The sequence below is a fragment of the Micromonospora sp. LOL_025 genome, from assembly GCF_048060285.1.
In the GTDB taxonomy this organism is placed as follows: domain Bacteria; phylum Actinomycetota; class Actinomycetes; order Mycobacteriales; family Micromonosporaceae; genus Micromonospora.
In genome coordinates this window covers 111,100-224,854 of sequence record NZ_JBHMIR010000006.1, presented here as the reverse complement: position 1 = coordinate 224,854, position 113,755 = coordinate 111,100, and the positions used below count along the sequence as shown (strand labels likewise).

107 protein-coding genes, 1 tRNA gene and 1 pseudogene (2 of these 109 running past the window's edge) are annotated in these 113,755 nt (G+C 71.9%); 45 read left to right on the top strand and 64 right to left on the bottom strand.

Going from position 1 to position 113,755, the window contains the following annotated elements; genetic code table 11:
* The 5 genes from ACFHW0_RS11275 to ACFHW0_RS11255 form a co-directional block, all read right to left on the bottom strand.
* Positions 1-82: the start of a VirB4 family type IV secretion system protein gene (locus tag ACFHW0_RS11275; protein WP_416607311.1), read on the bottom strand. 1,679 nt of this gene lie to the left of the window's left edge; the window shows 82 of its 1,761 coding nt (coding positions 1-82); it begins with the start codon at positions 80-82; its stop codon lies off the left edge, out of view.
* 53 nt (positions 83-135) lie between these two features.
* A complete protein-coding gene (locus ACFHW0_RS11270; protein ID WP_416607212.1) occupies positions 136-1,098 on the bottom strand; it encodes a PrgI family protein in 963 nt (320 codons plus the stop codon).
* Positions 1,095-2,006 (bottom strand): conjugal transfer protein TrbL family protein, encoded by a 912-nt coding sequence (locus ACFHW0_RS11265; RefSeq protein WP_416607211.1) that lies wholly within the window; start codon positions 2,004-2,006, stop codon positions 1,095-1,097. The genes ACFHW0_RS11270 and ACFHW0_RS11265 overlap by 4 nt, the downstream gene beginning before the upstream one ends.
* Positions 2,007-2,008: 2 nt before the next feature.
* Positions 2,009-2,359, bottom strand: a complete 351-nt coding sequence (locus ACFHW0_RS11260) for a pilin (RefSeq protein ID WP_416607310.1) — start codon at positions 2,357-2,359, stop codon at positions 2,009-2,011.
* A gap of 1,184 nt (positions 2,360-3,543) precedes the next feature.
* Positions 3,544-3,732 carry a hypothetical protein gene (locus tag ACFHW0_RS11255; protein WP_416607210.1) on the bottom strand — a complete coding sequence of 63 codons (189 nt, stop codon included), beginning with the start codon at positions 3,730-3,732 and terminating at the stop codon, positions 3,544-3,546.
* Positions 3,733-3,966: 234 nt separating this feature from the next.
* Between ACFHW0_RS11255 and ACFHW0_RS11250 the strand changes: the two genes are divergently transcribed.
* From ACFHW0_RS11250 to ACFHW0_RS11235, 4 genes are all read left to right on the top strand, one after another.
* Positions 3,967-4,980, top strand: coding sequence for a hypothetical protein (locus ACFHW0_RS11250; protein ID WP_416607209.1), 1,014 nt, complete (start codon positions 3,967-3,969; stop codon positions 4,978-4,980).
* Positions 4,981-5,248: 268 nt separating this feature from the next.
* A complete protein-coding gene (locus ACFHW0_RS11245) occupies positions 5,249-5,701 on the top strand; it encodes an SMI1/KNR4 family protein (RefSeq protein ID WP_416607208.1) in 453 nt (150 codons plus the stop codon).
* Positions 5,702-6,144: 443 nt separating this feature from the next.
* Entirely contained in the window at positions 6,145-6,486 is a 342-nt protein-coding gene (locus ACFHW0_RS11240) for a hypothetical protein (protein WP_416607207.1), read from the top strand.
* 234 nt (positions 6,487-6,720) lie between these two features.
* Positions 6,721-7,899, top strand: coding sequence for an IS110 family transposase (locus ACFHW0_RS11235; RefSeq protein WP_416607185.1), 1,179 nt, complete (start codon positions 6,721-6,723; stop codon positions 7,897-7,899).
* 214 nt (positions 7,900-8,113) lie between these two features.
* On the opposite strand, the gene ACFHW0_RS11230 is transcribed toward ACFHW0_RS11235, so the two are convergent.
* On the bottom strand, positions 8,114-8,998 hold the full coding sequence (locus tag ACFHW0_RS11230) for a hypothetical protein (protein WP_416607206.1): 885 nt from the start codon (positions 8,996-8,998) through the stop codon (positions 8,114-8,116).
* 828 nt (positions 8,999-9,826) lie between these two features.
* On the opposite strand from ACFHW0_RS11230, the gene ACFHW0_RS11225 reads away from it, so the two are divergent.
* The 4 genes from ACFHW0_RS11225 (at position 9,827) to ACFHW0_RS11210 (ending at position 13,842) form a co-directional block, all read left to right on the top strand.
* Entirely contained in the window at positions 9,827-10,759 is a 933-nt protein-coding gene (locus tag ACFHW0_RS11225) for a hypothetical protein (protein ID WP_416607205.1), read from the top strand.
* Positions 10,752-11,711 (top strand): TRM11 family SAM-dependent methyltransferase, encoded by a 960-nt coding sequence (locus tag ACFHW0_RS11220; protein WP_416607204.1) that lies wholly within the window; start codon positions 10,752-10,754, stop codon positions 11,709-11,711. Before ACFHW0_RS11225 ends, ACFHW0_RS11220 begins: the two co-directional genes overlap by 8 nt.
* A gap of 227 nt (positions 11,712-11,938) precedes the next feature.
* Positions 11,939-12,235, top strand: a complete 297-nt coding sequence (locus ACFHW0_RS11215; RefSeq protein ID WP_416607203.1) for a DNA-binding protein — start codon at positions 11,939-11,941, stop codon at positions 12,233-12,235.
* 146 nt (positions 12,236-12,381) lie between these two features.
* On the top strand, positions 12,382-13,842 hold the full coding sequence (locus ACFHW0_RS11210) for a tyrosine-type recombinase/integrase (protein ID WP_416607202.1): 1,461 nt from the start codon (positions 12,382-12,384) through the stop codon (positions 13,840-13,842).
* A 173-nt stretch (positions 13,843-14,015) separates the two neighbouring features.
* On the opposite strand, the gene ACFHW0_RS11205 is transcribed toward ACFHW0_RS11210, so the two are convergent.
* The 10 genes from ACFHW0_RS11205 to ACFHW0_RS11160 form a co-directional block, all read right to left on the bottom strand.
* Positions 14,016-14,783, bottom strand: a complete 768-nt coding sequence (locus ACFHW0_RS11205; RefSeq protein WP_416607201.1) for a class I SAM-dependent methyltransferase — start codon at positions 14,781-14,783, stop codon at positions 14,016-14,018.
* Between the two features lie 330 nt (positions 14,784-15,113).
* A complete protein-coding gene (locus ACFHW0_RS11200; protein ID WP_416607200.1) occupies positions 15,114-15,374 on the bottom strand; it encodes a hypothetical protein in 261 nt (86 codons plus the stop codon).
* Positions 15,371-16,915: an ATP-binding cassette domain-containing protein gene (locus tag ACFHW0_RS11195; protein ID WP_416607199.1), complete on the bottom strand. Its 1,545-nt coding sequence runs from the start codon at positions 16,913-16,915 to the stop codon at positions 15,371-15,373. The genes ACFHW0_RS11200 and ACFHW0_RS11195 overlap by 4 nt, the downstream gene beginning before the upstream one ends.
* The gene (locus ACFHW0_RS11190) at positions 16,912-17,835 is read right to left on the bottom strand and encodes a branched-chain amino acid ABC transporter permease (RefSeq protein ID WP_416607198.1); all 924 of its coding nucleotides are present in this window, start codon (positions 17,833-17,835) and stop codon (positions 16,912-16,914) included. The genes ACFHW0_RS11195 and ACFHW0_RS11190 overlap by 4 nt, the downstream gene beginning before the upstream one ends.
* 92 nt (positions 17,836-17,927) lie before the next feature.
* Positions 17,928-18,806: a branched-chain amino acid ABC transporter permease gene (locus ACFHW0_RS11185; RefSeq protein ID WP_416607197.1), complete on the bottom strand. Its 879-nt coding sequence runs from the start codon at positions 18,804-18,806 to the stop codon at positions 17,928-17,930.
* Between the two features lie 32 nt (positions 18,807-18,838).
* Positions 18,839-19,663, bottom strand: a complete 825-nt coding sequence (locus ACFHW0_RS11180) for a class I SAM-dependent methyltransferase (protein ID WP_416607196.1) — start codon at positions 19,661-19,663, stop codon at positions 18,839-18,841.
* Positions 19,664-19,677: 14 nt separating this feature from the next.
* Positions 19,678-20,886: an ABC transporter substrate-binding protein gene (locus tag ACFHW0_RS11175; RefSeq protein WP_416607195.1), complete on the bottom strand. Its 1,209-nt coding sequence runs from the start codon at positions 20,884-20,886 to the stop codon at positions 19,678-19,680.
* Positions 20,883-21,461: a GTP-binding protein gene (locus ACFHW0_RS11170; RefSeq protein WP_416607194.1), complete on the bottom strand. Its 579-nt coding sequence runs from the start codon at positions 21,459-21,461 to the stop codon at positions 20,883-20,885. The genes ACFHW0_RS11175 and ACFHW0_RS11170 overlap by 4 nt, the downstream gene beginning before the upstream one ends.
* Before the next feature lie 59 nt (positions 21,462-21,520).
* Entirely contained in the window at positions 21,521-21,922 is a 402-nt protein-coding gene (locus ACFHW0_RS11165; protein ID WP_416607193.1) for a roadblock/LC7 domain-containing protein, read from the bottom strand.
* Positions 21,919-24,312, bottom strand: coding sequence for a nitrate- and nitrite sensing domain-containing protein (locus ACFHW0_RS11160; RefSeq protein WP_416607192.1), 2,394 nt, complete (start codon positions 24,310-24,312; stop codon positions 21,919-21,921). Before ACFHW0_RS11160 ends, ACFHW0_RS11165 begins: the two co-directional genes overlap by 4 nt.
* Before the next feature lie 488 nt (positions 24,313-24,800).
* On the opposite strand from ACFHW0_RS11160, the gene ACFHW0_RS11155 reads away from it, so the two are divergent.
* The 5 genes from ACFHW0_RS11155 to ACFHW0_RS11135 all read left to right on the top strand — a co-directional run bounded on the left by ACFHW0_RS11155 (position 24,801) and on the right by ACFHW0_RS11135 (position 29,146).
* Positions 24,801-25,688: a helix-turn-helix domain-containing protein gene (locus tag ACFHW0_RS11155; RefSeq protein WP_416607191.1), complete on the top strand. Its 888-nt coding sequence runs from the start codon at positions 24,801-24,803 to the stop codon at positions 25,686-25,688.
* Entirely contained in the window at positions 25,685-25,885 is a 201-nt protein-coding gene (locus ACFHW0_RS11150; RefSeq protein ID WP_416607190.1) for a DUF397 domain-containing protein, read from the top strand. Before ACFHW0_RS11155 ends, ACFHW0_RS11150 begins: the two co-directional genes overlap by 4 nt.
* 194 nt (positions 25,886-26,079) lie before the next feature.
* Positions 26,080-27,549, top strand: a complete 1,470-nt coding sequence (locus ACFHW0_RS11145; RefSeq protein ID WP_416607189.1) for an XRE family transcriptional regulator — start codon at positions 26,080-26,082, stop codon at positions 27,547-27,549.
* A 93-nt stretch (positions 27,550-27,642) separates the two neighbouring features.
* Complete coding sequence (locus tag ACFHW0_RS11140; RefSeq protein WP_416607188.1) at positions 27,643-28,695, top strand: asparaginase; 1,053 nt, start codon at positions 27,643-27,645, stop codon at positions 28,693-28,695.
* On the top strand, positions 28,688-29,146 hold the full coding sequence (locus ACFHW0_RS11135; RefSeq protein WP_416607187.1) for a PPC domain-containing DNA-binding protein: 459 nt from the start codon (positions 28,688-28,690) through the stop codon (positions 29,144-29,146). Before ACFHW0_RS11140 ends, ACFHW0_RS11135 begins: the two co-directional genes overlap by 8 nt.
* 42 nt (positions 29,147-29,188) lie before the next feature.
* On the opposite strand, the pseudogene ACFHW0_RS11130 reads toward ACFHW0_RS11135, so the two are convergent.
* Positions 29,189-29,929: pseudogene (locus ACFHW0_RS11130) on the bottom strand (transposase family protein).
* Between the two features lie 127 nt (positions 29,930-30,056).
* Complete coding sequence (locus tag ACFHW0_RS11125; protein WP_416607186.1) at positions 30,057-31,391, bottom strand: hypothetical protein; 1,335 nt, start codon at positions 31,389-31,391, stop codon at positions 30,057-30,059.
* A 297-nt stretch (positions 31,392-31,688) separates the two neighbouring features.
* Here ACFHW0_RS11125 and ACFHW0_RS11120 point away from each other — a divergent pair, with 297 nt between their 5' ends.
* On the top strand, positions 31,689-32,867 hold the full coding sequence (locus ACFHW0_RS11120) for an IS110 family transposase (RefSeq protein WP_416607185.1): 1,179 nt from the start codon (positions 31,689-31,691) through the stop codon (positions 32,865-32,867).
* A gap of 478 nt (positions 32,868-33,345) precedes the next feature.
* Here the strand turns inward: ACFHW0_RS11120 and ACFHW0_RS11115 are convergent, their stop codons facing one another.
* On the bottom strand, positions 33,346-33,537 hold the full coding sequence (locus ACFHW0_RS11115; RefSeq protein WP_416607184.1) for a hypothetical protein: 192 nt from the start codon (positions 33,535-33,537) through the stop codon (positions 33,346-33,348).
* A gap of 137 nt (positions 33,538-33,674) precedes the next feature.
* Between ACFHW0_RS11115 and fxlM the strand changes: the two genes are divergently transcribed.
* From fxlM to ACFHW0_RS11065, 10 genes are all read left to right on the top strand, one after another.
* Entirely contained in the window at positions 33,675-35,045 is a 1,371-nt protein-coding gene (gene fxlM / locus ACFHW0_RS11110; protein WP_416607183.1) for a methyltransferase, FxLD system, read from the top strand.
* 58 nt (positions 35,046-35,103) lie between these two features.
* A complete protein-coding gene (locus ACFHW0_RS11105; RefSeq protein ID WP_416607182.1) occupies positions 35,104-35,295 on the top strand; it encodes an FxLD family lanthipeptide in 192 nt (63 codons plus the stop codon).
* Between the two features lie 116 nt (positions 35,296-35,411).
* Positions 35,412-38,453, top strand: a complete 3,042-nt coding sequence (locus tag ACFHW0_RS11100) for a lantibiotic dehydratase (RefSeq protein WP_416607181.1) — start codon at positions 35,412-35,414, stop codon at positions 38,451-38,453.
* Positions 38,450-39,646: a lanthionine synthetase C family protein gene (locus tag ACFHW0_RS11095; RefSeq protein WP_416607180.1), complete on the top strand. Its 1,197-nt coding sequence runs from the start codon at positions 38,450-38,452 to the stop codon at positions 39,644-39,646. The genes ACFHW0_RS11100 and ACFHW0_RS11095 overlap by 4 nt, the downstream gene beginning before the upstream one ends.
* A 32-nt stretch (positions 39,647-39,678) precedes the next feature.
* Complete coding sequence (locus ACFHW0_RS11090) at positions 39,679-40,584, top strand: thiopeptide-type bacteriocin biosynthesis protein (protein WP_416607179.1); 906 nt, start codon at positions 39,679-39,681, stop codon at positions 40,582-40,584.
* Positions 40,585-40,586: 2 nt separating this feature from the next.
* A complete protein-coding gene (locus ACFHW0_RS11085; protein ID WP_416607178.1) occupies positions 40,587-41,705 on the top strand; it encodes a hypothetical protein in 1,119 nt (372 codons plus the stop codon).
* A 280-nt stretch (positions 41,706-41,985) separates the two neighbouring features.
* Positions 41,986-42,555, top strand: coding sequence for a nucleotidyltransferase family protein (locus ACFHW0_RS11080; protein WP_416607177.1), 570 nt, complete (start codon positions 41,986-41,988; stop codon positions 42,553-42,555).
* 250 nt (positions 42,556-42,805) lie between these two features.
* Positions 42,806-43,720: an HNH endonuclease gene (locus ACFHW0_RS11075; protein ID WP_416607176.1), complete on the top strand. Its 915-nt coding sequence runs from the start codon at positions 42,806-42,808 to the stop codon at positions 43,718-43,720.
* A 366-nt stretch (positions 43,721-44,086) separates the two neighbouring features.
* Positions 44,087-44,821: a serine/threonine protein kinase gene (locus ACFHW0_RS11070; RefSeq protein WP_416607175.1), complete on the top strand. Its 735-nt coding sequence runs from the start codon at positions 44,087-44,089 to the stop codon at positions 44,819-44,821.
* Between the two features lie 487 nt (positions 44,822-45,308).
* A tRNA-Arg gene (locus ACFHW0_RS11065) sits at positions 45,309-45,381 on the top strand.
* A 532-nt stretch (positions 45,382-45,913) separates the two neighbouring features.
* On the opposite strand, the gene ACFHW0_RS11060 is transcribed toward ACFHW0_RS11065, so the two are convergent.
* On the bottom strand, positions 45,914-46,186 hold the full coding sequence (locus tag ACFHW0_RS11060; RefSeq protein WP_416607174.1) for a hypothetical protein: 273 nt from the start codon (positions 46,184-46,186) through the stop codon (positions 45,914-45,916).
* 277 nt (positions 46,187-46,463) lie between these two features.
* On the opposite strand from ACFHW0_RS11060, the gene ACFHW0_RS11055 reads away from it, so the two are divergent.
* Positions 46,464-46,724 (top strand): hypothetical protein, encoded by a 261-nt coding sequence (locus ACFHW0_RS11055; protein ID WP_416607173.1) that lies wholly within the window; start codon positions 46,464-46,466, stop codon positions 46,722-46,724.
* Positions 46,725-47,346: 622 nt separating this feature from the next.
* The gene (locus ACFHW0_RS11050) at positions 47,347-47,526 is read left to right on the top strand and encodes a hypothetical protein (protein WP_416607172.1); all 180 of its coding nucleotides are present in this window, start codon (positions 47,347-47,349) and stop codon (positions 47,524-47,526) included.
* Positions 47,527-47,752: 226 nt separating this feature from the next.
* Here ACFHW0_RS11050 and ACFHW0_RS11045 read toward each other — a convergent pair whose 3' ends face one another.
* Positions 47,753-48,061, bottom strand: a complete 309-nt coding sequence (locus ACFHW0_RS11045; protein ID WP_148709986.1) for a hypothetical protein — start codon at positions 48,059-48,061, stop codon at positions 47,753-47,755.
* Positions 48,062-49,150: 1,089 nt separating this feature from the next.
* Between ACFHW0_RS11045 and ACFHW0_RS11040 the strand changes: the two genes are divergently transcribed.
* A complete protein-coding gene (locus ACFHW0_RS11040; protein WP_416607171.1) occupies positions 49,151-49,330 on the top strand; it encodes a hypothetical protein in 180 nt (59 codons plus the stop codon).
* Positions 49,331-49,381: 51 nt separating this feature from the next.
* On the opposite strand, the gene ACFHW0_RS11035 is transcribed toward ACFHW0_RS11040, so the two are convergent.
* The 22 genes from ACFHW0_RS11035 to ACFHW0_RS10930 are packed head-to-tail and all read right to left on the bottom strand — an operon-like array spanning position 49,382 to position 73,180.
* A complete protein-coding gene (locus ACFHW0_RS11035) occupies positions 49,382-49,906 on the bottom strand; it encodes a flavin reductase family protein (protein WP_416607170.1) in 525 nt (174 codons plus the stop codon).
* A gap of 4 nt (positions 49,907-49,910) precedes the next feature.
* Positions 49,911-50,282: a VOC family protein gene (locus tag ACFHW0_RS11030; RefSeq protein ID WP_416607169.1), complete on the bottom strand. Its 372-nt coding sequence runs from the start codon at positions 50,280-50,282 to the stop codon at positions 49,911-49,913.
* A 55-nt stretch (positions 50,283-50,337) separates the two neighbouring features.
* On the bottom strand, positions 50,338-51,258 hold the full coding sequence (locus tag ACFHW0_RS11025; RefSeq protein ID WP_416607168.1) for a methionyl-tRNA formyltransferase: 921 nt from the start codon (positions 51,256-51,258) through the stop codon (positions 50,338-50,340).
* Positions 51,255-52,481 carry an argininosuccinate synthase gene (locus ACFHW0_RS11020; protein WP_416607167.1) on the bottom strand — a complete coding sequence of 409 codons (1,227 nt, stop codon included), beginning with the start codon at positions 52,479-52,481 and terminating at the stop codon, positions 51,255-51,257. Before ACFHW0_RS11020 ends, ACFHW0_RS11025 begins: the two co-directional genes overlap by 4 nt.
* A gap of 5 nt (positions 52,482-52,486) precedes the next feature.
* A complete protein-coding gene (locus ACFHW0_RS11015; protein WP_416607166.1) occupies positions 52,487-53,245 on the bottom strand; it encodes a hypothetical protein in 759 nt (252 codons plus the stop codon).
* A gap of 13 nt (positions 53,246-53,258) precedes the next feature.
* Positions 53,259-55,688, bottom strand: a complete 2,430-nt coding sequence (locus tag ACFHW0_RS11010; RefSeq protein WP_416607165.1) for a condensation domain-containing protein — start codon at positions 55,686-55,688, stop codon at positions 53,259-53,261.
* Complete coding sequence (locus ACFHW0_RS11005) at positions 55,681-57,246, bottom strand: amino acid adenylation domain-containing protein (RefSeq protein ID WP_416607164.1); 1,566 nt, start codon at positions 57,244-57,246, stop codon at positions 55,681-55,683. Before ACFHW0_RS11005 ends, ACFHW0_RS11010 begins: the two co-directional genes overlap by 8 nt.
* A 10-nt stretch (positions 57,247-57,256) precedes the next feature.
* Positions 57,257-58,198, bottom strand: a complete 942-nt coding sequence (locus ACFHW0_RS11000) for a hypothetical protein (protein ID WP_416607163.1) — start codon at positions 58,196-58,198, stop codon at positions 57,257-57,259.
* Positions 58,195-58,890 carry a 4'-phosphopantetheinyl transferase family protein gene (locus tag ACFHW0_RS10995; RefSeq protein WP_416607162.1) on the bottom strand — a complete coding sequence of 232 codons (696 nt, stop codon included), beginning with the start codon at positions 58,888-58,890 and terminating at the stop codon, positions 58,195-58,197. Before ACFHW0_RS10995 ends, ACFHW0_RS11000 begins: the two co-directional genes overlap by 4 nt.
* A complete protein-coding gene (locus ACFHW0_RS10990) occupies positions 58,884-60,029 on the bottom strand; it encodes an acyl-CoA dehydrogenase family protein (protein WP_416607161.1) in 1,146 nt (381 codons plus the stop codon). Before ACFHW0_RS10990 ends, ACFHW0_RS10995 begins: the two co-directional genes overlap by 7 nt.
* Entirely contained in the window at positions 60,022-61,179 is a 1,158-nt protein-coding gene (locus tag ACFHW0_RS10985; RefSeq protein WP_416607160.1) for an acyl-CoA dehydrogenase family protein, read from the bottom strand. Before ACFHW0_RS10985 ends, ACFHW0_RS10990 begins: the two co-directional genes overlap by 8 nt.
* Entirely contained in the window at positions 61,176-61,418 is a 243-nt protein-coding gene (locus tag ACFHW0_RS10980) for a phosphopantetheine-binding protein (protein WP_091623462.1), read from the bottom strand. Before ACFHW0_RS10980 ends, ACFHW0_RS10985 begins: the two co-directional genes overlap by 4 nt.
* Positions 61,419-61,425: 7 nt before the next feature.
* Positions 61,426-62,676 (bottom strand): type III PLP-dependent enzyme, encoded by a 1,251-nt coding sequence (locus ACFHW0_RS10975; RefSeq protein ID WP_416607159.1) that lies wholly within the window; start codon positions 62,674-62,676, stop codon positions 61,426-61,428.
* On the bottom strand, positions 62,669-64,168 hold the full coding sequence (locus tag ACFHW0_RS10970; RefSeq protein WP_416607158.1) for a class I adenylate-forming enzyme family protein: 1,500 nt from the start codon (positions 64,166-64,168) through the stop codon (positions 62,669-62,671). The genes ACFHW0_RS10975 and ACFHW0_RS10970 overlap by 8 nt, the downstream gene beginning before the upstream one ends.
* Entirely contained in the window at positions 64,165-65,403 is a 1,239-nt protein-coding gene (locus ACFHW0_RS10965; RefSeq protein ID WP_416607157.1) for an acyl carrier protein, read from the bottom strand. Before ACFHW0_RS10965 ends, ACFHW0_RS10970 begins: the two co-directional genes overlap by 4 nt.
* A gap of 10 nt (positions 65,404-65,413) precedes the next feature.
* Positions 65,414-66,745 carry a TrpB-like pyridoxal phosphate-dependent enzyme gene (locus tag ACFHW0_RS10960; RefSeq protein WP_416607156.1) on the bottom strand — a complete coding sequence of 444 codons (1,332 nt, stop codon included), beginning with the start codon at positions 66,743-66,745 and terminating at the stop codon, positions 65,414-65,416.
* Entirely contained in the window at positions 66,742-67,011 is a 270-nt protein-coding gene (locus tag ACFHW0_RS10955; RefSeq protein WP_416607155.1) for an acyl carrier protein, read from the bottom strand. The genes ACFHW0_RS10960 and ACFHW0_RS10955 overlap by 4 nt, the downstream gene beginning before the upstream one ends.
* Positions 67,008-68,288, bottom strand: a complete 1,281-nt coding sequence (locus ACFHW0_RS10950; RefSeq protein WP_416607154.1) for a glutamate-5-semialdehyde dehydrogenase — start codon at positions 68,286-68,288, stop codon at positions 67,008-67,010. The genes ACFHW0_RS10955 and ACFHW0_RS10950 overlap by 4 nt, the downstream gene beginning before the upstream one ends.
* Positions 68,285-69,025: an SDR family NAD(P)-dependent oxidoreductase gene (locus tag ACFHW0_RS10945; RefSeq protein WP_416607153.1), complete on the bottom strand. Its 741-nt coding sequence runs from the start codon at positions 69,023-69,025 to the stop codon at positions 68,285-68,287. The genes ACFHW0_RS10950 and ACFHW0_RS10945 overlap by 4 nt, the downstream gene beginning before the upstream one ends.
* Positions 69,022-69,747 (bottom strand): alpha/beta fold hydrolase, encoded by a 726-nt coding sequence (locus ACFHW0_RS10940; protein ID WP_416607152.1) that lies wholly within the window; start codon positions 69,745-69,747, stop codon positions 69,022-69,024. Before ACFHW0_RS10940 ends, ACFHW0_RS10945 begins: the two co-directional genes overlap by 4 nt.
* Positions 69,744-72,935, bottom strand: a complete 3,192-nt coding sequence (locus ACFHW0_RS10935; protein ID WP_416607151.1) for a non-ribosomal peptide synthetase — start codon at positions 72,933-72,935, stop codon at positions 69,744-69,746. Before ACFHW0_RS10935 ends, ACFHW0_RS10940 begins: the two co-directional genes overlap by 4 nt.
* Positions 72,932-73,180: a phosphopantetheine-binding protein gene (locus ACFHW0_RS10930; RefSeq protein WP_416607150.1), complete on the bottom strand. Its 249-nt coding sequence runs from the start codon at positions 73,178-73,180 to the stop codon at positions 72,932-72,934. The genes ACFHW0_RS10935 and ACFHW0_RS10930 overlap by 4 nt, the downstream gene beginning before the upstream one ends.
* A gap of 777 nt (positions 73,181-73,957) precedes the next feature.
* Between ACFHW0_RS10930 and ACFHW0_RS10925 the strand changes: the two genes are divergently transcribed.
* From ACFHW0_RS10925 to ACFHW0_RS10915, 3 genes are read left to right on the top strand one after another with little or no spacing between them, the layout of a single operon-like run.
* A complete protein-coding gene (locus ACFHW0_RS10925) occupies positions 73,958-75,307 on the top strand; it encodes an MFS transporter (protein WP_416607149.1) in 1,350 nt (449 codons plus the stop codon).
* Positions 75,304-76,854 carry an amino acid adenylation domain-containing protein gene (locus tag ACFHW0_RS10920; protein WP_416607148.1) on the top strand — a complete coding sequence of 517 codons (1,551 nt, stop codon included), beginning with the start codon at positions 75,304-75,306 and terminating at the stop codon, positions 76,852-76,854. The genes ACFHW0_RS10925 and ACFHW0_RS10920 overlap by 4 nt, the downstream gene beginning before the upstream one ends.
* Positions 76,855-76,895: 41 nt before the next feature.
* Complete coding sequence (locus ACFHW0_RS10915; protein WP_416607147.1) at positions 76,896-78,770, top strand: BTAD domain-containing putative transcriptional regulator; 1,875 nt, start codon at positions 76,896-76,898, stop codon at positions 78,768-78,770.
* 79 nt (positions 78,771-78,849) lie between these two features.
* On the opposite strand, the gene ACFHW0_RS10910 is transcribed toward ACFHW0_RS10915, so the two are convergent.
* Complete coding sequence (locus ACFHW0_RS10910; RefSeq protein WP_282313121.1) at positions 78,850-79,245, bottom strand: RidA family protein; 396 nt, start codon at positions 79,243-79,245, stop codon at positions 78,850-78,852.
* Between the two features lie 382 nt (positions 79,246-79,627).
* Here ACFHW0_RS10910 and ACFHW0_RS10905 point away from each other — a divergent pair, with 382 nt between their 5' ends.
* Positions 79,628-80,605: a zinc-binding dehydrogenase gene (locus tag ACFHW0_RS10905; RefSeq protein WP_416607146.1), complete on the top strand. Its 978-nt coding sequence runs from the start codon at positions 79,628-79,630 to the stop codon at positions 80,603-80,605.
* Positions 80,606-80,616: 11 nt separating this feature from the next.
* Here ACFHW0_RS10905 and ACFHW0_RS10900 read toward each other — a convergent pair whose 3' ends face one another.
* The 3 genes from ACFHW0_RS10900 to ACFHW0_RS10890 form a co-directional block, all read right to left on the bottom strand.
* Positions 80,617-81,279 (bottom strand): class I SAM-dependent DNA methyltransferase, encoded by a 663-nt coding sequence (locus ACFHW0_RS10900; RefSeq protein ID WP_416607145.1) that lies wholly within the window; start codon positions 81,277-81,279, stop codon positions 80,617-80,619.
* A gap of 349 nt (positions 81,280-81,628) precedes the next feature.
* Positions 81,629-82,228, bottom strand: a complete 600-nt coding sequence (locus tag ACFHW0_RS10895) for a ClpP family protease (protein WP_089002178.1) — start codon at positions 82,226-82,228, stop codon at positions 81,629-81,631.
* A 138-nt stretch (positions 82,229-82,366) separates the two neighbouring features.
* Positions 82,367-82,864, bottom strand: a complete 498-nt coding sequence (locus ACFHW0_RS10890) for a helix-turn-helix domain-containing protein (protein ID WP_416607144.1) — start codon at positions 82,862-82,864, stop codon at positions 82,367-82,369.
* A 197-nt stretch (positions 82,865-83,061) separates the two neighbouring features.
* On the opposite strand from ACFHW0_RS10890, the gene ACFHW0_RS10885 reads away from it, so the two are divergent.
* A complete protein-coding gene (locus ACFHW0_RS10885; protein ID WP_416607143.1) occupies positions 83,062-84,075 on the top strand; it encodes a potassium channel family protein in 1,014 nt (337 codons plus the stop codon).
* 770 nt (positions 84,076-84,845) lie between these two features.
* Here ACFHW0_RS10885 and ACFHW0_RS10880 read toward each other — a convergent pair.
* The 3 genes from ACFHW0_RS10880 to ACFHW0_RS10870 all read right to left on the bottom strand — a co-directional run bounded on the left by ACFHW0_RS10880 (position 84,846) and on the right by ACFHW0_RS10870 (position 89,449).
* Positions 84,846-85,880, bottom strand: coding sequence for a 2-oxoacid:ferredoxin oxidoreductase subunit beta (locus ACFHW0_RS10880; RefSeq protein ID WP_416607142.1), 1,035 nt, complete (start codon positions 85,878-85,880; stop codon positions 84,846-84,848).
* Positions 85,873-87,720 carry a 2-oxoacid:acceptor oxidoreductase subunit alpha gene (locus ACFHW0_RS10875; RefSeq protein WP_416607141.1) on the bottom strand — a complete coding sequence of 616 codons (1,848 nt, stop codon included), beginning with the start codon at positions 87,718-87,720 and terminating at the stop codon, positions 85,873-85,875. Before ACFHW0_RS10875 ends, ACFHW0_RS10880 begins: the two co-directional genes overlap by 8 nt.
* A 322-nt stretch (positions 87,721-88,042) precedes the next feature.
* Positions 88,043-89,449: a hypothetical protein gene (locus tag ACFHW0_RS10870; RefSeq protein WP_416607140.1), complete on the bottom strand. Its 1,407-nt coding sequence runs from the start codon at positions 89,447-89,449 to the stop codon at positions 88,043-88,045.
* A gap of 130 nt (positions 89,450-89,579) precedes the next feature.
* Here ACFHW0_RS10870 and ndhC point away from each other — a divergent pair, with 130 nt between their 5' ends.
* Positions 89,580-89,957 carry an NADH-quinone oxidoreductase subunit A gene (gene ndhC / locus ACFHW0_RS10865; protein WP_121396759.1) on the top strand — a complete coding sequence of 126 codons (378 nt, stop codon included), beginning with the start codon at positions 89,580-89,582 and terminating at the stop codon, positions 89,955-89,957.
* A 45-nt stretch (positions 89,958-90,002) separates the two neighbouring features.
* Here the strand turns inward: ndhC and folP are convergent, their stop codons facing one another.
* Positions 90,003-90,872, bottom strand: a complete 870-nt coding sequence (folP, locus tag ACFHW0_RS10860) for a dihydropteroate synthase (protein ID WP_416607139.1) — start codon at positions 90,870-90,872, stop codon at positions 90,003-90,005.
* Positions 90,873-91,073: 201 nt separating this feature from the next.
* Here folP and ACFHW0_RS10855 point away from each other — a divergent pair, with 201 nt between their 5' ends.
* From ACFHW0_RS10855 to ACFHW0_RS10840, 4 genes are all read left to right on the top strand, one after another.
* Positions 91,074-91,844, top strand: a complete 771-nt coding sequence (locus ACFHW0_RS10855) for a DivIVA domain-containing protein (RefSeq protein WP_416607138.1) — start codon at positions 91,074-91,076, stop codon at positions 91,842-91,844.
* Positions 91,841-92,338 carry an SRPBCC family protein gene (locus ACFHW0_RS10850; RefSeq protein WP_132231660.1) on the top strand — a complete coding sequence of 166 codons (498 nt, stop codon included), beginning with the start codon at positions 91,841-91,843 and terminating at the stop codon, positions 92,336-92,338. The genes ACFHW0_RS10855 and ACFHW0_RS10850 overlap by 4 nt, the downstream gene beginning before the upstream one ends.
* A gap of 194 nt (positions 92,339-92,532) precedes the next feature.
* On the top strand, positions 92,533-93,114 hold the full coding sequence (locus ACFHW0_RS10845) for a DNA-3-methyladenine glycosylase I (protein ID WP_416607137.1): 582 nt from the start codon (positions 92,533-92,535) through the stop codon (positions 93,112-93,114).
* Between the two features lie 13 nt (positions 93,115-93,127).
* Positions 93,128-93,751: a hypothetical protein gene (locus ACFHW0_RS10840; protein ID WP_416607136.1), complete on the top strand. Its 624-nt coding sequence runs from the start codon at positions 93,128-93,130 to the stop codon at positions 93,749-93,751.
* A 19-nt stretch (positions 93,752-93,770) separates the two neighbouring features.
* Here the strand turns inward: ACFHW0_RS10840 and ACFHW0_RS10835 are convergent, their stop codons facing one another.
* Positions 93,771-94,562, bottom strand: a complete 792-nt coding sequence (locus tag ACFHW0_RS10835) for an enoyl-CoA hydratase/isomerase family protein (protein ID WP_416607135.1) — start codon at positions 94,560-94,562, stop codon at positions 93,771-93,773.
* 2 nt (positions 94,563-94,564) lie between these two features.
* On the bottom strand, positions 94,565-95,383 hold the full coding sequence (locus ACFHW0_RS10830) for a PaaX family transcriptional regulator C-terminal domain-containing protein (protein ID WP_089002167.1): 819 nt from the start codon (positions 95,381-95,383) through the stop codon (positions 94,565-94,567).
* A gap of 190 nt (positions 95,384-95,573) precedes the next feature.
* Here ACFHW0_RS10830 and ACFHW0_RS10825 point away from each other — a divergent pair, with 190 nt between their 5' ends.
* Together ACFHW0_RS10825 and ACFHW0_RS10820 are read left to right on the top strand one after the other, a co-directional pair.
* A complete protein-coding gene (locus tag ACFHW0_RS10825) occupies positions 95,574-95,741 on the top strand; it encodes a DUF3117 domain-containing protein (protein WP_007455245.1) in 168 nt (55 codons plus the stop codon).
* 128 nt (positions 95,742-95,869) lie between these two features.
* Entirely contained in the window at positions 95,870-97,336 is a 1,467-nt protein-coding gene (locus ACFHW0_RS10820; protein ID WP_416607134.1) for a leucyl aminopeptidase family protein, read from the top strand.
* Between the two features lie 46 nt (positions 97,337-97,382).
* Here the strand turns inward: ACFHW0_RS10820 and ACFHW0_RS10815 are convergent, their stop codons facing one another.
* On the bottom strand, positions 97,383-97,970 hold the full coding sequence (locus tag ACFHW0_RS10815) for an O-methyltransferase (RefSeq protein WP_089003702.1): 588 nt from the start codon (positions 97,968-97,970) through the stop codon (positions 97,383-97,385).
* Positions 97,971-98,249: 279 nt separating this feature from the next.
* Here ACFHW0_RS10815 and ACFHW0_RS10810 point away from each other — a divergent pair, with 279 nt between their 5' ends.
* Positions 98,250-99,593 (top strand): S1C family serine protease, encoded by a 1,344-nt coding sequence (locus ACFHW0_RS10810; protein WP_416607133.1) that lies wholly within the window; start codon positions 98,250-98,252, stop codon positions 99,591-99,593.
* Between the two features lie 74 nt (positions 99,594-99,667).
* Entirely contained in the window at positions 99,668-100,093 is a 426-nt protein-coding gene (locus ACFHW0_RS10805) for a preprotein translocase subunit TatB (protein ID WP_416607132.1), read from the top strand.
* 107 nt (positions 100,094-100,200) lie between these two features.
* Here ACFHW0_RS10805 and ACFHW0_RS10800 read toward each other — a convergent pair whose 3' ends face one another.
* The 3 genes from ACFHW0_RS10800 to ACFHW0_RS10790 form a co-directional block, all read right to left on the bottom strand.
* Positions 100,201-101,349, bottom strand: a complete 1,149-nt coding sequence (locus tag ACFHW0_RS10800; protein ID WP_089002163.1) for an Mrp/NBP35 family ATP-binding protein — start codon at positions 101,347-101,349, stop codon at positions 100,201-100,203.
* A 162-nt stretch (positions 101,350-101,511) separates the two neighbouring features.
* The gene (locus tag ACFHW0_RS10795) at positions 101,512-102,126 is read right to left on the bottom strand and encodes a DUF1003 domain-containing protein (RefSeq protein ID WP_416607131.1); all 615 of its coding nucleotides are present in this window, start codon (positions 102,124-102,126) and stop codon (positions 101,512-101,514) included.
* The gene (locus tag ACFHW0_RS10790; protein WP_416607130.1) at positions 102,119-103,405 is read right to left on the bottom strand and encodes a magnesium transporter MgtE N-terminal domain-containing protein; all 1,287 of its coding nucleotides are present in this window, start codon (positions 103,403-103,405) and stop codon (positions 102,119-102,121) included. The genes ACFHW0_RS10795 and ACFHW0_RS10790 overlap by 8 nt, the downstream gene beginning before the upstream one ends.
* A 33-nt stretch (positions 103,406-103,438) precedes the next feature.
* Here ACFHW0_RS10790 and ACFHW0_RS10785 point away from each other — a divergent pair, with 33 nt between their 5' ends.
* Together ACFHW0_RS10785 and ACFHW0_RS10780 are read left to right on the top strand one after the other, a co-directional pair.
* Positions 103,439-104,308 carry a PhzF family phenazine biosynthesis protein gene (locus ACFHW0_RS10785; protein ID WP_416607129.1) on the top strand — a complete coding sequence of 290 codons (870 nt, stop codon included), beginning with the start codon at positions 103,439-103,441 and terminating at the stop codon, positions 104,306-104,308.
* A gap of 55 nt (positions 104,309-104,363) precedes the next feature.
* Positions 104,364-104,891 carry a hypothetical protein gene (locus ACFHW0_RS10780; RefSeq protein WP_416607128.1) on the top strand — a complete coding sequence of 176 codons (528 nt, stop codon included), beginning with the start codon at positions 104,364-104,366 and terminating at the stop codon, positions 104,889-104,891.
* A 23-nt stretch (positions 104,892-104,914) separates the two neighbouring features.
* On the opposite strand, the gene ACFHW0_RS10775 is transcribed toward ACFHW0_RS10780, so the two are convergent.
* The gene (locus tag ACFHW0_RS10775; protein ID WP_416607127.1) at positions 104,915-105,646 is read right to left on the bottom strand and encodes an HAD family hydrolase; all 732 of its coding nucleotides are present in this window, start codon (positions 105,644-105,646) and stop codon (positions 104,915-104,917) included.
* 97 nt (positions 105,647-105,743) lie between these two features.
* Between ACFHW0_RS10775 and ACFHW0_RS10770 the strand changes: the two genes are divergently transcribed.
* A complete protein-coding gene (locus ACFHW0_RS10770) occupies positions 105,744-106,715 on the top strand; it encodes a DMT family transporter (RefSeq protein ID WP_416607126.1) in 972 nt (323 codons plus the stop codon).
* Between the two features lie 67 nt (positions 106,716-106,782).
* Here ACFHW0_RS10770 and ACFHW0_RS10765 read toward each other — a convergent pair whose 3' ends face one another.
* From ACFHW0_RS10765 to ACFHW0_RS10740, 6 genes are all read right to left on the bottom strand, one after another.
* Positions 106,783-107,526, bottom strand: a complete 744-nt coding sequence (locus ACFHW0_RS10765; protein ID WP_416607125.1) for a class I SAM-dependent DNA methyltransferase — start codon at positions 107,524-107,526, stop codon at positions 106,783-106,785.
* A complete protein-coding gene (locus tag ACFHW0_RS10760) occupies positions 107,510-108,757 on the bottom strand; it encodes an MFS transporter (RefSeq protein ID WP_416607124.1) in 1,248 nt (415 codons plus the stop codon). Before ACFHW0_RS10760 ends, ACFHW0_RS10765 begins: the two co-directional genes overlap by 17 nt.
* Positions 108,754-109,773: an alanine racemase gene (locus ACFHW0_RS10755; RefSeq protein WP_416607123.1), complete on the bottom strand. Its 1,020-nt coding sequence runs from the start codon at positions 109,771-109,773 to the stop codon at positions 108,754-108,756. Before ACFHW0_RS10755 ends, ACFHW0_RS10760 begins: the two co-directional genes overlap by 4 nt.
* Complete coding sequence (locus ACFHW0_RS10750) at positions 109,770-110,864, bottom strand: SagB family peptide dehydrogenase (RefSeq protein ID WP_416607122.1); 1,095 nt, start codon at positions 110,862-110,864, stop codon at positions 109,770-109,772. The genes ACFHW0_RS10755 and ACFHW0_RS10750 overlap by 4 nt, the downstream gene beginning before the upstream one ends.
* 222 nt (positions 110,865-111,086) lie before the next feature.
* Complete coding sequence (locus ACFHW0_RS10745; protein ID WP_416607121.1) at positions 111,087-111,815, bottom strand: GNAT family N-acetyltransferase; 729 nt, start codon at positions 111,813-111,815, stop codon at positions 111,087-111,089.
* A gap of 74 nt (positions 111,816-111,889) precedes the next feature.
* Positions 111,890-112,714: an SDR family NAD(P)-dependent oxidoreductase gene (locus ACFHW0_RS10740; RefSeq protein WP_416607120.1), complete on the bottom strand. Its 825-nt coding sequence runs from the start codon at positions 112,712-112,714 to the stop codon at positions 111,890-111,892.
* Positions 112,715-112,833: 119 nt separating this feature from the next.
* Between ACFHW0_RS10740 and ACFHW0_RS10735 the strand changes: the two genes are divergently transcribed.
* A protein-coding gene (locus tag ACFHW0_RS10735) for an HpcH/HpaI aldolase/citrate lyase family protein (protein ID WP_416607119.1) crosses the window boundary here: on the top strand, positions 112,834-113,755 show its 5' portion. It continues 35 nt past the right edge of the window; only the first 922 of its 957 coding nucleotides appear in the window; the start codon lies at positions 112,834-112,836; its stop codon lies off the right edge, out of view.

Below are 113,755 nucleotides of genomic sequence, written 5' to 3'. Positions count from 1 at the left end.
CGTAGCCGTCCCCGACCCGCAGGAACCGGGGCGTGACCTCCACCGAGGCCGGCGCTACGGTCGCCGCCAGTCCGGTGGACAGCGGGCTGGGACCGGGGTGGTTGTCGTTGTGGGCGCGTCGGCGCCTGGCGGAGATCACGATGTCCTCCTGGTGCGCGGCCCCCTGGCGGGAGTCGCGGTGATGATGGTGTGGGAGGCGGCCAGTCCGCCGGGGCGGGGCGGCCGGTAGGGATCGGCGGCGGCGGCCAGGGCGGCGGTTGTGGCGTGGCCGTCCAGGGCACGGGTGGTCACGCCCAGCCCGGACAGGGCCCGGACTGTCTGGTCGGCGCGGCGTCGGGCGGCGTGCTCGCTGCGTTCGCCCGAGTTCGCGTGGGTGACGATGAGGACCTGCCGGCGCAGCGGATCCCGCCGTTCGGCGAGGTCGTCGAGGAACCGGGCGTGGTCGGCTGCCGCGTCCGCGAGAGCGGGGTGCGGCATCTCTTCCGCCGCCTGGGCGAGGGTGCGGGCGGCGGAGTGCAGGTCGACCGGCTGCGCCGACACGACGATCTGCGTCGGCGTGGAGAGGCTGTTGAGCCAGCGGCCGAAGGTGTCGACGAGGGCGGCCTGCTCGTCGGCGGTGCGGAGCGCCAGGTTGACGCTGGTCGCCGCGACCATCGCCGCCTTCATCGCCCCGAGGTTGATCTCGCCGTGTTCGTCGATGGCGTCGGCGGGCAGTTTCAGCGGCGCCGGCAGCATCACCTTCGATGCCGGGGCCTGCACCCAGTCAGGTGTCTTCGCGGTGGTGTCGGTGGTGGACAACGCGCGTGGCGCCCGGACGTGGCGCACCGCGGCGGCCAGCCACACATCCATGGGCAGTCCGTCGCGGCGGCCGACAGCGAGGCCGAACACCAGGCCGCCGAGGACGACGGCTGCGCCGAGCAGCACCGGCGCGGGCACGACGGTGTGCAGGGCACTCCAGCCGCCGTATAAGACGACGGCGGCCACGGCCAGGATCGCGAGTTGCCGGAACGTCAGCCCGTAGAGCACCTTGTCCGGCGCGTCCACGTCGGCGGGCATCCGGGCGGTGGCGGCCTGTTCGTCGCGGCGGTCGAGGTTCATCGTCGCACCGACCGAAGGGCGGGGATGCGCAGCCCGCGGGTGAGCTGCTGCACGACGACGACCCGCACGACCGCGCCGATCGGGTTGCCGCCACGCGCGCCCCCGCTGGTGGCGAAGCGCTGCATCAGCCCCGGTACCTTGACCGTGGTCCACAGCAGGACCATCACGACGAAGAGGTTGAGCACGCCGCCCGGCTCGACCGGTAGGCCGAGGGCGGGCAGCATGGCGCCGGTGTCCAGCAGCATCCACTGACCGGCGAAGAGCACGAACGCCTGCACCACCGGGACCGCCAGCATGGCGACGTACGACCGCCACCACATGCGGGCGACCGGTTCGGTCTGCGGCAGGGCGTGGCACGCCAGCGCGATCGGCGCGACCGCGGTGAGCACCAGCGCGACCGCGAACCGGACGATCACACTGCAGGCAGTGGTGGCGAGCAGGAACACGATGATCGCCAGGCAGACGATGAACAACAGGCCGGCGGTCTGGTCACGCGATGCCGTCAGGTGGGTCTCGATGGCATCGAGGGCCCTGTCTCCGTTGAAATCCTGTGCGGTCAATGCGGTGGTGAGCGCGTTGGCGACCTCGATGAGCCTGCCGGCGATCAGCTGGGAGAAGTGGGCGGTGACGAATCCGACGACGCACCGTGGCAGAAGATCCTTGGCGGTGAATCGGGCGCGTTCGTCGCCGCCGGCGACCATGGTGAGGACGCCGACAGCGACGAACGCCAGGACGAAGACGGTGTCGACAACCCATACCGACCGTCCGGTGAGTGCCTGCACCTGCGGCAGGCTGGTGACGTCCGGGGTGATCAGCAGCGCGTGGGTGATCGCGGTGACGAGCCCGTTCAGGCAGTCCACCAGCAGGCTGGCGAACCAGTCGAGAATCTGGTTGAGCGTCCAGGTCATCGTCAGCCTCCGACGATTCCCCGGACCACCTGCAGCAGGACCGGAGCGAGCACGGCGAGGCCGTAGCCGACCAGGGCGTTTTTCAGCGCGCCCTTGGCCTTGTCGACCTGGGCCGGGTCGCCGCCGGCGGTGGCCCAGTACACCCCGGCCAGGACCAGGAACAGGGTGGCGACGGCGGCGAGAATGCCCATCACCCAGGTCTGCAGGTTGAAGATGACGGTCGGTAGGTCGTTGGGGACCGGTTTCACCGGCTTGTCGGGGGCGGCGTAGCCGGCGGTCGGCGCGGCCAGCACCATCGCGGCAGCCCCGACGGGCACGGCGAACCGGACGACGCGGTGAAACGTGCGGGACATGTAGAGGGCGGTGGTCAGGGCACGGAGACGTGCCCCCATCGTGGGGAACATCGGTGGCTGCACCTCCCGCCCCGGCAGTAGCCGGGGCGATACTCGAAGCGGGTCATGAAGTCGCCGCCGGGCTGGGAGTCACGTGTCGGACGGGGACCGCGGCGAACCTCGGGAGGAGCTCGTCCTCCCATTCGGGTTGGCGGTGATCGATGAGGTGTCAGCGCATCAACGTGGCGCGGCACCCGAGGGGCCCGATCCCGTGTCGGACAGGTGTCCCGGCCCGACGGCGGCGGGACCAGCCCTCCATGGCACCGGTGGCGCCGGAGGAGTCCCACACCCTCAAAACGGCCGTTGTGAGCTGTGGCGAACATCTGCCGGTCCGACAGCGGTCCGACACGATCTCGCGGAGGCCTGACAGCCCTGCTGGGAGGGGATCCGCTGTGGGAACGGCGCGAGAGTCTCACAGCAGACGGACGTCGCCCCATGGACGGCCGTCGTCAGGGCAGGGCGGGATCCGACGCCTGACAGGATCCGGGGAGGTTTCCGCACCGTCGGGCAGCCGGCCACAGCGGTGGAGTCGGCGGCTCCGTCACACGCAATCGCGGGTGTCGGCGTACGGGTTCCAGGTGCGCCAATTATGCAGAGGCACGGGGGAGTGGCGCTGGGGGACCCTGCGGCGCCGGTCGCCCCGGCGACGCACGTCCGTTGCTCACGATGAGTAACCGGTGGACGTGAGCGTCGCCCGAATCGCGGCATGAGCGGATGTCGCTGGTCGATGCCAACCCAGCCGGTGGACGAGCCAGAGGTGACCGAACCTGTGTTGCTGTTGCCCGAGGTCGTCGATGCACCCCGATGGTGTTTAGGTATTCGTGCCCGTTTCTCAGGTCGTTTTCCGGGCTGTATCTCGCTGCGTACTTGTTCGAGTGCGGCGATGTCGGAGGCGAGGTCGGGGTGCTGGACTTGGCGGTTGAGTTCGACGACGACTTCGAGTTCACTGGTCTCCTGGTCGAGGTCGCCCTGCCCCGGTGAATCATCGCGATGTTGAAGCGGGGGACCGCTTCGCCGGCCCGGTCGCCGACCTCCCGCCGCAGGGGCAGGGCCTGCTGCCGATCCCGAGCTTGTTGTACACGAGGCCGATGTTGTTGAGGGTGCCGCCTGCGCGCCGCCGCGGCGAGTCGGTCGCCGGTTCTGTCTCACACCAGCAGGGCTGCGATCGCGACCGCGAGCGCGAGCGCCCCGCCGGATGCTGAACCGCCGATCAGCAGTGCCCGCGGCACGCGATGGTCATCGAGCCAGGACAGCCATCCTGCGGTCGCGCCGACAGCTGCCGAGAACAACATCGCGACCGCTACGCACAGCCCCACCAGAACGCCAGTGTTCACTCAGTCTCCCTCCGTCGAGCCCGCCCGGCCGGCGTTCTGCCGGGCCTGATCAGTGCGGGCCGTGGGGAAACAGTCGCACCTGAATCAGGGCAGGAAAAACCGCCCTCTGACCGATCAGCCGCACAGACTAACCTCGATATCTGCAGGTGAGGGCCTGGATCGGTTTCTTCTTCTCTGTGGCTCTCGGCGAAGGAACTTCTTGGTACGGCTGATCGGTCACATATTCTTCGCGGCGTGAACGCTCGCGATGCTCAGCGCCACCGCGCCCGAGTCGCCTCCCTGCGCGCGCACGAGCAGGCGTATGTGATGGCACGACGCGAACTGCGGCGTATTCATGAGGGCGGCGGGCAGAACCCGGCGCTCTATCTGGTTCGCCGGACCTTCATCGTGGCCAGGACTCCCGGGCCGAGTTCCCCGGTGGTGGCGTCGCCTGCTGCGGCGCTTGCCCCAATGAAAGGGTGGGCGCTGCATCTGTATCTGATCGCGCTCTTCGAGGCGCAGGCGCAGCACCGCGCCGGCTTCGCGGTCGACAACACGCGGCCGCTGCTGGACGGGAGCAAGCTGCAGGCCGCCTGGGTCGATCTGCTGCCCGCGGTCACCAGCACAACGCCCCGCTCGGCCGGGATGCGGCGACAACTCGTGCGCGCCCTCGCTCTGCTGGAGCAGCAGAACCTGATGGGCTTGCGGGGTCGCGCAGGGTTCCGGGGTAGATACGACTACTTCCGCCTCCGCCTGGAGAACGGCGTACGCATTCAGGGCCGGGAGTCCGCCTATACCGTCCCGCTGCCCGGCGACGCCGGCATGGTCGACCCGGCATGGATTCGGCCGCCGGGACCGGCCGGAGGGCGCAGCGCGGTGATCTCGTTGCCGGCGTCGTTCTTTCTCAACGGATGGGTGCACGTGCTGTCCGCCGCAGAGATCACCACATACCTCATGCTGCGCGACCTCGAAGCCCGCTATCCCGTAGCCGGTCAGGCAGGCGTCTACGCCAACAATCCCCAACGCGAGACCTGGTACGGGATTCACCGCGACATATACGCCACCCACCGGCAGTTGACCGCGTACGGGCTCGTCGATCGCCTCGATGCTCCCGCCCGGAACCCGGACGGAACAATCGCCCCCGGTGGCGGCAAGCAAATGCTGCAGCCCTACTGGTTCCGCACGACACCGGAGGGTTTCGACCAGGCCGCGCTGCCTACCGTCGTTGACCGTCTTGACCTCCGGGTGTCCGAGCTCAAACGAAGTTGATCCGTATGAAGCGCGTTGACCTGCGGCGGATCAGTTTGACTGAGACGACTGCGAGTCGGCCGCTCACTGAACCTGATCTTCTTGCGCGTTATCCTGCTTCACTTTGAAGTCACCAGCTTCGCTTGTCCGGCGCCCTCTCATCGACCTCAGCCGCACGGGCCGCAGCCAACCAAAGGTCACGCAGGGTAACGACCCTGCGGCCGTCGCGCCTGGTCCGCGGCAGTTGAGTGAGCCGGCGGTTCGTAAGGCCGATGCGTAGTATCCGCGCATGGAGCTTGCGGAGTTCGAGGCGCTGGCGGAACCACTTCGTCGAAAGTCGGCTGCGGAACAAGCCGAGTATGGGTGGGCACTTATCGAAGGCCATACCGCCACCCCGGAGGAAATTATGAGCGTCGAGCGGGAGATGGCGGTAGCTCTGCCGGACAAGTACAAGGCGTTCATGATGCGCTACGGCGGGGGCGCGTTCGGCTTCGTCGAGTTATTCCCGATTGTGCCGGTGCCCTCGTCGTGGGACGACCTCCATACCCTCAACGACCGGGAGTTTCCCGACCGCAGCTTCGTCGCGGTCGCCCCGGTCGGCACCGGCGACCACTGGGGCTTCCCGGTAAGCGACGGCCACTGCCACGAGCAGGTCTGGTTCCGCTTTCACGACGCCGGCGATGACGAGCTCGTCGCCCAGGACTTCCTTGAGTTCATTGCAAGCTACGGGCTCAAGGCCTGACGAGCCGGTGTGCGGCGATTGTCTCCGTACACCGTCGTCGGGTGGCGCGCGACCTGCGGTAGATCAAGCGCGTCTCTCGTCTCCTATGCTGGCGCTCGGCGTCGGCCGGGTGTCGTCATCTCAAATCGCGGCGGCCCAGACGAAGGCGAGAGACTGGGACGAGGACGTTGACCAGCTTGGCAAGGGCGAGTCAGGACGCATGCGCTGCGGCGCTTCACCGCTACGGATTCGCCGCCAAGCGCAGAGGTCTTCTGCTTCAGACGAGTGGTTCCAGAGCAGCGTCGGGATGGCTGGGACTCAATCTCGCCACGTGGTCGCTACCTCAGGTCCTGCATATCAACCCCGTAGTCGGCGTCAGGCACGACTCCCTAGAAGCCATCCTGGTTCCCACTGCCGGTTGGCCGGCACCCGTAGCGTCGGTCAGCAGGCCCCTGGGCTACCTGATGCCGCAGAACACCTTCGTCCAGTGGGACTTCTCCGCGACTGGCGATCTGGCGGCGGTAGCGGAGGACCTTGCTGATGCAGTCGCCACCTACGGCCAGCCCTTCATCGACCACTGGTCGGACTGGAACACGTTCTCCCGTGAGATCGCCAGCTCTGATCTCCTCCTTGACAACGTCCGCTTCGTCATGTTGCCGGCCGTAACCGCAGTCAACGGCAACTACGAGCTTGCGGACCGGCTGATCCGACAGGAACTCGAACGCACGGCAGGCGAGCAGGACGCCTACTCGAATGGGTATCGCGACTTCGCCGAGAAGTTCCGCAGGGCTGTTTTGACGCACTGATCTCGGCTACTTGTTTCATTGACCTGCGACCGTGGCCCGGCCAGGCTTCGGTCGAGGCGCCCGGGCTGTCGCTCTCATTTCGGCTGCCCACGCTGGTCGTGTGGCTCTCATTTGGCCTGCGCGGCCCGGGCGTCGCCCCAGGGCAGGGAGAGGCTCAAGAGGGGTTTGTTCAGCTCGAAGTAGCGTTGCCCTCCCGGCTCGACAACCCAGGTGAATCGAGCGACGGAGGACGCGTTGACTGTCACAGCAGACCGTGTGGTCATCGGGATGGACCCGCACAAACGCTCCGCCACGATCGAGATCATGGCCGGCGACGAGACCGTGATCGGCGGCGGCCGGTTCGACACCGACCGCGACGGCTACACGGCGATGAGGAAGTACGCCGGCCAATGGCCGCGCCGGGTCTGGGCGATCGAGGGCTGCCAGGGCATCGGCCGGCACATCGCCAACCGGCTACTCGCCGACGGCGAGCAGGTCGTCGACGTCCCGCCGAAGCTGTCCGCCAGGGCACGGGTGTTCGCCACCGGCCAGGGCCGCAAGACCGACGCCACCGACGCCCACTCCATCGCGCTGGTCGGCACCCGCATGGCCGGGCTGCGGCCAGTGGTCAACGATGAGCAGCTCGCCTTGCTGCGGATCCTGGTCGACCGGCGCCGCTCCCTCGGCGAGGACCACACCCGGATGGTGTCCCAGCTGCACCAACTACTCCTCGAACTCATCCCGGGTGGCGCGAAGAAGAGTCTGTCCGCCGCCCAGGCCAAGGCACTACTGGCCACGGTCCGGCCCCGTGACACGGTCGGCAAGACCCGGCGCCGGGTTGCCGCGGAACTGATCGGTGACCTCGAACGCGTATACCGACGGTCCAAGGAAGCCGACAAGGAACTGAAAGAGCTCGTGGCTTCCACCGGAACCACGCTGATGGACCTGCACGGCATCGGACCCTCCGGCGCCGCCCGGCTGCTGGTCGAGGTCAGCGACATCACCCGGTTCCCGAACCGGGCCCACTTTGCCTCCTGGAACGGCACCGCCCCCATCGACGCGTCCTCCGGCGAGCAGGTACGACACCGGCTCTCCCGAGCCGGAAACCGGCAGATCAACCGGGTGCTGCACATCATGGCCACCGTCCAGCTACGCAACCCCACCGAAGGCCGCACCTACTTCGACCGGAAGAAAGCCGCCGGCAAGACATCGATGGAAGCGATGCGCGCGCTGAAACGACGCCTGTCCGACATCGTCTACCGACAGATGACCGACGACGCCACGATGGCCACGGCGACGGGCCCGGGAGGACAACGGGAGACGACTACTGACTCCAGCGTGACCAGCTCACATCCCCATGCCGGCTCTTCAGAGAAGTCACTTCCCGGACCCGCCACACCCCAGCCTAGAACAACCCTCGCCGCGACCTCTTGACACAGAGGGGAGCCAGATCCGGACGCCGCCAGGCGACCAGAATGACTGGCTGTAGTTGATCGTTGCAGAGCAAGCTCGGCCGCGAGCCGCAGCCGCGCTCGCAGATGTCGATAGCTGCCGTGTGCTCGGTGGCGTACCCGGCTCTGCACTCGAAGCCGTACGCCGACAGCGGGTCCGACCAGATGGTCGGACCCGCGTCGGGATCGGTCAGCGATTAGGCTGCCGCCAGCCTCGCCTGCGCGGCAGCCGTTCGTGCGCCGCCACCACGGGCGGCCCGGATGCGCTGGCGTCGCTCGGCGGCTGCGGCGAGGTCTTCCCGTACCCGGGGCGAGGTCACCTCGGTGAGAACTCCGGCGGCAAGCGCCTCGGCGATGCGGTTGTCGATGCGCTCGACGCGACGGCGCAGGGTGTCGACCTCCAAGCCGACATGGGCGGCGATGGGTTCGATGGCCCGGCGGCCCAGCCGCAGGTCGATGTAGGGCTGCTCGTCACATCCGTCGACGATGCCCAGCTCGACCGCGCGTCGCACCAGCAGGTCTGGATGCCCGTAGGGCCGCTTCGGCGTGCGGGGGCCGGTGACGTGTTCGAGGTTGTCCACCGGCGTCGCCTCGGCGCCGTCACGCTGACGCAATTCGTGCCCGGCCCGCCACGCCGCCATGCACAACGCCGCGTACGGTGCTGGCTTCGCCAGGTCGACCCGGTCACGCAGGGCGGACAGGAAGCCGGTAAGGATCTCGGCGTCCAGGTCGTGGGCGTCGCCGGCCCAGCCGGTGCGCAGCCGTCCGGCGTAGCGGCGCAGCGCGGGCATCGCGAGGGCGACGGCAGCGATGACCCAGGCGGGCCCTTCGACGCGGGCGCGGCGGATCAGTTCCCGCCACACCACGTCGCGAGCCGTGTAGGCGTCCGGGTGTTCCAGCAGCCACTGCCGCAACGCCGGCAGGGCGATGACACCGCCGGGAAGGCCGGCGGTGTCATCGAGTTGGTCGGCCAGCGTGTCGAGATCCAGTGACAACGGGGCAGGGTCACAGGTCAGTTGGGCGAATGCGGTGTCCACGGCGTCCAGGGGTGAGTCGGGCCAGTCCTTGCCGGATGCGGTCATGTCATGAACTCCTCGTCCGGGATCTCGCGGCCGGCGTCTGTGGCCGGCGGGCCTGACCGCAATTGCGACACCCCGCTCTCACGGGCCTCTGACAGCGCAGGCCGGCGGGCACGTGCGGCGGTTCGACAGCGCCGTCCGTCCCGGCTCGCCGGCCGCTGGCCACCGGGCGCCGCCGAGCGCCATGGCCACGTCGAAATGGCGTCGACCTGCGCTTTGACACGGACACGTGGCAGCGGACACGGTGCCGGCGGCGACGAGGCGATGAAGAGAGGACCGCGGAGTGACAACGCCCCTCCGCCGGTCTGACAGCACCTGACAACGCCGACGGCATACCGGTACCCGACCGTGGTCGGCGGGACGCCGACGTCGAGGGCGTCGTCATCTCACGCTGTCATTGAGGGCCGGCGGCCGGCTGACAGTGCCCATCCGGCGGGCTGGGACGGTCTGACGAGACCGCCGTCCGGGTGGCAATGCTGCGGCGCGCGGCTCGGTGACGCCGCTGACGTCCGGACTCCGGCAGCAGCCTGACAGGACCGGTCACCTCCGTGTCATCGACATGGATCGATGACATGGGGTGCGTTGTCACGGCCCTGGGATCTGACAGCACGCGGCGATGTTGGTCCTGGCGAACCTCGCGGCGGCGACCCCCGGGCACGGCGGAGCGAGCGCCCGGAAAGCAGTCCCGGCGGCAGGGCGGGACGAGTGGGCAGGGCGTCCGCTGCCAGAAATGTGAGAGATCGCTGTAAGAGCGGCAGGTGTTCGCCACCGCTCACAAACACCGGTTTGAGGGTGTCAGCGCATCACGGCGCGGCGCGGAGCCGACACCACATGAGCGAGCACACGCCGCAGCACCACGAACCCCATCTCGGCCCCACCGTCGACACCGGCCCGTACGCCGAGGTCGACCCGACACCGACTGACCTGGTCGCCGGTGACCCGCCGGTACCACTCACCGTCTGGCGCACCGCCCGTACCCCGGAGGACGCCGGCCACAGCATCGGAGCCCGGCTGGCCGCCCGGCTCATCAGCGCCTACAGCCGCACCGGTGAGGCGGTCGTCGATATCACCACCGACCACGCTCTCACCCGGTCCTGCGCGGCGGGGGAACGTCGTCACCATCCGGCCTGGTTCACCGGGGCGTCCAGCCTGATCATCGGCCCGGCTACCCCGATCCCGCCGGCCGCTGGTACCACCACAGAGGCGGACCTGGACGAGGAGGACGACCTGCCGGAGATGGGCGCCTGGTTCGGTGACGACCTGACTGACCCCGATCTGCACCCGCCGGCCGAACCGGTGGCCGACCTGCCGTCTGGCGGCTCCCTGCAGGCAGCAACGAGTCTCGTGGTCACCTGCTGGCCGCTCGACGCCAACGCTGCCGCACACCAGGCCCGGCTTTCGCGGCTGCTGACGGCCTGCGCCGCGCTGCTGCAACCGGGCGGCTGCCTGATCCTCGTCGGCACCGTCCCGGCCGGCATCACCGCCACCCCGGAGGACTACTCCGGTGTGGTCCGGGCCGCCGCCAGCGTCGGACTGGGCTACCTGCAGCACCTCGTGGCGGTCACCGCCGAGACCGACGGGGACGCGTTCGTCTACCACGTCACCGACGAGGAACTGCTCACCCTAGCCAGCACCGCCAGCCAGCGGTGGCAGGTGGCGCACCTGCGAGCCCACGCGGACCTGATGGTGTTCAGCCAGGTTCAGGGCCAGCGCCAGCCCTCGCACCGGCGGGGTGGGCGTGACGGCGGTGGTCGCCGTGGGTGAGCAACGCAGAGACCCCGTAGCGGCCCGGCCCGAGGGGCGGGCCACCGCCAGCGGTGCCGCGGACAGTACCGGCGGAGAACGGCACCCCGCTGCGGCGGAGCGGCTGTCGGTCTGGGCCACCGCGCAGGCCACCGGGCCCGTCCAGCGCCGCGGCCGGTACGTCCGCGAGTCGGTGCAACACCCGGCACGGATGCTTCCGGCGATCGCCGCGCACGCCGTGGCCGCCTACACCGCGCCCGGGGACCTGGTGCTCGACCCGATGTGCGGGATCGGCACGACCCTGGTCGAGGCGATCCACGCCGGCCGCGACGCGATCGGGGTCGAGTACGAGTCCCGCTGGTCCGACGTCGCCGACGCCAACATCAAGCACGCCCACACCCATGGCGCCACCGGCCGCGCCGGTGTCATCCGTGGCGACTCCACCAGCATCCTGTCGCTGGTGCCGGCGGCCCTGACCGGCCAGGTAGCTCTCGTGGTGACCTCGCCGCCGTACGGGCCGACCGTGCACGGCCTGGTCCGGCCCGGCGCCGACGGCGTGGCGAAGTTCGACAACACCTACAACGACGGTACGGATCGGGGGAACCTCGCCTACCGCGACCTCACCGGGCTCGCCGACGGATTCGCCCAGATCCTCGCTGGCTGCCACACCCTGCTCAAGCCCGGCGGAGTCGTCGTCGTGACCGCCCGACCGTGGCGCAAGCACGGCGAACTGGTGGATCTTCCGTCAGCCGTCATCGGCGCTGGCACACGGGCTGGCCTCACTCCCGTCGACCGGTGCGTGGCGCTACTCGCCGCCGTCCGCGACGGCGGGCTCGTGGCCCGACCGTCGTTCTTCCAACTACAGGCCGTACGCAAGGCGCGGGCGGCCGGCACCCCCATGCACCTGATCGCGCACGAGGACGTCCTCGTGTTCATCAAGAGTCCGGCGACGGAAGCCGGAACGGTGGCCTGACCGCACGACTCACCGCGACCTGTCCCTGGGCGCCAGTGTGCAGAGTGCCACGCTCCCGCTGCTGGTCGCCCAGGGCAGGCGGCCTCTTCTATTCGCATCAGCAGTGAACGCAGCTGATTCCTCGCCGTCGTCGCGCTGCGCGACGACGGCCCCCGTAAGGAGCGACTCCTGTGCCTTCACGACGAACCCGCAAACCCACGTCGACCTCAGCGGCCGGCAGCACGCCCATGACCTGGACCGTGGAACGCATCATGGCGCTGGGCACGACCACGGACCTCGCGACCGCCGCGGCCATTCTCGGCATATCCCGCTCGGCGGCCTACAAGCTCGCAGCACGCGGCGCCTTCCCGACGCCACTGTTCCGCGCCGGTGCCCACTATCGCGTACCAACCGCCCCGATCCTTCGGGCTCTGCACCTTGGGCCACCAGCGCCGTTGGTCGACGGGGCCGACGAGGCTACGGGGCATGACACCGGCGGGCACGTAACCCGCGGTACGGACGCCACCGGCCGGGAACCGCGCTGAGCCCGCCCACGACCCACCTTCCCGACCAGGCGCGAGCCAGCCGGCCGGGCCGGGCGTCACGACTTGATTCTGCCCGCCCGTCACGCGTGGATGTCGATCGACGAAACCGATGCCCGGCCCCTTCACGAACGGGAGCACCACCTGCCATGCCAGACGGAAGCATCTTCAAACGCTGCGGATGCCGCCAGCCCGACACCGGCAAGCCCTTCGGCAACGCCTGCCCGAAGCTGCGCCGACCGAACCGCGCCTGGAGTTCCGAGCACGGCCACTGGGCCTACCAACTCGAACTCCCCGCCACCGGCGACGGTCGCCGCCGGCAACTGCGCCGCGCCGGGCTGGACAGCCGACGCGATGCCGCCGCCGAACTCGACCACGCCCGCGCGCTTCTCGCGCTGGCCGGACACGACCGCCGCCGCCGTACCGAGATCGCCGACCTGCTCCAAGCCACGGTCCGTGCCGGCGGCGTCCTCCCCGACATCGACGGCGTACGTCAGCGGCTGCGCGGCGACGGCCCGCTCGGACAGATGCCGACTGTGGCCGAGTACCTCATCCAATGGGTCAGCGAGCTCACCATCGACGCCAACACCATCCGTGGCTACGAGTCGATCGTGCGGGTACACCTCGTCCCGCATCTCGGCCAGATCCCCCTGGACAAGCTGCGCACCGGCCACGTCCGTGCCATGTTCACCGCCATCGAGAACCGCAACGAGGAGATCCGGGCCGCGAAGGCCAGCACCGATCCCGTCGTCCGCGTCACGGTTACCGGTGTCCGCCCGACCGGGCCCTCGACGCGTCAACGCATCCGCGCCTGCCTCCGCAAGGCGATCAACGACGCCCTCGCCGACGAACTCATCGTCGGCTCCAACCCCGCGGCGCTGGTCAAGACTCCCGCCAACCGGCCGCTGCCCATCGTGTGGGAGGACGAACGGGTGCAGAGGTGGAAGGCCACCGGGGAGGTGCCCGGCCCCGTGATGGTGTGGACAGACACGCAGATCGTGCGGTTCCTCGACTACGCAGCCGCTCACGCCCTCGACCTGTACCCGATGTGGCACTACATGGCCTACCGCGGGCCCCGCCGGGGTGAGGCGTGCGGGCTACTCGACAGCGAGGTTCGCCTGCACCGCAGCGAGACGACGATCAACAACCAGATCGCCACCCACGGCTACACCGCGGTGCAGAAGCCCCCCAAGAGCAGGGCCGGCACCCGCGACCTGATGCTCGACGCCGAGACCGTCAAGGTCCTCACCGCCTACAAGGCCCGCCGCGCCGCCTGGCAGCTTGCCGCCGGCAGCAGCTGGCCCGACACCGGCCTGTTCTTCGTCCGGCCCGACGGACAGCCCTGGCACCCCAACGCCGTCACCCAACGCTTCCGCAGGCTCGTCCGAAAAGCCGGGCTGCCTCCGATCCGGCTGCACGACCTCCGCCATGGCGCCGCCACCGTGGCCCTCGATGCCGGTGTCGACATCAAGGTCCTCGCCGAACAACTCGGCCATTCCACCACGACCCTCACCCGGGACACCTACCAGAGTGTCACCAAGGACCTGCACCGCAGCGCCGCCGAAGCGGTGGCCAGGACGATCGACCGGCGCCGCCCGAGAACCGCGTGAGGGGTACCGGTCGGAACCGGTGGCGGCCGTCGGATCGCAGCCCCGAAGGGACGCGCGATCAGGAGACCGCCCGGCCATCCACACACGATGGGGTTCGGTGTCTGCAAGATCATCTGTACCGGGCCCCGCGCTTCAGGGCGTACGTCGACACCGGGAGGAGCCGTGGTGATCGGTCAGCCCGCCTTGCGGGCGTGGACCGCCCTGCACTGGTAGGAGCCCAAGACCACGGCGGGGTCGGCCATGAGGTCCACGAAGTGGTCGAGGTCGGCGTCGGTGACATCAGGTGAGATCAGGAAAGGACGAAGACCCTCGACCACGGTCGCGAGGAGCTCACAACCGGGGCCACCACCGGTCCAGGTTTCGGTGCAGGTGTGGGTGCAGACCTGGACCATGCCGGCACCGAGGAGCCGATTGTCGATGCCGGCCGTCCACGTGGCGCCGCCGTCGGCTCCGGCGATGGCGTGGTAAAGCCCACGCGTGACAGTGTGGATCAGCCGGGTGTCGTCCGCGGTGGCCCTGAAGATGCGTGGCGTAGCGCTGGTGACATCGGCGAGGATGAGCCAGCCACCGGGACGCAGCCGGTTGATCAGCTGCTCCAACACCTTGGTCGGGTAGCGCAACGGGCCGTGCAGCCAGCGGGCGACGACGAAGTCGAAACTGTCGGGCTCGCCGGGAAGAGCGTCTACGTCGAGGTCCCGGTGGTATACGTCGATGACGGAAGTTGGATCGAGATAGCTGATGTCCTTGTCGACCGCGGCGACCGTACCGAGTAGGCCGACGTCGCGGGCGAGGCGGGCGGTGATCTCGCCGGTGCCGGCCCCGATCTCCAGGACACGCTGCCCCGACCGGACGTGGAGCCGGTCCAGTGCCTTGCGGATCGTCGGGTCGAGCAGTTCGCGCAGCCGGGCCGGGTGCAGTCGGCTGCCGTGGGTGGTCGTCATCTCGGTCCTTTCGATATTCCGCGGGTAGCTGCCGTGGCGGGCCTGTCGGTGTGCGCACGGTCACCGCCGGGCTACGGGGGGCGGTCAGTTGGCGTGGCGGTCACAGGCCTGGGTCTCCCTGCCTCGGCGCCGACGCGAGGTAACGGGCGGCCCAGCGGGCGTACTCGCAGGGAAAGGGCTTGAGCTGCAGGTAGGCGGTGTGGCAGCCGTGGCACATGCCGTCGTCGTCGGTGTGGGCTGCCTGGACCGCGCGGGCGTCGTCGAGAGAATCGTGCGGGGGACCCGCGGGCCCCCGACGGCGGCTGTCGGCCTGACGGCCGGGTGTGGAACTCATGGCGGGCTGTGTGGCGGGGACGGGGGAGAGGGTTCGTCGTCGATCCAGGCGACGTCGGCGTTGTGGAGGCGCGCGACGCCGTCGGCGTTGCCGCAGAGGGTGACCAGGGTTCGCGGGCCGCCGTGCGGGTTGACGGCGAACGCGGAGCCGTCGGGCAGGGCCAGGCCCCAGCCCACGATCTGCGGTGGGCTGTCGTCGTCGGTGTAGGCGAGTAGCGCGAAGCGGCTCGGCATGTCCCCGGTCGGGTCGCTGCTCATGCGTCGGCTCCGACCCGGGTGACGCCGAGCAGGTCGTTGAGGCGCTGGTGAAGCGATCCGGTGAGATCGGCGGGGGTGGCAGTGAGGGCGATGTGGCCGTGTTCGAGCACGATCACGTAGTCGGCCAGGGGCAGGGCGAGAGCCAGGTTCTGCTCGGCGATCACGACTCCGACGCCGTGGGCGGCGATGGTGGTGATGGCGTCGCCGATCTGCTGCACGAGGGCGGGGGCGAGTCCTTCGGACGGTTCGTCGAGTAGTAGCGCCCGGGGACGGGCCAGCAGCGCGCGGGCGAGAGCGAGCATCTGCTGTTCACCGCCGGAGAGGCGGTCGGCGGGGTGGCGCAGGCGAGTGCCCAGCGCGGGCAGGAGAGCGAGGACGTCGTCGCGGCTCCACTGTCGGCCGACGTGGCGGTCTCTGATGGCGGTGGCAGCCGCGACGGTGAGGTGTTCGGCAACAGTCAGGCTGAACAGTCGGCGGCCTTGCGGCACGAGAGTCAGGCCGGCGCGGGCGATGCGGTGCGCGGCGGTGGGGAGCCTGCATCCGTCGAGCGTGACGCTGGTGGGCGGGGTGAGAGGCAGCAGCCCCGCCAGGGCGTTGAGCACGGTGGTCTTGCCGGCGCCGTTGCGGCCGAGCAGCGCCAGGACCTGCCCCTCGAAGACGTCGAAATCGATGCCGTGCACCGCTGTGGCGCCGTCATGGCCGGCGCGCAGGTTACGGACCTTCAGCAGCCGGCGCCGGTCACCGTTGAGCACAGGGGCGGGTACGGGTGCGGGGGTGGGGGTGGCCGGCGTGTTGGCGGTCGTCAGGTAGACGGCGCGTACGGCGGTGTCCGCGCGGATCTCGTAGGGGGTGCCGGTGGCGACGTGGGTGCCGTGCTGCAGGACGGTGACGGTGTCCGCGACGTCCCACACGAGGTCCAGGTGGTGATCGATCAGCAGGACCGTGACCTGCGATGGGAGGGCCCGGATGGTCTCGACGAGTTGTGCGACGTCGCCGGGGTCGAGGCCGGCGGAGGGCTCGTCGAGCAGCAGCAGCCGCGGTTGGGGCGCGAGTGCGACGGCCAGTTCAAGCCGTCGCCGCACCCCGTATGGCAGGGCTGCGGCGGGAGTGTCGGTGTAGGCGTCCAGCCCCGCCTCGTGCAGCACGGCGCGCGTCTGGTCGGTGTTCGTGCCGCGGCGGGTGCTGGCGGATCGGGCTGCGGGCGGGGTCCGGCGGCTGATGGCCAGGGCGACGTTCGCGGCGGCGGTGAGCCGCCCGAACACGGCGGGGTGCTGAAAGGTGCGGCCGACGCCGCGTCGCGCGCGGGCTGCGGGGCCGAGGCGGGTGACGTCGCGCCCGTCGAGCAGGATCCGCCCGCTGGTGGGGCGCACGCTGCCGGCGATGATCCCGAGCAGGGTGCTCTTGCCGGCTCCGTTGGGGCCGATGACCGCGTGTCGGGTGCCGGTGGGCAGGGTGATGGAGATGTCGTGCAGGGCGTGTAGGCCGCTGTAGCGGCGGCCCACCCCGTCGAGGTGCAGAAGCGCAGGTGCGGAGTCGTTCACGGCTGCCTTCCTTCGGGTGTGCGGCGCAGGCGTGTGGTGAGGTGGCGGGCGAGTGGCCGGCCGTAGGCGACGGTGAGGAACAGAACGCCGAGTAGCGCGGGCCCGTGACCGTCGGTGCCGGCGCCGAGGAGGTCCCGGGTGGTGACGACGGCGAGTGCGCCGAGGACAGCGCCGGTCATGCTGCCTGCGCCGATCGCGGCGGCCAGCAGTGTGAGCGCCGCGATCTCGAAGCCCAGGTCGGCGGGAGAGACGTACCGGTTGACCGCGACGAGCAGCGCGCCGCCCGCCGCGGCGAGCGTGCCGGCGGCGGTGTAGCCGGCGACGAGTTCAAGGGTGACCGGGTGGCCGAGAGCTGCCATGCGGGGCTCGTGGTCGGCGCAGCCCCGCAGAACCAGGGCGAGGCGGGAACGCATCAGGACGGCCACGGCGGCGGTCAGCAGGAGGAAGCAGCCCAGGGTGTACCAGTAGACGTGCCCGACGCCGATCAATGGTGCCGTTGCGGGCCAGGCGGTGACCGGTGGGGTGTGCAGCCCTTCGTCGCCGCCGGTGACGGTCGTCCACTGCGCGGCGATGGTCGCGGCGAGGCTCTGCACCGCGAAGGTCGCCATCAGAAACGCGGTGGCGCGGGTACGTAGCACCAGCGGCGCCGTCGCGGCGGCAGTGAGCGCGCCGACGGCGGCTGCGGCGGCGAGCTGCACCGGGCCGGCGGTGACACCTGCCTGGGCGAGCAGGGCCGCAGTGTAGGCGCCGACGCCGAAGTAGGCGGCCTGGCCGAAGGACGGCAGGCCGGCGACACCGACAAGTAGTTGGGTGCTCATGGCCAGCACCGCGAAGACCAGCGCGGTACTGGCCAGCGAAACGGTGTAGGCGTCGGTGATGGCGGGCAGCAGCAGCGCGATGAGCGCTACGCATCCGGCCATGCCTGCCCGGACCGCCCGCTGCGGACGGCCGGGCGGTGGTGATGCCGCCGGGCGTGGTGGCGCGGCTGCGGTCCCGCTTACGGTGGCGGTGCTCATGCTGGCCTCACCGCCGCCGGGGCACCCGCCTGGCCTCGGACGACGAGGATGACGAACAGGGCGCCGAAGAGAGCGAAGGGCGCGAGGGAGGGCGCGGCGAGCACGCCGAGGGTCTGGACCTGCCCGACCAGCAGGGCTGCGGCGAGGGTTGCGGGGATCGAACCGGCGCCGCCGAGTACGACGACGATCAGTGACAGCACCAGGACCGTGGTGTCGACTCCTGGGGCAGGGCCGAGCAGCGGCGCGCCGAGGACCCCGGCGGTGACGGCGAGCGTCGCGCCGACGGCGAGGGCGGCGATGCGGACCCGGGCGGTGTTGATGCCGGTGGCGGCGGCCATAGCGGGATCGGAGACGGTGGCACGCAGCATCACCCCTGCGGTGGTCTGCCACACGACCCGGTGCAGTGCGACCGCGACGGCGGCGGCGACAGCGATGAACACCAGCCGGTAGGTCGGGTAGCCGTGCCCAGCGATGTCGAGGCGGCCCGCCAGGACCATAGGCGGGTCGGCGGGCAGCGGGGTCGCACCGAACACGGTGGTGAAGACGTCCGCGGCCAGGAACGCGATGCCGAGGGTGGCGAGGCCTTGATCGAGGTGACCGCGTCCGGCCAGGGGACGCAGCGCGGCAGCCAGGGCGGCGCCGCCGAGAGTACCGGTGGCCACGCCGACGGCCAGAGCGGTGAGCAGGCCGAGCAGGCTGCCGTCGGTGAACAGGTAGGTGAGATAGGCGCCGAGGAGGTAGAGCGTGCCGTGGGCCATGTTGAGCACGTCCATGACGCCGAAGACCAGCGCCAGGCCGGCGGCGACCACGAACAGCAGCAGCCCGAAGGCCACCCCGTCCAACGCGGTCACCGCGAACGTCGCTACCTGTCCCACGGCACGCTCCCCTTCCTCCTCGCGGGTCCTGGTCAGTCCTCGGCCCGGCGGCCGACGGTGGTGACCATCGGGTAGGACCACGAGAGGGTGTCCGGGTCGTCCATCCCGTCGCGCAGCGTCTCCATCTGCGCCGGGCTCACGCCGCGCGCGAGCAGCGCCGTCTGAAGCTGGCGACTGTTGCTGGCGTGCAGCAGGCAGCCCGGTTCCCCACCGGCCCACAGCCGGTTGTGGACCTCGGCCTCGACGTCGATGAGCCCGGCGTCGCGCATCGCTACCGGCACGCGGCGCGCCCAGTTGGCCGACGCGCCGTTGTCGGCGGCCAGGCCGACCAGGGCGTTCTGGAACGCCAGGAACGCCTCGGCGAGGTCGGCCGGGCCGCGCAGCAGCATCTCGTCGAGGTGGGTGCAGTCCCACTCGGAGATCACCAGCACCCCGCCGGGGTTGAGGGCGGCGGCGGCGCGGCGCAGAACCTGTTCCCGCTGACGAAGGTGCATCAGCAGCAGGCGGGCGTGCACGAGGTCATACGTCCGCTTGCCCAGGTCGATGGTGGTGACGTCGCCGGTGCGCACGTCGATCAGCTCGTGAGTCGCGACGTGCCGGGGGTCGGCGTCGAGGGCCACGACGCGTCCGGCGGGGCTGACCTGTCCGGCCAGCCAGGTAGCGATGCTGCCCGCGCCGGTGCCCAGGTCGAGGCAGTGCCAACCAGACTCCACCCCGGTACGGGCGAGCACGTCGGTGGAATGCGAGTCGAGGATCTCCGCGAGCAGGCGTACCTGGCGCCCAGCCTCGCTGGTGGTGTTGTCGAAGGTGTACCGGCCGTCGACGGTGTCGATGTCGGCCACGGGTGCGTCGGTCATGCGGAACTCCTGTTCTAGCTGCCGAGGGTGGTGAGGTTCTGCACGACGACGTTGGCCCGGGCCCGGCCGTCGTTCTGGACCTTGCGCAGGTACCAGGGCTGAATCGGGCTGTGGCTGGTGCCGAAGCGCCACTGCCCACGTGGGCTGTCGATCGCGCCGAGCTTCCCGATCGCCGCATTGATCGACTCGCTGGTCGGCTTGTCACCCGCGGCGGCGATCGCGGCGTCGAGCACGAGTGCGGCGTCGTAGCCGGTGACGTTGTACAGGTTCGGGGCCGTCTGATGCGCCTGCTGGTAGGCCGGGGCGAACGCCCGGTTGGCGGCGTTGTCGAGGTTCGCGGCGTAGTTGAGGACCGTCTGCACCCCGTCGGCGGCAGCGCCTTGGGCGGCCAGGACACTGCCCTCGGTGAGGAACCCCGCGCCGTAGAGGGGGATCCTGCCCTTGAGCCCGGCCTGCTCGTACTGCTTGACGAAGTCGACGGCCATCGTGCCGGCGTAGAAGCAGTAGACCGCCTTCGCGCCGTTGGAGGCGATCTTGTTCAGGTACGGCAGGAAGTTCGTGGTGCCCGGCCACGGTGTCCAGGCCGCCTTGCCGTCGTCGTTGGCGAGCTTCCCCCCGGCCTTGACGAAGGTGTCGACGAAGCCGCCGATCTGGTCGTAGCCGCCCTGGTAGTCCGGGCCGATGACGTAGACCGGCCCGTCCACCGTGGTACGGACGTGCTCGGCGATGGCCTGCCCGGTCTCCCGCGACAGCCACGAGGTGTGCCAGATGTAGGAGACGTCGGTCAGGGTGGACGGCCGGCCGCCGGTGCCCACGAACGGAATCTTCCGCTCGGTGACCATGGTCTTGATGGATTCCACGGCGTCGGCGCTGCCGGTTCCGGCGATGACCGTCACCTTGTCCTTGTCCAGCAGCTTGCGGGCGGCGTTGAGCGCGGACTGCTTCCCCTCGGCCTCGTCGGCGGTGACGACCTGCACCCGGTGGCCGCCGAGCTGGCCGTCGTGGGTGTCGAGGTAGAGCTGCCAGCCCTTGACCAGGTCATCACCGATGGCCTTGTACGGGCCGGACTGCGGCACCAGCAGACCGATGCGGATCGCGCCCGCGGCGGTGGAGTCGTCGAGGCTGGAGCCGGAGCATCCGGCCGCCGCGGCGAACATGGTCGCGGCGGCAGCGGTGGCGAGTAGACGGGTGACGGGTCGTCGGCGGATCACGGGGCTCCTCATCTGGGTTGGGGATGGTGATGGGCTTGGGCACACCGCAGGGTGATGGCGTACTCGACCAACGCGACGAGCGTCTGGCGGACCTGGGCGCGGTCGAGGGCGTCGCGGTGCAGCAACGGCACCGTGTCGGGCATATGGAGCGCCTGACGCAGCTCCGCCTCGGCGAAGCGGGGCGCCGCAGGGAAGGCGTTGATCGCCACCACGAACGGCACCTGCTGGGCGTCGAAGTAGTCGATGGCCGCGAAGCAGTCATCGAGGCGGCGGGTATCGGCCAGGACGACCGCGCCGATCGCGCCCCGGCACACCTCGTCCCACATGAACCAGAACCGGTCCTGTCCCGGAGTGCCGAACAGGTAGAGGATCAGCGTGTCGTCGATGGTGATCCGACCGAAGTCCATCGCGACGGTCGTCGTCGTCTTCCCGGGCACCGCGACGGTGTCGTCAACTCCCACGCTGGCAGCCGTCATGACCGCTTCCGTGCGCAGCGGCGTGATCTCGGAGATCGCCCCTACGAACGTGGTCTTCCCGGAACCGAAGCCACCCGCGACCACGATCTTCGCCGACGCGACACGGGGCATCTCGCCGGTGGGGCGTGCGCGCCGCCGGGGCACGGACCCAGGCCGCTGTCGAGAGGCCGTCATACCCGCTGCACAGCTCGCTGCTCGGGCGTCAGCGCCCCACCGGCCCGGTTGATCAGCATGGCCATCTCGTAGACGACCTGCCCCATGTCCGCCTCTTTGTCGGCAAGCGCGGTGAGCACCGAGCCGTCACCGATCGACATGACAGCCAACCGGCCGCTACCCATGTCCACGACGGTCTGTTCCACCGTGCCGGCCTCCATCAGCGACGCCATGCCGCTGGTCAAGCTGGCAAGTCCGGCAGTGAACGCCGCGAGCTGGTCGGCACGGTCCTTAGCCAAGCCGGTGCTGCGGGCCAACAGCAGGCCGTCGGTGGACACCGCGACGGCGTGCGCGACACCTGGCGTGGTGCGGAGCTGGTCGAGCAGGAAGTTCCAGTTCGGGCGCGCGGACCGAGTCATCGGTTGGACTCCTTCAATGTGTGGTGGGTGCGGCGCCCGGCCGCACCGAGCGCCCTGTCGATCGCGGTCATCTGCCGGCGCAGCGCCTCGGGATCACGTTGAGCCGGCACTGGTGCTCGCGCACCGGACACAACCGGCGGAATCACCCGTCGACCTGGACGGCGTACCGGTAGCCCGTGCGAGGTAGTTTCGGCCGCTGGATCAGCCGCCGCCGACGCCGCCTCGGCGGCAGCCTTCCAGCGAGCCGGCATCGCGGGACCACCTTGCGCCGCAGCGCCGCCAGGCGCGGAGGTGAACCACGAGTGGCGCGGGTCGGCTCGCACTTCGTTGAAAGTCGCCAGCGGTGGTGGCGGCCCGACCGGCGCGGACGCGGGTACGGGCGTCGCGGGCAGTGCCCGCACGGCGGGCGGCCATGCCGGTGGAGGGCCCTCCGCCCGCGGTCCAGGGCGGGTATGAACCGCGGGTAGCTCACGGGTCAGCTCGTCGGCCAGTGCCCGCGGCGGTGTTGCCGGCCAGCCGGTCTGCGCGACCGTGAACTGGTGCGAGGCGACAGTGACATCTACGCGGGTGCCCTCGCCGAAGTCCGAGCGGATCTGGACCGTGATGCCGAGGCGGTCGGCGATCCGCCCGACCACGGGCAGGCCCATCTGTTGGGTGGTCGCCCGGTCCATACGGTGGGGGTGCGCGAGCCGGTCGAGGACCGCCCTCAGCTCCGTTTCCCGCATCCCGATGCCGTAGTCGCGGACCTGGAGATGCAGCAGATCCCCGACTCGGCTGCCTTCCACCATCACAGGGGTGTCAGGGGCAGAGAACCTGGTAGCGTTGTCGATCAACTCGGCCAGCAGGTGCATTAGTTCTTCCGCCACATCCCGGCCGACCAGGACGGCACCGTCGATGACTCCGAGCTCCACACGCTTGTAGTCGTCGACCTCGCTGCCGGCGGCGCGCAGCAGATCCGGCAGTGGCACCGGTTCGGGCGTCGGGCGGCTCGCACGTCCTCCTGCCAGCACCTGCAGATTGGCCGTCATCCGGCGGATCAAGGTGGCGACATGGTCGAGATCGAACAGCTTCTCCAGGCGGTCCGGGTCTTCCTCGTCGCGCTCCAACGCGTCCAGGTTGACCATCATCCGGTCAGCACGTGACTGCAGCCGACGCGACAGCGACAGGAAGATGCCCGACACGGTGGCACGCAGCGCCGCCTGCTCACCAGCGATCCGCACCGCAGCCAACGAGACCCGGTTGAAGGCGTCAGCGACCTGCCCCACCTCATCGCGCCCGTCCACCGCGATCGGCTCGGCCGCCTGCGCCATCAGCCCGTCGATCGTCGCCTGCTCGGGATGATCGCCACCGAGTTGAGCGACCATCCGCGGCAACCGATCCGCCGCGACCGCATGCGCCCCAGCGCGCAGGCGCTGCAACGAACCCGTCATCGACCAGGTCACCCACCAGCCCACCGCCACCATCACGGCCAGGCACGCCACCACTGTCACCGACAGCAACACGATCGTGCGCCGCTGCTCATCACGGCGCTGTGTCACCGCCGCCAGCAGCTCCGCGTCCAGCTCCTGCTCGGCCGCATGCAGCAGATCCATCCGGGTACCTACGGCCGTCGCCCACCTGGAGGCGCTGACACCCAGCCGCAGGGAGGTCCCCGGCGTCGCGCGCGCCACCACGCCCAGCAACCGCTCAGCCTCAAGCACGTTCCTGCCGCTCAGCTGGGCGTTGACCCGGGCCTGCCACCGCACCGGCGCAAGCGCGCGAAATGCCTGCATCGCTTCGGTGAAACCGACATCCGCGCCAACGATCTCCTGCTGCCCCGCCGGCGTCAGCCGCCCCGAACCGATCGAGCGCACCACAGCGACCTGCATCAACCCCAGCGACTCGACCGCCTGCGACAGCGAAGCGGTGGCCCGCAGATCGTTGCCCGTCTCCGCGTCAACACCCACCTGCGACAACCCCTGCCGGTAGGCCAACAGGTCAGCCACCACCGCCCGATACCTGAAAACCACCAAACTGCTCGTCGCATCCGGCCCCGCCTGCACCTGCTGACGCAACGGCCCCAAGTTCGCCAACTGCTCCCCGGCGCGTCGCAGAGGCCCCTGCAGAACCTGGGGCACCCTTACACGGCGCCGCGCCTCGTCGAACTGCGTGACCACACCGTCCGTCAGGGCGATCTGCCGGCGATAACTCTCGGCGGCGACCGCGTTACCACCGCGTGCGAGGACCAGGGCAGCAGCCGTCCGTTCACGCTGCAGATGCGCGGCCAGCCGGCCCGCCGTCCCACCCAGCACAACGAGCTGCCGCGACTGCTCCGCCTGCGAGGCAGCCGACGCAGCACCCGCGCCCAGAACCCCAGTCAAGGCAACAGTCGCCATCAACGGCAGCGCCAACAGCAGAGCCAGCTTGGTACGGATCCGCCTGTCCTGCAGCCGCCACCGAGGCAAACAAGAGGTTAATGGCGTCTGGGAGGCTGAACGCCTCACAACTCCTCCTTTAGTATGGAGCAGGAAATGGCATTGATATGCGTCCCGCGCCCATGCCGATGCGGCAACCTGCAGGCCATCGCCCCGAAGCGAGGCTCGGTCCGGGCACTCGGTACGCGTACTGGCTTGTGTCGACCAGTCGAGGCGTCAGCCCGTCGACGGTTGACCGGTTGACCGGTTGAGAGTTAACGATCACGGATCCGCACACGGCTGGGAATACCGACCTTCGGTCCGACCTCACATACCGACTTGCGGTCCGATCATCATCTGACCTGCGCAAACAGCGACAGACCATCAGGCGCATCAAGGTGATTCACAGAATGGGTCGGGTTACAGTGGCCTCACCTGACCGACTAAACCGTCGACCGGGCATGAGTGGTCCCTGGAGGCTGCCGGTGAACCGTCCCAGTCCGTACGTCCGCCGGCAATGGCTCGGACGCGAAATCCGCCGCCTGCGCGAGGAGCATGGCGTGACCGGCGAGTCAATCGCCCGTGCCCTTGGATTTCCACGCCAACAGATCAGCGCCTTGGAGAACGGGCACCTCGGTCCCGACATCGACCTCGTCAGCGGAATCTGTGACTATCTTTCGGTCGGCGCGAATCGACGGACCGCAATCATGGACGCGGCGGCCGACGGCTGGACTCGTGGATGGTGGGCGGCCGATGCCGAACAAATGGGCATCCGGCAGGCCATTTACGCCGACTTGGAAAGCGGCACCAAGACCATCACCGAGTACGCCATTTCACTGATCCCCGGCTTACTCCAGACGCCCGCGTTCGCCGACGCACGGCTACGCAGCGATCCCGCACGCCACGGCGACAGGTTCGATCCTGCCGCCGCAGTCGCCGCCCGCGCTCGTCGCCAAAGCCTCGTCCTCGCCGCCGACGGCCCGCACTACACCGCCGTCATCGACGAGACCGCGGTCCGGCGCTGCGCCGCCGACCCCGTCGTCGTAGCCGATCAACTTCGCCACGTCGCCGCGGTATGCGCCGCCTACCCGTCCGTATCCGTTCAGGTCCTACCTGTCGGCGCATCGATCAGAGGGCACAGCGCTCCTCGGTCCGCCTACTCGATATACCGCTACCGCGACCGGCAAAGTTCACACGCCGCTGCGGTGGACACTCTCACCAAAGACCTGGTCCATACCGACCCCGGCGAAGTCGCCCCGTACCTGAGCCTGCACAGCAGACTTAAGTCCGCCGCGCTGCCACCCGATGCGAGTATCCGCCTCCTCCGCTGCGCGGCGGACCAACTGGCACCCACCGAAGGAGTCCCGGCATGAGCACGACACAGTACGCCTGGCGCAGGTCCAGCCGCAGCGACGACGGCAACTGCGTCGAGGTCGCCGTCGACGACGCGGTGTTGATTCGCGACTCGAAGAACCCCGACGGCCCGGTGCTCCGATTCGCTCCGCGTCGGTGGCGATCCTTCATTTCGGCCATTCGAGCCAGCGAATCCGTACTGGACGCGCCCGATTGAGCAAAGGACGATGGCGATAGTCCCGCGTCGAATGTACGATCCGTTGGCGAAGAGCGGACAGTCTGTGAGAAGCATTCGCCGTGCGTGCCTCAGGAGGTGCTGTGCCTCGTCATCCGGAAACGGAGACCGTGCCGAACACATCCCTCACCGAGGCGCGAGAGCGCCGGCCGTCACCTCGGCGTCAGAGGCAGCGCATGTCCCGCAGCGAGTTGGCCGACGCGGTCAACGCTGCCTTACACCATCTCTACCCGACCAGGGATCTCGCCGCGCACTACGTTGACCACCGTTGGGTGGGCAAGCTCGAACGTGGCGAACATCGCTGGCCAAGTCGCGAACGCCGCGCCGCTCTCCGGCATGTTCTCGAAGTCGCCAGCGACATCAGCATCGGTCTCTACAATCCACGGCGCACCAACAGCGGGCAGGCCGTCTCCTCTACCGTCCAGAGTCCGCTTGCCCGACTCGGTCCACACGCAGACCCGTCTCCCGCCACAGACTTGCTGCAACTCGCGGCCCCCACGGCAGCACTCGGACTACTCAACGATGATCGAGCGTGGCGCCAAGCGGTGATGGCGCCCCCAGGCGAGCACTTCGCTGGGGCAACGATTGATGTCGAGTTGTATCCGGCGGTCGACGACGGTCGCATTCTCGCCACGATCGCGGATTCTCCGACGGACCATCGCTGGCACCGGTCCGCCCAGCGGCGGCTCATACTCGGACACGTCGACACACCGGACCACGTCAGTGTCTTCGCATTGGACTCCCAGCGGGCGCACCGGCACCTGGTCGCAGCCGATCGTGACGCCCGGCTGCTCATTCCTCGCGCGTACCAGCTCGATGCGTTCACCGCCGGAGTCCTATGGGCGGTGACGAATCTCGACCTGTCGCTGCTGCTGGACGACGCCCGTTTGGACGCCGCTCAGGCCGCGGCATCACCGTATCGGGACATGGCCAGATCTGCCGCCAGCCAGGACATCGCCGACGACTTGGACTCGGTGTCACGGCTGTGGATCGGATCGGCGTTCTGCGCCGACCACATCCGCCGCCACTACGATCTCCTGTCCGACGTCCCCGTCTACTGGACCCGGGAGCAGCGCGGCGAGGAGGCCAGCACCTGGCTGCTGTTCCGACATAAGCTGCGCTACCTACGCGAGACCGCCGAGCGGTTCCGCAGCACCTCCCAGCCGATGACCAGGATGTTCTGTCTTCCCTCGCTTGCCGTGGCCGCCTCGTCAACATCTGAACGGATCCTGCTCCTGATGGCCCTGGCCTTGATGGAGTCCCTCGGGATCCATACTGCGGTCACCGACGACCCGGAGTACCTCGCACTGCCCGGCTTCGTCATGGACAAGCATCGCGCGATCATGGCCACCTGGATCCGTGCCGACGATGTCTGGCATGTCGATGTCACCGACCACGCCCACACCATCGCCGCGTACCGCGATGCTGTCGGCAACGTCCAGGCCCACTCGGTGATCGCCGACGACACGCCCGGCGGCCGGCTACGGCACTTGGCCGACTACCTGAGCCTTGAGTGGCGCTGGCTGCAACGACGCTGCGCCGACCTCGGCCAGTACGGCTTCGCTGGCCTCGCCGAGCCCCGCAGCCGTCTGCTCTGCCTCGACGGCGTCGACCAAGCATGTCGCTTCATCGGCGCCCTGCCGTAATAGGCTCCTGCACACCACACACCTCACCAGGCCGCGCCGCGACTGCTGGAAGGAATTGTCGTGCCCTCGACCCCGACAACACTCCCGCCGCGAGTGGTGGTGTTCGGCCTCGGCGGAACGATCGCCATGACCAGCGCCGCAGACGAAGGCGTCCGTCCGACGCTGACCGCACACGACCTGGTCAACGCCGTCCCCGGACTGGCCTCCGCGGCAATCGGCATCGAAGTGGTGGACTTCCGCCGCCGCCCCGGAGCGTCCCTCACCTTCGCCGACATCACCGAACTCGCCAGCGCAGCGACCCACGTACTCGCCGAAGGCGCGACCGGAGTAGTCGTCACCCAAGGCACCGACACCATCGAGGAGACCGCGTACCTGCTCGACCTGCTCCACCAACGACCCGAACCTGTGATCGTCACCGGCGCGATGCGCAACCCCACCATGGCCGGCGCCGACGGACCCGCCAACCTCCTCGCCGCCATCCAGACCGCCGCCTCCCCGGCCGCCCGAGGCCAAGGCTGTTTCGTCGTTCTCGCTGACGAGATCCACGCCGCCCGCTGGGTCGCCAAAACTCACTCCACCAACGGCGCCACCTTCCGCTCGCCGGACACCGGCCCCATCGGTTACGTCATGGAAGGCACCGCAAGACTGCTAACCCGCGTCCCGTACCGGCTCACCATCCCCACCCCGAGCAAGCCCGAGCGCGCCCGCGTCGGCCTCTACACCGTCAGCCTCGACGACGACCCCACCTTCCTCGACGCCATCGGCCCACACTGCGACGGCCTCGTCATCGCCGGATTCGGCGCCGGCCACGTGCCCGAATCTCTCGTACCAACCCTCACCGGCCTCGCCGCCCGGATCCCCGTCGTACTCACCTCCCGCACCCCGGCTGGGCCGACACTCACCCGCACCTACGGCTTCCCCGGCTCCGAACGCGACCTCCTCACCCGCGGACTCATTCCCGCCGGCTGGCTACACCCACACAAAGCCCGCATCCTGCTCCGCGCGCTCCTCGTCGCCCACGCTCAGCCGCAAGACATCGCCCCAGCATTCGCCGTTGCAGGCAACCTCGATGAACCATCCTCGTGGCCCTGGCCAACACCGACCCTGACCGCTAATCGAACGGAGGCAACAGCCGCGCATGCGTAGCCACGACCTGACCCCAGGACGCATGATCGGTGTCGTCTTCGACCACGGCGACGACTTCTTCACCGCTCTCACCGACGCCTGCCACGCCCACAACATCAAGCAGGGCTACATCCCCATGTTCATCGCCGGCCTCTCCACAGCCAAGATCGTCGGCACCTGCCAGCGCCTCGACAACCCCGACGCACCTGTCTGGACGCACGTCGACCTCACCAACGTCGAAGCACTCGGCGGCGGCACCCTCGCCTGGGACGACGTTACCCAGAGGGTCCTCCCTCACATCCACATCACCGCCGGACTCAAGGAACACAGCGCCATCGCTCGCACCAGCCACCTGCTGGACGCAACCGTCCAATTCCTCACCGAAATGCTCATCATCGAGATCAGCTCACCGGTCATGCGCCGGCTACCGAACACCGACCTGTACGACGTACCGCAACTACACCTCGGCTAACGACCCGGACCCCGGCCCAGGGATGGATGTGTAGTTGCCACGTCACCCCGACATCGTGGTCGCTCGCCGTGAGCAGCAACGCAGCTTGGCCAGGACCTTCCAGGTCTTGAGCGTGGCGATCGCCCGTTCGCCGCGGGCGCGGATCTTCGCGTGGACGCGGTTCACGGCCTTCTGCCGGCGTGACAGCTTGGGCCGGAAGCGGTGCCGCTTGAACGGCGTGCTCACGCTCCCGCCGGCTCCCTGATAGCCCTCTGTCCGCGAAGGTCATCACATCAGCGCTGGCCAGCGCCTCGATGATGCCGTGGGTTCGGGCTGCGGTCAGGTCGTGGACTCAGCCGGACAGCGCCGTCGAAGCCCAGACGAGGCGGCCAGCCGCGTCGGCGATGACCTGCACGTTCACGCCGTGCCGCTTATGTTTTCCGGAGTAGTACGGTTTCTCATCGGCGACCCAGTCGATCGGGATCAGGGTGCCGTCCAGGATCACGTATGCCAGCTGGCGGATCCGATTCATGGCGGTGGTCAGGTCGTCGGCGGCCGACGCGAGCAGGGCTACCGCTTCCTGCACGTACCGCCATGCGGTACTCACGTTTCGACGGCGAACCCGGCAGCCAACCGGGTGTAGGTATCGCCGTTGCGCAGGTGAGCCAGAGCGAGCAGTGCCTGCCGTCCCGCGTCGAGGCGTCGCCACCTGGATCGACACTGGTTGCGGTGGTTGCGGATACGGTCAGCGAGGTGGTTCAGGGTCCGGCTGGACAACGAGATCGTGGACGGGTAAGACAGCACAGGCGAGGCTCCCGTGTTAGAGCATCGGATTTTGGTCGATTTGCTGTCTTGCCTGGAGTCTCGCCCTTATCGATCACGGGGCTACGCACACCGTCCCTGACCTAAAAATAAGTTTGAAAAAGGCTTACTATCTATCGTTCAGTGCCTGCACGTGACGAATAAAGGCATCTTGCGAGCTGCTGTTGCGGTTACCCGCGGCGGATGCTGCAACTTTTCCGATGCTGTTCAAAGCGCTGATGGCGAGCGCGGATATCGTCGATCCAGTTGCCGCACCCACAACACCCTGCACGACCATTTCTCGGACGCCACTGGCCCGCTCCGAAAGGAACGCGCTACGACCAAAGGAATGCCGCAGAAGCGCGGCTTCGTGGTTGACCTCGCGCTTGACTTGACGAAGCGTAGCCTGCGTGGGATTCAGCAAAGAGGGAATGCTTGCTGAATTTGCAACTCCAGCCCTCAATGCATGCCGCCATCTCTCGAACTCATCACCGTTGCGAATGCTTACAATTTCTCTTGTGGTCAAGGAGGCGAAACCCGGTATTTGCAGGTCTGCGACAGATCGGCCTACGAACATTTCGTCATCGGCCACCAGGTCGGGCTGAATCAAGCGATGAGTTGGCATCGCATTGCCCGGGCGAGATCCATAAATCCATTGGATCAGTTCGCGATCCCGCGCCTCCAGCAGGCGAACGTCGACACGACCATATAGCTTGCGCGCCCGCCAAAGCTCATGCACAAGATAAGACACTCGGTCCTGCGCTGCCGCTGCAGTGGGTCCGTGGCGCGCCAGCCACTCGCGGTCTTGAACGCCAAGTTCTTCGAAGTTGCAGCTTGGTGGAGCCTTCGGGCACTCATCATAGTCCCATTCCGGCCTGCAGAACTGGATACACCCCGCCTCAATCAACGGATAGACATAGCTCATGATGGTCGCATAGGCAACCAAGTCCGTGCGAAATTGACTCACCGGCGAATCCTCTATGCGCAAAAAGGTCGTCACAGGGTCGGCGGTTGCAATCGAATGCGCGTAAATAAGCTCGTGCTGCAGGCTTACGATCGCATCCTCGGCCGCTAGGTGCACCCTTTTAAGATCGTTGGGCGCATGTTCTGACCCCCATGGCCATAGGGCTCCCTCGCCTACGAACGGCCGAAGTTCGCCTTCTGTGCGAGGCGGTACGGGCATGTCCCGGTATCCGCCGATTGCGCCTCTAATTGCCTCGATCCGAGATGATGAAGCTGAGAGCAGGGCCTGGACGGTCTCCTCTGTTCTATCAACGCCTAGGCAGTCCTTGATCGTTTCTATCGCAACGACGTTGAACCCCATGAGCGCTCCTAGCCTGGCGGTGCAGTTGCCATCAGGATAGCGGTACTGACCAAACGCTATTTGATCTTTGATCTCCACCTGGCATTCCCGGCAGATGTCCCGGCGATGCAGAAAACAAGGATTCAACATTGCGCTGCGCACGACCAACATGTTCGACTCAGGCGCCCTGACGCCTGCACGACGCGGCATGATTGTGTGCACTCACATCGGCTACTTGTTTCATTGACCTGCGACCGTGGCCCGGCCAGGCTTCGGTCGAGGCGCCCGGGCTGTCGCTCTCATTTCGGCTGCCCACGCTGGTCGTGTGGCTCTCATTTGGCCTGCGCGGCCCGGGCGTCGCCCCAGGGCAGGGAGAGGCTCAAGAGGGGTTTGTTCAGCTCGAAGTAGCGTTGCCCTCCCGGCTCGACAACCCAGGTGAATCGAGCGACGGAGGACGCGTTGACTGTCACAGCAGACCGTGTGGTCATCGGGATGGACCCGCACAAACGCTCCGCCACGATCGAGATCATGGCCGGCGACGAGACCGTGATCGGCGGCGGCCGGTTCGACACCGACCGCGACGGCTACACGGCGATGAGGAAGTACGCCGGCCAATGGCCGCGCCGGGTCTGGGCGATCGAGGGCTGCCAGGGCATCGGCCGGCACATCGCCAACCGGCTACTCGCCGACGGCGAGCAGGTCGTCGACGTCCCGCCGAAGCTGTCCGCCAGGGCACGGGTGTTCGCCACCGGCCAGGGCCGCAAGACCGACGCCACCGACGCCCACTCCATCGCGCTGGTCGGCACCCGCATGGCCGGGCTGCGGCCAGTGGTCAACGATGAGCAGCTCGCCTTGCTGCGGATCCTGGTCGACCGGCGCCGCTCCCTCGGCGAGGACCACACCCGGATGGTGTCCCAGCTGCACCAACTACTCCTCGAACTCATCCCGGGTGGCGCGAAGAAGAGTCTGTCCGCCGCCCAGGCCAAGGCACTACTGGCCACGGTCCGGCCCCGTGACACGGTCGGCAAGACCCGGCGCCGGGTTGCCGCGGAACTGATCGGTGACCTCGAACGCGTATACCGACGGTCCAAGGAAGCCGACAAGGAACTGAAAGAGCTCGTGGCTTCCACCGGAACCACGCTGATGGACCTGCACGGCATCGGACCCTCCGGCGCCGCCCGGCTGCTGGTCGAGGTCAGCGACATCACCCGGTTCCCGAACCGGGCCCACTTTGCCTCCTGGAACGGCACCGCCCCCATCGACGCGTCCTCCGGCGAGCAGGTACGACACCGGCTCTCCCGAGCCGGAAACCGGCAGATCAACCGGGTGCTGCACATCATGGCCACCGTCCAGCTACGCAACCCCACCGAAGGCCGCACCTACTTCGACCGGAAGAAAGCCGCCGGCAAGACATCGATGGAAGCGATGCGCGCGCTGAAACGACGCCTGTCCGACATCGTCTACCGACAGATGACCGACGACGCCACGATGGCCACGGCGACGGGCCCGGGAGGACAACGGGAGACGACTACTGACTCCAGCGTGACCAGCTCACATCCCCATGCCGGCTCTTCAGAGAAGTCACTTCCCGGACCCGCCACACCCCAGCCTAGAACAACCCTCGCCGCGACCTCTTGACACAGAGGGGAGCCATGACCGGGCACTGGAGACAGCCCCTCACATGTCACGCACTGTTGCCCGGTCGGACGCGGCAGATCAGGGCACGCCGAACTCACGGGGCGAGGGGCCTGGTTGGTCGTCGAACTCGCGGTACCAGATCCGTTCCCAGCGGCCGTCCGCCGGGGAGGCATGCCAACGCCGGGGCGGGACCGTTCGGATGGACGCCATAGGTCGGGCATGCGTGGCCCCGGGCTGCGCCGTTCGTCGCCGCATGTGAGGGCAGTGTATGTCGGAGCTGATTCCGGCAGCGTAGCGATCGAGGGTCGCCTTGACGACCGTGGCGAGAGGCGCCGTCGGCGTTGTTCAGGGTCTGGACAGTTGAGCCAAGCGGCGGATTCGGCGTACTGGGCGGCAAGGCGAACGACGCCAGGGCGCAGCGCTTAGGGCAACTCACGCAGAAAGCTCTCGATTGCCACCAGTTGCGGGGTGACACCCATCAGCGCGTACTCAGGCCGAACAGCTTGCCGTTCTGGACCAAGAGATGCCATTGCTCGCGCAGCAAGTAGCTCGCCTCGGCCCAACTGCTGGGTAGAGACTCAGCTGTCTCGATGGCGTAATCCCTATCGCTACGCCGAGGACTGTAGAGATCGAGATTGGCATAGGTGGCGGTGCCCAGGACCTGGCGCACTGCTGCTCCCCACGCTTCGCCGGGCCAGCGATGCTCGCCACGCTGCCGGACATGGGTTACAGCAAAGTCGGACCGCAAGTCGGTATTCCCGCGCTATTCACCATGAGTGATCGTGTGAAGCGTACTCGTAGGGCGTCGTGCGGCAGGCGGGCCGCTTGTGCCCCACCTGCAGACGGCAGGTTCTGTCGGCCCTGCGTCACGCGCTACCCGCATCCGGCACCCTGCCAACACCAGACGGCATGAGGAACATGAGATTGGAGCGCCGAGTGATACACGCGACTGACAGGTCGGATTCCCCAGGTCGAGCCGAGGAGATGCGGGATGCCCTCGTTGATCGGCTCGTCGCTGACGGCATGATCACTTCCTCGGTCGTGGAGGCGGCGTTCCGGGCGGTGCCGCGGCATGCGTTCGTGCCTGGTGGCACACCGTTGGCGGTCGTCTACGACGTCGACCAGTCGGTGATCACCAAGACGGATGAGCACGGGGTGCACCTGTCCTCGGTCAGCGCCGCGTACATCCAGGCGCGCATGATCGAACAAGCCGGTGTCGAGCCCGGGATGCGGGTCCTGGAGATCGGCTCTGGTGGCTACAACGCCGCGCTGCTGGCTGAGGTCGTGGGGGTGGACGGGCACGTCGTGAGCGTGGACATCGACGCGGACATCACCGGCCGCGCCGAGGCTCTGCTGCGCGAGACGGGCTACGGGCACCGGGTACGGGTGGTGCAGGCCGACGCGGTGCACGGCGTGCCCGGTGAAGGTGTGTTCGACCGGATCCTGGTCACGGTCGGTGTGTGGGACATTCCTCCGGCCTGGCTGGAGCACCTCGCCCCGGACGGGGTGATCGTGGTGCCGCTGCGGATGAACGGCGTGACCCGGACGATCGCGTTGCGGCGCGACGGCGACCACCTGACCAGTACCTCCAGTGAGGTGGCGGGGTTCGTGCCCCTGCAGGGCGACGGTGCCCGGCCCGAGCGGATCTTCCGGCTACCCGACCGGCATGGCCGGTTCGTCAGCTTGCGCTTCGACGTCGGTGCCCCGGACGACGTTCGTCAGTTGGATGGGGTGCTGGACACCGAACGCAGCGAGGTCTGGTCGGGGGTCACGGTCGGACACAGCGAGTCCTTCGCGGATCTTCACCTGTGGCTGGCCGGATTCCTGCCGGGTTTTTGCCTGCTCGCGGCGGACGAAGGTACTGAGCTGGCTGCGGAGCGTCGCTGGTTTCCGTTCGGTGTCGTGCTCGGCGATTCGTTCGCCTACCTGGCCTGGCGTCCGGCGGAGGGTGACTCGGGTGCCGAGCTCGGGGCCCGCGCCTTCGGACCACACGGTAAGGACGCCGCGGCGGTGATGACGGAACAGATCCAGGCCTGGTACGAGCGGGCCCACCGCAGGTCGGCACCGACGTTCGCCTACTGGCCGTCCGGCACCAACGCCGGCAGTACGCCGGCCAACGTGGCGGTGTTGGCGAAGACGTACGGCCTGCTCCAGATCTCCTGGCCGGCGGCGAGCTAGCCGCCCCCGGCCGGGTATGCCCCATCCCTGTTCGACCTATTCGAGGAGCGTGAGGACAATGGCCCCGCCGCTGCTGGAACTCGATCGCACGGACGACCCTACCGCCGCGACCGACGACGATTTCGTGCTCGACATGCGGGTCGTGGAGTCCACGACCCCGCTGGTGGTCATGATGTGCAGCACGAGCGACGGTTGCGGCAGCAGCTGCAGCACGAGCGCCTGCACGACCAAGTCCTGCGACCCGGTCTGATCCAGGCCGCCTGATCCCGACGATGCCGTCGGCGCCCGCCTAGGCGCCGACGGCGCGGTTTCTTCGTTGAGGGGACGATCTTCGTGCCAGCTCCGCCCATCTTCCGTAGCGCCGGTGTGATCGTGGTGCGCGCCTCCACGGATCCCGGCGATCTTGATGTGCCTTCGCAGCTGGACCTCGCCAGCGACGCCGTAGTGCTGGGCGAGGGCCTGCCGTGGCTGGTGCAGACGTGGGGCCGCGCAGACGTCCGGGATGCCCTCACACTGGCGAGCCCCGCCCTCGCCGAACAGCTTGACCGCATCAGCGCGGGTCCCGGCATGGTGACGGCAAAGGTGGTTCGCCGGGCCGTCATCTCCGTCGCCGGCTACCTGCTGCGCTGGCAGCGGCGGGCGACACCGTTCGGTCTGTTCGCCGGCGTCACGATCGCCGCCACCGGACCGGGCAGCGTGCACGTCGGACGGCGCCACCGTACGGTGGCGCGGGTTGACAGCGAGTGGCTGACGGCCGTGATCGCTCGGCTGGAGCAGCACCCGCAGCTGCGTCGTCGCCTGCGGGTGATCAGCGACAACACCGGTGTTGTTCGTGACGGCCGGTTCATCACCGCCCGCCGGGCCGACCCGGGCGGTGGCAAGGCGGTCCCGCTGCGCGACGCGTCGGTGCGCTACACGGCGCCGGTGGGAGCGGCGCTCGCCAGCGCCGCCGTTGACGTCCGGTACGACGATCTCGCCGCCGGGTTGGCCGAGCGGTTCCCCACGGCCCGGCCCGATCAGATCACCACTGTCCTCAACAACCTGCTGCAGCAGGGCGCCCTTATCAGTGCTCTGCGCCCGCCGATGACGGTCACAGACGGCCTCACACATGTGATCGAAGCAGTGACAGCCGCTGGCGGCGAGCAGTTCGGCGACATCGCCGCCGTGCTGCGCGACCTGGAGATGGTGCGGCACCTGATCGAGGAGCACAACACCCACGACGACCCACGGGAGGCGACTGCGGTCCGGGCCTTGCTCGCGGAGCGGATGCGCGGGATCGTTGCCACCAGCCAGCACACGCTGGCGGTCGACACCCGCCTCGATGCTCAGGTCCGTGTTCCCGAGCAGGTGCTGACGGAAGCTGTCGAGGCGGCGCATGTCCTGCTGCGGGTCAGCACCAAGCCGTTCGGGTCGACCGCCTGGCAGGACTACCGGTCCCGGTTCCGGGCTCGCTACGGCCAGGGAGCGCTGGTGGCGGTGCGAGACCTGCTGGCCGACTCCGGGCTCGGCTACCCGACCGGCTATCTCGGCGCGCCCCGCGCGCACCCGAGCTGGCGCAGCGTCAACGAACGCGACGCGACGTTCCTTGCCCTTGTGCAGCGGGCCGCGCTCGACGGACGCAGCGAGATCATCTTGACCGACGCGGATGTCGAAGCGTTGACCGTGGGCGAGCCGGCAGACGTGATACCGCCGGCACGTATCGAGCTCGGCGTGACGGTTCACGCCGCGTCGATCAACGCCCTCGACCGGGGGGACTTCCGGCTGAGCTTCGCTGCGGCACCGGGCTCGCCGACGAGTATGGTCGGCCGCTTCATCCACCTCTTCGACGACCACCAGCAGACCCAGCTTCGGGCCGCCTGCGCGCCGGATTCGCCGTACGGCGAGGCGGTGGCGGTGCAGCTGTCGTTTCCGCCGCGTCGTCCGCACAACGAGAACGTCACCCGGGTTCCCCGGCTCCTGCCCGACGTCGTCGCGCTCGCCGAGCATCCCACCGGTAATCCGGTCAGTCTCGAGGACTTGGCCGTCACTGCCGACGCCGACCAGATGTACCTGGTGCAGATCTCCACCGGCCGTCGGGTCATCCCACACATCCCCCACGCACTCGACACCGTCGTGCAAACGCCTCCGCTGGCACGCTTCCTCGCCGAGGTCGCCGACGCGCGCACCGCGGTGTTCGGGCCGCTCGACGTCGGTGCCGCCCGCACGCTGCCGTACCTGCCACGCGTCCGTTACCGCCGCACGATTCTCGCCGCCGCACGATGGCTTCTCACCAGCACCCACCTGCCGTCGCGGGACGGCCACGGCTGGGACTCCGCGCTGCAGGCGTGGCGACGGCACTGGCGTGTTCCCGCCCGGGTCGTGCTCTGTCACGGCGAGTTCCGCCAGCCGTTGCACCTCGATGACCGGCTCGACCGTGCGTTGCTGCGCCACCGGCTGGCACAGGCCGAACGGGTGGAGCTGCGGGAGGACGCTCAGCCCGACGACCACGGGTGGATCGGCCGCGCCGCGGAGCTGCTGATCCCGATGCTCGCCGTCACGCCCGCGCGCCGGCCGCTGCCATACCTCGCGTCGCCCGGTCGGGTTCAGGTGCCCGGCGACGCGGGCGTGGTGCAGGCACGGCTGGCCGGCAACCCTGCGCGTTTCGACGACATCATCCGGCACCTCGCATCGTTCACCGCGACGCTGGACGGCGAGATACACCGGTGGTGGATCCGGCGACAGCGCGACCTGGTCCGCATGGACGCCGACCAGCACCTCATCGTCGTGCTCCGGCTGACCGGGCGCGAGCACCACGCGGCGGTCACCGCAGCTCTGGCCGCGTTCGCCGCCGACCTCGCCGCCCGTGGTCTGCCCGGCCAGTTGTCGCTCGTGCCGTACCAGGACCATCCCGGCCGCTACGGCTGCGACGAGGCGCTCGCCGCCGCCGAGGACGTGTTCGGCGCCGACACCACCTCCGTTATCGCCCAGATAGCAGCCGCCGCCGACCTCAACATGCCGGCGCAGGCACTGGCCGCCGCGTCCATGGCCCGGCTCGCCGCCGCGTTCGCCATCGACGAGACATCGGGATATCAGGCCCTGCTCCAATGCCTGCCGCAGCAGACCGGGCCGCTGGACCGCGCACTGTGCGAGCAAACGCTACGGCTGATCGACCTACCCGTTGACGGGCGGCAGCCACAGCCACACCCCGCCGGTAAGGCGGTCTTCGACACGTGGCGGGCCCGCGACACCGCCCTGCGCCGGTACTTCGACGCCCTCGCCGCGCAGCGTGACCCGTCCGGTGTCCTACCGACCCTGCTGCGTGACCACCACATCCGTGCACTCGGCATCGATCCCACCTTCGAGCAGGGCACCAACCGTCTGGCTCGCGCCGCCGCGCTGCGCGCCCTGGCCCGAATCGCCCAGCAATGAACAGACCAGCGACGACCACCAGCGCCGAGGCCGGGACGCCGACGATGGACGGTCCGGACGCCGCCCGCCAGTCGCTGGCCACCGGAACGGCAGGCATCGCTCTGCTGCACCTCGAACGGGCCCTCGCCGGCACCGGATCTTGGGCAGACGCGCATGCGCATATCCGGGCAGCGGCGACCGGGCCACTCGACGGCGGCCAGCACACCGGCTTGTACTACGGCACCCCCGCCATCGCGTTCCTTCTGCACCGCGCCGCTGAGGCCGACGACCGCTACCACACCGCGGCGGCGACCCTCGACGAACACGTGGCACGGCTGGCACGCCGCCGCCTCACCGCCGCCACAGCCCGCCTGCGGCACGGTGGCACCGGCTCACTCGGCGAGTACGACCTCTTCTACGGCCTCACCGGCATCGGCGCACTGCTGATGCAGCGCATGCCCCACAGTGACACCTTCGCCGATGTACTGCGCTACCTGACGGTGCTGGTGCGCACGCGCAAGCAGGACAATCGCCTACTGCCCGGCTGGTGGGTCGCCCACGACCCCGACCCGACCCTGCCGACACCCGGTGGGCACGCCAACCTCGGTGTGGCGCACGGGGCAGCGGGAATCCTCGCCCTGCTGGCCCTGGCGATGCGTCACGGCCACATCGTGGACCACCACACGGAGGCCATCGACCAGCTCACCCGACACTTCGACCGATGGCGTCAACACGACGTCGACGGCGGCAGCTGGTGGCCACAGTGGCTCACCCTCGACGACCTCCGCACCGGTCGCGTCAGCCAGCCCACACCGGGCCGGCCGTCCTGGTGCTACGGCACCCCCGGCATCGCCCGCGCACTGCAACTCGCCGCGATCGCCACGAACGACCCGGCCCGCCGCGCCGACGCCGAACACGCCCTCGCCGCCTGCCTCACCGACCGCCACCGCAGCCGGCTCACCGACCTCGGCCTCTGCCACGGCCTCGCCGGTCTCTACGCCACCGCCCACCACGCCACCGCCGACGCCCTGGACCCCGCCCTCCACCACCAGCTACCCGCCCTGGCCAGCGCCATACAGACAGCCACCCACCACCACGACCAAGACGGCAACGCCGGGCTGCTGACCGGCCACGCCGGCATCCATCTGGCCGCCGAAACCGCACGAAACGGCACTACCCACACCGGATGGGGCACATGCCTGTTGATCACCTGACCACCACCCCGCTGGCCGCCAGCGTGCTCACCGTGCTCGCCGGCACCCCGCTGCAGACAGTCGCGGCGACAGCAGCCATCGATCCCGCCGATCTCGCCGACGCCGTCGACAGCTACCACCGTGCCGGCTGCGCCGCGCTCGCCGAACACGCCGACGGCCACTGGTACCAGGTACGCGTCGAGTTTCCCGACTGGAACACCGCAGAGACGACAGCGGTCATCTCACTCGGCCCCCGCCTCGACGACCTCATGAACGAAGGCGCCTGCGGCGGTTGGTGGTTCCTTCGCAAACATCCCTGCTGGCGCCTGCGCTTCACCCACGCACACGTCGACGCCGTGAACCACGTTTTCGACGACCTCACCACCACCGGCGAACTCACCAGGTGGTGGCCCAGCCGGTACGAACCGGAAACCGCCGCCTTCGGCGGTACCTCCGGCATCCGTATCGTGCACGACCTGTTCTGCGCCGACAGTCACGGGGTCCTCACCTACCTCCGCCAACCACAGCCAGCCCTCGGCCGCCGCGAGCTGTCGCTCCTCCTGCTCGGCGGCCTTCTCCAGGCCGCCGGCCTCGACTGGTTCGAACGCGGCGACGTCTTCGCACGGGTCGCCCAGATGCGCCCGATCGACCACATCACCGACAGCCGCCTCGACGCGCTCACCGCCAACGTACGCGGGCTCCTCACGGTAGCGCCCACCACGGACAACTCCCTGTTCGAAGCCGACGACGCGGTTCCCTTCGCCGCCCCATGGCACCGCGCGTACACAGACGCCGGACGAGCACTCGCCGCCGCCGCGACAGCCGGCACCCTCCACCGCGGCCTACGAGCCGTCACCAGCCACGTCGTGATCTTCCACTGGAACCGACTCGGGCTACCCGCCCACACCCAAGGCGTGCTCGCCCGCGCCGCACTCGAAGCGTTCCTGCCCCGGAGCTGACCATGAACACCGCCCTCGACCCCGCCGCCATCCGCGCCGCTGTCCGCCGTTTCCCCCTGCTCGGCCGACCCCGGCCCGCATGCCCGGCCCTGACCGCCCGCGTCACCGAAGTCGCCGGACTCGCCGCCACAGCCGCCGCGCACGACGACAACGGCATGGCCGAAGCGGCCCACGCCCTGAACAAGGCCGCGCTGATCGCCAGCGACTGCGGCCTGCCGGCCCTCGCCCGCCAATGGTGTTGGGAGCACATCAACATCTACCGGCAACGCGGCACGCTCACCGCCTTGCAAGCCAGCTACCTGCTCGAACCCGTCCTCAACCTCGCCCGCCTACAGATCCGCGCCGACAACGGCCAGCCCGCGCTGCACCTGCTTCAGGCGATGTACCAGGCCGTCACCACAGGTACCAACCTGGTCGTCGACGGCCGGACGCTGCCGCTGAGCAACCTGACCGGCACGGGCGATGAGCTCGGCAAACTCCGCCAGTGGGCGTGGCTGCAACACCTCAGCGAAGGCATCCGCATCCTCGCCCTCGCCGGTCGGTGGGGCCACGCCGTCACCCACGCCAACGCCCTCAACGGCATCGGACGTCACCTCATGGAAGGACGACAAGCCACGATCATCGCCCACCTCCTACGCGACGACACCGACGCCGCCCGCACCACCCTCGACGACAGCACCATCACCCAACCCTGGGAACAACAGGTCAGCACATGCCTCGCCCTGATGTGCGCAGCACCAATGTCGGTCGGCCCGCAGATGACCGCCATGGCCGAGCACTTCCTCGCACACGAACCCGTCGACGGCTACGCCGTCTACCGAGCCCGATGGGGCCTCACAGCCATCACCCTGTCCAGCACGCATTACGAAGCCATAGCCCGACACCTTCTTCACCACCTGGCGACCGAGACGCTCGAAGCACCCGACGGATACGCGGCCCGAGAAATCCTCCGCCACCGCCGAGCCCTGAAACTCAAGCAGCCACATGAGCAAGCCCTCGCCCGTATCGTGTCAGCAGCCGGCCTCGGAGCCGGCGCAATGCCCGAGCCCGCCCGTCGAACACTCGAGGGCGCAGTCAAGACCGCTCACAACGCCCTGACGCGCTCCGTCGCAAACCAATAGGCCAACCCCGCGCAGCAGCGGGGAGTTGTTCCCGCATCGGCTTGCGACTGTTCATCCCGCTGCAGGTGGTGGACATGGCCGAGGCATCCCGGCGGCAGGGGGCGTCGCCAGAGCGGTGGGCGAGCCGGGAAGAACACGACGGCGAGCAGGAGCCCACCTGATTCGAGTGCCTCTGGTTACCGTTACGGGCCGCGCACGCCCTGCAGTCCGGTCAGGATGCCCTCGTGAGCCGGTTGTTCGGCTGACCGGGCATCTCAACAGCGGCAACCAGGGGGAACCGATGCGGGAAGACGAACTGCGGGATCTGGTGCGGCGCAGCCCGTGGCTGGTGCGGGCGCTGGGCGTCGTTCGGGACTCCGGGCTGTCGGACATCTGGATAGGCGCGGGCGCGATCCGCGACCTGGTCTGGGGTGAACGGTACGGCGACGGCTTCGACCCGTCATCGGTACGTGACGTCGACGTCGTCTTCCTCGACCCAGCGGACCTGAGCCGCGACAACGACGCCCGGGCCACCGAGCGGCTGGTGGCGGCTTGGCCGGAGCCGCCGTGGGAGGCGAAGAACCAGGCCGCCGTGCACACCTGGTACCCGGTCAGGTTCGGCGGTGGCCCGGTGGCTCCGCTGCGCACCATCGCCGACGCGGTCGCCACCTGGCCCGAGTACGCCACCGCCGTGGCCGTACGCCTCGACGCGCACGACCAGATCGCGGTGTGCGCGCCGCACGGCCTCGACGACCTGCTCGACGGGGTGTGGCGGCACAACCCGACCAGGGTCAGCCCGGAGGTCTCCCGGCAACGACTCATCCGTCAGCGCCCTGCCGAACGCTGGCCCGGCGTCCGCATCGCGATCTGAGTCAGCGGCTGAAGCCCCTGCATGGGCTCCTGTCGGGATCTGAGGCCCTGGGTCTGGAGTCGTTCGACATCGACTTTTCAACACGGCGACCAGGATCGATGGCCGCTGGTGAACTCCGACGTTCGGACAACAAGATCGGTACTGAGACCGCCTCCCCCTTGTCGAACCCCCCGACTAGATTGCCTTCGATGAAGGCGGAGATGGGAGGCAAGCTGTGGCCTTGGCTGGGGGTCCGCCGAAAGCTTGGCTGATGCTGGCCGTCAGTACGGATCGCCAATACGGCGGCAACGACGGGTACGACGATGATCCCGACGCTCATTACAGCTGGGATCATACAGTCAATAACGCACGCATCGTGGCTGTCGGCGACCGGATTGTGTTGTGGGACAAGGAGGCGGTCATCGGCGCTTCCGTGATCGAGGAGATCGAGACGCGGTGGGCCGAGAAGATTCTCTACCGGTGCCGCTACTGCAATGGGGCGAACATCAAGAGGCGTAAGCGTGAGACGCCTCGGTTCAGGTGTACTCCTTGTGACAGAACCTTCGAGGAGGCCCTGACCCGGGTGGAGCGGGTTGAGACCTTCAGGTCCCGCCATGACGCGAACTGGGTGGATCTTGGGCGCTGTCTGGACGCGAAAACCCTGCGGGCCCTGTGTGTATCTCCGAAGTCTCAGCTCAGCATGAGGCCGTTGCGCTGGGATGCGTTCAGTGAAGCACTGGACCGAGTCGGCAGGACACGAGATGCAGCGAGCCTCAGCGAGGCGACCACGTGGGCCCAGTCCCTCGTGGGGGGTCACCGCCAAGCCAAGGTGCGAGTTCGTGCTGGCCAAGGCGGGTTCAGGAGGCGGCTGCTTGCGGTACATGGCCCAGTCTGCGCCTTCACCGGGCCAAATCCGGCGGCGGTGCTGGAAGCGGCACATCTGTACAGCTACGCCGCGCTCGGGCAGCATCACGAGGATGGTGGGCTGCTGTTGCGGCGGGACCTTCATTGGCTTTTTGACCGAGGTGACATTGCTGTAGACCCTCGAACCCTGACCATTAGTCTTCGCAATGACCTGCTCACGTACCCGAGTTACGCGTCTCTTCAGGGCAAGCCCCTGGCAACGAGACTGGAACACGGCCACCTCTCCTGGATAGAAAAGCACTGGAGGCAGCACCGGATCTGATCTTGGGCCAGATGGCGGGTAGGTGCCATCCGCGATGCGCTGTTGCACCGCGTTGACGATCACCACGTACTTTGGCGGCTGGATCAGTCTGTCGATTGCGCGTTCTCTATGTGGAAGCCGCGACAGCTAACCTGGTGAGCTTGCGTGAGGTGCTCGTCGTGCGCTCTCCAGCGGATGCCAGCCCGGGTGAACAGGTGCCAACGCGGGTCACCGCGGCCGACTCCCGGTCCACCACCAGGACCTTCCCCAGCCGGTACGGTCAGGCCCGCTCGGCGGCCTCGGGGGCGAAGCGCAGTGCCGAGGCCGGCCGGGCCAGCCGGTCATCCACGTGGGGCGAAGAGGGTACGGCCCTACTCTCGCTACGTGATGGAACTACCCCTGGACTCCGCGTTCGCGGTCTTCGACGCCCAGGGCTCGGGGTGCGTCTCGTACGGCGTCGAGGCGGCCGGACGCCGCTGGTTCGTCAAGACAGCCACCACCGAGCGGAGCCGCCACTCCCTGCTGCAGGCCACCCGGTTCCACGCCGCGGTCCGGCACCCGGCGATCGTGCGCCCCGAGCACGTCCTCGACGGGCCGACACTCGTCTACCCGTGGCATGACGGCAGCGTGCTGAACCACGCCACCACCCACGGCTCGGACCGCACCGCCCTGCGCCGGTTCCAGCACCTACCCCGGCGCGACGTCGAAACGGCCATCGACACCATTCTCGACGCGCACCTGGCCGTCACCGCCGCCGGCTACGTCGCGGTCGACCTCTACGACGGCTGCTTCCTCTACGACTTCCACGCCCGTCGACTACGCCTGATCGACCTCGACGAGTACCGTCGCGGACCGTTCACCCTCGACACCGACCGCCTTCCCGGATCCCGCCGCTACATGGCCCCCGAAGAATTCGTCCGCGGCGCCCTCATCGGCCAGCGCACCACCGTCTACACCCTCGGCCGAACCATCCACCACGTCCTTGACTCCCCACGCGGCTGGCGCGGCTCCCAACAGCAACGACAGGTAGCCACACGCGCCACCACCACGACACCCGCCGACCGACACCCCGACGTGGCAGCACTCGTCGCCGCCTGGCGCACCACCCTGCCGAACCCGTAACCCGTGCCGAGGCCTGTGACAGTGGGTGGCGGCTCCTGAGCGGAAGGGTCCGAGTCAGGAGGACTCGCGGGAGCGCAAACTGCGGGAGTGGGTCCAGCACGGCCCGCGACTGCTCCGGGCACTGAGTGTCGTGCGGGCCTCATCCCGAACGCTGCCCCTGCGTCCGCGTCGTGGCCTGAGTCAGCGCCCGAGGCTCGCGGAGGATTGTCGCCGCAGCGCGCCCTGCCGGCCGGCGACTCCTCGGCCGGGGATCAGTGGGCATCATGATCTTCGATGATGTGCGCGGTGTGTGCTCTCCAGCGGATGCCAACCCGGGTGAACCGGTGCCAACGCGGGTCACTGCGGCGACCGCCGGTCGCAACCCGGGGTTCGTGTGCTCGGCGTGTGGTCCTGGGCTGGGCGAACGCCGGTCCGGGGAACGTGGGTGAACGTGGGCGACTCCCTGCCACCCCAGGTGAACGCCCGGGTCGCTAGACTAGGCCCTCGCGCCCTCGTAGCTCAGGGGATAGAGCATCGGTTTCCTAAACCGTGTGTCGCAGGTTCGAATCCTGCCGGGGGCACCTCGAAGATCAGCAAAACACCTCTGAGCAGCGGATACGCCTCCGCGTCGATCGGTCGTCCCGTGCAGCCGGATGCCACCCGAAGCTGCCGTTTGCAGCCGTCCGTGCAAAATACGTGCAATGATCTTGGGCGGTTGAGCGACCCTGTTTCCCCAGCTCAGAGCCGCTACAACGCGGAGGGCCGCAGCGTCGCCACGGCCCCTCGCGTCCCACTAGTGATCATCATCGGCACGCCGCCTCAATCCGCTCGTTCATCCGGCTACGGTCCCCGTCAAGGCGGCCGCAGGCGGGCCGCGCCGGCGCGGCCCCGGCCTGCTGGCGACCTCCGGCCGGCATCGGCCGGGCCGGCCGGCCACGCTGACGGGACACAAGACCCTGAAGACCTCGGGGCTCTGCCCCGATGTCGCCGACACCCGAACCCCGGCCCTCCTCAGAGATGCCGCCACGGATCAATCGCCGGGCACCACAAGGGCTACCAGCCTCCCCGTCCGGGGAGGCTGGACGGTGTACGACTACCCGACGAGGAGATCCGTTAGCTCCGTTTAGATGAGCGCTTTCCGCCATTGCCAAGCCTCGCCAGCAATCCCAGCAGCCCAGCGCCGACGAACAGACCGATGACACCGAAGGCAAGGGTCTGCACCAACCAGTGAGCGCCGTTCAGGAGCGACACGGCCAGCCAAGCGCAGAGAAGCCCGGCCAGCGGTCCCGCCACCAGCGCAACAACAGTCGCCGTGAGTCGCTGACCGTCGCTGGCGTTGGAGTACGTGTTGATCCTGCTGCCCCAAGATGGCTCGTGCTCTGACATGTCGCCCTAAGTACCCAGGCGCCTGAGTGCCAGAAACCGGAACTCGGCCATGACCCGGCATGTCGTACAGCCATCCATACAGCCAAGCCGGTCGACGGGAACAGTTGGCCAGCAGCGCCAACCACGTGTCAGTAATCGGTTCACCGGCCGGTCACCAGGGGGCACGAGCGGTCCCGCACTACTTGCCTTAACCTGGCCCACCAGGTGTCTGCTAGCGGTGATCTTCGTCCTTCCAAACTGCGGGTGACGGATGCTGAGTGGGGCCTACCATCGCGGCGTGTCAGACGACGACATCAGCGGGCACTTATGGCGCGAAGGGGCGGCGAAGCAGCCGCCTCTTGCACAGGACGCCCAGGTGCTGGGCCGGCTGATTGAGGACGACCACGACCCGGCCGAGGTCTCCTACTACGAAGCGTTTGCGGACCCAGACGCGCAGGCGCTCGACGACGCTCAGCGCTCCTATGCCGGGCAGTACCTCCGGAGAGTGCGGCGGCTTCGGGAGCGTGACAGGCAGGCCAAGAGCGACCGAAAGGGCTGATGGCCGCCGTCGGGCATCCGCAGCACCTCGTGCATAGTGCGTGCAATGATCTTGGCTTGCGGTGTCGATGTGGAGCCGGCCCGCGCAGGTCACGGACCCAATGGCAAGACTGCGAGTGTCGCCTTCCTAAATCGTGTGTCGCAGGTTCGAATCCTGCCGGGGGCACCTCGAAGGTCAGCCCGCCCGCCGTGCTCTGCCTGGCGGCCTCCGGCCGGCATCGGCCGGCGCGTCGGGCTGCATCTCCTGGCTGGACTGGCAGGGTGAAACCGGTCACGCTCCGTGGGTGGCGAGGTATCGGGACATGCCGTCCGTAGCATCGACCCGGTGGTTTCCCAGATGGATGCAAACGACGGTGGAACCGGCTCGGCCCTGCCGGTGCCGGCTGCGGGTTCCCGCGATGCGTTTCGCGTGGAGTTCGTTCCGACTAGCCAGGACGGCCGGTTCGGTGAGTTCCAGCTCTACGTGGGTGGCGTCCCGATCGGGGATGGCGGCACAACTGCCTGGTACCCGCACTACATGGATTTCTGCCGCCTGTGCGGCTTGGCGGAGCAGCCTGGCATACGGGAACGGGGGGCCGTTGCACCTTGGCGACACCTTCGACCACCTGAACATGTACGTGGAGATGACCGAGATCGACGTGGTGTTCACCTTCACCACCCGCCCTCGCTTGGAGTGGGGTGAGCCACCGCCATGGGCGCCACCGGTGGGCGTATGGATGCGGCTGAGCGTTGCCCGTTCGGAGTTCATCAGCATCTGGCGTCAGGTCGAGCCGCAGTTCCGCTCTCTCACGGCAGGACGGTAGCCGGGACTTCGTCAGTACGTCGGGCTTCCCTCAGACTTGTTGGGGCGGCGAGGAAAGCGGCCCGGGGAACGGAGTGTTGGTCGACCAGTGGACGCACCGCAGCGACGTCGTGCGTTCTGCGGACGAACTGGTACGTCCTCCGCGCCCCGGGCAATTCGCCGACGACCGGAAGGAGTACGCCTGGCGGTGCCCGACGAACTCCTTCCAGCGATCGGCGAGCGGTGGCTCAGCTGAAGGTGTAGCAGTACAGCTGCACGTTGGCGGTGTAGTAGTAGTCGCTGACCTTCGTGCTGCTGCTGTAGGTCGTGCGGCAGTCGAGGTACGTGTTGAAGCCGCCCATCTGAGCCTTCCACTTGGCGTCGTTCTCCGCCGACCAGATGGCGAGCGAGGCGGAGGATCCCGAGCCGTAACCCGTGTACCAGCCGACTGCGTTGGCTCCAGCGTCGGCGGACGCGGGGGCCGCACCCGCCAGCAGGGACACCGCGGTCGCGCCGGTGACGGCGGTGGCAGCGAGGATCTTTCGAATCGCGCGCATTGACGCTCCGTTCTGTTCGAAGGGATGCCCCGAGCCTGCCACGACAATCAATCACTGTCAATTCATCGTGCCTGGTGTTGACAGTTGTTAAATCGTCGGTAGGGCGCGACGGTTGTTCCGAGGATGCTGTCTGCCGTCTCGGTCCTGGTAGGCGGCTTGAGTCGGCGTTTCATGCCGCGATCCAGGCGGTTAAATCGGCTTTCGGGTCGGCGAGACTGCGGTAGGCCAACCGACGTGGTCTGCGGTAGGTTGGTTCGCGCAACCAGTTCGACCAGGGTCGAGCCACGGACGAGTAGTTCGGGGCGAAGTGCAGGTGAAACTGGTGTGCTCAATGAGCCCCTGCTCAGTGGCGGGCGTCATGTGGGTGGCGTAGCTGCCCAGCATGATATGTAGTTCCAGTTCGGTCGGGGCCTGCTCGGTCGATGGTACGCAGGAGGCGCAGCAACCCCTGGTGGCGGCGTATGCGCTGGGTCTGGCCGATGGGCCACGTCACGCGGCGAAGAGGTTGGTGGTGCCGTGGCGGACGTGTTCGGTGGTCGCTGTCCGTCAAATTGGGTCAACCCCAGAGGGCGTGACCACGGGGCGGCGCTGGCCGGTTCGTGATCGGCCCTTCGACCTGGCGCACCGTGCTGTTGTTGGCCGCGGTCTGCTTCCCCTTGAGGTGCCGATGGCGGTAGGTGCGGAGGCGAGTTGCCGAGTCGCGGTCAAGCCGGCCATCAGCGTGGACCATTTGCGGATTGATTCTGTCCTAATAGACTGAAACATCTTCCGTCGTAGCAGGTGAGCGGCCCGTGCGAGGCGTGGGCGTCGTACTGCATTCCTGACCGGGCCGGTTGTCGCAGGTTCGGATCCTGGCCGGGCGCAGGGAATTGGCCGAGGCGCGACAGTGCCCGCCTCGAAAGGGGGCTTCGTGTGTCTGGTTGCCATGCGCCCCTGCACTCCGTCGTACCCGAATCGCGGCCCGTCCCGGCGCGCGCGCCGGTGGCCGGTCACCGGCGCGAGGCGAGGTGTCCGCTGAACCGGCACTGTGGCCGTTGCCGACCTGGTGCCGAGGAGATCCTGCGGCGCACGAAGAGTGGCTACCCGGTGATGCGCGACCCCTGGTACGACGCCGTGGTGCTCAGCGGGGTCGACAAACTCGTCGTCGACGAGACCTCGCCGTTGCACCGCCTGTTCGATCCCGACCGCGTCCGCGCACTGATCGAGTCGGGGAACCGGACGATGACGCACGTCGACGCGGCCCACCTGGTGCTTCCGCTGAGCCCGTGACGACGTGGCCGGCGGACGCGACCGGGTGGGGCGGGCACCCACCTCCCGCCCCTACGCGGCGGGCGCCGCCGAAGGCGCCGCCGCGATCGACCGGTACGACCCGTGCAGATAGAGCAGGGGTGCCTTCGTCGGATTCAGCGCGCCGTAGGACACCGCCTCCCCGATGACCACCGAGTGGTCGCCCTGGTCGGAGAGGTCACGTACCCGGCAGTCGAAGTAGGCCAGTCCCTCGCTGAACACGAGGCATCCGGTGGCCGGCGCCCGGTGCACCCGGACGCCGGCGAACGCCGCCGCGCCGGAGGGTCGCCGGGCGTCGGCGAACCAACGGGCGACGTCCCGTTGGTCCGCCGCCAGCACGGTGACCGCGAAGATGCCGGAGTCGCGGATCTGGGCGAGCAGTCGACTCCGGTGCTTCAGGCAGGTCAGGACCAGGGTGGGATGCAGCGAGACGGTGGTGAACGAGTTGACCGTCATCGCCAGCGGGATGTCGTCGTACACGCTGCTGACGATGCCGACGCCGGTGGCGAACGCCCCGGCGGTACGGCGGAACTCCACTGCCCGGTCCTGGTTCGTCATGGCGTCAGTCCTGACCCCAGACCAGGCAGAACGGGTGTCCCGCCGGGTCGGCGTAGACCCGGAAGCCGTGGTTGCGGCCCCCGCCGCCGCGCAGCAGGGTGGCGCCCAGCCGGAGCACCGCCTGCTCGGCCTCCCGGATGTCGTCCACCTCCACGTCGAGGTGGGCCTGCTGCGGGAAGGCCGGATCCGGCCACTGCGGCGGCTGGTAGTCGGCGACGCTCTGGAAGCAGAGGCGGGGGTGCCCGTCCGCGCCCTTCAACGTCACCCAGTACCCGTCGCTGTCCGCCCACTCCAGGCCGGTCAGCTCGACGTAGAACTCCGCCAACTTCTCGGCGTCCGGACAGTCCAGCACCACCGAGTGCAGTCGACCGATCATCCGACCTCTCCCGTCATCGTCGTGTGCGCGATGACCGGCGCCCCCGGCCACCGCGTCAGTGAAGGTACTCGCCGAAGGTGGTGAAGTAGTCGATGGCGCGCACGGGTGGCCCGGTCTCGGTGGAGACCTGGAGCAGCACCACCCCGCGGTCGTCGCCGTCGCCCGGCCCGCCGCTGGCGACGACCACGCCGCCGTAGTCGGCCTTGACGATCCGGCCGGGCGTGCCGCCGTGCGCCCGGGTCGGCCGGGTGGCGGCCTTGACCCACAGCCGGAACCCGCGGTGCGTCGTCCACGCGTTCACGAACGGGTCCGACTGCCCGCGCACCAGGTTGCAGATCGTGGTGGCGCTGTCCCGCCAGTCGATGCGGGTGTCCTCGACCCCGATCCGGTGGTAGAACGACGCCCCCTCGGGCGGCTGCGGCTCGCCCCGGTGCCCCTCGGCGACCCGGTCCAGCGCCTCCAGCGTGACCGGCACGTACTCCGCGAGGAGCCGTTCCAGGATCTGCCCGGCGGTGTCGTGCGGGCCGATCTTCACGCGGGCCTGGGTGATGACCGGACCGGTGTCCAGCTCCTCCGCCATGTAGTGCACGGTGAGGCCGGTCTCCTCCTCACCGTTGCGGATCGCCCAGTTGACGGCGCCGAACCCGGCGTACGCGGGCAGCAGCGCGTCGTGCGTGTTGACCGCCCCGCGTTCCGGGATCCGCAGCACCTCCGCCGGCACCCGGGTCCGCCAGTTGGTGGAGACGATGAGCTCCGGTGCGAGCTGACGCAGTTGCTCGTGCAGGTCGGGCTCGCGGGCGGTGGCCGAGTAGCGCACCGGCAGCCCCAGGTCCGCCGCGGCCAGCTCCACGTCCGGCTCGCCGAGCCCGCTGAACTCGGCCCGGTGGGTGAGCACCAGCAGCACCTCGTGGTGCGGCGCGATGCCCCGCAGCACGGTCGCGCCCAGCTCGCCGTACCCGAAGAAGACGATCCTCACCGCTGCGCCGCCCCGCCGGTACGTCCGGCCCGGAAGCGGACGGTGTTGACCCGCAGCCAGCCGGAGGAGTCCCGCTGGTCGAACACGTCGTCGGCCTCGAAGGTGGCGAACGCGGTGTCGTAGCGGCTGTGCGGGGAGCGGCGGCCGATCACCTGGACGGTGCCCCGGTGCACCCGCAGGATCGCGTCGCCGGTGACGTCCTGCTGGCTGAAGTCGATGGCGGTCTGCAACATCAGCCGTTCGGGGGCGAACCACAGGCCCCGGTAGACCAGGGCGGTGTACTTCGGCATCAGCTCCTCCTTGAGCTGTGCCACCTCCGGGTCGAGCACCAGCGACTCCACGGCCCGGTGGGCGTGCCAGAGCAGGCTGCCCGACGGCGCCTCGTAGATGTTGCGGGTCTTCATGCCGAAGATCCGGTTCTCCACGATGTCCAGCCGGCCGATGCCGTGCCGGCGGCCGATCTCGTCGAGCGCTTCCAACACGGCGCTGGCCGACATCGGCGTCCCGTTGACGCCGACCGGGTTGCCGCCCTGGAAGTGGATCTCGACGGTCTCGGGCTCGTCCGGGGTGTCGGCGAGGTCGCGCACCCGGAACAGCAGGCCCTCCGGCGCCGGCTGGGCCGGGTCCTCCAGGGCCTCGCCCTCGTACGAGGTGTGCAGCAGGTTGCTGTCGATGGAGTACGGCCGCTCGCCGCTGCTCAGGTCCAGCTCGATGCCGTGCCTGCCGGCGTAGGCGAGCAGGTCGCTGCGGGAGGCCAGGTCCCACTCCCGCCACGGGCTGATCACCGTGAGGTCGGGACGCAGCGCGGCGAAGGTCATCTCGAAGCGGATCTGGTCGTTGCCCTTGCCGGTGGCCCCGTGCGCCACGGCGTCGGCGCCGACCTCCTCGGCCACCCGCACCTGCGCCGCGGCGATCAGCGGCCGGCCGATGGAGGACCCCATCAGGTATTGCCCCTCGTACAGGGCGTTGGCCCGGTACATGGGGAAGGCGTAGTCGCGGGCGAACTCCTCGCGCAGGTCGACCACCCGCACCTCGTCGGCGCCGAGCTTCTCGGCCTTGCGGGCGGCGGTGTCCAGCTCCTCGCCCTGCCCCAGGTCGGCGATGAACGCGGTCAGCCGGCAGCGGTAGCGCTCCTTGAGCCAGACCAGGGCCACCGACGTGTCGAGTCCGCCGGAGAAGGCGAGCACGATGTGCTGGGGGGCGATGTTGTTCCGAGTCGACATGATGGTCACACCTCTCCGGCGGGCACGGTCGCCCACAGCTGGTCCATGGTTTCGTGGGTGAAGTCGCGGGTCAGGTCGGACGTCGAGGCGTACCCCATGTTGATGATCTTGCGGCGGCCCTGGCGGACCGGGGCGACCCGGTGCAGCGTGGTGTTGGTCCGCATCAGGTACAGGTCGCCGGGGAACAGCTCCATCGAGTAGATCGGGCGGCTGACCAGCGCCCGGTTGATCTCCGGACGCTCCTTGTTCCAGGTGGTGCCGGGCACGCACTGGACGAAACCGCCGTGCTCCACCGGCGGGCACTCGACCACCCAGACCAGCGCGAAGGTGAAGTCGTCCCAGTGCCAGCCGTGGGTGTCGCCGTCCTTCTCCAGGCAGGTGATGACGAACTGCTCCGGCTCGTACGGGCACGGGTGCACCGGCTCGCCGGCCACCTCCGACAACACCCGCAGGATCGGCTCCGCGGTGTAGATCCCGTTGATCACGGTGCCCAGTTCGGCGATCTCCGCCCGGGTCACGTTGCGCATCCGGCGTGGCGTGTAGTCGGTCTCGGCGAACCGCAGGTTTCGGCGCTTGCCGGCCTTGTCGATCAGCTCGTTGACCTCGTCGGCGACGGCCTTCTTGACGCTGTCGGGGGCGACGAAGGACACCTTCGCGTGCCCCAGGTAGGAGAAGTCGCGGCGGGCCGTGGCGATGTCGTCCGGCGCCACGTCGCGCTCCACGTGCTCCCGCAGTTCCTGGTACAAGACTCTCGAGTCGAACACGGATCCTCCTTGGTTAACCTCGCGCCGCCGCGACGCGCGCGAAATCGATGACGGCCGCCGCTACCTGCGTCACGGCGGCGGAATGCAACACTCCGAAGTGGTCGGTGCCGATCCGCTGGGACCGGGCCGCCCCGACCCGCGCCGTCCACTGGGCGAGCTGCGCGTCGAGCAGGTCCGCGCCGATCACCAGCGCGGGAGTGTCGACCGGGCCGTCGTGGACGTACTCGGCGCTGGCCCGGACGTGGCGCTCGTAGCTGCGCCACCGGTGCGTCAGCAGCGCCGTCGGCACGGGCTGCCCGACGGCGGCCAGGCAGGCCGCGAGCGTGCCGAGGGCCAGCCGCCCGTCGAAGCCGGCCGGCTCCGGGACACCCGTCACCCGGGGCCTCGGGGCGTCCGGCTCCAGGTCGAGGGCTTGGTGGATGTTCTCCGTGAAGGTGTCGAAGCGGTGCTGGACCTCGTCGGCCGGAAGCTCGTACCCGACCGGCGGGGCGGAGTCCAGCAGCACCAGCGCGCTTCGCCGCCCGACCTGGTCGGCGGCCATCTGGTAGGCGACCTGACCGCCGAAGGACCAGCCGCCGAGCAGGTCCGGGACCAGCCCCGCCGCGTCCAGGTCGGCCCGGTAGCGGTGGGCCAGCGCCGCCACCGTCGGCAGCTCCGCGCTGTCGCGGGAGGCGGTCACCCGCCAGTGCTCCGGCAGCTCGGCCAGCAGGTCCTGGTAGTCCTGCGGGCTGCCCCCGGCGCCGTGCACGAGGTGCAGGTGCGGCCCCGGGCCCGCCCGCAACTCCACAAGCGTCGACTCCGTCGCCACCGGCTGCGACCCGTTGCCCAGCAGGTCGGCCAACCGGCGGGGGGTCGGCTCGCCCAGCCACCGTACGACGTCCACCGCCGGGCGCCCGTCGGCCGTCAGCGCGTCGACGAGGCGGAGGGCGCTCAGCGAGTTGCCGCCGGCGGCGAAGAAGTCGACGTCCGCGCCGGCCGGCGGGCCGCCGAGCACGTCGGTCCAGGCGGCGACGACGTGCCGCCAGTCCGCCGACTCGGGCAGCGGGCCGGTCGCCCGGTCGCGGTCCACGGCGGCCGGGGCCGCGCGGCCGGCACGGGCGCGGGTGGCGACGTCGAACGAGCCGACGGTACGCTGCGGCTCGGCGCCGCCGTCGGCCAGCACCGCGTCCAGGTCGTGCAGCAGGGCCAGCACGCTGCTCTCCCGGTAGCGCCCGGTGTGGTACTCGATCTCGGCGAGGTAGCCGCCGTCGGCCTCCCAGACGGACATCGCCAGGTCGGCCCGGGCGGCCCGGTTCGGGCTGGGTAGCAGCGTCGCCGGGACCGGGCCCAGCCGCAGGTCGGTGCCGATCGGGCCGAGGTAGCTCAGCAGCAGCGGCGCGGGATCGCCGAGCGCGGCCCGGGTCCGTTCGGGCAGCGCCCCGAACACCACCGGGTACGGCACCGCCTGGTGGGTCAGCATCTGCCACATCCCGTCCCGCGCGGCGCCCACCACCCCGGCGACGGTGTCCGCCTCGGCTACCGTGGCGCGGGCCACGCAGAGGTTGGCGGTGTACCCGAGCAGCGCCTGGTCGCGGGCGGTCATCCGGTTCGCGGTCACCACACCCACCGCCACGTCCGCCCCGGCACCGGCCCGGGCGAGCACGATCTGCGCCGCGCCGAGGATGACCGCGAACGGGGTGGCGAAGGTGGCCTTCGCCAGGGCGGCGATCCCGGCGCCCGCCTCGGCGCTGAAGCCGTAGCGCAGGATCGCACCGGGCGCGCCGCTGGCCACCTCGCCCGGCAGGTCGGGCTCCAGGGAGGCGGAGGCGGCGCCTGCGAGCGCGTCGCGCCAGTACGCCAGGCTCTTGTCCCACCGGCCGTCCACGCGGGCCGCGGCCTGCTCCCGCGCGTACGTGCTGAACGGCACCGGGTCGGCCGGGAAGCTCACGGCACGTCCCTCCCGCGCGGCCGCGTACGCCTCGGACAACTCGCCGACGAGCAGCTGGACCGCCCAACCGTCCAGCACCACGTGGTGCACGGTCAGCAGCACCTCGTGCCGGTCGCCGACCCGGACCAGGGTGATCCGGGCCAGCGGTGCCGTCTCCGGTTCCATCGGCCCGGCGTGCACCTCCTCGGCGACGAGCCGCAGCAGGGTGCCCGGGTCGGCCGGTCCCGGGTCGTCCACCTCCACCCGGTGCAGGCCCACGACGATCCGGGGCGCCACCACCAGCGTGACGGCGTCCGCCTGCCGTACGACCGAGGTCCGCAACGCCTCGTGCCGGTCGACCATCGCCTGCCACGCGACGGCCAGCGCCGCCCCGTCGAGCGGCTGGTCGACGGCGAGCCGCCAGGTGAGGTGGTAGACGGACCGGTTGCGGGCCCGCTGGTGCACCCACCACAGGGACTCCTGCATCGCGGTGGCCGGGACCGGGCCCGGGGCGGCCCCGGCGCGCTGCTCAGCCACGGGTGGCGAGCAGCTCGGAGGTCAACCGCTTGCGGTCGACCTTGTCCACCTCGGTCAGCGGGATCTCCGCCCGGTGGTGGAACGCCCGTGGCCGCATGTACGGGGGCAGGTGCCCCACCAGCCGGGTGAGGTCGTCGTCGGCCAGCGCCGCGCCGGTGTAGACGGCGTGCAGGTCCAGTTCCCCGTCGTCGCCGGCCACGGTGAGCACCACGGCCTCCACCACCTCCGCGTGGGCGCGCAGCGCGGCCTCGATCTCGGCCAGCTCGACGCGGTTGCCGCGTACCTTCACCTGGTGGTCGATGCGGCCCTGGTGCACCAGCTCGCCGAACTCCCGGCGGACCCGGTCGCCCGTGCGGTACCAGTGCGCCGCGGTCAACGGCCCGGTGCCGTCGTAGAGCCGGCCCCGGTCGCCGTCGAAGGAGACGAACCGGCCCGCGTTCTCCGTCGGGTCCAGGTAGCCGGGGAAGCGCTGCTCACCCCGGACGCACAGCTCGCCGTCGTCGCACGGGCGCAGGTCCTCGTCGAGCAGCACGTAGTCGAGGTGCGGGTAGATGTCCCCGATCGGCACCGACCGGTTCGACGACTCGATCCGGGCGGCCGGGTCGGCGGGCACCTCGTACGCGGTGACGATGACCGTGGTCTCGGTGGGGCCGTAACAGTTGATCACGGCCGTGTTCGGCGCGGCGGCCGTCCAGTCGTTCACCTGCTCGATGGTCAGCGGCTCCCCGCCGAAGGAACTCAGCCGCAGGGTCGGCATGCTCTCCGGCGCCAGCGCCCGCAACCGCTTGGCGAACGAGATCAGCGACGGCACGGACAGCCAGTGCGTGAGCCGCTTCGTGTTGATGAAGCGCACCGGCGTCAGCACGTCGCCGCGCTGCGCCACGCACAGGGTGGCCCCGGTGCCCCACGCGCCGAACATCGCCAGGATCGAGCCGTCGAAGCACATCTCGAAGGTCTGCGAGACCCGCGACTCGGGCCGGAACCGGTACCTCTTGATCACCTCGGTCAGGAACGAGTCGACGTTGGCGTGGGTCGCCGGCACTCCCTTGGGCTTCCCGGTGGTGCCGCTGGTGAAGATGATGTACGCGAAGTCGTCGCGGCCCCGCTCCACCTCCGGCGGGACCTCCGCCGCGTCGCCCGGGGCGAGGAACCGGCGCCAGCCCTCACCGGTCAGGTCGAGGACCGTGACGGTGGTCTGCGAGCGGAACTCGGCCAGCCCGTCGCCGGAGGTGTCGTCGACCATGACGAGGTCGAGCCCCGCCTCGTCGGAGATGGCGAGGTTCCGGGCCGCCGGGTTGGCGGGGTTGAGCGGCACCACCGTCGCGCCCAGCCGCAGGGCGGCCAGGTAGGCGACGTAGCCGACGAGGCTGCGGGAGGTGAGCAGCCCGACCCGTCGGGGTGGCCGCCCCGGCGCGCGCTGCATGGCGGCCGACAACCGCTCGGCCGCGCCCCGCAACTCGGCGTAGGTCAGTGCGTCCGAGGCGACCTCGATCGCCACGTTGTCCGGGTGCAGCCGGGCTGACGTACGGAACCAGTCGTAGAGGGTACGGGTCTGCATCGCACATCCTTCACAAGGTCTGCCGGTGCGGGCGTTCCGCCGCCGGCGCTGGGGTGGTCGACCGGTCTCGTTCCAGGTGCCGCAGGTGCTCGAAGGTGGTCCGCACCAGCGCGGACCGGGGACGCCCCCGGCGGGCCGACTCCACCGCGAAGCGCAGGGCCCGGGGCAGGTCCGCCCAGGCCCGCACCGCCTCGTCGTCGCCGAGGTGGCGGTACCGGAACGTCCGGTGCTGCGCGACGGCCCACAGGTCGTCCAGATGCGCCCCGGCGGCCTGCGGGTGCGCGGCGACGTGGTCGCACAGGAACTCCAGGGCCGCGTCCTCGTCGAGCAGCCAGTCACCGGGCAGCTCCGGCTCGCCCCCGGCGCTGCCCGTACGGACCAGCCAGTGCGGGTGCGCGCCGGCCGGCGGGGGCGCCCAGAAGCCGAAGGCCAGCGCGTTGCGCCGGTCCTGCTCCGGGCGCCACGCCGGCGGCGGGGTCATCGCGGCGAGCAGCCCGGCGGTGCCGAGCCAGCCGGCGTACGGCTCCTGCTCGCCGGCAGGCAGCAGCCCGCTGAACCCGTCGACCACGTGCCAGTCGTCGCCGCGCCGGTCGTCGAGCAGCAGCCAGTGCGGCGCGTGCGCGGTGCCGTCGGTCGAGGGGGACCAGGGCAGCGCCGCGTTGTCGGTGACCACCAGCACCCGACCGTGGCGGCGCAGCTCCGCGTCGACGGAGTCGACCACGCCGTCGACCGGGGCGGTGGCCCACGCCAGCCGGGTGCCGTCCGGCAGCCGGTCGAGCGGCACCCGATGGTGGGAGAAGGCGAGCTGCCGCTCCGGCAGGTCCGTGCGCACCGCTACGCGTACCGAGTCGGCGAACCGGTCCGGGGTGTCGGCGAACTCGCCGGCCTGGTAGCCGGCCAGGTTGGCGGTGTAGCAGCTCAGCCCGGCGAAGCGGGGGTCCGGGGCGGTCATCGCGTACCCGCCCCGTGCGCCACGCTCGCGGGGATCCGGCTGTGCCCGCGCAGGCTCACCCACCGCAGGTCGGCCCACCGGCCCGTCCGCCGCCCCGACGGCACCGGAATGGCCCAGGGCCGGCCGGCGAGGCCCGCGCCGGTCGCCTTCACGCACGCCTCCTGCACCGTCCAGATCCAGGCGAACTCGCGGTCCCGGGCCGGTCCGGCCAGCCGGTCCAGGGCGGCGCGGACGGCGGGGGCGCAGCAGCGGCGCAGCAGCGCCGGCGGCGCGGGCACGGGCACCTGGACGTCGACGCCGACCGGTACGCCCCGCCCGAGCGCGGCGGCCACCGTCCCGGCGTCGTGGGAGAGGCTGACCGTGACCCCCGGCCACTCGGGCAGGTGGGGCTGGCCGCCGTCGTGGGCGGCGATCGGCGTGGCGCCGGCCGCCGGACCCAGCTCGGCGACGAGCAGCAGGCGCAGCAGCGCCCGGGCGGCCAGCCGTTCGGCGCGCGGCCCGGCGGGGAGGTCACCGACGGTCGCCAGGTCCGCCGGGGCCGGCGGAAGGTGGGCGAGCAGCCGCTGATCGGCCACGGCCACCCGCACCCGCGCGCCCAGCCGCAGCCGGACGACGCCACGGTGGCGGCCCGTCGGGTCTCGGCGCGGCCGCGCCCGGCGGGCCAGCGCCGCCCGCTGCCGGGCCGTCACCACGGCCGGCCCCCGAGCAGGTCCGGCACGTGCTCGGCGATGCCGGCGAGCATCGCGCCGGTGGCGCCGCCGGCCGTGGCGAACATGCCGGCCGCGGCCCGCAGCTGTGCCAGCCCGCCCTCGGCGTACGCCTCCGCGCCGAGCAGGGCGGCGCACTCGCCGAGCACCACGTCCAGGCCCTGCGCCACCGAGGTCTTGAGCAGCATGCTGGTAACCAGGGGCTCGGTGCTCACCCGCTGGGCGTCGCAGGCCGCCTGGATCCGCCACGCCTCCACCACGCACCGGGCGAACCGCTCCCGGATCGCCGCGTTGTCCCAGGCCCGGCCGTCGCCGAGGGGACGCTCGACGAGCCGGCGGTGGGTGTCGGCGAGCACCCGCCGGCACATCGCGGCGGCCCACACGCCGCCCGCGAAGCGTTCCGTGGCGATGTGCCGGGCGAAGCTCACCATCCCCCGGCCGGGCCGGCCGACCAGGTACGACCGGTCCAGGCACACCTGGTCGAAGTGCAGGTCGCCCAGGCCGGCGCCGGAGAGCGGGGTGCCCCGGGTCGCGGACACCCGGACGCCGGGGGCGTCCGTGGGCACCAGCACCCACACGAAGCTGGTGAAGTGCCGCTGCGGGCGGTGCCGGGCCAGCACGAGCGCGTGCCCGGCGGTGCGGGCGTTGGTGATCCACCGCTTCCCGCCGTCGAGCACCAGCGACCGGTCGTCGAGGCGTACCGTCGTGCCGAGCTCCATCAGGTCGGAGCCGGCGCCGTCGCGGTCCGTCGCGGCCAGCGCGAGCGCCGCGCGACCGGCGACCGCGTCGAGGTACGCGGCCCGGACCGGCCCGTCCTCCGGCTCCGCGTCGACCTGTTCGCGCAGGACCGGCAGCGCGCTGGCGACCTGGACGCAGACGGACAGCACCACCCCGACCGGGCAGCGCGCGTCGAGGGTGCCGAGCAGCCCCGGCAGGTCGGCCGGCCCGAGGTCGCGCAGCAGGTCGTGCTCGCCGAGGGCCCGCCACACCGCGCGGGCGTCCCCGGGCGTCGCCAGCCCGCCCAGCGCCGCCCGGGTACGCGCGGCCACGTCGCCGTCGCGTTCGGGTGCCGCCGGGCCGGGCCCGGTGCGGGCCGTCGCCGGTGCCGTCCGCAGCTCAGGCAAGGTGCACCTGCCGGTCGCGCAGCGTCAGCGCCCCGTTGACCAGCAGCAGCCGGTCGTTGGCGTAGTTCAGCGAGGCCGAGCGGAGGTCCCGGAAGACCCGCTCCAGGTACAGCGGCGACGACCTGAGGTAGCCGTGCCGGAGACCGACCAGCTCCACCATCTCGTCGGCGGCGGCGAAGCACTGCTCGGCGGCGTGCACCTTCAGGGAGTTGACCAGCAGCTGGGTCGACGGGTCGGCCACGTCAGGTGTGCTCTCCACGGCGGCGACGGTGTGCCGCAGCAGGGCGTTGACCAGGTCGAGCCGGCCCCGGACCCGGGCCAGCCGGGTCAGCAGCAGCTCCGACGACGGGTCGAACTGGCCCCGGCCGGCGTCGCGGATGTGGTGCAGGATCCGCGACAGCGCGCCGGTCGCCGCGCCGAGCCACGCCGCCGACCAGCCGATGTGCGCCAGCGGACCGAAGGTGGGGGCGACGATCTCGCGGAACTTCCCGGGTGCGCCGATCACCTGGTCGGCCGGCACCCGCCCGGTCAGTCGCATGGGCACGCTCTGGGTGGCCCGCATGCCGAGCGGCTGCCAACCGCCGCGCACCTCCAGCGTGAGCTGGTCGCGGCGGGCGTACACCAGGGAGACCTGGCTCGGCGAGGTGGCGTCCGGCGCCAGCGTGGTGATGAGGTACGCGTCCGCGTGCTGGCCGCCGGTCACGATGGGGGCGTCCCGGTCGATCGTCAGCGTCCCGGCGTCCTGCCGGACCGTCGACTCCGAGCTGAGCAGGTGCCCGCCCTTGCCCCGCTCGGTGGTGACCGAGGCGAGGTAGACGTCCCCCTTGCCGAGCTCCGGCAGGAGCCGCTCGGCGAACGGGCCGTCGGCGTGCCGGACGACCGCCACGACCTGCTGGCAGTGCATCGCGAAGATCAACGCGACGGACATGTCCACCCGGGCCAGCCGCAGCGTCACGTCGACGAGGTCACCGAGCCCGCCGCCCCCGCCGCCGTGCTCCGCCGGCACGAGCAGGCCGAGCAGGCCGGTCGCCCGCATCGCGTCCAGCGCCGCCGTGGGGAACTCCGCCGTCTCGTCGGCGTGCTCCGCGTGCGCGGCGGCGGCGGCCAGCACCTCCTCCAGCGCCCCCTCGTGGCGGGTCGCGGTGCTCACGCCGCCCGTCCCCGCAGCGACTCGATGGTGCTCCACAGGCTGCCCGCGGTGGCGAAGGTGCTGTCGGTCAGCAGCTCGTCGGGCATGGACACGCCGTAGGTGTCCTCGATGGTGAACAGCAGCTCGATCGCGCGCATCGAGTCCAGGCCCAGTTCGTTGAGCGAGGCCTCGGCGGTGATGGGCTGCGTTCCCGCGTACTTGAGGAACGGCTTGAGCAGGTCCGGAAAAGCGGCGTCCATTGTCAGATCAACCCCTGTCGCTGCCGATGACGGTGTGCCGGGTGAGCTCCAGCCGGGTCACGCCGGTGATCCGGCCCCCGGCGACGGTGACCTCGACCGGCATGGGATGCGCGAGGAAGGCCACCAGGCTGGCGTAGAGGCCGTACGCGCCCACGTTGGGCACGGCGACCAGCTGGCCCGGGACCAGTGGCGGGAGGGCGGCGGCGCGGGCCCACGTGTCCAGCGGCGTGCACAGCGGCCCGGTGACGATGGTCCCGGGCACCGGCGCCCCGGCCGCCGCGTCCACGGTGACCAGGTCCGGCACGATCGGCGGCAGCCGACGCAGCCCGGACATCCCGCCGAGGTGGTGGATGCCCGACTCCAGCACCACCACGGTGGCGCCCTGCGACCGCTTCACGTCCAGGACCCGGGTGACCAGCGTGCCGCAGGTGCCGACCAGGTACCGGCCGGACTCGAAGGCGACGCCCGGCCCGCGCTCCGGCCAGCCCGGGAAGGCGTCGCCGAGCAACGCCGTCAGCCGGTCCGCCAGCTTCGGCAGCTCCGGCCGGTCGCCGGCCCGCGCGAAGGGCGCCCCGAAGCCGCCGCCCAGGTCGATCAGCTCCGGCTGCACCCCGGTCGCCGCCGCCAGCCGCCGCACGGTGTCGACGGACTGGGTGAACTGGGCGAGCAGGGCGTCCTCGCCGTCGACGTTGCTGCCCATGTAGAGGTGGAACCCGACCGGGGCCACGTTCCGGCGCGGCCCGAACAGGTCGGGCCGGTCCAGCACCCAGCGCACGTCCGCGCCGAACTGCGAGGCGACGCCGGTCATGGTGAGCCCCTGCCCGGGGGCCGGGGTGTCGTCGTTGATCCGCACCAGCGCGCGTACCTCGACGCCGTGCTCGCGGGCCACCCGGTCGAGCTGGTCCAGCCCGTACGGCGAGTCGACGGAGAAGAGACCGACGCCGGCCCGTACGGCGTCGACCAGGTCGACGTCCCGCTTGCCCGGACCCGTGTAGAGGACCTCGGCCGGATCGCAGCCGGCCGCCAGCGCGACGCGCAGTTCGCCGGGGGAGCAGACCTCGGCCCGGCACCCGGCGGCGGTCAGGTCGGCGACCACCGTCGGGTGCGGGTTGGCCTTGAGCGAGTAGAACAGCTCGGCGGGCCCGGGCAGGGCGGCGCGCAGCGCGGCGTACGAGCGGGCCAGCTCGTCCAGGTCGTAGAGGTACGCCGGGGTCTGCGGCGCGTCCGGCCGGTCGAAGAGTCCCGCGAGCTCAGACACTGGCGCGCTCCGTCCACATCCGGTACAGCTCCGCCCGGTCGACCTTGCCGTTGCGGGTCAGCGGGATCTCCGGCACGACCAGGCAGGTGCGAGGCGTCTTGATCTCGTCGAGTTCGGCGCGCAGCGCGGCGAGCACCTCCGACGCGGTCAGCTCGCTCACCGCGAACAGGGTGGCCGAGTCGCCGCCGTCCTCGGCGCGGGGCGGCAGCACGGCGGCGGCCTGCACCTGCGGTATCCGGTACGCCGCCGCCTCGACCTCGGTGACGCTGACGCGGATGCCGCGTTCCTTGTAGATGTCGTCGCGCCGGCCGACGAAGTAGAGGTAGCCGTCGGCGTCGAGCCAGCCGTGGTCGCCCGTGCGCAGCTGGGGGAAGAGCCCTTCGACGCGGGGGAAGCGCTGCGCGGTCAGCTCAGGGCGACGCCAGTAGCCGGCCATCACGTGCGGGCCGCGGACCACGATCTCACCGACGGTGCCGGGCGGCACCGGCGCGCCGTCCGCGTCCACGATCAGGATCTCGGTGCCCGGCAGGGCCCGCCCGGAGGCGCCGGGCCGGCGCAGGTCCTCGTCGACCGGCATGATCGCGGCCCGCTTGCACTCGGTGAGCCCGAACATCAGCTGCACGCGCAGGGTGGGGATCCGGGCGCGCAGGTCGCGCAGGACCTCGGGCGGCATCGCCGCGCCGGTGTTGGTGAGCAGGCGCAGCGCGGGCGTGGCCGTGCCCGGGCGGGACAGCATCCGGGCCAGGCCACGGGCGAGCGCGGGCACCGCGGGCAGCACGGTCGCGGCGCTGTTCACCAGGTGCCGGGGCAGCGTCGGGCCGGTGTCGGCGGGGGAGGCCAGGTGCAGCCGGGCGCCGGCCAGCGTGCTGAGGAAGATCTGGTACATGCCGTAGTCGAAGGAGAGCGGCAGGGCGCACCACACGACGTCGTCGGCCCGGTAGGCGAGCTGGGAGGCGATGGCCCCGACGGCGAAGACCACCTGCGCGTGGGTGGACACCACCGCCTTCGGCATGCCGGTGCTGCCGGAGGTGTAGATGAGGCAGACCGGGTCGACGACCAGCGGGGACGCGGCCGGCTCGGCGTCCGGGCCGTCCCGCACGATGCCGCGCAGTTCCGCCGAGCCGACGGTCGGCACCCCGTGGTCGGCGGCCACGGCCAGCGCCCGGGGGCTGTCGGTGACGAGCAGCGCCGGCTCCGCGTCGGTCAGCACGTGCGCCAGGGCGATCGCGGGGGACTGGTCGTTGACCACGCTGAACACGGCGCCCGCCCGGGAGCAGGCGTACAGCAGGGCTGGCAGCAGCGGGTCGGTGGGCAGGCAGACGACCACCCGCTCGCCCCGGCGGACACCCCGCCCGGCCAGCCAGCCGGCGAGCCGGCGGCTGGCGGCGTCCAGCTCGCCGTAGCTCTGGACCAGGTCGCCGTGCGTGATCGCCGGCGCATCCGGCCGGGCGGACGCGGTGCGGTCCAGCAGGTCGTGCAGCAACCCGCTCACCGGCCCGACACCCCCTGCGCCGCCGGCCGGGCCCGCCCGAACACGGCGCCCAGCGAGTCGAGGTCGTGCAGGGCCGTCCCGGTGAGGTCGTCCGGGTCCAGCTCCACCCCCAGCCGGGTCTCCGCCCGCTCGATCACCTCGACCAGCCGGAACGAGTTGAAGCCCGACAGCGTCCGCAGCGGACGCCCGTCGACCGGCACCTCCGGGCCGACGCCGAGGACGGCGCGTACCTCGTCGGCCAGGACCGCGCGGATCCGGCCCGGGTCGGCGGCCGGCCCGTCCTGCGGCGGCGGCACCGGCCCGGCGTCGGCGAGGCGCCCGGCGAGCGCCACGTCGTCGCGCAGCAGGCCGGCGAGCTGGTCGAGGACGGGGGCGGGGAAGACGCCGCCCCGGCGGACCCGGCGCATGGCCACGTAGCTCTGACCGGCGAGGGCGAGCCAGGCGTCGGCGCGTTCGGCGGCCTCCCGCGCCGCGTCGGCGGTGTCCGGGTCGCCGGCCAGCCAGGCGGCGTGCAGGGCCCGGGAGCGGCCGAGCAGCCACACGTCGAGCACCAGCTGGGCCGCCGCCTCCGCCTCGCCCGCCCGCCGCCGGACCGCCGCCAGGTAGTCCTCGATCCGGTCGGCCCCGGCGCGCAAGGCGGCGGCGTTGGCGCGCAGGACCGCCGTCCGGTCGAGCACCGGGGCACCGTCGGCGACGACGGTCATCGCGGTCGCCCGGGGCACCGCCGCGTCGAAGTCGGCGGCCGACATCCGCCACGTCCCCGGTCGCGCGTCGCCCCACTGGGTGGAGTTGTGGTAGCCGTCGACCACGACGCAGTGCTCGCCGGCCTCGACCAGCAGGAAGCTGTGCTCCATGTGCTGGTGGCCGGCGTAGGGCAGCCAGCTCATGGTGAACGTGTCGGCGACCACGTAGAGCGGCGAGTGCTCCGCCAGCAGCTCGCGTAGCCGCGCGCCGGGCACGTCGTCCCAGCGCCGGGCGACCCGCAGGCCGAGCAGGTCGGCCGCCTCGGTGAGCCGCTGCTCGACCGACGCGGTCACCGCCGGCATCCCGGCGGGCCCCTCGGCGGCGTGGAAGCGCAGGGTGGCGCCGAGCGCCAGGTGCGCGCCGGGCCGGTAGGCCCGGTCGGCCAGTGCGGCCAGGTTCACCTGGACGCAGTCCAGCAGTTCGGCGCGGAGACCGGTCAGCACCGGCGTCCACTCCCGGCTGCGCGTCGGCACCGCAGGCACAGCGACCATGTCACGCCCTTCACGTCGGGTGGACCGCGCGGAGCGACGCCGTCGCCGCCCGCAACGCGTCCGCGTCGGCCGGCCGGTCCTCGGGCAGACCGGCGAGGAGCTTGTCGTACGCGGCCAGGTCGAGCAGGCCGTGCCCGCTGACGCAGACCAACACCCCGTGCCGCGCCGGGTGCCCGGGTTCGCGCCCGGTCGCCACGCGGGCGGCGGCCGCCAGCGCGTGACCCGACTCCGGCGCGGGCAGCACCAGCTCGGTCAGGGCGAACGTCCGGCCGGCGGTCAGCGCCTCCCGTTGGCCCACCGCCAGCGCCGAGATCTGGTCCCGGTGCCGCATCGCGGAGACCAGCTTCGCCGCGCCGTGGAAGCGCAGCCCGGCCGAGTGCGACGCGGGGATCGCGTACCCGCTGCCGATCGTGTACATCGGCTCCATCGGGCCGGTGCCGGTGGAGTCGGTGTGGTCGTAGGCGTACACCCCCCGGGTCAGCTTCGGGGTGGCGCTGGACTCGACCGCGATCAGATCGGCGGGCACGTCCAGCTCGCCGGCCCGCCAGGCGGCGAAGAACGGCAGGGCCAGCCCGCCGAAGTTGCTGCCGGCGCCCACGCAGCCGATCACCGCGTCCACGGGGGCGTCGAGGGCGGCGAGCTGGTCGATCGACTCCAGGCCGATCACCGACTGGTGCAGGATGCTGTACGTCTCGCCGCTGCCGATGCAGAACGCCCGCTTGGGGTCCGCCCGGGCGTACTCGACGGCCTCGCCGATGGCCAGCGCGAGGCTGTTGCCCTGCCCCGGACGCTCGGCGGCGGCGCGTCCCACCCCGGTCAGCGGGCTGGGACTGGCGTGCAGCTCCGCGCCGTAGAGCCGCATCAGGCTGCCCCGGTACGGCTTGTCGCGCAGGCTGCCGCCGACCATGAAGACGGTGCAGGCCATGCCGAACGCGGCGCAGGCGGCGGCGAGGGCGCTGCCCCACTGCCCGGCACCGGTGCCGGTGACCAGCTCCCGGAAGCCCGCGCGATGGTAGTAGTGGGCCTGCGCCAGCGCGGTGTTGAACTTGTGGCTGCCGGAGATGTTGCCGCCCTCGTACTTCACGTAGATCGGGACGGTGGCCCCGATCTCGGCCTCGAAGCGTCGGGCCCGCCACAGCGGCGCCGGCCGGTAGGCCCGGTAGCGCTCGGCCACCGGCTCCGGGATCGGCCAGAACTCCCGGGCCGACACGCTCTGCCGGATCAGCTCCAGGGGCAGGGTCGCGGTCACCGGGCCACCGGTGTCCTCGGGCGTCACGTCCGCGGGCAGCTCGTAGCCGAGGTGCGGCAGGACGCTGCGCCAGGCCCGGGGCGTCTCGGTCACGACTCCTCCTTCACCACGTCGGCGACGACGTCGACCAGGTCCGCGACGGTCGTGAAGACCCGCCCGGCGAAGATGTCGTCCGGCAGCGTCACGTCCAGTTCGTCCTCGAGCCGGACGAGCATGCCGAGGAAGCCCAGCGAGTTGACCCGCAGCAGGTCGCCGTTGAGGGGCTCGTCGTCGTCGACCGTGCCGGGGTCGACCGCGAGCCGGGACTCGCGTACGACCAGCCGTTTCACGGCCTCGTTGATCAGGGACCGGTCCGTCATGCCGCCTCCGTCCCGTCGCCGCGCAGCCTGCCCCCGGCGTCGACGACCCAGCTCCAGGTCAGCAGGGCGGACAGGTCGACGGGCCCGCGTACGTGCAGCCGGCCCGTGCTGATGGACAGCTCCGGTCCCAGCGCCATCGTCGGCCCGTCGTGCAGGCGCAGGGAGCCGTTGACCACCAGCGCGGCGGCGTCGACCCTGGCCAGGAACCCGGCCACGACCGCCGGGTCGGCGGCCACCACGCCCTCGGTGTGCCGGGAGCCGAAGCGGCGGATGTGGGCCGCCGCCTCGTCGAGACCGGCGACGGGCCGGATGCCGACCGCGCGTTCCAGGAACTCGCGGCCGTCGTCGGCGGCGGTCAGCTCGGCCACCGGCGCCCCGGCCGGCACGGCGGCGGTCAGCCGGGGGTCGACCCGCAGCAGCCACGGCTCGGGCAGCCCGGCGCCGGCCCGCAGCAGGGCCCGGGTCAGCTCCTCGGCCACGTCGGCGTGGGCCAGCACCAGTTCGAGGGTGTTGCATGCGGTCGGCTCGCCCAGCTTGCTGTCGAGGGCGATCCGGGCGGCCAGCTCCAGGTCGGCGCTGCGGTCGACGTAGAGGTGGTTGACGCCGCCGCCGCTGGCGATGACCGGGATGGTGGAGCTGGTCAGGCAGTAGTCAATCAGGGACGGGCTGCCCCGGGGGATCAGCACGTCGATCGCGTCGTGCCGCTTCAGCAGGGCCCGGACCAGCCGGCGGTCGGGGTCGGTGACGATCCGTACGGTGCCGGCGGGCAGCCCCGCGTCCTCCAGCGCCCGCCCGACGACGACGGCGAGGGCCCGGTTGGTGGCCGCGATCTCCGACCCGCCGCGCAGGACGGCCACGTTGCCGACCGCCACCGGGAGCAGGGCGCCCTCCACGGTCACCGTCGGCCGCGCCTCGAAGATCATCAGCACCACGCCGAGCGGCTTGGGCAGCCGGCGTACGGTGGCGCCGTTGCCGGCCCGGTGCCCGGCGGCCGGCGCGGTCACCGCCGGCAGCGCCGCGCGGGCCCGTGCGATCAGGTCGACCAGCGCGTCGAGGTGGCGCTTGCCGAGCGCCAGGCGGTCCACCAGCTCGGGGCCGAGACCCGCCTCGGTGCCCCGGGCCACGTCGGTGGCGTTCGCCGCCAGGACGTCGGCCCAGGCCGCGGAGAGCCGGTCGGCGAGCGCCTCGCAGTACCGGTCGTAGCGCCCGTCGCCGGGCGGGGGCAGCTCGGCCCGGGCCCGCGTCGCGCCGTCCAGGATGTCGTCCACATCGCTCACCACATGAACTGCCCACCGTCCACGATCAGCTTCTGCCCGGTCAGGTATCCGCTCGCCGGCCCGACGAGGAACTCCAGGGCGTCGGCGATCTCCTCGGTGGTGCCGATGCGGCCCCGGGGGATCTCCGCGACCACCGCCGCCCGGGCGGCCGGGTCGTCCAGCCGGAACCGGGTCACCAGCTCGTCGGTCTCGGTCATGCCGGGGATCAGGCAGTTGACCCTGATCCGGGGCGCCAGCTCCAGCGCCAGGCACTTGGTGAGCTGGAGCAGGCCGGCCTTGCTGGCGCAGTAGTTCACGCCGTTGCGGCGGGGGCGGATGCCGGTGGTGGCCCCCACGTTGACGATCACGCCGTCGCGCCCGGCCGCCAGCATCGCCGGCGCGAACCCCCGGGTGAGGTGGAAGACGCCGGATAGGTTGGTGTCCAGCACCCGCCGCCAGTCCTCCGTCGACATCTCCAGGAACGGCCGGTCGATGTTGATGCCCGCGTTGTTGACCAGCACGGTCGGCGGGCCGTGCTCCGCGAGGACCGTCCGCACGGCGGCGTCGACCGCGGCGGCGTCGCCGACGTCGAGCCGGACGGGGTGGAACGCGTCGCCGAGTTCGGCCGCCGCCGACGCCGCCGCGACGGCGTCACCCCGGTACGGCGCGACCACCCGGTGCCCCAGCTTCACCAGCCGGCGGCTGAAGGTGAGCCCGATGCCCCGGGTGCCGCCGCTGACCACCGCGAGCGGGCTCATCGCCGCACCGCGCCGGAGGCGCGGCCGAGGAACGGCGTCACCTCGTCGACCAGCTGCGGCAGGCGGTCGGGGTCGAAGACGTCGAAGTGCCCGGCGTCGAGTCGACCGGCGCGCAGGTCCGGTGCGAGTTCCCGCCACCGGGCCGAAGCCTCCGCCCGGAACCCGAACTCCTCGTCGGTGCACATCAGCATCAGCACCCGGCCGGCGTAGGGCCGGTCGGCCCGGTAGTCGGCGAGGGCGGCGACCTGGGTGTCGAAGACCCGCCGGACCCGCTCGACGGTCGCCGGGTCGGGGCGCGGCCCGAGCATCCCGACGACGGTCTCGCGGACCCGGGCGTCCTCCTCGGCCGTGGCGCGGCGCGGCAGCGGCGTCGCGTCCACCAGCACCAGGTCGGGCAGGTGCCCCCACTCGGCCAGCCGGACGCACAGTTCCCAGGCGACCGAGCCGCCGAGGGACCAGCCGAGGACGGCCGCCGGGACGGTCCCGTCCGCGTCCAGCGCCCGCGCCGCCGCGTCGGCCATCTCGGCGATGCTGAGTTCCGGCTCCTCGTCGGGCAGCAGGCCGGCCGCGCGTACGGCCGCGACGTTGTGGGTCCTGCCGATGGCCGCGGCGAGCCGCAGGTAGGGGTGCAGCCCGCCGCCGGCGCCCGGCAGCAGCACGCACGCCGGTCGGGCGCCCCGCCGCAGCAGGGGGACCAGCCGGCCGGGCAGCCTGGTCGTCACGGCGTCACCGCCGGGTCGCCGCCGCGCGCCGAGCGGACGAGCCCCGCCAGGGTGGCCACGGTGGGCGCGGCGAAGAAGTCGACCAGCGGCACCGCCACCCCGTAGCGCTCCTGCACCTCGGCGAGGGTGGTGAAGATGTTCAGCGAGTGGGCGCCGTACTCGATGAGCGGGCGGTCCGGCCGGATGCCCTCGACGTCGAGCACCCCGCCCCAGAGCCCGGCCAGCTCCCGCTCCAGGTCGTCGGCGTACGCGACCTCCGTGCTGTCCGCGCTCTGCTGCTCGACCAGCAGCTCGTCGGCGAGCCGCAGCAGGGCGTCGCGGTCGGTCTTGCCGGTCGGCGTGGTCGGGACCCGGTCGACCGGGAAGATCCACAGGGGACGCATGTAGACCGGCAGTGCCGTGGTCAGCCGTTGGCGGACCTGTTCCGGGTCGGCGGTGGAGCCCTCGTCGGGACGGACGAACAGCCCGAGTTCCCGGTCGGCCCCGGAGCCCCGGACCACCGCCACCGACTGTCGGACGCCGTCGACCTGGTTCGCGACCGCCTCGATCTCGCCCAGCTCGATCCGGTATCCCCGGATCTTGACCTGGGTGTCCATCCGCCCCAGGAAGACCAGGTCGCCCCGGTCGTCGCGGACCACGAGGTCCCCGGTGCGGTACACCGTCGCGTCGGGCGCGTCGGAGAAGCGGTCGGGCACGAACCGTTCGGCCGTGATCTCCGGGTCGTTGATGTAGCCGTCGGCGGGGCAGTCCCCGCCCAGGAGCAGCTCGCCGGCGACGCCGGGCGGGGCGAGGTGGCCGGTGGCGTCGACCACGTACGCGCTCACCCGCGGGTACGGCTGGCCGATCGGCACGTGGGTCGGCCAGACGGCGTCCCGGTAGGACAGCCGGTGCGAGGTGACCGCGTGGGTCTCGGTGGGGCCGTACAGGTTGACCAGGGTGCAGTGCGGGTGGGCGAGGAAGAAGTCGCGGATCTCGTCGTCGACGATGAGCTGCTCGCCGGAGACGCACAGGTAACGCAACGCGGGCAACCGGGTGCCCCGGCCCGCGGCGGTCTGGACCAGGGGGCGAAGCGCCGCGACCGGCAGGTAGACGTGGGTCACCTCGGTCCGGGCGATCCGGCTGAGCACGGCGGTGAACATCCGCCGGTCGGCCGGCTCGCGGGAGACCACCGTCCCGCCCGCCGCCAGGGTCGGCAGGATCTCCTGGAAGGAGACGTCGAAGCCGAGCGGGGCGTACTGGAGGAAGCGGGTCTCGGCGTCCATGCCGAGGGCCGCGATCTGCCAGCTGGTGAGGTTGGCCAGTGGGCGGTGCCCCATCTGGACGCCCTTGGGCTGCCCGGTGGAGCCCGACGTGTACATGACGTAGATCGGCGCGTCGGGGTCGGCCAGCGATTCGGGTACGGGCTCCGTCGCGGCGGCCAGGTCCGCCACCGCGACCGTGGGCACGTCGGGTACGAGCGCCTCGCCGACGACGAACTCGCAGCCGGCACGCCGGACCATGAACTCCAACCGCTCGGCGGGCAGGCCCGGATCCAGGGGGAGGTACGCCGCACCCCGGCGGAGGATGGCCAGGATGGCGGTCACCGTGTCGCAGAGGGTCGTCGCGGCGAGGCCCACCACGGCGCGGGGGCCGACGCCGTGCGCGGCGAGCCCGGCGCTGATCCGTTCGGCCTCGGCCAGCAACTGCCGGTAGTCGAGCCGGCGGGTCGGGTCCTCGATCGCGGGGGCGTCGGGCCGCTGCCGGGCCGCCGCCGTCACCCAGTCCCACGGCGTCTCGCCGGTCAGCGGGCTGGTCCAGCCGTCGGAGCGGATGCTGGCCGCGGCGGAGGCGTCGGCGAAGAGGTCACCGAGCCGGCGCGAGCCGTCGGAGACCGCCCCACGTACGGCGTCGCGCAGCGAGGTGAGCAGCCCGTCGGCGACGACCGGTGCGATGAGCTGCCGGTCGTACTCGAGTTCGAGCAGCCACCGGCCGTCGACGGGGGTGGCGCCCAGCCAGAGGTCGAACTTGGCGGTGCCGTTGCCGGGCTCCAGGACCCGCAGCACGGCCCCGCCCGCGTCCGGCGTGAAGGTGTCCTGCATGGCGAGCATCGCCGAGAACAGCGGGTTGCGGTTGCTGGAGCGGTCGGGCCGCACGTCGGCGACGAGCCGGTTGAAGGTGACGTCGACGTTCGCGCGGCAGAAGTCGATGGACTCCCGGACCACCTTGCCGAGATGCTCGTCGACGGTGCGGCTCCACTCCACGTCGACGGTGACCGGCAGCGTGTTGACGAAGAAGCCACCGAGGTCGAACGCGCCGATCGTGCGGCGGGCCATGAACGGGCTGCCGACCAGGACGCTGGAGACGTTGCCGTGCCGGGCCAGCACGGTGCCGTAGATGCCGGAGAAGAAGACGAAGGGGGAGATCTCCAGCCGCCGGAAGGTCTCCGACAGCGCGGCCGTCTCGGCCTGGCTGAGGTACCAGCTGACCCGGTCGCCGGTGAACTCCGTCTGCGCGGCGCGGCCGGGCAGGGGCGCCAGCACCAGGGGCGGGACCTCGCGCAACCGGGCCGCCCACTCCCGGGACCGGTCGACGACGCGGTCGGAGGTGGCGGTGCGGTTCTGCGCCGCCAGTTCCTTGACGAATGCCTTCTCGCGGGCGAGGCGCCGCTGCTCGATCTCCGCCCCGACGAGGCGGCCGGACAGCGCCTCCTCCAGGTCCCGCACCAGGGGCCCCATCGACACGCCGTCGAGGATGATGTGGTGGTCGCACATGAGGACGGCCACGCGGGGTTCGTCGACGCAGCGGACGACGGCGAAGCGGTACGCGGGGCCGTTGGCCAGGTCGAACTCGGGTCGGCCGATCCGCCGCTGTGCCGCGCCGACCGCCTCCTCGAAGTCGCGCAGCCGGGCCGTGACCCGTTCGAGCGGGAAGTCCTGCGGCTCCGGCGGCGGGGTGAGCCGCGCGTGCATCTCCGGGAGCAGCCCGAAGACCTGGCGCATCGCCGGCTGGACGGCGACCACCGTGGCCAGCGCGCGCTCGATCGTCTCGTCGGGGATCGACGGGTCGATGTCGAACCGGACGAGCTGGTTGTAGACGGCGCGGCCGGGCGAGCGTTCGTTGACGACCAGCAGCCCCTTCTGCGACTCGGTGATCGGCAGTCGCACCGGCCCGGTGTCCGTCGCGGGTTCCGTTCCGGCCGTCGTGGTCACCGTGCGCCTCCGGTCTCGGCTCCCACGCCGCTCAGCTCGCGTAGCCACTGCTTGAGGTCAGCCACGGTGCGGAGGTCCACCAGGCGGGTGGCGTCGATCTCCGCGTCGTCGTCGTCGGCCAGCTCGACGGCGAGCCGCAGCAGGGACAGCGATTCGAGGCCGGCCTCCAGCAGGGGGGTCGAGTCGTCGAAGGCCACCGACGCGTACTTCGCGATCGTCGTGTCGAGGTCAGCTGGAGTCGTCATCCCTGCTTCCCGTTCACCTGAGGTCGGCCGCGCCGCAATGATCGGAAACCGGACGTGGAGCCGGTCGCCGATCGAGGTGGGGTCGACTGAATTTGCGCTTGGAAGTTCTACGGGTCCGAGCATCCCGGCGCCGATGTTCTCTCGATGTTCCCGGGATGGAATGTCGTTGGTCGCTGATTCGGGCGGCACTCCGGTGCCCCGTACGGCTCTGGTCGGGGCGGCGCGAAAGGGGCGCTGGCCAGTGACGGAAGCCCGGAGACGGTGCGCGGCGGGGCGGCAATGCCGCCGTAATCGCCCCAGATGCGGCAGGGGCGACAGAAGCTCCCCGTACGTATTATTCGGGTCGCCGGCGGGCAGTGATCGCCGGCCGTTGCCGCCGCCGGGAGGGTCGGCCGGCGCACTGACGTGAGGATGGACACGTCCCCCCGGATGACCTATGGTGCAACCAGCGCAACGCAGAGTATTCCCATAAGGCGCGAAAGGGACTTTCCGCGATTGTTGGAGCCGCCTGCCGATACCCGAACGACCACCCTGTCAACGCGCGGACCCCGATGACCTGCCACTCCGCCCAGCCCGGTGACCAGCCCGATCGGAATTGCCGGCGATGACCGGGGCGGAAGTGCGGGATCGGTCGCCCACCCGCTCGGCATTGCGTGTCAGCTAATTGACACGCGCGGCCGGGTAAATGGTCCTTTATCGTTTGTCCGGGTGGTGTGCGTACTTCGCGGCGGAGTTCCCATTCACTTCTCCTAATTCAAGACCGTGCGAGGGATTGTCGTGGCCACAGCTCAAACCACAGCGCAGGCGGATCCGCCCGGAGCCAGGCGAAACGAATGGATTCTGGTCATCTTCACGGGCACCACGAACATCGCCGACGCGGTGGCCCGGATCGCCCTCCCGCTGCTCGCCGCCCAGATCAGCCGATCACCCGTCGTGGTCACCGCCGTCGCGGCCATCATGAGCCTGCCGTGGTTGGTGGCCGCGCTGCACGTCGGTGTCTTCGTCGACCGGATGGACCGGCGGGCCCTGCTGATGGCCGCCGAGATCGCCCGGATGCTCTCCGTCGGGGCGCTTCTCGTCGCCGTGCTCTTCGCGAGCCCCACGCTGGCGCTGATCTACGCCGCCGCCCTCGTCATCGGTCTGGCCGACGTGGTGGCCGGAATCGCCGGGGTCTCCATCGTCCCGTCGGCCGTGCCGAAACACCGCTGGGAGACCGCCAACGCGCGGATCACGGCCCTGGAGTACCTGTTCAACGGCTTCGCCGGGCAGCCGATCGGCGGCTTCCTGGTGGCGGTCGGATTCGGGTTGGCGCTCGGCGTCACCGGGTTCGCCTACGTGGCCGGCGCGGTCCTGCTGCTCCTGCTGGTCGGCAACTTCAGGGTCGCCAGCCCCGCGCGCAAGCGCTCGGTCAACGAGGACATCCGCGAGGGACTCCGGTTCCTCTGGCAGCACCGGCTGCTCCGGACGATGGCGCTGCTCATCGCGATCATGGCCGGCTGCTGGGCGGCGTGGCTCGCCCTCATCCCGGTCTACGCCGTCGGCGGCCCGCTCGGGCTCGACGAGCGGCAGTACGGCTTCCTGCTCACCGGCCTCGGCGCGGGCGGGGTGATCGGCACCGTCATCGTGGGGCCGGTCAACCGGTGGATCGGCCGGCGCTGGTCCATGTTCACCGACATCGTCGGCGCCTTCGCCCTCGTCGCGGCCCCGGCGCTGCTGCCCGCCGCGCCGTCCAGCGCCTGGGCCATCGGCGCCGCGGCGTTCCTGGCCGGTGCCGGCGGCACGATGTGGACCGTCAACTCCCGGTTCATCACGCAGTCGCTGGTGCCGGCCGACATGCTCGGCCGGTTCAGCGCCGCGAGCCGCCTCGTGGCCTGGGGCATGACCCCGGTCGCCGCGATCCTCGCCGGCATCCTCGCCCAGGTCTTCTCCTACCAGGTGGCGTTCGGCTTCTTCGCGGTGCTCTGCGTACTGCTGATCTACCCGTTCTTCAAGGTGGTGACCCGGGAACGGATGGCCGAGGTCGACGGTCCGGCGCCCGGTGCGGGCCCCGACGCGGACGAGGGCGCCGGCACCGCCGCCGACGACGGCGACCTGCCGGAGGCGGCCACCACCGGCGGCTCCCGGTGAGCACGGACGGCCCGACCCTCTTCCAGGGGTTCACCGACACGGTCCGCCGGCATCCCGACGCCCCGGCGCTGCGCGTCGCGGGGCACGAGCTCACGTACGCCGAGCTCCTGGACCGGGTCGAGCGGCTGGCCACCCGGCTGGTCGCCCTGCACGGCCGCCCGCCCCGGGTCGTCGGGCTCTGCGCGTCGCGCAGCCTCGCGGCGTACGTCGGCTATCTCGCCACGCTGCGGCTCGCCGCGACCGTCGTGCCGCTCGGCCCCGACGCGCCGGCGGAACGGATCCGGCGCACCTGCGCCCACGCCGGGGTGGACGCCCTGCTCGCCGACGACGCGGGCCGGCGGGTGGCCGACGAGGCGGCCGGGCCGGCCCGCGTCCTGCACCTGCCCGACACCCCGGAGCAGCGCTGGTACGACGTGCCGGCCGAGCGGTGGACGGACGCGTACGCGGGCGGCCCCGACGACGTCGCCTACACCCTGTTCACCTCCGGATCCACCGGCACGCCCAAGGGGGTGCCGATCCGGCACCGCAATCTCATGCCGTACCTCGCGCACTGCGTGCAGGCCTACCGGGTGGGGCCGGGGGCACGGCTGTCGCAGACCTTCGAGCTGACCTTCGACCCGTCGGTGTTCGACATGTTCGTCGCCTGGCTGTCCGGCGCGCTGCTGGTGGTCGCCGCGCCCGGCGACACCCTGGCTCCCGTCCGCTACGTCAACGACAACCGGATCACCCACTGGTTCTCCGTACCGTCGGTGATCTCCCTGGCCCGCCGCCTGCGCACCCTGCGGCCCGGCAGCATGCCGGGCCTGCGGTGGAGCCTGTTCGCCGGTGAGCAGCTCACCCTGGCCCAGGCGCGGGCGTGGGCGGACGCCGCACCGGGCAGCACCCTGGAGAACCTGTACGGGCCCACCGAACTCACCGTCACCTGCACCCGCTACCAGCTCCACGCCGACCCGGCGCGGTGGCCCCGCACCAGCAACGACACCGTGCCGATCGGGCGGATCCATCCGCACCTGGAGGGGGTCCTGCTGGCGGCCGACGGGACCGCCGCGGACGACGGCGAACTCTGCGTGCGGGGCGCCCAGCGGTTCGACGGATACCTCGACGCCGCGCAGAACCACGGCCGGTTCGTCGACCACGACGGGCACCGGACGGTTCCGGTCGACGGCCCGCCCGGCCCGGAGAGCTGGTACCGGACGGGCGACCGGGTCCGTCGGGAGGACGGTGAACTGGTCCACCTGGGCCGGCTCGACGACCAGGTCAAGATCCACGGCTACCGGATCGAGCTGGGCGAGATCGAGTCCGTCCTGCGCCGGCACCCGGGGGTGCACGACGTCGTCGTCCTGGCGCTGCCCGGTGCCGGAGGGGTCGAGCTGCACGCGCTCTACACCTGCGACACCGTGGCGGAGGCGGCGCTGGCGGCCCTGGTGGCCGACCACCTGCCGCCCTACATGGCGCCGGCGCGGTACCACCGGGTCGAGTTCTTCCCGGTCAACGCCAACGGCAAGGTCGACCGCCGGCGGCTGGCAGCGGACGTCGGACTGGTCTGAGCGGCACCGACTCCCACCACGCTCACGAATCGAGAGCAGAGATGCCCATCCCGCCGCAAGCACCGCCCGCCCGCCTGCGTTTCCGGTTGATGGGGCCGGTGGAGTTCCACGACGGCGTCCAGTGGCGGGGGATCGGCTCGGCTAAACAGCGCGCGTTGCTGGCGATGCTGCTGCTCAAGGCCGACCAGGTGGTGTCGCTCGAACAACTGGTGGCCGAACTCTGGGACGACAACCCGCCGGCCTCGGCCAGCGGCCTCGTCGCCGGGTACGCGTGGCGGCTGCGCCGCGCCCTGAACGACCGCGACGGCCGCGTCCTGACCACCCGCAGTCCCGGCTACCGCCTGGTGGTCGCCCCCGAGACGATCGACATCGGCGAGTGCGAGCGGTTGATCAGGCAGGCCCACGCCGATCTCGCGGCCGGCCTGCCGGACGCCGGCGTCGCGGGATTCGACGCGGCGCTGGCGCTGTGGCGCGGCGCCCCGCTGGCCGACGTCCGGCCGACCCCGCTGGTGATGGCCGAGGTGGCCCGCCTGGAGGAGACCCGGATCGCCACGGTCGAGGCCCGCATCGGCGCCGAGTTGGAGCTGGGCCGGCACGGCATGCTGCTGCCGGAACTCAAGGTGCTCGTCAGCCAGCACCCCCTGCGGGAGCGCCTGCACGCCCACCTGATGACCGCCCTGTACCGCGACGGCCAGCAGGCGGTCGCCCTGGGCGCGTACCGCGACCTGCGGCGGTTGCTGGTCGACGAGCTGGGCATCGAGCCCAGCGAGTCCCTGCGCGACCTGGAACAGCGGATCCTGCGCAACGATCCCGCGCTGCGGCTGCACCACCCCGGGGCCCGCCCACCCGTCCGGGTGGGCACGTCGAGCCCGCCGGCCTCCCGGTTCCCCGCCGACCCGGTGGCCCTGCACGGGCGGGGCTCCGAGCTGGGCCGGCTGGTCAGGGGCGTGCGGTCGGGGCGGCCGGGCGTGGTCCAGGGCCTGGCCGGCGCCGGCAAGACCGCCCTGGCGGTACGCGCCGCGCACGAACTGGCCGCGGAGCATCCGGGCGGGTCGGTGTTCGTACCCATGGGCGGGGGGACACCCGACGGGCCGGCGGAGGCCGCCCGGGCGGTGCGCGTCCTGGCCGAGGCGCTCGGGCTGTCGTCGCCGACGGACGACCACCCCGCGTCGGGCTGGTCGGCCCTGTTGACCGGCCGGCGGGTCCTGGTCGTCCTCGACGACGTGGCGACCGCCGCGCAGGTACGCGTCCTCGGGCCGGTGCCGGTCGGCAGCGCCCTGATCGTCACCTCGCGGTCCGGGATGACCACCCTCGACGGCGCCACCCGGGTCTCCGTCGGCTCCCTGGACACGGACGACGCGCTCGACCTGCTCCGGTACCACCTCGGCATCGAGCGGGTGGACGCCGAGCCCGAGGCGGCGCGGGTGCTCGTGGCGTGCTGCGACGCGCTGCCCCTGGCCCTGCGGATCGCGGCCGCCCGGCTGGCGACGCGGCAGAACTGGTCTCTCGCCGCCTTCGCCGCCCGGCTGACCGATCCCGCCGCCCGGCTCGACGCCCTGGTCTGCGAGTCGATGACGATCCGGGACTGCCTCGCCGGCGCGGTGCGGGTGCTGACCCGGTACGGCGACGGCGACGGTGCGGCGCTGCGGGCCCTGCGGCTGTTGAGCCGGCTGGACCGGGGCCTGGTCAGCGTGGCGAACCTCGCCGCGCTGTCGGGCCTGCCGATGGCCGCCGCCGAGGTCGCCGCCGAACGCCTGGTCGACGCGGGGCTCGCCGAGGCGCTGCCGGACGGCCGCTACCGGATCCCCCAGCTCGTCCGGGCCCACGTGCGCGAACTGGGCCGCAGCCCGGAGTGCGACCAGGTCGTCGGCCTGCACGGGCAGCTTCCCACCACGACCGCCCGACCGCGCCGGTGAGCCGACCCGAGCGGGGACGCGGTGCGGCGGCCCGGCTGTCTGCGGCCCGGATGCCGGCGGTTGATCGGCGGCGGGCCGGTCAGGCGACGGCGATCGCCTCGATCTCGATGATCCACTCCGGGTCGAAGATCCCGGTGACGATCACCGTGAGGGCCGGGCGGTGCGCGCCGAGCACCTCGTTGCGGACCTTGGTGTTGACGTCGGCGTGCCGGCGGTCGGCCAGGAACGTGGTGACCTTGACCAGATTGTCGACGTCCATGCCGGCGTCGGCGAGGACGGCCCGGATGTTGTCCCAGACCAGTCGGCACTGCGCCTCGGGGGTGGCCGGGACGTGGCCGTCCCGGGTCTGGGGGATCTGCCCGCTGATGAACAGCATCCGTCCGGCGGTCTGGACCTCCAGCGCGTTGTGGTAACCGCCCGTGGCCTCCGGCACCGACTCGGGGTTGATCGGCCTCATCTGCATGGTCTCGATCACGTGTAGTCCTTCCGATTGTCCGGGGAATCCGGATTACGGACTGTGACCTTAGTCTAAAGGTCGTCCGGGGGACCGAATCCCGGACGGACCGGGACCGCGTCCCGTCCGGGCTCCTTCTGGTACCCGGAGCGGGGTCCCGCCCAACCCCCGCCGGCGCGCGGGATGTTCCCGCCGGGGCCGGGCGGGCCGGCTACAAGGACGGCCGGGTCGTCGCGCAGGGGCCGCCCGCCGACGTGGTGGACGCCGCCCTCACGCGGGAGGTGTTCGGCCTGCCGAGCATGGTGATGCCGAACCCGGCGACCGGGATCCCGATGGTGGTGCCGACCGTCTAGCGCCGTCCGAGGGTTGACCTGAAGCGGGATTGAGGTTGTCGGATGGAGGCATGCGTGCGATTCGGCTTCACGAGTTCGGTCCCCCCGGAAATCTGGTCCTCGACGACCTGCCCGACCTGACACCCGGCCCCGGCCAGGTCCGGATCGCCGTGTCGGCCAGCGGCGTGCACCTGCTCGACACGACCCTGCGCCGGGGCGAGGCAGGCGGCCCGCTCCCGCTGCCCGACCTGCCCACCGTCCCCGGCCGGGAGGTCGCCGGCGTCGTCGACGGGCTGGGCGGGGGCGTGGACGGGGCGTGGCGCGGCAGGCGGGTCGTCGCGCACCTGGGCATGGTGCCGGGCGGGTACGCCGAGCAGGCGGTCACCGCCGTCGGGTCGCTGTACGCCGTACCGCCGGGGCTGACCGACGCCGAGGCGGTGGCCGCGGTCGGCACGGGCCGGACGGCCCTCGGGATCTTCGACCTCGAACCGCCGACGGCGGACGACGTCGTCCTCGTGCCGTCGGCGGCCGGCGGGGTCGGCTGGCTGCTGGCGCAGGCCGCGCGGACGACCGGCGCCACAGTGGTGGCGGCGGCGCGCGGGGCCGACCGGACGGCGAAGCTGCGCGAGCTGGGCGCGGACCTCGTGGTGGACTACGGCCGCCCGGACTGGGCCGACGTGGTGCGGGACCGGGTCGGCGGCCTGAGCCTGGTGTACGACGGGGTGGGCGGCGCGGTCGGCCGGGCCGCCCTGGAGCTGACGAGGCCGGGCGGCCGGTTCATGATGTTCGGCTGGTCGGCGGGCGAGGCGACCCGGATCGGCACCGACGACGTCGTCGGCCGGGGCCTGACCGTGGGCTGGCTGGGACACCGGATCCGCGCCCTGCCCGGCGGCATCCCGGCGCTGGCCGCCCGGTCGCTGGAGCTGGCGGGGCAGGGCTGGTGGCGGCCGCTGGTCTCCACCTACCCGCTGGCCGACGCCGCCACCGCGCACGCCGACCTGGAGGGGCGCCGGGCGCTCGGCAAGGTGGTGCTGACCGTCGCGGGCTGACCCGGCGCGCCTCAGCCGGCCGGCCGGCGGGCCACCAGGTACGCCTGCGGCGTGCGCTCCGGCTGGCTGCCGAAGGTCTCGGGCTCGCGCACCAGCCGGACGCGGACGTCCAGCCCCGCGTCGGCCAGCAGGTCGGCCACCCGCTCCGGTCGGCGGCGCCGGAAGTCCAGCGAGACCGGGTGGCCGAACGCCTCGGTGAGGTGCAGCGGCTCGTCGCCGACCTGGAACGCCAGGACCAGGTGACCGCCGGGCGTCAACGCCCGGTGGAAGTCGGCGAAGGTGGCCGGCAGCAGGTCGTCCGGGACGTGGATGGTCGAGTACCAGGCCACGACGCCGCCGAGGGAGGCGTCGGGCAGCTCCAGGCCGGGCATCGCGCCCACCTCGAAGCGCAGGTCGGGGTGGGCCCGGCGGGCGACCTCGACCATCCGCGGGGAGAGGTCGATGCCGAACGCGTCCAGTCCGAGCCCGTGCAGGTACCCGGTGAGCCGGCCTGGGCCGCAGCCGACGTCGGCGACGGGCCCGTTCCCGGCGGCGCGTACGAGGTCGGCGAAGGCGGTGAGGACCGCCCGCTCCCACGGGTTGGCGACCAGTTCGTCCTGGAACCGCTCGGCGTAGTCGACGGCCAGGGTGTCGTAGGACGATCGGGTGTCGTGCAGGTGCTCCGGTTCGGTCACGCCCGGGCACGCTACCGGTCCCGGGTCGCACGGCGGACACCTCCTCGAACGCCCGCGGTCAGCCGGCGCGGCGTCCGTGCCGGCCGACCGCGGCGGGCTCGGGCCGGTGCTCGCCGCCGCCCTGCGCGCCCTCGTGGAGGCGGCGCCGCAGGACGTAGCGAGATTCGTGTAACGAGATTCGTGCACAAGACGCTGCACCGGCAGTCCGCGCGGATTCCCACCGGCGGGAATAGGCTCCGTCGTATCGGTGGCCAGCACGGCGATGGCCATCGCGTACCGGAGGTCGGACGCGGATCGAGGGGGCGCGTCCGGCGCCGGTGTCGCTGCCTCCCGTCGCGGCCCGGGTCCGTCAGCTCGCCGGAAGCTGCTCGGCCTTCGTGACCACCCGGTCGATCAGGCCGTACTCGCGGGCCTCCTCGGCGGTGAACCACCGGTCGCGGTCCCAGTCCCGCTGGATCTCCTCCAGGCTGCGCCCGCTGTGCCGCGCGATCAACTCCTGCATGGTCCGCTTCACGTGCAGCATGTTCTCCGCCTGGATCGTGATGTCCGCGGCGGTGCCGCCCATCCCGCCGGACGGCTGGTGCATCATGATCCGCGAGTGGGGCAGCGCGTAACGCTTGCCGGCCGTGCCCGCGCAGAGCAGGAACTGCCCCATCGAGCCGGCGAAGCCGAGCGCCACCGTGGCCACGTCGTTGCGGACGAACCGCATCGTGTCGTAGACGGCCATGCCCGCGCTCACCGAGCCACCCGGCGAGTTGATGTAGAGCACGATGTCCCGCTCCGGGTCCTCGGCGGCGAGCAGCAGCATCTGGGCGCAGATCTGGTTCGCCGAGGCGTCGGTGACCTCCGTGCCCAGGAAGATGATCCGCTCCTTCAGCAGCCGGTCGAACACCTGGTCGCCGAAGGACGGCTGCCCGCCGTCCAACATCCGCACGTCGAGACCGATCATCGCGTCCGCCCTTCCGGCACTGCCGGCGGGCGACCGGAGGGCGCCCGGGGGACCGGCACCTCCAGCCTGCGCGGAACGCCACCCGCGGGGCCAATGATTCTGCCGGCGGCAGATCAGCCGACGGCAGAACCGGCCGGACTAGACGACGGTCAACGTCCGCGCGCCCGCCCGCGTCCGCCCGCAGCCCAGCGCGACACGGGTACGCGGGCCGGAGCGGCCGTGCACGGCGGAGGTGGGCCGCCCGACCCGGAGGGTCGTGCCGCCCTGGCGTGGAGCCAGGTGGAGCAGGGGGCCGCCGGCCCGGGGCGCGACCCGCACGGCCGGGGTGGCGGCGTCGGGCCGGCCGACCTCCGCCCGCTCCAGCCGGGCCAGGCCGGCCCGGGGCGCGGCCGGGATGCGCGGCTCGACCCGACGCAGGTCGTCGCGCGCCTCCTCGAGCAGGTCGGACAGGTGGATGCCGAGCGCCCGGCAGATCGCCGCGAGCACCTCCGAGGAGGCCTCCTTGCGACCGCGTTCGACCTCGGAGAGGTAGGGCACGGACACTCCGGCGGCCTCGGCCACCTCGCGCAGCGTGCGGCCCTGCCGCAGCCGGAGCCGGCGCAGCACCCCGCCGATCACTCGTCGCAGCAACGACATGCGGGCCTCACTCTCGGGCTCGTCGTCCGGGGGACACCCCTCATCATGCCCCCTGCCGGCCGCGCGGGTCGTCCCGTCGCGCCGCGCGTCGTGGGTGAGCCGTCGTGACCCGGGTCGACGGCCCCGCCGTGCGAGATCCGCGCAGGCCGCTATGTTGTGCTCGTGCAGGCGACGACAGGGCCGGGGAAGGCCCTCACGTGATCCACTTTCCCGCCCAGCGACGGGGCCCACTGAGCGCGCTGAGTCTTCGGCTGGCCGCCGCCCTCGGCCTGGTCTTCGCCACCGTCGCCGTGGTCTACCTCGACCGGGACGGCTACCGCGACGTCAACGAGGACGCGCTGACCCTCCTCGACTGCTTCTACTACGCGGTGGTCACCCTCTCGACCACCGGCTACGGGGACATCACCCCGGTCAGCCAGACCGCCCGGCTGATCAACGTCGTCTACATCACGCCGGCCCGGGTGATCTTCCTGATCATCCTGGTCGGCACCACCCTGGAAGTGCTGACCGAGCAGTACCGCACCGGGCGTCGCCTGTCGCGGTGGAGGAGAGCCGTGAAGGACCACGTCATCATCTGCGGCTACGGCACGAAGGGCCGCAGCGCGGTCTCCGCCCTGCTGGAGAACGGTCTCGACAAGTCCCGGATCGTGGTGGTGGAGCGCAGCGGTCCGGCGCTGCGGCAGGCCACCTCGGCCGGCCTGGTGGCGATCGAGGGTTCGGCGACCCGCTCGTCGGTGCTCAACGAGGCGCACGTACGCAACGCCAAGGCGGTGATCATCGCGACCGACAGCGACGACGCCTCGGTCCTGGTGGCGTTGACCGTACGGCAGCTCACCGCCGGGCAGGTGCGGATCATCGCCGCCGCCCGGGAGGCGGAGAACGCCCCGCTGCTCAAGCAGAGCGGCGCCCACCACGTGATCGTCTCCTCGGCCACCGCCGGCCGGCTGCTGGGCCTGTCCACCTCGGCCCCGCCGCTGATCGACGTGGTGGAGGACCTGCTCACCCCGGGCCAGGGCATGGCGCTGGCGATGCGCTCCGCCGAGCGCTCCGAGGTGGGCCGCTCCCCGCGCGAGCTGGAATCGCTGGTCATCGCCCTGGTCCGGCGGGGCAAGGTGGTCACCCTGGCCGACAAGGCCGGCGCGGTCATCGAGACCGGCGACATGCTGGTGCACGTACGCGACGACCGCCCGCAGGCGACCACAGCCTCCTGACCGGCGGCCGCCCTGACTCGGGCGAGGGCCGGTGCCGGTGCCGTTGCGATGCCTCGCCGCCGCGCTGCCAGGTGAGGGCCACGCCGCCGGTGCCGGCTGCGGATTTCCCGTGCGTCTGGCCCGGCGCCCGCCCGGTGCGGCACAACAGGACGCCGAGCAACATGCGCCGCACGCCCGTCGGGCTACACAGTTACGTTCGGTGTTCGATCCGCACGTCCCCGGCCATGTTCCTCCGGACGCTTTGCTCTGCATCCTCATGCGCACCAGTAACCGTGGGTGCCTGTTGCGTATGAGGATGCAGAGCAAAGGGCGCGCGGGGCTTGGTCGTTCCCGAGGGCGCCTCACGCTGAAGACGCTGGTCACGAGCTTTCGGCGTCAAGGGTGGCGAGCGCCCCGCCCTTCCGCGCCGACGAGACCGTCACTCATCGTAGTAACTGGCGGAAGGGCGGGTACCGTTACTTACCGTGATCAAAGCGGGGGTTGGCGGAGGCGGGTCCGGCTGCGTCGGCGGTTTGCGCAGGTGGTTGCTCGTGTTCCAGATGGGGAGAGCCGCAGCCGGGGCGTGACGGGATGGCAGACCTTCCCGCCGGAGGGGGTGACCCGACCGGCTCAGGTCCCGAGGCGACCGACCCGGCGACCCGGTGGCAGAGACCCGACACGTGAGCGACGAGGGCCCGCGACCCGGGATCGGGTTGCGGGCCCTCCTGTCGTTCCGGCAACGCGGCGGTGCGCCTGCCCGGCTCCCGCTCAGGGGCGGCCGGCCACGTCGGTCAGAGGATGGTCCAGGTGTCCCCGCTGGCGAGGAGGCCGGCGAGCTGCTGCTCCGGGGTCTCGGTGACCTTCGCCTTCGCCTCGGCGAGCTGCTCCTGCACCACGCTGTCGTACGACGGCCGGTCCACCGAGCGGAACACGCCGATCGGGGTGTTCCGCAGGTCCAGCCCGGGCAGCCGGGACAGCGCGAAGGCGTACGCCGGGTCGGTGACCGTCGCGTCGTGCACGACGATCTCGCCCGGGCTGACCGACGCGGTCTCCCGGACCTCCAGGCCGAACCCGCCGGGCGGGTGCACGACGCAGAACTGCCCGTCCTTGCCGAAGGTGATCGGCTGCCCGTGCTCCAGCCGGATCAGGAAGTCGTCGCGGGTGGTCGGCTCCTTGAGCTGGTCGAACGCGCCGTCGTTGAAGATGTTGCAGTTCTGGTAGATCTCCACGAACGCCGAGCCCTGGTGCTCCGCCGCCGCCCGCAGCACCGACTGGAGGTGCTTGCGGTCCGAGTCGATGGTGCGGCCCACGAAGGTGGCCTCGGCCCCGAGAGCGAGCGACAGCGGGTTGAACGGCGCGTCGGCCGAGCCGGCCGGGGTCGACTTCGTGACCTTCCCGACCTCGGAGGTCGGCGAGTACTGCCCCTTCGTCAGGCCGTAGATCCGGTTGTTGAACAGCAGGATCTTCAGGTTGACGTTGCGGCGCAGCGCGTGGATCAGGTGGTTGCCGCCGATGGAGAGCGCGTCACCGTCACCGGTGACCACCCAGACCGACAGGTCGGGGCGGCTGGCCGACAGGCCGGTGGCGATCGCCGGGGCGCGGCCGTGGATCGAGTGCATCCCGTAGGTGTTCATGTAGTACGGGAAGCGGGACGAGCAGCCGATGCCCGACACGAAGACGATCCGCTCGCGCGGGATGTTCAGCTCCGGCATGAACTGCTGGATCGCGGCGAGGATCGCGTAGTCGCCGCAGCCGGGGCACCAGCGCACCTCCTGGTCGGACTTGAAGTCCTTGGCGGTGAGCTTGAGGGCGACGGGCTCAGACATTCTTCAGGACCTCTTCCAGCATCGTCTCCAGCTCGGCGGCGGTGAACGGCAGGCCGCGGACCTGGTTGTAGCCGATCGCGTCGACCAGGTACTTCGCCCGGATCACGTGGGCGAGCTGGCCGAGGTTCATCTCGGGGATGACCACGCGGTCGTAGGAGCGCAGCACCGTGCCGAGGTTGGCGGGCATCGGGGCGAGGTGCCGCAGGTGCGCCTGCGCGATGGCGTGGCCGCGCTGGCGCAGGCCCCGGCACGCCGCGCCGATCGGACCGTACGTGGAGCCCCAGCCGAGCACCAGCACCCGGGCGTCGCCGTCCGGGTCCTCGACCTCCACGTCCGGCACCGGGATCGTCTCGATCCGGGCCGCCCGGGTGCGCACCATGAAGTCGTGGTTCGCCGGGTCGTACGAGATGTCGCCGGTCTTGTCGGCCTTCTCCAGGCCGCCGATGCGGTGCTCCAGCCCGGCGGTGCCCGGGACGGCCCACGGCCGGGCCAGGGTCTCCGGGTCGCGCAGGTAGGGCAGGAACGTGGTGCCGTCGTCGCCGTTGGGCTTCGTCGCGAACTCGACCCGCAGGTCGGGCAGCGACTCGACGTCGGGCAGCAGCCACGGCTCGGAGCCGTTGGCGACGTAGTTGTCGGACAGCAGGATGACCGGCGTGCGGTAGGTCAGCGCGATCCGGGCCGCCTCGATGGCCGCGTGGAAGCAGTCCGCCGGCGACTTCGGCGCGATCACCGCGACCGGGGCCTCGCCGTGGCGGCCGTAGAGCGCCATGTTGAGGTCGGCCTGCTCGGTCTTGGTGGGCATGCCCGTGGAGGGACCGGCCCGCTGCACGTCGACGATGACCAGCGGCAGCTCCAGCGCCACCGCGAGGGAGATCGTCTCGCTCTTGAGCGCCACACCCGGGCCGCTGGTGGTGGTGACGCCGAGCGAGCCGCCGTACGACGCGCCCAACGCCGCGCCGACCGCGGCGATCTCGTCCTCGGCCTGCATGGTGAGCACGCCGAAGCGCTTGTGCTTGCTCAGCTCGTGCAGGATGTCCGAGGCCGGGGTGATCGGGTAGGCGCCCAGGAAGACCGGCAGCCCGGAGCGGACGCCGGCGGCCACCAGGCCGAGCGACAGGGCCGCGTTGCCGGTGATGTTGCGGTAGGTGCCCGGCCGCATCTTTGCCGGCTTGACCTCGTAGCGGACCGCGAAGTCCTCGGTGGTCTCGCCGAAGTTCCAGCCGGCCCGGAACGCCGCGACGTTCGCCGCGACCAGCTCGGGGCGGGCGGCGAACTTGCGCTCCAGGAAGCGCAGCGTCGACTCGTACGGCCGGTTGTACATCCAGGAGAGCAGGCCGAGGGCGAACATGTTCTTGGCCCGCTCGGCGTCCTTCTTGGACACCGCCTGCTCGGCGAGCGCGCCGACCGTCATCGAGGTCAGCGCCACCGGGTGCACCACGTAGCCGGCGAGCGAGTCGTCCTCGAGCGGGTTCGACTGGTAGCCGACCTTGGCCAGGTTGCGCTTGGTGAACTCGTCGGTGTTGACGATGATGTCCGCGCCCCGCGGCAGGTCGGCGAGGTTCGCCTTGAGCGCCGCCGGGTTCATCGCCACCAGCACGTTCGGCGAGTCGCCGGGGGTCAGGATGTCGTAGTCGGCGAAGTGCACCTGGAAGCTCGACACGCCCGGCAGGGTGCCGGCGGGAGCCCGGATCTCCGCCGGGAAGTTCGGCAACGTGGAGATGTCGTTGCCCAGCTGCGCGGTCTCCGAGGTGAACCGGTCGCCGGTGAGCTGCATGCCGTCGCCGGAGTCACCGGCGAACCGGATGACCACCCGGTCCAGTTGACGGATCTGCTTGGTCACGCCTGCACCTCGCTTCGCTGGGCGCGGTCGCGCGGGCGGCTGAACGTGTTGGTGACCTCGCCTTGCCCGGCCACGTGACCTCCTTGACGCACCGCTGCACCAGACCCGCCGAGGCGGGCCCGGTCCGCTGTAGTTACCTCACCTGAGAGCCTACGTCGAATCGCCGCCCCAGCCTTCTCGGAGGCCGCCCTATGGGATGCGATCCAGCGAGATTCCACCCCGATTTGAGGGGTTTCCGTCCCGTCGCCGTAATCCAGATCACCGGTAGCGGGGGCGGGCGGGACGCCGGCCCGGGCGGACCGGCGCCCCGGGGCGGGCCGGGTCACTCGGTCGGTGCCGTGGACGGTCCGGCCGCCGGGGCGGTCATCCGCCGCCGCAGGGAGGTGGTCGCCAGCGTGAGGGCGAACACCACCAGCAGCGTGGAGATCACGATCAGCAGGATCGCCGTTCGCCGTACCGAGCCCCCGCCGTCGTCGCTGACGGCCGGGGCGTCGGCGGCGAGCACGCCCTGCGACCCGGTCGGCGCGGGCGGCGAGGCCACCGGGGTCGCCAGCGCGGCGGCGGCGGTGATCCGGAAGCTCATCTGCACCTGCCGGGCCCGGCCGCTGCGCGGGTCGAGCTGCCCGAGCACCGCGCCGGCCAGCGGGGCCTGCCGCTGGGCCTCGGGGGTCGCGGAGACCGGCAGCCGCAGCTGCGCGGTCCGGCCGGCGGCGAGGGTGCCCAGCTCGCAGCGCGTACGGGTGGGGTCGACCGTGGTGCAGCCGGACGGGGGCGTCGGCACGGTCACCCCGGCCGGCAGGACCACCTCGATCCGGCCCTCGGCGTCCACCTTCCCGGTGTTGCCCAGGCGCACGTCGAGCCCGCTCGACCCGCCGCTGATGTCGAAGGAGACCGCGTCGGCGTCCAGCCTGATCCCCGGCACCGGCGGGCCGGGCGGGAAGAGCACCACGAAGCCCTCGTCGTCGCCCACCGCACCGGGCACGCCGGGCGCGGTCGCGGTGACCCGGACGGAGCCGCTGAGCGGCATCCGCTTCCAGGCGTCGCCAGCGACGCGTACCCGGAGCAGGGTGCTGAACCGGGCGCCGGGCGCGCTCGCCCACTCGCCGCAGCGGTGCTCCCCGCCGCCGACCGGGGCGCAGCCCCCGGTGCCCGCGTCGGTCAGCCCGGCCGGGAGCGTGTAGGCCAGCCCGATCCGGGCGGGCGTGGCGCCCGTGTTCGTGACGGTCACCCGCAGCGTGGTCACCGTGCTCGGCGCGTTCCAGTACGCGGCGGTCAGGGTGATGTCGTCGGTCGTGACGCTGACCCCGGCCAGGGGCGCCGGCGGGGTGGCGGCGGGCGCGGAGGGCCGGACCGGCGGCACCGACGGCGCCGGGGGCGGTGCGGCGGTGGTCGGCGCGGCGGTGGTGGGCGCCGGCTGCTCCGGGGCCGTGGTCGTCGGGGCCGGCTCGGTCGTCGCGGCCGGTGGCGTGGTCTCCGGCGGCGGCGCGGTGGTCGAGGGCGCCTCGGTGGGCACCGGAGCCGTGTCCGTCGGATCCGCCGTGGGCGGGTCCCCGCCCGGCTCGCCGGCCGGCTCGGTCGCGGGGGAGGCGGCCCGGGCGGCGGTCGGGGCGGCGGTCGCCCAGCCCGGCACCGCGGCGACGGTCAGTCCGACCGCGAGACCGATCGCCAACAGGGGCACGGCGCGTCGGTCACGCGCCCGCCGGCCGGGCCGTACGTCCACGCGAGCCATCTGTCCTCCGGTGACGATGAGTGAGATCCCAATATTCGACAATTGTTGCCAGAGGGCACTAGTCCCGTCGGGAAACGAATCCGTAACGGGTTCGACCCGGGCGCGACGAGGAGCGGTAGGCTCAGCGACCGTGACCGGTTACCTGGGCTCGTACGCGACGCTCGGGCTGCTGCTGCTCGCCAGCGTCCTCTTCTTCGTTACGGCGTTCTCGGCCAACCGGGTGTTACGTCCTGCCCGTCCGGCGGATCCCTTCGGCAAGCGCACCAGCTATGAGTGCGGCCTCGACCCCGTCGGCGCCGACTGGGCGCAGATGCAGATCCGTTACTATGTGTACGCGTACCTCTACGTGCTGTTCGCCGTGGAGTCGGTGTTCCTCTTCCCCTGGGCGGTCGTCTTCGACCGGCCGGGATTCGGCATGGTCACGGTCGTGGAGATGGCGGTCTTCGTCGCGGTGCTGGCGCTCGGCATCCTCTACGCCTGGCGGAAGAACATCCTGCGCTGGTCCTGACCCCCGGGTGGCCGACGGTCGCCCCGCCGCCCCGCACGGCGACGGTCAGGCGAGACCGCGGCGAGTCAGTGTCGGCGGGCGGTCCCCCCGGATCGAGGCGACCATGTCGAGCACCCGCCGGGTGGGACGGACCTGGTGCGCGCGGAACACCCGGGCGCCCAGCCAGGCCGAGACCGCGGTGGCCGCGAGCGTTCCCTCCAGCCGCTCGGCCACCGGCAGGTCCAGCGTCTCGCCGATGAAGTCCTTGTTGGACAGGGCGACCAGCAGCGGCCAGCCGGTGCCGGAGAGCTCGCCGAGCCGGCGGGTGATCTCCAACGAGTGGCGGGTGTTCTTGCCGAAGTCGTGCGCCGGGTCGATCAGGATCCCGTCGGCGCGTACGCCCAGCGCGACCGCGCGTTCGGCGAGCCCGGTCACCGTCGTGAGCACGTCGGCGACCACGTCGGCGAAGGCCGCGCGGTGCGGGCGGGTCCGGGGCGCCAGCCCGCCGGCGTGCGAGCAGACCAGGCCGGCGCCCGTTTGCGCCGCCACCTGGGCCAGCGCCGGGTCGGCGCCGGACCAGGTGTCGTTGAGCAGGTCGGCACCCGCCTCCACCGCCTCCACCGCCACCTCGGCCCGCCAGGTGTCGATCGAGATCACCACGTCGGGGAAGGCGGCCCGGACGGCGGCGATGGTCTCCACCGTGCGCCGGATCTCCTCGGCCACGTCGACCTCGGCGCCCGGACCGGCCTTGACCCCGCCGATGTCGATGATCTCGGCGCCCTCCTCGACCGCCCGCTCGACGGCGCGCAGCGCGCTGTCCTGGGCGAAGGTCGCGCCCCGGTCGAAGAACGAGTCCGGTGTGCGGTTGACGATCGCCATCACCACCAGCTCGTCCGGGCCGAACGTGCGCCCGCCGAGCCGAAGCGCCCCCGCCATGCCGCCTCCCGAAGGTCCGCCGCCGACCCGTCCCCGCCGGCGGCCGATGACGACGCTAGCCGGTCCGCCCGGGTCCGGCCCCGCCGGTCCGCCGTCGCCGCCTGCCGGACCGGTGCGTCGGGCGGGGGTCCTTCGGCACGGATCCGGGACGCGGCGGGTGGCGGGGTCGCTCCCGGCGGTTCGACATGCCACGATCTGTGCATGGATCAGGTTCTGCTCCTGCTGGTCGTGGCGTTGACCGTCGCGGCGGTCGTGTTCGGGGTGACGGTGCTGGTCTCCGGCCGGGATCCCGGCCTGGTGCCGGCCGAGCCGGACGGACGGGCCGTGCCGTTGCCGGCGGCCCGCCCGCTCGCCGAGTCCGACGTGGGCGAGGTCCGGTTCGACACCGCGCTGCGGGGCTACCGCATGGCCCAGGTCGACCACGCGATGCGCCGGGCGGCCTACGACATCGGCTACAAGTCCGAGCTGATCGGCGTGCTGGAGGCGGAGGTCGCCGCGCTGCGCGAGGGGCGGACGGCGGATGCCGACGCCCTGCGCCGGGCGCGGGAGCAGGCGGCCGCCGCCGCCGAGCCGTCGCCGCAGGCCCGGGGGACGGTGCCGGTCGGGGCCGACCGGGCGGACGCACCGGGGGACACCGACGTGGTCGTCGCGCCGATCCCCGCGTTCGCGGGCCCGACCGTCGCCTCGGCGGCGAAGGACGCGACGCCGGCCGGCTCCGCAGCCGCCACGCACCCCGGCCCCGACCGTGCCGCTGACCGGCCCGACGCCGACCGTGCCACGGACCGGACCGGCGCGGACCGGACCGGCGAGGACGACGACGCCGTGGACCGTGCCGGCGAGCAGGACGCCGCCGTGGACCGGGCCGACGGGGGCGACGCCGCCGTGGAGCGGGCCGGGGCGGGCGACGGCACGACGCGGCCGGCGGGCGACTCGACCGGTCCCGGCCCGGTGGTCGGGTCGGAGTCGAAGTGACCGGACCGGAACCCGGCGACGACCTGCGCGACGTGGCGCAGCCCGGCGCGGGCGAGGTCACCGCCACGGTGATCGTCGACGCGCCGGCGGAGCGGGTCTTCGCGGCGCTGACCGCCTGGGAGCGGCAGTCGGACTGGATCCCCTTCACCACCGTCCGGGTGGTCGAGGGCGACGGCGGCGAGGGGAGCCTGGTCGAGGCGGTCACGGCGCTCGGCCCCGCCGTGCTGCGCGACGAGATGCGGGTGGTCCGGGTGGACGCGCCCTACGAGGTGGGCGTCGTGCACTGCGGGAAGCTGCTGCGCGGCCCCGGCGTGCTCCGCTGCACGCCCCTGGAGCGGAACCGCACCCAGGTGGTCTGGCACGAGTGGTTCCACCTGCCCGGCGGGCCGGCGGGGCGGGTGGCCTGGCCGGTGCTCTGGCCCGGGTCGAAGTTCAGCCTGAGCCAGGCGTTGAAGAAGTTCGGTCGGCTGGTGGAGCAGGGCCGGCTCCCCTGACCGGGGGCGGCGGGGGATGCGCGTACCCCGTCGGGCGACGCGGCCTGATCGACTCGATGTCGCTGACATCGGGGTGACGGCGTGACCGGGACGCCCCGATGTCGTCGACCTCGGCCGGACCGGGCCCGGCCGTCCGGGCGCGGCGCGGGGCCGCAGGCCACGAGTGCGTCGGGGCGGTGCCCTAGCGTGGACGCGTGACTGACCTGGTGATCGGCGCCGACGGGCTGCCGCGATGCGGCTGGGGGCACAGCACCCCCGACTACGCCGCCTACCACGACACCGAGTGGGGCCGGCCCCTGCGCGGCGACGACGCGCTCTACGAGCGGCTCACGCTGGAGGCGTTCCAGTCGGGGCTGTCCTGGCTGACCATCCTCCGCAAACGTCCCGCGTTCCGGCTGGCCTTCGACGAGTTCCGGATCCAGACCGTGGCCGGCTACGGCGACGCCGACGTCGCCCGGCTGCTCGGCGACGCCGGCATCGTCCGCAACCGGGCCAAGATCGAGGCGGCGATCGCCAACGCCCGGGCGGCGCTGGAGCTACCGGAGGGGCTCTCCGCGCTGCTCTGGTCCTTCGCCCCGCCGCCCCGGCCGGCCCGGCCGACGTCGTTCGCGGAGGTGCCGGCGCTGACCGCCGAGTCCACCGCGATGGCCAAGGCGCTCAAGAAGCGGGGCTTCCGCTTCGTCGGCCCGACCACCGCCTACGCGCTGATGCAGGCCACCGGGATGGTCGACGACCACCTTGCGGGCTGCCACGTCGTGGCGGCGCGGTCGGCGTGATGGGATGGGGGCCATGACGACCGACACCGCGCACCGGGTGGACGGGGTGCGCCCCGCCGACGGCACGGGCGCCTGGGCGGTGCTGCTGCCCACCGGGCGCTACGAGGCCGAGCGACTCGTCCACCACGACACGCTCGAGCTGACCGGCCTGGCCGACGCCGCCCGCCCCCGCTCCGGCGACCGGGTGGCCGTGCTGGTCGACGCGCCGCCCCGGCTGGTGGCGCTGGGCCGGGTCACCGGGGCCGGCCGCCAGGAGCCGGAGGACCCGGACGACCCGCAGTCCGAGCGGGTCGAGGCGCCGCTGGTGGTGGCGTACACCCGGCGGGCCTTCGACGAGCCGGTGCCGGCCGACGCGCTGGCGCTCGACGGGCCGGTGACCGCGCTGGACCCGGCGGCCTTCCGGGAACTGGCCGACCGGCTCGGCCCGCCGCCGCAGCGGCGTTCCTGGCTGGTCAGCCTCGACCTGCCGATCGAGGCCGCGTCGCCCGCCGAGGCGGTCCGCCTGTTCTGGGCCTACGTGCAGGAGTTGGGCCCCCGCGAGCTGCCCGCCTTCGTCTCGCCCTCCGGCGACGAGCTGGCCATGCAGGCGTTCGTGCTCGGCGCGGAGGCCAACCAGGATCCGGAGGAGGACGACTGACCCCCGTCCGCGACGCGCGTCAGCGGCCCTCGTAGACCGGCTTCTGCTTGTTGACGAAGGCCAGGGTGGCGGCGCGGTGGTCGGCGGTGCCCCCGCAGATCGTCTGCGCCTGCGCCTCGGCGGCCAGGGCGTCGGCCAGCGTGCCGGCGTCGGCGATGGAGAGCTGCCGCTTGATCGCCCCGTACGCGACGGTCGGGCCGGCGGCCAGCCGGGCGGCCAGCTCCTGCGCCGTCGGCAGCACCTGCTCGTCGTCCTCCACCAGGCGGTTGAGCAGCCCGAGCTGGCAGGCGTCCGCCGCGCGTACCGGCTCGGCCAGCATCAGCAGCTCGATGGCCTTGGCGTGCCCGACGAGCCGGGGCAGCGTCCAGGAGGCGCCGGTGTCGGCGGCGAGCCCGACGTTGGCGAACGCCATCAGGAAGCTGGTCGACGGCCCGCCGATGCGGATGTCGGCGAGGAAGGCCAGCGAGGCGCCCGCCCCGGCGGCCATCCCCCGCACGGCGGCGACCACCGGCTTGGGCAGGTTGGCCAGCCGGGCGGCGATCGGGTTGTAGTGCGCGCGGACGGTGTCCAGCGGGTTGCCGTCGGTGGACTCCAGGGTCTGCACGTGCTCACGCAGGTCCTGGCCGGCGCTGAACGACCGGCCCGCGCCCGCGAGCACCACCGCGCGACAGGACCGGTCGGTCTCCAGCTCGGCCAGCGTCTCCCGCAGCGCCTCCTTGAGTGCGACGTCGAGCGCGTTCATCGCCGTGGGGCGGTTCAGCGTCAGGGTGACGACGGCGTCGGTGCGGTCGACGAGCAGCGGCTCGGTCACTTCTAACGACCCTTCTGTCGGGCGATGCGGTTGCCGGAGTCGAGGCACTGCTCGACGTACCGGTCGGCGGCCGGCCGCAGTCGCGCCGCGTGCCGGTCGAAGAAACTGGCCGCGGCGGTGCCGGGCCAACGCTCGGGGAGCAGCGCCGGGGGCAACTGCGGGTCCCGGAACAGGAAGGTACGCCACGCGTGCACGAGCCGGAACCGCGCGGCGTACGCCTCCTCGTCGAGGCTGCGCACGGTGACCCCGGCCAGCAGTGGCCGCTGCTCGGCGACGAACTGCTCGTACGCCTGGCCGATCTCCGCCAGGTCCCAGGCCCGGCGGACCACGCCCATCGCGCCGGGGGTGCCGGCGGTGTGCGCGGCGGTGAACCGCTCGTAGCGCACGCCCGCCTCGTCGAGCAGCACGTCCACGTCCTCACCGGGCCGGGTCGCCACCCAGGTGCACTCGTCCAGGGCGCCGTAGCCGAGGAAGGTCAGGTTGGCCGCGAGCCGCTGCCGGTCCCGCCGCGACAGGGGGGCCTCCAGCACCAGGAGGTCGAACCGTCCGTCCCAGGTGATCCGGCCGGTCCGGTAGATCCGCGCCGCCGCCTCGTCCAGCCGGCGGGCGGCTTTCGGGGTGATCGAATATCCCGGCCCGGAGGTCAGCCGGCACGGGTCGAGCCACCCCTGGCGGACCATCCGGGAGACCGCCGTACGCACGGCGGGCGGGGCGATCCCGAGCGGCGCCAGCAGCCTGACCAGGGCGGCAACGGGTGCCCGGCCGCCCCTCGCCCGGAGGTGGTCGCCGTACAGGTCGAAGAGTGCCGACCGTGCCTGCATGACCGCACATTGTGACAGGCCTTCTCAGGATAAGCTAGATGCTGTTACATCAATGCTGCTTCGGTTTGGGTCCGGCGGTGTTCATCAGGGAAAATCGTTGGTCGACACCCCCGCGTAGGTTGCGGGTGGTCAAGACGAAGTGGCTGTGGGGCAACCCACCGACCCTGGTGTAGGTCTGAGGGGAGACAACATGGCGGCGATGAAGCCGCGGACGGGCGACGGTCCGCTGGAAGTCACCAAGGAGGGCCGGGGCATCGTCATGCGCGTCCCGCTGGAGGGCGGTGGCCGGCTCGTCGTCGAGATGACTCCCGACGAGGCCAACGCGCTCGGTGACGCACTGAAGGCAGCCGCCGGCTGACCGAGGAACGGCCCGCGCGCCCGCGTGGGCCTTTCGTCAACCCCTGAGCCACCGGCCCCGCCGGTGGCTCAGGGTCTTCATTCCCCGCGGAGCCACGCTCCGCGAGCTTTCTGGAGGTACGGCTCCGCGTGCTCGCCATCCGTCTGCTCGCCGAGCCGGACCGGCTCGACACCCTCGTTCTGCCCGTCCGGCCCGGTCCGGCCGACGACGACCAGGCCCGACCGGCCCCGACCGGGGCGAGGCTGCCCGACGGCGTGGCCGAGGAGGCCGCCGCCCTGGTGCCGGCGGCACGACTGACCGGGCGTCCCGGCGAGGTCCAGGCGCAGTTGCGGCCCGGGCGCGACCCCGGCCGGCTGCTGCTGCTCGGCGTCGGCGAGGGCGACGAGGCGGCCTGGCGGGCGGCCGGCGCGGCCCTGGCCCGTGCGGCGAAGGATGAGACACGCGTCACGTTGGCGATGCCGACCGGTGCCACTCCGGCGGCCGTACGCGGACTGGCCGAGGGGCTGCTGCTGGCCTCGTACCGGTTCCGGATGACCGACGCCGGCACCGCTCCCGCCCTGGCGGAGGTCGACGTCGTGGTGGCCGACCCGGACGCGCACACCGCGGCCCTGGAGGTGGCCCGGACGACGGCCCGGATGACCCGCTTCGCCCGCGACCTCACCAACACCCCCTCGTCGGTGAAGAACCCCGAGTGGTTCGCCGACCAGGTCGCCGCCCTCGCCGCCGACGTGCCGGACCTGCACCTGCGGATACGCGGCCCGCAGGAGCTGGCTGCCGAGGGCTTCGGCGGGATCCTCGCCGTCGGGGGCGGCTCGGCCAGCGGCCCGCGCCTGGTCGAGCTGGACTGGCGGCCGGCCGACGCGCGTACCCACGTGGTGCTGGTCGGCAAGGGGATCACGTTCGACACCGGCGGCATCTCGATCAAGCCGGTGGCGTCGATGAAGCTGATGCGCAAGGACATGGCCGGGGCGGCGGCGGTGGTCGCGGCGACCCTCGGCGCGGCGGCCCTGCGCCTGCCGGTCCGGGTCACCACGCTCGCGCCGCTGGCCGAGAACATGCTCAGCGGCTCGGCGTTCCGCCCCGGCGACATCATCCGCCACTACGGCGGCACGACCAGCGAGACCACCAACTCCGACGCCGAGGGGCGCCTCGTCCTGGCCGACGCGCTCGCGTACGCCGTCGCCGAGCTGCGGCCCGACCTGCTGGTCGACCTCGCCACGCTCACCGGGGCGAACGCGGTCGCGCTGGGCAAGCGCCACGGCGCCCTCTACAGCGACAACGACGGGCTCGCCGCGGACGTGCTGGCCGCGATCGCCGCCGCCGGCGAGGCCGCCTGGCGGATGCCGCTGCCCGACGACTACGCCGAGCACCTCGGCAGCGAACTGGCCGACCTGCACAGCTCGCCCGACCGGGGCGCCGGGTCCGTGATGGCCGCGCTCTACCTGCGGGAGTTCACCGGCGGGCTGCGCGACCGGTGGCTGCACGTGGACATGTCCGCGCCGTCGTGGGCCGACGGCGACGACGCCGAGCTGACCCGGGGCGCGACCGGCTGGGGCGTACGCTCGCTGCTGCGCTGGCTGGGCTCGCTGGGTTGACCGGCCGGCGGCGCCCGCCCCCGGCGGGCCCCCGGTCAGCGGCGGGTCAGCACTTGACGGCGGCGAGCAGCCCGTGGCCGACCGGCAGCAGCGCCGGGATCCAGTGCTCCGACTCCCGGATCGCCTTGATCGCCTCGCGGACGGTCACCGTCTCGACGTCGCGGGCGGCGGGGTCGCCGATCCGGCCGCCGGCCAGCGTGCCGTTGAGCGCGACCACGCCGCCGGGGCGCAGCAGCCGCAGCGCGGCGTCCACGCAGGCGGCGAACCCGGTCGCCTCCGCGTCGACGAAGACCAGGTCGTACGCGCCGTCGGCGAGCCGGGGGAGCACGTCCAGCGCCCGGCCGGTGATGATCCGGGTGCGGCCGGCGGCGAAGCCCGCCTCGGTGAAGATCCGGCGGGCGATCCGCTGGTGCTCGACCTCGACGTCGATGGTGGTGAGCACGCCGTCGGCGCGCATCCCGCGCAGCAGCCAGACCCCGCTGACCCCCGTGCCGGTGCCGATCTCCACCACCGCCCGGGCGCTGCCGGCGGCGGCGAGCAGCCGCAGCGCCGCGCCGGCGCCGGGGGTGACCGCCTCGAGGCCGACCTCGTGGGCCAGGCTGCGGGCGGTGCGCAGGACGAGATCCTCGGTCACGTACGACTCGGCGAAGTGCAGGGTCTGGGCCGTCGAATTGCCGGAACCGGCGACCGTGGCGATGGGACACCTCCGGGCGGCATGCGTGGTGCGGGGGCGGGTGGGCACTGTGAGCCTAGAGGCGACGCCGAACGGGCGCAGCCGCGCGTCCGCCACCCGACGATCACGGTCGGCAACCGGTGACTCCATCCGCGGCATCCGTGTAATCCTGGAAGCGGTGTTCCGGCGAGCGCGACCGGGCGACGCTGTCGCCGGGTCCGTGGAGCGCGGGATCCGGGGATGGACTGGGAGGGCACCGACGTGACCGACGGCTGGGACTGGCGCCAGCCCGGGGGAACTCCGGCGCCGGCGCGACCGCCGGTGCCCGGGCATCCGCCGGTGGGGTCGCCGCCGACGCCTCAGGGCGCCGGGGGCGGCACGACTTCGCCCTGGTGGTCCGACGCGCTGGCCGACCCGTGGCGCGACCCGGCCGCGCCGGCCGCCGTGGTGCTGCCGGCCGCGCCGAGCCCCGGCACCGAGCCGGAGCCGGTCAGTGACCCGGACGCCCCGGGCCGGCCGACGCTGCGGCAGCTGCTGCTCATCCCGTTGATCACCGCGCTGCTCGCGGGCAGCCTGGGCGGCGCGCTGGGGTACGCCTTCGCGGTGCGCGGGGGCGGTGTGGCGGGCACGGTGCTCGGCGCGGACCCGCAGGCGCCCGGCCTGGCGCAGCGCAGGCCCGAGTCGCTGGCCGGGGTCGCCGAGCGGGTGCTGCCCAGCGTGGTGACCGTACGGGTGGCGGGCCTCGGCGGCACGAGCGAGGGCTCCGGCTTCATCGCCAGCGCCGACGGGCACGTGATCACCAACGACCACGTGGTGGCGGGGGCGACCGGCAAGGCGTCGGTGATCTTCAACGACGGCAGTTCGGCCCCGGCGACCGTCGTCGGGCAGGACCCGGAGTCCGACATCGCGGTGATCAAGGTCTCCCGGACGGGCCTGCGGCCGGTCGAGTTCGGCGACTCCGACGCGCTGGCCGTGGGCGACCCGGTGCTGGCCATGGGCTCGCCGCTCTCGCTGGCCAACACGGTCACGGCCGGCATCGTCAGCGCCCTGGACCGGACCATGCGGGCCGGCGAGCCCGGCGGCCCGACGCGCTACTACGCGGCGATCCAGACCGACGCGGCGGTCAACCACGGCAACTCGGGCGGCCCGCTGGTCGACGGCGCGGGCCGGGTCATCGGGGTCAACTCGACAATCAAGTCGCTGGTCTCCGAGGGGCAGGAGGCGGGCAACATCGGTCTCGCCTTCGCCATCCCGATCAACCAGGCCAAGCGGATCACGCAGGACATCATCGGCACCGGCAAGGCCCGGCGCACGGTGATCGGCGCCCAGGTCGGCGGGTCCGGCGCGGGCACCGGAGGAGCCGGCGTACGCCTGGCGGCCGTGGAGCCGTCGGGCCCGGCGGCCGGCGCGGGGCTGAGGGCCGGTGACGTGATCCTGAAGCTCGCCGGTCGGCCGATGACCGAACCGACCGACCTGATCGCCCTGGTCCGCAAGTTCGCGCCCGGCGCGGTGGTGACCGTGGAGTACCGCCGGGGCGCCAACCGGCAGAACGCCTCCGTGACCCTGGCCGCCGACGCCAAGTAGGGGCCGGTCACCCCCTCCCCGGTTGGTGCCCCACGTGCGTAGTCTTGCTGCTGACGCCGAAGGAGGCCCGCGCAGTGTTCGAGAACCTGAACTGGTGGGAGATCGGTGCGCTGCTGCTCCTGGCGCTGCTGATCTTCGGTGACCGGCTGCCCGCCGTGATCAGCGACGGCCTGCGCATGGTGCGCAACCTGCGCACGATGGCCAGCAACGCCACCACCGACCTCAGTCGCGAGCTGGGCACCGACATCCAGCTGGAGGATCTGCACCCGAAGGCGTTCATCCGCAAGCACCTGCTCAGCGAGGAGGACGAGCAGGCGATCCGGAAGCCCCTCCAGGGCGTCTACGACAACCTGCGGGCGGACGTCACCGGCGTGCACAACGAGCTGAAGGACGTGGCCTCCGCCGCCGACGTGCGCGCGAACGGCAGCCGGCCGGCCGCCGCCACCACCGGCAGCGCCCCGGCCCCCGCTCCCCGGGTCAGCTACGACGACGCGACCTGACCCCGCCCGCCGCGCCGCCGCCGCACCGACGGCGACGGGGGCGGCGCTCCCGGGGGAACGCCGCCCCCGTGCGGGTGGCGACAGCGCCGGCCGTGGCCGGCGTACGGTCAGCGGCCGGCGGGCTTGAGGCCCAGCGGCTTGCCGAGCAGCGACTCCCGGCGCACGGCGAGCCGGTCGGCGACCTGGCCCAGCGCCTTCGCGGCCGGCGACTCCGGCTCGGCCAGCACGATCGGGGTGCCCACGTCGCCGGCCTCGCGCACGCGGGTGTCGAGCGGGACCTGCCCGAGCAGCGGCACCTGCGCGCCGATGGTCTTCGTCAGCGACTCGGCCACCGCCTGGCCGCCGCCCGCGCCGAAGACCTCCATCCGGGAGCCGTCCGGCAGCTCCAGCCAGGACATGTTCTCGATGACGCCGACCACGCGCTGGTGGGTCTGCAACGCGATGGCACCGGCCCGCTCCGCCACCTCGGCGGCGGCGGCCTGCGGGGTCGTGACGATCAGGATCTCGGAGTTGGGCAGCAGCTGGGCCAGGGAGATGGCCACGTCGCCGGTGCCCGGGGGCAGGTCGAGCAGGAGCACGTCCAACTCGCCCCAGTAGACGTCGGCGAGGAACTGCTGCAACGCCCGGTGCAGCATCGGGCCGCGCCACACCACGGCGGCGTTGCCGGCGGTGAACATGCCGATCGAGATGACCTTCACGCCGTGCGACTGCGGCGGCATGATCATGTCTTCGACGCGGGTCGGGCGCCCGTCCGCGCCGAGCATCCGGGGCACCGAGTGGCCGTAGATGTCGGCGTCGACCACGCCGACGGAGAGCCCGCGGGCGGCCAGCGCGGCGGCCAGGTTGACCGTCACGCTGGACTTGCCGACGCCGCCCTTGCCGCTGGCGACCGCGTACACGCGGGTGCGCGAGCCCGGCTGGGCGAACGGGATGACCGGCTCCTGGGAGGCGCCGCCGCCGCGCAGCTTCGCCTGGAGTTCCTGGCGCTGCTCGGGGCTCATCACGCCGAACTCGATCGTCACGCCGGTCACCCCGGGCACCGCGCCGACGGCGGCCGTGATATCCGAGCGCAGCTTGTCCTTCAGCGGGCAGCCGGCGACGGTGAGCAGCAGTTCGACCCGTACGACGCCGTCGTCGCCGACCTCGGCGGAGCGGACCATGCCCAGCTCGGTGATGGGCCGGCGGATCTCCGGGTCGTTGACGGTGGCCAGCGCGGCCTGGATCGCGTCGGAGACGGTGCTGACGGGTGCTGACATGCCCGCAATGCTACGTCGGCGGCCGTGCCCCACCGCCGTCAGCGGGGGGCGGTGTGAGCGAATCGATGGCGACGGCTGGGCTGGGCGGCATACCGGACGAAGCGGGACGACCGCGCCGGCCCCGCTCGGCCGGTGCCCCGGGGTGGGCGGTCTTCAGGCCGCTCAGGGCCCGGCCTCCCGGCCCTCCGGGCGGCCGCCGTGGGCCTGGTCGCCGTCCAGGTCGTCGCGGGGCTCCTCCAGCCCGTCGCCGTGCTGCGGGATCCTGTCCTGCTGCCGGCGCTCCAGCCGCTGCCGGCGCCGGCCCGCCTCGTCCAGCTCCTCGGCCAGCCTGGCCAGCTCCGAACGGAGGAAGTCCCGGGTCGCAACCTCGCCCATCGCGTTGCGCAGCGCGGCGATCTCCCGGGCCAGATACTCCGTGTCGGCCTTCTGCATGGTCGCCCGGCGGCGGTCCTCCTCCAGGGAGACCCGGTCCCGGTCGGCCTGCCGGTTCTGCGCCAGCAGGATCAGCGGGGCCGCGTAGCTGGCCTGGAGGGACAGCACCAGGGTCAGGAACGTGAAGGTGTACGGGTCGAAGCGCAGGTGCGCCGGGGCGAGGGTGTTCCAGCCGAACCACAGCGCGATCACGATCGTCATGTAGACGATGAAGTTCGCGGTGCCCATCCCCCGGGCGATCCCCTCGGACCACCGGCCGAAGGCCTCCGGGTCGAACCGGGGCAGCTTGACGCCCCGGGGCTCGCGCGGCTGGTCGAGCCGCTGCGCCCGTCGCTGCTCAGCCATCCGCGCCGTCCAGCGTCGGCTCGGCGGTGGACGGGCGCTCGGCGGCGTCCCGGTCCCGCCAGTCCCGGGGCAGGAGGTGGTCCAGGACGTCGTCGACCGTGACCGCGCCGACCAGCCGGTTGTTGCGGTCGATGACGGGCATGGCGACCAGGTCGTACGTGGCCATCCGGCGGGTGATCTCGGGCAGCGGGGTGGTCGGCCGCAGCGGGTCGATGTCGTTGACCACGATGCCGCCGAGCAGGTCGGCCGGCGGCTCGCGGAGCAGCCGCTGGAAGTGCACCATGCCGAGGTAACGGCCGGTCGGCGTGGTCATCGGCGCCCGGGACACGAAGACCTGCGCGGCGATCGCGGGGGAGAGCTGCGGTTCCCGGATCCGGGCCAGGGCCTCGGCGACGGTGGCGTCCGGCGGCAGGATGACCGGCTCGGAGGTCATCACGCTGCCCGCCGTTCCCGGCGTGTACTTGAGCAGCTGACGCACCGGATCGGCCTCGCCCGGCTGCATCAGGTCGAGCAGCACGTCCTGCTCGGGCGGCGGCAGCTCGCTGAGCAGGTCGGCGGCGTCGTCCGGGTCCATCTCCTCCAGCACGTCGGCGGCCCGCTCGCGGTCCAGCGCGGCCAGGATCTCCACCTGGTCGCGCTCCGGCAGCTCGCTCAGCACGTCCGCCAGGCGCTCGTCGTCCAGCGCGGCGGCGACCTCGTTGCGCCGGGTGTCGGGGAGGTCCTGGAGGGCGTTGGCGAGGTCGGCGGGGCGCATGTCCTCCAGCACCGAGAGCAGGTTGGCCGTGCCCCGGCTGTCGGCGATGCCGCTGAGCCCGCGTACCCGTTCCCACTCGACCTGGTGCAGGTGCCCCCGGCGGGTCAACCGGCCGGTCTGCTCGCGTACGGCGACCCGGGCCAGCGACCACTCGCCGCCCCGGCTGCACTCCATCGCCACGTCGACCACGGAGCCCGACTGCCCGCCGGGCTCGACCTGCACCCGGCGGTCGAGCAGCTCCTGGAGCACGAGCAGCTCGTTGGGGCGCTTCTCGAAGCGCCGCAGGTTGAGCGTGCCGCTGCCGAGCACGACCGCGTCGGCGTCGATCGAGGTGATCCGGTTCAGGGAGAGGAAGATGCGCCGCCGCATCGGCATCTCGGCGACCAGACCGACCACCTCGGGCGGGCGTTGCGTCGGCCGCAGCCTGCCCACCGCGTCGCGGACCCGGCCCACCTGGTCGCCGTTGGGATCGAAGACGGCGACTCCGGCGAGCCGGGCGAGGTAGACCCGGGTCGGCGTGCTCACGGGCACCAGCCTAAGCGCCTAGTGTTTATCAACATGTCGACCTTGGCCTACGAGATCGTGGACGTCTTCACCGACCGCCCGTTCGCCGGCAACCCGCTGGCGGTGGTGTTCGGCGCCGAAGGGCTGGCCACCGAGCAGATGCAGGCGCTCGCGCTGGAGTTCAACCTCTCCGAGACGGTGTTCGTGCTCCCGCCCACCCAGGTCGGCGCCACCTACCGGGCCCGCATCTTCACCCCGGCCGAGGAGCTGCCCTTCGCCGGTCACCCCAGCGTCGGCGCGGCGGTGACCGCCAGCCGCCGTGGCATGTTCGGTGTGGGGCAGGTCACCCAGGAGTGTGGGGCGGGCGTGCTGCCCGTCGAGGTGACCGCCACCGGCGCGACGCTGACGGGCGGCGTACCCACCCTCGGCCCCGAGCTGGACCCGGAGCCGCTGCTGGAGATGGCCGGGCTCGCCGCGGGCGACCACGTCGGCCCGGCTCCCCGGGTGGCCGGCTGCGGGCTGGAGTTCCCGTACCTCCCGGTCCGCCCGGACGCGGTGGCGCGCGCCCGGGTCAACGCGGCGGCGGCGCAGCGGTACGGAGTGGAGCACGTCAGCGTCTTCTCCTGGGACGCCGCCGCCCAAACCGCGCACGCCCGGGTCTTCGTTCCCGGGCTCGGCGTGCCGGAGGACCCGGCCACCGGTTCGGCCGCCCTGGGCCTGGGGGTGTGGCTGGTCGCCAGCGGCCTGCTGCCCGCCGACGGGCGCGCGGAGTACACCGTCCACCAGGGCATCGAGATCAACCGCCCGTCCGTGCTGGCGTGCACGGTGACCGCCGCGGACGGTCAGGCGGTGGGCGCCACCGTGGCCGGCCACGTCGTGCCGGTCGCCCGGGGCGAGATCACCGTTCCCCCGTTCGTCGGCTGACCCCGGCGATCCGCGCCGCCCGCCCGGGCGGGCGGCGCTGACGGGACGGGGGTGGATGCGGGAGGATGCGAGGGTGACCGACGCGGAGCGGACCAGCACGCCGCTGGTCGACGAGGCGATGAAGAAGGCCGCCGTGGCCTGGGTGAGCGTGCCCGGCGGACCGGCGCTCGCGCTGTGGTGCCTGCCCCTGGAGGGGGCGCTCTTCGTGGTCAGCGGCCCCGGGGAGCAGTCCGCCCCGGGCCTGGCCGACTCGACCGAGGCGCAGGTCACCCTGCGCGGTGACCACGGCGGGCGGATCGTCACCTGGCCGGCCCGGGTGAGCCGCCTGACGCCCGGCACCGAGCACTGGGAGACCACCGCGCCGCTGGTGGCCGCGAAGCGGCTCAACGCGCCCGGGCCCACGGCCGAGCTGGTGGAGCGCTGGGCGGCCGACGGCTGCGCGGTGAACCGGCTGGAGCCGGCCGGCGAGCCGGTCGCCGGCGCCGGGCTGCCCGCGGACTCGCAGGCCGAGGTGCCCCGCGAGACGCCGGCGGTCCGGGCGGTCCGCAAGCCGTTCCGCCTGCACCGGGTCCGCCGCCGCTGAGACACCCGGCCCGGGCCCCGGGCTCACGCGGAGAGGCAACCGGCCGGCACGGGCACGTCCGCCGGCCCCGGCACCCGCCCGACGAGGCCGACCACCTCGTCGAGCGAGCGCAGCACCGGCCCGCTCCAGGCGGCGTCGGCGTTGAACACCATGTGACCGGCCAGATCCGGTGCGGCCAGCCGCACGGCGGTCATCCCGGCCCGCTCCGCCCCGGTCAGCTCCTGGCTGCCGCCGTCGCCGACGTAGAGGCAGTCCGCCGGCGCCAGGTCGAGCCGCCGGCACGCCGCCTGGTAGAGCGCCGGGTCCGGCTTGCAGCGTCCCACCAGCACGGAGAAGACCCGCACGTCGAGCAGCGGGGCGATCGGCAGTTGCGGCAGGAACGCCGGCAGCTCGTGCGTGCAGTCGCTGATCACCCCGGTACGCAGGCCGAGCCGGCGCAGCGCGGCCAGCGTCGGCACCGCCTCGTCCCGCAGCCGGGTGTCGGCGCGTACGGCCCGGTGGCGGGAGGCGACCGCCGAGCGGACCGCGTCGTCGGACGGATGCACGCCGGCCTGCTCGCAGACCCAGCGCAGGGTCGCCTCGGCGTTGCCGTGTCGCCCGCAGGCCCGCTCGTAGTAGGTGCGGTCGAGCACGTCGACGAGCGTGTGCGGCGGGCAGCCGAGCAGCTCGGCGGTCGACCGGTGGGCCGCGCCCCGCTGGACGGAACGGGTCAGCGTGCCGAAGAAGTCGAACAGGACCGCCTGGTACGTGGGCATGGGGGAGCGCCTCCGGGCGGTAGGGGAATCGCCGGCGCGGACAGGCATGATCGTAACGGAGTGCTGACGTTCCGTGGCGACTCCTGACGTGTGAGGATTGCTCCTCGTGTCCCCCGCAGCGCACCGCCCGCCGTTCGACCCGGTGACCACCGGGGCGGTCGTCCTGGCCGTCGTCGCCGTCTCGTCGTCCGCGCCGCTGGTGGCCTTCGCGGCGGCGCCGGCGCTGGCCGTCGCGTTCTGGCGCAACCTGCTCTCGGTCGCCGTGCTCGGCCCCTTCTCGGTGGCCCGGCGACGCACCGAGTTCCGGTCGCTGACGGTCGGCGCCGGGCGGCGCGAGGGCCTCTACTGCGTGCTGTCGGGGGTCGCGCTCGCCGCGCACTTCGCCACCTGGATGCCCAGCACCAAGCTCACCTCGGTCGCCGCGGCGACCGCCCTGTGCGCCACCCAGCCGGTCTGGCAGGGGCTGATCGCCCGCGCCCAGGGCCGCCGGCTGCCGGGCGTCGTCTGGGTCGGCATCGGGGTGGCGGTCGCGGGGGCGGGCGTGGCGACCGGGGCGGACTTCGCCGTCTCCGGCCGGGCCGTCGCCGGCGACCTGCTCGCGGTGGCCGGCGGCCTGTTCGCGGCGGTCTACACCGCGCTCGGCGAGCGGGCCCGCACGACGATCAGCACGACCACCTACACCACCATCTGCTACGGGGTCTGCGCCCTGGTCCTGCTCGTGGTCTGCCTGGTCGGCCGGGTGCCGCTGACCGGCCTCGACGCCGACACCTGGCTCGTCGTGCTGGCCCTGGTGGCCGGCGCCCAACTGCTCGGGCACTCGATGTTCAACTTCGCGCTGAAGAAGGTCTCGGCGACCACGGTCAGCGTGCTGGCCCTGTTGGAGGCCCCGGGCGCGGCACTGATCGGCTGGGCCTGGCTGGGGCAGCTGCCCGGGGTGACCGCCCTGGTCGGGCTGGCACTGCTGCTGTCCGGCGTCGCGGTGGTGGTGCTCGGCGGCGCCCGCGCGGCCCGCCGCGTCCGAGGGCTCGCCACCGCCGTCCCCGCCGACGCCGGCCCGCCGTCCGGCTGACCCGCCGGTCGCGGGTGGTGGCGTCGCGTGCGCACCGGCGTTTCCGACCGGGCCACCCACACGGCCGTCAGGGGCGTCGGGCGACCACGGCGACCCGGGGCAGCGCCTCCGAGTCCGGTACCGGGGTGAGCAGGTCGTCGACGGCGGCGACGTGGCTCGTCACCCAGCCGGCGTCCGCCAGGGCGGCGAGCACGTCGGCCACGGGATGGGCGGTGTTGGTGATCGTCGTGGTGAAGGGGGTCGCGCGGCCGTCGTCGGTGCGTAGCTCACCGGTGACGTGCAGCGGGCGGCGGTCGCCGTCGAGCGGGCCCCGGGCCACCACGACCGAGACGGTCTCGTCCTGCCGGCTGACCGGTGGGACGTCGGCGAGGAGTCCCCTGACCGTGGACATGTCGAAGCCGAACCATCCGCCCGGGGCGACCGCCCGGTGGACGCGGCGCAGGTAGGCGCGGACCCGGTCGATTCCGCCGACGTGGTTGACGATGTCGTAGGTGGAGACCGCGAACGCGCAGGGCCGCGGCACCTCGAAGTCGACGGCGTCGGCGGCCACCAGCACCGCGTCGGTGCCGGCCAGCCGTTCGCGCGCGCGGGCGATCATCGCCTCGGAGACGTCGACGCCGACGATCCGGTAGCCGGCGGAGGCGAACCGGGCGGCCACGATGCCGGTGCCGCAGCCGACGTCGAGCAGGCTCCGCTCGGCTCCGGGTGCCACGTGCGCGTGCAGCCGCAGCCACGCGTCGCCCATCCGCTCGGGGTACGGCGCCCAGAAGCGGTCATACGCCGTGACGAAGGCGTCAACGTACTCGGCCATCGGGTTGCCTTTCGTAGTGCCGGACGGGGGAACTGACCAACGGGACGAGCGCGGCGACGAAGATCACCGCGGCCAGGCCGAGCAGGGTCGTCCGCACGCCGATCCCGGGTACGACGAAACCGGCGGCGATCATGACCGGCGGTCCCAGCCCGACCGCCCCCAGCCACTCGTACGCGCTCACGCGGGACATCGCCTCCGTCGGCACCTCGGACTGGACGGTCGTCTCCCACAGCACGCCGAAGACGTCGAAGGCGACCCCGGCCAGCACGGCGGCGAGGATCACGAACGGCAGCGCCGCACCGGCTCCGAGCAGCAGCGCCGGCAGTCCCAGCATCGACACGGCGAGTACGGCCGTGCGCAGGGGTCGGGTCGTCCTGATCCGCAGCGCGACCAGCACGCCGGCGAACATGCCCACCGCGTACCCGGCGAGGACGCCGGACCAGGCGCCCGCGCCCCCGAGGTGCGCTCTGGCGAGCAGCGGCCCCGCGAGCCCGAAGGTGACCCCGACGGCGGCGTTGATCACGGCCGCGCAGAGCACGATCTGCCACAGCCACCGCCGTCGGACGAACTCGCGCCAACCGTCGCGGAGCTCGGCGGGCAGGTTCCGCCTGGCCGGGCGGGTCGTCGCGGGGAGGCGCAGCCGCGCGAGGAGTCCGGCGGCGACGGCGAACGTCGCGGCGTCGAGGGCCAGCGCCCAACCCGGTCCCAGCCAGGTGATCAGCGCCCCGCCCGCGGTGAGGCCCGCCACCGTGGCGGTGTTCGTACCCAGCCGCAGCACGGCGTTGCCGCGCTGCCGCGCACCGGGCGCGACGAGTTCGGCGGTCAGCCCGTTGAGCGAGGGCAGCAGCAGGGCGGAGGCGGTGCCGGCGACGGCCGCGCAGACGGCGAGGGCGGCGACGTTCGCCCGTCCGCTCAGCACGAGGACGGTCATCGCGCCGTACGCCGCACCGCACATCAGCTCCGCCACCACGAGTACGCGGTGACGCGGCAGCCGGTCGCCGATGACGCCGCCGAGCAGCATCAGCGCGATCCTGGGCACCGAGATCGCGGCGAGCACCAGCGACAGCGCCGGAGGCGACCCGCCGGGCAGGTCGAGTACGGCGAAGGTCAGCGCGAGTGGCCCCATCGCGTTGCCGAAGACGGAGATCGTCCTGGCCGTGGCGAACAGGACGAACCGGCGCTCGCGCAGCGGATCCGCCGGGCGGTCCACGGCCGCGACGGTGTCGGTCATGCCCGGTCCGGGCGGACCAGTGTCTGCCACCGCGCCACCGGCTCGCCGGAGTCGAGCACGTGCAGCAGCGGCCGGCGGGCCACCACCGGGCACACGTGCCCGGGCAGCACCCGCAGCTCGTCGCCCACCGACACCGAGTCCGTGGCGACCGGCCCGCCGTCCGGCCCGGTCATCACGACACCGCTCATCCAGGTCTGGTCGGCGCCCGCGAGCAGCGCGTCGGCGTCGGTGCGCAGGGCCTTTCCGTCGTTGCCGGTGACGGTCGTGGTGACGGCGACCGCGACCGCCTCGGGATCGCACTCGCCCAGCCGGGCCAGCCCACCGTCGAGCAGCGCGTACGCGCCGGCGCACACCTCGGTCACGCCGGCGACGTCCAGCGCGCCGGCGAGGGTCGGGGTGCCCCCGACGCTCACCTCCGGGCAGGGCGACCCGGCCGCGCGGATCCGCTGGGCCACCGACACCAGCAGCCGCGCCTGGCGGCGGCCCAGATCGACCCGGTCGTGCGCGGCGGCGGGATCGACGATGCCCACGTACCCGGTCACGCCGGCCAGGCGCAGCCCGCCGGTCTCCGCGACCGTGGCGGCCAGTTCCCCGGCCGCGTCCGGGCCGACGCCGACCCGGTGCAGCCCGGTGTCGACCTCGATCCGCACGCCGAGTTCGACGCCGTGGGCCTCGGCCGCCGCGCCGAGCCCGGTCACCGCGTCGGGGTGGTCCACGTGCACCGTCACCGCGCAGTGCCGGGCGAGCCGGGCGAACCTGGTCCACCGCCACGGATCACGCCACGGCCACGCCACCGTCACGTCCGTCACGCCCACCGCGACGTAGCCCTCGGCCTCTGCCGCCGAGTGGACGGCGACGCCCACCGCGCCCGCGGCCACCTGCCGGACGGCGATGTCGGGACTCCGGTGTCCCTTGACGTGCGCGCGTACGGCGACGCCGGCTTCGGCCGCGCGCCTGCCGTACCGCGCGATGTTCGCGTCCAGCCGGGCCAGGTCGACGGTCACCCTCGGCGTCATTCGCCCCGTCCGTGCCAGGCGTCCGGGGGGAAGGAGAACGCCGCGTCGCCGCCGGCGAGCATCGCCGCCTGGCGTTCCCGCTCGGCGGGGTGCGGCACGCCGACGCCGGACACGCCGAGGAAGATCTCGTCCGGCCAGGACAGGCCGAGGGCGTCCTCCACGGGCGCGTCGCGGGTGGCGGCGGTGAAGAACGTCCCGAGGCCGAGCGCGGTCGCGGTGAGGTACACGGTCTGACTCAGGTGACCGACGTCGAGCAGGAGCGCACGGTACGCGCGCGCGGCCGGGTACTTCCACACGGTCCGGTCGAGCACCGCCGCGTACATGAGCAGGAAGCCGGCCTGGGCGGCGTGCGGCTGACCGCCGCACCACTCGCGTAGCTGGTCCCCGCCTGGAGCGGGCGCGAGCCGCACCAGCTCGTGGCGGCGCACCGTGTAGTGGTAGACGCCGGGCTCCAGCCCCTCGACGTCGCGGACCACCGGATAGACCTCGACCGGGTGGCGGGCCCCGCCGGAGGGGGCGGTCTTGAGCAGCGCCGTCCCGACTCCGGAGACGTCCACCTCGCGACGGACCCCGGCCGTCCAGCGCAGCAGGGCGGCGAACGCCGGCAGCGGCACCGGGCGGTCCGGGTCGAACCATCGCGTCGACCGCCGGGCGTCGAGGACCGTGGTGAAGTCGACGGCGGGCGGGTCGGCGGGGGGCAGGGCGGTCCGCGGACCGTCGTACTCCCTGACCGGTTCCGGCTGGCCGGTCTTGGCGCGCAGCACCGCGGCGTCCTCGGCGGCCGAGCGGAAGACGTCGCTGCCGAGGGTGCGGCTGGCCAGGTGGTAGTAGGTGGCCGCCGGGCCCAGGTCGCGCCAGGCGCCGAGGCGTTCCTCCCGGGCGTGTTCCGGCGAGCCCTCGGCGACGAGGACGTGGGCGTCGAGGAGCTGCTGCGCGAGCCGGCCGTCGAGCTCGGCCCAGTCGGCGTAGTCGCGCAGCAGCCTCTCCGCCTCAACAGTCAACGCGAACTGCCGGTGCCTCAGCGGGTCGTCGCAGACCAGTTGGCCGTCACGCCACAGGAAGACGACCAGCCGCGACACACGGACACGCATGACTACTCAGGCTTCGACCGGTCAGGCCTCGACCGGAGGCTCCAGGCAGGTCAGTTCCTGGTCGTAGTCGTCGGACGCCACCGGCTCGAAGGCCTCGATCTGCTCGGTCATGCGGGAGCTCCCCTCACTAATCGGCGTTGATCACTGCGATGCACCGTACCAGGCCGTCCACAGTGAACACAGCTCCCGGAGCGGAGCGGGCCTGTCCGCTCCCGCGTCGGTTCAGACCTCGTGGACCTCCAGCACCCGGGTGGTCGGGGCGGCGTCGCCCAGTTCCTCCCGCAGCGCCACCCGCTCCGGGTCGGCCAGGAAACCGTCGTAGCCGTCGCGGGTGTCGAACCGGATCAGGTGCACCTCCGTACGCCCGTCGCCGGTGCGTTGCCGACGCTCCAGCCGCCCGCCGTGCCGCCGTAGCAGGCCGAGCACCGTGTCCTCGTACCGCTGGCCGGCCTCGACCGCGTCGGGGGCCAGCTCCACCAGCGCCACCAGGCGCACGGCGGCGGCCGGGTCGGTGACCAGCGACTTGACGAAGTGGTGGTCGACGTGGCCGCCGGGGATGCCCTCCCGGCGGCCCGTGTCGAGGTAGCCGTGCCGGCGGTAGAACTCCGGCGCCTGGAACGAGAACGAGGAGACCGACATCTCCGTGCAGCCGCGCCGGCGGGCCTCGTCCTCGGCGGCGCGCAGCAGCCGGCCGCCCCAGCCCTCGGCGTGGCGGTCCTCGCGTACCCACACCATGTTGATCCCGGCGCAGCCGCCCCAGGACCAGCCGGTGAGGCCGGCCACCAGCTCACCGTCGGCGTCGTCGACCCGGACGTTGAGGGTGGCCTCGTCGTCCGCGCCGGTGGCCCGGTTGTTGAAGATGGTCAGCTCGGCGTCGAGCCGGCCCGGAAGCTCCTTGTCCTCGCCGAGCACGCGCAGGATGTCGCCGGCGTCGTTCCCCGTGGTCGTCATGCGGCGGAGTATCGCAGCGCCCCGGCCCCGGTGACACCGCAGATCCGGCGCCACCACCTGCCGGGGCGGTCCCGCTATCCGGGGATGCCGACGGCGTCGGCGCTGGCCGTCCAGAGCCGGGCGGCGAGCTGCGGGTCGGCCGCCTTGGGCAGTGGCCGGCGCAGCCGCCGGTCGACGTGGTAGCCGCCCGTCACCAGCCGCTCCGGGTCCTGGTTGGCCAGCCAGACCAGTGTCTCCGCGCCCTTCTCCGGGCTGCGCAGCGGCAGGATCCGCATGCCCAGGGCGACCAGCCGGTTGTCGTTGCCGAACCGGCTGCGCACCACCCCGGGGTGGAAGGAGTACGCGGGGACCTCCGGCCAGCGTCGGGCCGCCTCGGCCGCGAAGAGGATGTTCGCCTGCTTGCTGGTGCCGTACGCCTGCATCGGCCGGTAGCGGCGCAGCGGGGCGTTCAGGTCGGCCGGGTCGAGCACGCCGCTGCGGTGCGCGCCGGAGGCGGTCACCACCATCCGGCCGATCCGGTCGCGCAGCAGGTTGCTGAGCAGGAACGGGGCCAGGTGGTTGGCCTGGATCGACAGCTCGAAGCCGTCGACCGTGGTGAGCGGCTGGAGCACGATCGCCCCGGCGTTGTTGGCGAGCACGTCGATCCGGTCGTACGCCTCGCGCAGCTTCCCGGCCAGCCGGCGGACGTCGTCCAACACCGCGAAGTCGGCCCGGAACAGCTCCGGTCGCTCGCCGGCCGCCTCCCGCACCTGTTCCGCCGCGGCCTGGAGCCGGGCCGGGTCCCGGCCGACCAGTACCACCTGGTCACCGCGGCGCGCCAGGTCGACGGCGGCCGCCAGCCCGATGCCCGAACTGGCCCCGGTCACCACCACCAGCCGACGCCCAGTGAGATCTTCCACAGGTTCATTCACCCCGGTCACGGCACGAGGTTACCGTGGCGTCACAAAGACCTCTGGGATCGTCAAGTCCTCGTCAGGTGACGTCGGCGTGCCCGCCGCACGCTGGAAGGAGCACATCCATGGCCGCAGTCGGTCGCCCCCGCCGGTCCTGCCTCGCGGTACCCGGCTCCAGCGTCAAGATGCTCGGCAAGGCCCAGGGCCTCCCGGCCGACCAGGTCTTCCTGGACCTGGAGGACGCGGTCGCCCCGCTGGCCAAGCCCGACGCCCGGAAGAACATCGTCGCGGCGCTCAACGAGGGCGACTGGTCGGGCAAGACCCGCGTCGTCCGGGTCAACGACCTGACCACGCCGTGGACCTACCGCGACGTCATCGACGTGGTGGAGGGGGCGGGCGCCAACCTCGACTGCGTCATGCTGCCGAAGGTGCAGAACGCGGCCCAGGTGCAGTGGCTCGACATGACGCTGACCCAGTTGGAGAAGACGCTCGGCCTGGAGGTCGGCCGGATCGGCATCGAGGCCCAGATCGAGAACGCCGCCGGCCTGGTCAACGTGGACGCCATCGCGGCCGCCTCGCCCCGGGTCGAGACCATCATCTTCGGTCCGGCCGACTTCATGGCCTCGATCAACATGAAGTCCCTGGTGGTCGGCGCGCTCATCCCGGACTACCCGGGCGACCCCTACCACTACATCCTCATGCGCATCCTGATGGCGGCCCGGATGCACGACAAGCAGGCCATCGACGGCCCGTTCCTGCAGATCCGCGACGTGGACGCGTTCCGCGAGGTGGCAAAGCGCTCGGCGGCGCTCGGCTTCGACGGCAAGTGGGTGCTGCACCCGGGCCAGATCGACGCCGCGAACGAGGTCTACTCGCCGGCCCAGGCCGACTACGACCACGCCGAGCTGATCCTCGACGCGTACGAGCACTACACGTCGGAGGCGGGCGGCAGGCTCGGCGCGGTGATGCTCGGCGACGAGATGATCGACGAGGCGTCCCGCAAGATGGCCCTCGTGGTGGCGGCGAAGGGCCGGGCCGCGGGCATGA

Bases quoted from the DNA above. Each gene is read 5' to 3' on its own strand.
- ACFHW0_RS11270 (WP_416607212.1), bottom strand. From the start codon at position 1,098: ATGAACCTCGACCGCCGCGACGAACAGGCCGCCACCGCCCGGATGCCC.
- ACFHW0_RS11265 (WP_416607211.1), bottom strand. From the start codon at position 2,006: ATGACCTGGACGCTCAACCAGATTCTCGACTGGTTCGCCAGCCTGCTG.
- ACFHW0_RS11260 (WP_416607310.1), bottom strand. From the start codon at position 2,359: ATGTCCCGCACGTTTCACCGCGTCGTCCGGTTCGCCGTGCCCGTCGGG.
- ACFHW0_RS11245 (WP_416607208.1), top strand. From the start codon at position 5,249: ATGGAGCTTGCGGAGTTCGAGGCGCTGGCGGAACCACTTCGTCGAAAG.
- ACFHW0_RS11240 (WP_416607207.1), top strand. From the start codon at position 6,145: ATGCCGCAGAACACCTTCGTCCAGTGGGACTTCTCCGCGACTGGCGAT.
- ACFHW0_RS11230 (WP_416607206.1), bottom strand. From the start codon at position 8,998: ATGACCGCATCCGGCAAGGACTGGCCCGACTCACCCCTGGACGCCGTG.
- ACFHW0_RS11225 (WP_416607205.1), top strand. From the start codon at position 9,827: ATGAGCGAGCACACGCCGCAGCACCACGAACCCCATCTCGGCCCCACC.
- ACFHW0_RS11215 (WP_416607203.1), top strand. From the start codon at position 11,939: ATGACCTGGACCGTGGAACGCATCATGGCGCTGGGCACGACCACGGAC.
- ACFHW0_RS11210 (WP_416607202.1), top strand. From the start codon at position 12,382: ATGCCAGACGGAAGCATCTTCAAACGCTGCGGATGCCGCCAGCCCGAC.
- ACFHW0_RS11205 (WP_416607201.1), bottom strand. From the start codon at position 14,783: ATGACGACCACCCACGGCAGCCGACTGCACCCGGCCCGGCTGCGCGAA.
- ACFHW0_RS11200 (WP_416607200.1), bottom strand. From the start codon at position 15,374: ATGAGCAGCGACCCGACCGGGGACATGCCGAGCCGCTTCGCGCTACTC.
- ACFHW0_RS11190 (WP_416607198.1), bottom strand. From the start codon at position 17,835: ATGGCCGGATGCGTAGCGCTCATCGCGCTGCTGCTGCCCGCCATCACC.
- ACFHW0_RS11180 (WP_416607196.1), bottom strand. From the start codon at position 19,663: ATGACCGACGCACCCGTGGCCGACATCGACACCGTCGACGGCCGGTAC.
- ACFHW0_RS11175 (WP_416607195.1), bottom strand. From the start codon at position 20,886: ATGAGGAGCCCCGTGATCCGCCGACGACCCGTCACCCGTCTACTCGCC.
- ACFHW0_RS11170 (WP_416607194.1), bottom strand. From the start codon at position 21,461: ATGCCCCGTGTCGCGTCGGCGAAGATCGTGGTCGCGGGTGGCTTCGGT.
- ACFHW0_RS11165 (WP_416607193.1), bottom strand. From the start codon at position 21,922: ATGACTCGGTCCGCGCGCCCGAACTGGAACTTCCTGCTCGACCAGCTC.
- ACFHW0_RS11150 (WP_416607190.1), top strand. From the start codon at position 25,685: ATGAGCACGACACAGTACGCCTGGCGCAGGTCCAGCCGCAGCGACGAC.
- ACFHW0_RS11145 (WP_416607189.1), top strand. From the start codon at position 26,080: ATGTCCCGCAGCGAGTTGGCCGACGCGGTCAACGCTGCCTTACACCAT.
- ACFHW0_RS11135 (WP_416607187.1), top strand. From the start codon at position 28,688: ATGCGTAGCCACGACCTGACCCCAGGACGCATGATCGGTGTCGTCTTC.
- ACFHW0_RS11105 (WP_416607182.1), top strand. From the start codon at position 35,104: ATGGCCCCGCCGCTGCTGGAACTCGATCGCACGGACGACCCTACCGCC.
- ACFHW0_RS11095 (WP_416607180.1), top strand. From the start codon at position 38,450: ATGAACAGACCAGCGACGACCACCAGCGCCGAGGCCGGGACGCCGACG.
- ACFHW0_RS11085 (WP_416607178.1), top strand. From the start codon at position 40,587: ATGAACACCGCCCTCGACCCCGCCGCCATCCGCGCCGCTGTCCGCCGT.
- ACFHW0_RS11080 (WP_416607177.1), top strand. From the start codon at position 41,986: ATGCGGGAAGACGAACTGCGGGATCTGGTGCGGCGCAGCCCGTGGCTG.
- ACFHW0_RS11075 (WP_416607176.1), top strand. From the start codon at position 42,806: ATGCTGGCCGTCAGTACGGATCGCCAATACGGCGGCAACGACGGGTAC.
- ACFHW0_RS11070 (WP_416607175.1), top strand. From the start codon at position 44,087: ATGGAACTACCCCTGGACTCCGCGTTCGCGGTCTTCGACGCCCAGGGC.
- ACFHW0_RS11060 (WP_416607174.1), bottom strand. From the start codon at position 46,186: ATGTCAGAGCACGAGCCATCTTGGGGCAGCAGGATCAACACGTACTCC.
- ACFHW0_RS11050 (WP_416607172.1), top strand. From the start codon at position 47,347: ATGACCGAGATCGACGTGGTGTTCACCTTCACCACCCGCCCTCGCTTG.
- ACFHW0_RS11045 (WP_148709986.1), bottom strand. From the start codon at position 48,061: ATGCGCGCGATTCGAAAGATCCTCGCTGCCACCGCCGTCACCGGCGCG.
- ACFHW0_RS11040 (WP_416607171.1), top strand. From the start codon at position 49,151: ATGCGCGACCCCTGGTACGACGCCGTGGTGCTCAGCGGGGTCGACAAA.
- ACFHW0_RS11035 (WP_416607170.1), bottom strand. From the start codon at position 49,906: ATGACGAACCAGGACCGGGCAGTGGAGTTCCGCCGTACCGCCGGGGCG.
- ACFHW0_RS11030 (WP_416607169.1), bottom strand. From the start codon at position 50,282: ATGATCGGTCGACTGCACTCGGTGGTGCTGGACTGTCCGGACGCCGAG.
- ACFHW0_RS11020 (WP_416607167.1), bottom strand. From the start codon at position 52,481: ATGTCGACTCGGAACAACATCGCCCCCCAGCACATCGTGCTCGCCTTC.
- ACFHW0_RS11005 (WP_416607164.1), bottom strand. From the start codon at position 57,246: ATGCAGACCCGTACCCTCTACGACTGGTTCCGTACGTCAGCCCGGCTG.
- ACFHW0_RS11000 (WP_416607163.1), bottom strand. From the start codon at position 58,198: ATGACCGCCCCGGACCCCCGCTTCGCCGGGCTGAGCTGCTACACCGCC.
- ACFHW0_RS10980 (WP_091623462.1), bottom strand. From the start codon at position 61,418: ATGGACGCCGCTTTTCCGGACCTGCTCAAGCCGTTCCTCAAGTACGCG.
- ACFHW0_RS10965 (WP_416607157.1), bottom strand. From the start codon at position 65,403: ATGGTCGCTGTGCCTGCGGTGCCGACGCGCAGCCGGGAGTGGACGCCG.
- ACFHW0_RS10955 (WP_416607155.1), bottom strand. From the start codon at position 67,011: ATGACGGACCGGTCCCTGATCAACGAGGCCGTGAAACGGCTGGTCGTA.
- ACFHW0_RS10945 (WP_416607153.1), bottom strand. From the start codon at position 69,025: ATGAGCCCGCTCGCGGTGGTCAGCGGCGGCACCCGGGGCATCGGGCTC.
- ACFHW0_RS10930 (WP_416607150.1), bottom strand. From the start codon at position 73,180: ATGACGACTCCAGCTGACCTCGACACGACGATCGCGAAGTACGCGTCG.
- ACFHW0_RS10915 (WP_416607147.1), top strand. From the start codon at position 76,896: ATGCCCATCCCGCCGCAAGCACCGCCCGCCCGCCTGCGTTTCCGGTTG.
- ACFHW0_RS10905 (WP_416607146.1), top strand. From the start codon at position 79,628: ATGCGTGCGATTCGGCTTCACGAGTTCGGTCCCCCCGGAAATCTGGTC.
- ACFHW0_RS10895 (WP_089002178.1), bottom strand. From the start codon at position 82,228: ATGATCGGTCTCGACGTGCGGATGTTGGACGGCGGGCAGCCGTCCTTC.
- ACFHW0_RS10890 (WP_416607144.1), bottom strand. From the start codon at position 82,864: ATGTCGTTGCTGCGACGAGTGATCGGCGGGGTGCTGCGCCGGCTCCGG.
- ACFHW0_RS10880 (WP_416607142.1), bottom strand. From the start codon at position 85,880: ATGTCTGAGCCCGTCGCCCTCAAGCTCACCGCCAAGGACTTCAAGTCC.
- ACFHW0_RS10870 (WP_416607140.1), bottom strand. From the start codon at position 89,449: ATGGCTCGCGTGGACGTACGGCCCGGCCGGCGGGCGCGTGACCGACGC.
- folP (WP_416607139.1), bottom strand. From the start codon at position 90,872: ATGGCGGGGGCGCTTCGGCTCGGCGGGCGCACGTTCGGCCCGGACGAG.
- ACFHW0_RS10855 (WP_416607138.1), top strand. From the start codon at position 91,074: ATGGATCAGGTTCTGCTCCTGCTGGTCGTGGCGTTGACCGTCGCGGCG.
- ACFHW0_RS10840 (WP_416607136.1), top strand. From the start codon at position 93,128: ATGACGACCGACACCGCGCACCGGGTGGACGGGGTGCGCCCCGCCGAC.
- ACFHW0_RS10830 (WP_089002167.1), bottom strand. From the start codon at position 95,383: ATGCAGGCACGGTCGGCACTCTTCGACCTGTACGGCGACCACCTCCGG.
- ACFHW0_RS10825 (WP_007455245.1), top strand. From the start codon at position 95,574: ATGGCGGCGATGAAGCCGCGGACGGGCGACGGTCCGCTGGAAGTCACC.
- ACFHW0_RS10810 (WP_416607133.1), top strand. From the start codon at position 98,250: ATGGACTGGGAGGGCACCGACGTGACCGACGGCTGGGACTGGCGCCAG.
- ACFHW0_RS10800 (WP_089002163.1), bottom strand. From the start codon at position 101,349: ATGTCAGCACCCGTCAGCACCGTCTCCGACGCGATCCAGGCCGCGCTG.
- ACFHW0_RS10795 (WP_416607131.1), bottom strand. From the start codon at position 102,126: ATGGCTGAGCAGCGACGGGCGCAGCGGCTCGACCAGCCGCGCGAGCCC.
- ACFHW0_RS10785 (WP_416607129.1), top strand. From the start codon at position 103,439: ATGTCGACCTTGGCCTACGAGATCGTGGACGTCTTCACCGACCGCCCG.
- ACFHW0_RS10780 (WP_416607128.1), top strand. From the start codon at position 104,364: ATGCGGGAGGATGCGAGGGTGACCGACGCGGAGCGGACCAGCACGCCG.
- ACFHW0_RS10775 (WP_416607127.1), bottom strand. From the start codon at position 105,646: ATGCCCACGTACCAGGCGGTCCTGTTCGACTTCTTCGGCACGCTGACC.
- ACFHW0_RS10765 (WP_416607125.1), bottom strand. From the start codon at position 107,526: ATGGCCGAGTACGTTGACGCCTTCGTCACGGCGTATGACCGCTTCTGG.
- ACFHW0_RS10760 (WP_416607124.1), bottom strand. From the start codon at position 108,757: ATGACCGACACCGTCGCGGCCGTGGACCGCCCGGCGGATCCGCTGCGC.
- ACFHW0_RS10755 (WP_416607123.1), bottom strand. From the start codon at position 109,773: ATGACGCCGAGGGTGACCGTCGACCTGGCCCGGCTGGACGCGAACATC.
- ACFHW0_RS10750 (WP_416607122.1), bottom strand. From the start codon at position 110,864: ATGCGTGTCCGTGTGTCGCGGCTGGTCGTCTTCCTGTGGCGTGACGGC.
- ACFHW0_RS10745 (WP_416607121.1), bottom strand. From the start codon at position 111,815: ATGACGACCACGGGGAACGACGCCGGCGACATCCTGCGCGTGCTCGGC.